Annotated in this window: 104 protein-coding genes and 4 tRNA genes (2 of these 108 only partly in view); 56 read left to right on the top strand and 52 right to left on the bottom strand. The window is 63.2% G+C overall.

Annotated features, from left to right (window positions below; all coding sequences use genetic code 11):
* The 6 genes from glyA to HU825_RS13155 all read right to left on the bottom strand — a co-directional run.
* Positions 1-348, bottom strand: the 5' end (the start) of a protein-coding gene (gene glyA / locus HU825_RS13130; RefSeq protein ID WP_077682461.1) for a serine hydroxymethyltransferase. Its footprint begins 906 nt before the window's first position; the window shows 348 of its 1254 coding nt (coding positions 1-348); it begins with the start codon at positions 346-348; its stop codon lies beyond the left edge, outside the window.
* Between the two features lie 65 nt (positions 349-413).
* Positions 414-1787 carry an alanine/glycine:cation symporter family protein gene (locus HU825_RS13135; protein ID WP_054094870.1) on the bottom strand — a complete coding sequence of 458 codons (1374 nt, stop codon included), beginning with the start codon at positions 1785-1787 and terminating at the stop codon, positions 414-416.
* A gap of 175 nt (positions 1788-1962) precedes the next feature.
* Positions 1963-4821 (bottom strand): aminomethyl-transferring glycine dehydrogenase, encoded by a 2859-nt coding sequence (gcvP, locus tag HU825_RS13140; RefSeq protein ID WP_234302185.1) that lies wholly within the window; start codon positions 4819-4821, stop codon positions 1963-1965.
* Between the two features lie 9 nt (positions 4822-4830).
* Complete coding sequence (gcvH, locus tag HU825_RS13145; protein ID WP_008567590.1) at positions 4831-5214, bottom strand: glycine cleavage system protein GcvH; 384 nt, start codon at positions 5212-5214, stop codon at positions 4831-4833.
* A gap of 327 nt (positions 5215-5541) precedes the next feature.
* A complete protein-coding gene (locus HU825_RS13150; RefSeq protein ID WP_043298998.1) occupies positions 5542-7071 on the bottom strand; it encodes a sigma-54-dependent transcriptional regulator in 1530 nt (509 codons plus the stop codon).
* Between the two features lie 76 nt (positions 7072-7147).
* Positions 7148-8044: a response regulator transcription factor gene (locus HU825_RS13155; RefSeq protein ID WP_043298997.1), complete on the bottom strand. Its 897-nt coding sequence runs from the start codon at positions 8042-8044 to the stop codon at positions 7148-7150.
* A 309-nt stretch (positions 8045-8353) separates the two neighbouring features.
* Here HU825_RS13155 and HU825_RS13160 point away from each other — a divergent pair, with 309 nt between their 5' ends.
* From HU825_RS13160 to HU825_RS13225, 14 genes are all read left to right on the top strand, one after another.
* The gene (locus HU825_RS13160; protein ID WP_234302186.1) at positions 8354-8548 is read left to right on the top strand and encodes a Flp family type IVb pilin; all 195 of its coding nucleotides are present in this window, start codon (positions 8354-8356) and stop codon (positions 8546-8548) included.
* A 34-nt stretch (positions 8549-8582) separates the two neighbouring features.
* Entirely contained in the window at positions 8583-9098 is a 516-nt protein-coding gene (locus HU825_RS13165) for an A24 family peptidase (protein ID WP_234302187.1), read from the top strand.
* Positions 9099-9112: 14 nt separating this feature from the next.
* Positions 9113-10432 carry a DUF8689 domain-containing protein gene (locus tag HU825_RS13170; RefSeq protein ID WP_234302188.1) on the top strand — a complete coding sequence of 440 codons (1320 nt, stop codon included), beginning with the start codon at positions 9113-9115 and terminating at the stop codon, positions 10430-10432.
* A gap of 12 nt (positions 10433-10444) precedes the next feature.
* Positions 10445-11239, top strand: a complete 795-nt coding sequence (gene cpaB, locus HU825_RS13175) for a Flp pilus assembly protein CpaB (protein ID WP_043298990.1) — start codon at positions 10445-10447, stop codon at positions 11237-11239.
* Positions 11240-11294: 55 nt separating this feature from the next.
* Complete coding sequence (locus HU825_RS13180; protein WP_077682467.1) at positions 11295-12797, top strand: type II and III secretion system protein family protein; 1503 nt, start codon at positions 11295-11297, stop codon at positions 12795-12797.
* Between the two features lie 13 nt (positions 12798-12810).
* Positions 12811-13080, top strand: coding sequence for a hypothetical protein (locus HU825_RS13185; protein ID WP_077682468.1), 270 nt, complete (start codon positions 12811-12813; stop codon positions 13078-13080).
* Positions 13081-13144: 64 nt separating this feature from the next.
* Positions 13145-14419: a Tad domain-containing protein gene (locus HU825_RS13190; RefSeq protein WP_234302189.1), complete on the top strand. Its 1275-nt coding sequence runs from the start codon at positions 13145-13147 to the stop codon at positions 14417-14419.
* Positions 14420-14429: 10 nt separating this feature from the next.
* Positions 14430-14897: a TadE/TadG family type IV pilus assembly protein gene (locus HU825_RS13195; RefSeq protein ID WP_077682470.1), complete on the top strand. Its 468-nt coding sequence runs from the start codon at positions 14430-14432 to the stop codon at positions 14895-14897.
* Positions 14897-15394 (top strand): TadE/TadG family type IV pilus assembly protein, encoded by a 498-nt coding sequence (locus HU825_RS13200; RefSeq protein WP_156714258.1) that lies wholly within the window; start codon positions 14897-14899, stop codon positions 15392-15394. Before HU825_RS13195 ends, HU825_RS13200 begins: the two co-directional genes overlap by 1 nt.
* Positions 15388-16605 carry an AAA family ATPase gene (locus tag HU825_RS13205; protein WP_234302190.1) on the top strand — a complete coding sequence of 406 codons (1218 nt, stop codon included), beginning with the start codon at positions 15388-15390 and terminating at the stop codon, positions 16603-16605. Before HU825_RS13200 ends, HU825_RS13205 begins: the two co-directional genes overlap by 7 nt.
* Positions 16606-16607: 2 nt before the next feature.
* Positions 16608-18041 carry a TadA family conjugal transfer-associated ATPase gene (locus tag HU825_RS13210; protein WP_234302191.1) on the top strand — a complete coding sequence of 478 codons (1434 nt, stop codon included), beginning with the start codon at positions 16608-16610 and terminating at the stop codon, positions 18039-18041.
* Positions 18038-19024 carry a type II secretion system F family protein gene (locus HU825_RS13215; protein ID WP_043298981.1) on the top strand — a complete coding sequence of 329 codons (987 nt, stop codon included), beginning with the start codon at positions 18038-18040 and terminating at the stop codon, positions 19022-19024. Before HU825_RS13210 ends, HU825_RS13215 begins: the two co-directional genes overlap by 4 nt.
* 15 nt (positions 19025-19039) lie before the next feature.
* The gene (locus tag HU825_RS13220; protein ID WP_234302192.1) at positions 19040-20014 is read left to right on the top strand and encodes a type II secretion system F family protein; all 975 of its coding nucleotides are present in this window, start codon (positions 19040-19042) and stop codon (positions 20012-20014) included.
* Position 20015: 1 nt separating this feature from the next.
* Positions 20016-21053, top strand: a complete 1038-nt coding sequence (locus HU825_RS13225) for a tetratricopeptide repeat protein (protein ID WP_234302193.1) — start codon at positions 20016-20018, stop codon at positions 21051-21053.
* On the opposite strand, the gene HU825_RS13230 is transcribed toward HU825_RS13225, so the two are convergent.
* The 19 genes from HU825_RS13230 to HU825_RS13320 form a co-directional block, all read right to left on the bottom strand.
* Entirely contained in the window at positions 21031-22119 is a 1089-nt protein-coding gene (locus HU825_RS13230; RefSeq protein ID WP_234302194.1) for an acyltransferase family protein, read from the bottom strand. The genes HU825_RS13225 and HU825_RS13230 overlap by 23 nt on opposite strands.
* A 25-nt stretch (positions 22120-22144) precedes the next feature.
* The gene (locus HU825_RS13235; protein WP_234302195.1) at positions 22145-23143 is read right to left on the bottom strand and encodes a glycosyltransferase; all 999 of its coding nucleotides are present in this window, start codon (positions 23141-23143) and stop codon (positions 22145-22147) included.
* A gap of 23 nt (positions 23144-23166) precedes the next feature.
* Positions 23167-23376 (bottom strand): hypothetical protein, encoded by a 210-nt coding sequence (locus tag HU825_RS13240; RefSeq protein ID WP_138299768.1) that lies wholly within the window; start codon positions 23374-23376, stop codon positions 23167-23169.
* 37 nt (positions 23377-23413) lie between these two features.
* On the bottom strand, positions 23414-23707 hold the full coding sequence (locus HU825_RS13245) for a hypothetical protein (RefSeq protein ID WP_234302196.1): 294 nt from the start codon (positions 23705-23707) through the stop codon (positions 23414-23416).
* A gap of 33 nt (positions 23708-23740) precedes the next feature.
* Positions 23741-24931 carry a glycosyltransferase family 4 protein gene (locus HU825_RS13250; RefSeq protein WP_043298974.1) on the bottom strand — a complete coding sequence of 397 codons (1191 nt, stop codon included), beginning with the start codon at positions 24929-24931 and terminating at the stop codon, positions 23741-23743.
* Between the two features lie 69 nt (positions 24932-25000).
* The gene (locus HU825_RS13255; protein WP_234302197.1) at positions 25001-26107 is read right to left on the bottom strand and encodes a glycosyltransferase family 4 protein; all 1107 of its coding nucleotides are present in this window, start codon (positions 26105-26107) and stop codon (positions 25001-25003) included.
* A gap of 58 nt (positions 26108-26165) precedes the next feature.
* Complete coding sequence (locus tag HU825_RS13260) at positions 26166-27473, bottom strand: hypothetical protein (protein WP_234302198.1); 1308 nt, start codon at positions 27471-27473, stop codon at positions 26166-26168.
* A 17-nt stretch (positions 27474-27490) separates the two neighbouring features.
* Positions 27491-28789, bottom strand: a complete 1299-nt coding sequence (locus HU825_RS13265; RefSeq protein ID WP_234302199.1) for a hypothetical protein — start codon at positions 28787-28789, stop codon at positions 27491-27493.
* Positions 28728-29993: a glycosyltransferase family 4 protein gene (locus HU825_RS13270; protein WP_234302200.1), complete on the bottom strand. Its 1266-nt coding sequence runs from the start codon at positions 29991-29993 to the stop codon at positions 28728-28730. The genes HU825_RS13265 and HU825_RS13270 overlap by 62 nt, the downstream gene beginning before the upstream one ends.
* Before the next feature lie 37 nt (positions 29994-30030).
* The gene (gene rfaH, locus HU825_RS13275; RefSeq protein WP_234302201.1) at positions 30031-30531 is read right to left on the bottom strand and encodes a transcription/translation regulatory transformer protein RfaH; all 501 of its coding nucleotides are present in this window, start codon (positions 30529-30531) and stop codon (positions 30031-30033) included.
* A 47-nt stretch (positions 30532-30578) separates the two neighbouring features.
* Complete coding sequence (locus tag HU825_RS13280) at positions 30579-31325, bottom strand: WbqC family protein (RefSeq protein ID WP_234302202.1); 747 nt, start codon at positions 31323-31325, stop codon at positions 30579-30581.
* 21 nt (positions 31326-31346) lie between these two features.
* Positions 31347-33557, bottom strand: coding sequence for a polysaccharide biosynthesis tyrosine autokinase (locus HU825_RS13285; RefSeq protein WP_234302203.1), 2211 nt, complete (start codon positions 33555-33557; stop codon positions 31347-31349).
* 43 nt (positions 33558-33600) lie between these two features.
* Positions 33601-34533 (bottom strand): glycosyltransferase family 2 protein, encoded by a 933-nt coding sequence (locus HU825_RS13290; protein WP_234302204.1) that lies wholly within the window; start codon positions 34531-34533, stop codon positions 33601-33603.
* A 1-nt stretch (position 34534) separates the two neighbouring features.
* Positions 34535-36064 (bottom strand): lipopolysaccharide biosynthesis protein, encoded by a 1530-nt coding sequence (locus tag HU825_RS13295; RefSeq protein WP_234302205.1) that lies wholly within the window; start codon positions 36062-36064, stop codon positions 34535-34537.
* 23 nt (positions 36065-36087) lie between these two features.
* Positions 36088-37263: a DegT/DnrJ/EryC1/StrS family aminotransferase gene (locus tag HU825_RS13300; protein WP_054094899.1), complete on the bottom strand. Its 1176-nt coding sequence runs from the start codon at positions 37261-37263 to the stop codon at positions 36088-36090.
* Positions 37264-37325: 62 nt separating this feature from the next.
* Positions 37326-38105 (bottom strand): phytanoyl-CoA dioxygenase family protein, encoded by a 780-nt coding sequence (locus tag HU825_RS13305; RefSeq protein ID WP_234302206.1) that lies wholly within the window; start codon positions 38103-38105, stop codon positions 37326-37328.
* An 849-nt stretch (positions 38106-38954) separates the two neighbouring features.
* Positions 38955-39031, bottom strand: a tRNA-Met gene (locus HU825_RS13310).
* A 133-nt stretch (positions 39032-39164) separates the two neighbouring features.
* Positions 39165-39241 (bottom strand) — tRNA-Met (locus tag HU825_RS13315).
* 41 nt (positions 39242-39282) lie between these two features.
* Positions 39283-39462 (bottom strand): hypothetical protein, encoded by a 180-nt coding sequence (locus HU825_RS13320; RefSeq protein ID WP_138299780.1) that lies wholly within the window; start codon positions 39460-39462, stop codon positions 39283-39285.
* Positions 39463-39599: 137 nt separating this feature from the next.
* On the opposite strand from HU825_RS13320, the gene HU825_RS13325 reads away from it, so the two are divergent.
* Both HU825_RS13325 and HU825_RS13330 read left to right on the top strand, forming a co-directional pair.
* Positions 39600-39881 carry a hypothetical protein gene (locus tag HU825_RS13325; RefSeq protein WP_234302207.1) on the top strand — a complete coding sequence of 94 codons (282 nt, stop codon included), beginning with the start codon at positions 39600-39602 and terminating at the stop codon, positions 39879-39881.
* A gap of 104 nt (positions 39882-39985) precedes the next feature.
* Positions 39986-40960: a tRNA dihydrouridine synthase gene (locus tag HU825_RS13330; RefSeq protein WP_054094906.1), complete on the top strand. Its 975-nt coding sequence runs from the start codon at positions 39986-39988 to the stop codon at positions 40958-40960.
* A 5-nt stretch (positions 40961-40965) separates the two neighbouring features.
* Here HU825_RS13330 and HU825_RS13335 read toward each other — a convergent pair whose 3' ends face one another.
* Positions 40966-41712, bottom strand: coding sequence for an SDR family oxidoreductase (locus HU825_RS13335; protein ID WP_234302208.1), 747 nt, complete (start codon positions 41710-41712; stop codon positions 40966-40968).
* 11 nt (positions 41713-41723) lie between these two features.
* Positions 41724-42623 carry a LysR family transcriptional regulator gene (locus HU825_RS13340; protein WP_234302209.1) on the bottom strand — a complete coding sequence of 300 codons (900 nt, stop codon included), beginning with the start codon at positions 42621-42623 and terminating at the stop codon, positions 41724-41726.
* Between the two features lie 190 nt (positions 42624-42813).
* Between HU825_RS13340 and leuC the strand changes: the two genes are divergently transcribed.
* The 13 genes from leuC to HU825_RS13405 all read left to right on the top strand — a co-directional run bounded on the left by leuC (position 42814) and on the right by HU825_RS13405 (position 58495).
* Positions 42814-44241 carry a 3-isopropylmalate dehydratase large subunit gene (gene leuC / locus HU825_RS13345; RefSeq protein ID WP_234302210.1) on the top strand — a complete coding sequence of 476 codons (1428 nt, stop codon included), beginning with the start codon at positions 42814-42816 and terminating at the stop codon, positions 44239-44241.
* Between the two features lie 11 nt (positions 44242-44252).
* Entirely contained in the window at positions 44253-44900 is a 648-nt protein-coding gene (gene leuD, locus HU825_RS13350; protein ID WP_043298350.1) for a 3-isopropylmalate dehydratase small subunit, read from the top strand.
* A gap of 96 nt (positions 44901-44996) precedes the next feature.
* Complete coding sequence (gene leuB / locus HU825_RS13355) at positions 44997-46079, top strand: 3-isopropylmalate dehydrogenase (protein ID WP_234302211.1); 1083 nt, start codon at positions 44997-44999, stop codon at positions 46077-46079.
* 56 nt (positions 46080-46135) lie between these two features.
* Entirely contained in the window at positions 46136-47248 is a 1113-nt protein-coding gene (asd, locus tag HU825_RS13360; protein WP_234302212.1) for an aspartate-semialdehyde dehydrogenase, read from the top strand.
* A gap of 420 nt (positions 47249-47668) precedes the next feature.
* Positions 47669-50434, top strand: coding sequence for a motility hub landmark protein FimV (locus HU825_RS13365; RefSeq protein WP_234302213.1), 2766 nt, complete (start codon positions 47669-47671; stop codon positions 50432-50434).
* Positions 50434-51312 carry a tRNA pseudouridine(38-40) synthase TruA gene (gene truA / locus HU825_RS13370; RefSeq protein WP_054094912.1) on the top strand — a complete coding sequence of 293 codons (879 nt, stop codon included), beginning with the start codon at positions 50434-50436 and terminating at the stop codon, positions 51310-51312. The genes HU825_RS13365 and truA overlap by 1 nt, the downstream gene beginning before the upstream one ends.
* Before the next feature lie 111 nt (positions 51313-51423).
* Complete coding sequence (locus tag HU825_RS13375) at positions 51424-52053, top strand: phosphoribosylanthranilate isomerase (protein ID WP_054094913.1); 630 nt, start codon at positions 51424-51426, stop codon at positions 52051-52053.
* Positions 52054-52231: 178 nt separating this feature from the next.
* Positions 52232-53125, top strand: a complete 894-nt coding sequence (accD, locus tag HU825_RS13380; RefSeq protein ID WP_043298362.1) for an acetyl-CoA carboxylase, carboxyltransferase subunit beta — start codon at positions 52232-52234, stop codon at positions 53123-53125.
* Positions 53122-54426 (top strand): bifunctional tetrahydrofolate synthase/dihydrofolate synthase, encoded by a 1305-nt coding sequence (gene folC, locus HU825_RS13385; RefSeq protein WP_054094914.1) that lies wholly within the window; start codon positions 53122-53124, stop codon positions 54424-54426. The genes accD and folC overlap by 4 nt, the downstream gene beginning before the upstream one ends.
* Complete coding sequence (locus HU825_RS13390; protein WP_054094915.1) at positions 54410-55012, top strand: SPOR domain-containing protein; 603 nt, start codon at positions 54410-54412, stop codon at positions 55010-55012. The genes folC and HU825_RS13390 overlap by 17 nt, the downstream gene beginning before the upstream one ends.
* Positions 55013-55147: 135 nt before the next feature.
* Positions 55148-55723: a CvpA family protein gene (locus tag HU825_RS13395; RefSeq protein WP_043298368.1), complete on the top strand. Its 576-nt coding sequence runs from the start codon at positions 55148-55150 to the stop codon at positions 55721-55723.
* A 12-nt stretch (positions 55724-55735) separates the two neighbouring features.
* The gene (gene purF, locus HU825_RS13400) at positions 55736-57241 is read left to right on the top strand and encodes an amidophosphoribosyltransferase (protein ID WP_234302214.1); all 1506 of its coding nucleotides are present in this window, start codon (positions 55736-55738) and stop codon (positions 57239-57241) included.
* 42 nt (positions 57242-57283) lie between these two features.
* Positions 57284-58495 carry an O-succinylhomoserine sulfhydrylase gene (locus tag HU825_RS13405; RefSeq protein ID WP_043298372.1) on the top strand — a complete coding sequence of 404 codons (1212 nt, stop codon included), beginning with the start codon at positions 57284-57286 and terminating at the stop codon, positions 58493-58495.
* Between the two features lie 52 nt (positions 58496-58547).
* On the opposite strand, the gene gspD is transcribed toward HU825_RS13405, so the two are convergent.
* Positions 58548-60797, bottom strand: a complete 2250-nt coding sequence (gene gspD, locus HU825_RS13410; protein WP_054094916.1) for a type II secretion system secretin GspD — start codon at positions 60795-60797, stop codon at positions 58548-58550.
* A 3-nt stretch (positions 60798-60800) separates the two neighbouring features.
* Entirely contained in the window at positions 60801-61418 is a 618-nt protein-coding gene (locus HU825_RS13415; protein ID WP_054094917.1) for a type II secretion system protein N, read from the bottom strand.
* Between the two features lie 272 nt (positions 61419-61690).
* Between HU825_RS13415 and HU825_RS13420 the strand changes: the two genes are divergently transcribed.
* Positions 61691-61766, top strand: a tRNA-Val gene (locus tag HU825_RS13420).
* Between the two features lie 18 nt (positions 61767-61784).
* Positions 61785-61861: transfer RNA gene (locus HU825_RS13425), tRNA-Asp, on the top strand.
* 165 nt (positions 61862-62026) lie between these two features.
* Here HU825_RS13425 and HU825_RS13430 read toward each other — a convergent pair.
* The 5 genes from HU825_RS13430 to HU825_RS13450 form a co-directional block, all read right to left on the bottom strand.
* Positions 62027-62356 (bottom strand): DUF2149 domain-containing protein, encoded by a 330-nt coding sequence (locus tag HU825_RS13430; RefSeq protein ID WP_054094918.1) that lies wholly within the window; start codon positions 62354-62356, stop codon positions 62027-62029.
* Positions 62356-62829 (bottom strand): MotA/TolQ/ExbB proton channel family protein, encoded by a 474-nt coding sequence (locus tag HU825_RS13435; protein ID WP_156714298.1) that lies wholly within the window; start codon positions 62827-62829, stop codon positions 62356-62358. The genes HU825_RS13430 and HU825_RS13435 overlap by 1 nt, the downstream gene beginning before the upstream one ends.
* A 17-nt stretch (positions 62830-62846) precedes the next feature.
* Positions 62847-66704 carry a cobaltochelatase subunit CobN gene (cobN, locus tag HU825_RS13440; RefSeq protein ID WP_234302215.1) on the bottom strand — a complete coding sequence of 1286 codons (3858 nt, stop codon included), beginning with the start codon at positions 66702-66704 and terminating at the stop codon, positions 62847-62849.
* 1 nt (position 66705) lies between these two features.
* Positions 66706-68661, bottom strand: a complete 1956-nt coding sequence (locus HU825_RS13445; protein ID WP_234302216.1) for a TonB-dependent receptor domain-containing protein — start codon at positions 68659-68661, stop codon at positions 66706-66708.
* Positions 68662-68752: 91 nt separating this feature from the next.
* Entirely contained in the window at positions 68753-69010 is a 258-nt protein-coding gene (locus HU825_RS13450; protein ID WP_234302217.1) for a type B 50S ribosomal protein L31, read from the bottom strand.
* Positions 69011-69191: 181 nt separating this feature from the next.
* Here HU825_RS13450 and HU825_RS13455 point away from each other — a divergent pair, with 181 nt between their 5' ends.
* A complete protein-coding gene (locus tag HU825_RS13455; protein ID WP_234302218.1) occupies positions 69192-69896 on the top strand; it encodes a class I SAM-dependent methyltransferase in 705 nt (234 codons plus the stop codon).
* Between the two features lie 86 nt (positions 69897-69982).
* On the opposite strand, the gene soxR is transcribed toward HU825_RS13455, so the two are convergent.
* From soxR to HU825_RS13470, 3 genes are all read right to left on the bottom strand, one after another.
* Positions 69983-70459: a redox-sensitive transcriptional activator SoxR gene (soxR, locus tag HU825_RS13460; RefSeq protein WP_138301094.1), complete on the bottom strand. Its 477-nt coding sequence runs from the start codon at positions 70457-70459 to the stop codon at positions 69983-69985.
* Between the two features lie 80 nt (positions 70460-70539).
* Positions 70540-71136 (bottom strand): LysE family translocator, encoded by a 597-nt coding sequence (locus tag HU825_RS13465; RefSeq protein ID WP_234302220.1) that lies wholly within the window; start codon positions 71134-71136, stop codon positions 70540-70542.
* Positions 71137-71359: 223 nt separating this feature from the next.
* Complete coding sequence (locus HU825_RS13470) at positions 71360-71887, bottom strand: GNAT family N-acetyltransferase (protein ID WP_234302221.1); 528 nt, start codon at positions 71885-71887, stop codon at positions 71360-71362.
* A gap of 225 nt (positions 71888-72112) precedes the next feature.
* On the opposite strand from HU825_RS13470, the gene HU825_RS13475 reads away from it, so the two are divergent.
* The gene (locus HU825_RS13475; protein ID WP_234302222.1) at positions 72113-73168 is read left to right on the top strand and encodes an asparaginase; all 1056 of its coding nucleotides are present in this window, start codon (positions 72113-72115) and stop codon (positions 73166-73168) included.
* A 98-nt stretch (positions 73169-73266) separates the two neighbouring features.
* Here HU825_RS13475 and zigA read toward each other — a convergent pair whose 3' ends face one another.
* On the bottom strand, positions 73267-74472 hold the full coding sequence (gene zigA, locus HU825_RS13480) for a zinc metallochaperone GTPase ZigA (protein ID WP_234302223.1): 1206 nt from the start codon (positions 74470-74472) through the stop codon (positions 73267-73269).
* A complete protein-coding gene (gene dksA, locus HU825_RS13485; protein WP_138301095.1) occupies positions 74465-74887 on the bottom strand; it encodes an RNA polymerase-binding protein DksA in 423 nt (140 codons plus the stop codon). Before dksA ends, zigA begins: the two co-directional genes overlap by 8 nt.
* A gap of 304 nt (positions 74888-75191) precedes the next feature.
* On the opposite strand from dksA, the gene ligA reads away from it, so the two are divergent.
* The 6 genes from ligA to HU825_RS13515 all read left to right on the top strand — a co-directional run bounded on the left by ligA (position 75192) and on the right by HU825_RS13515 (position 82124).
* Positions 75192-77558, top strand: coding sequence for an NAD-dependent DNA ligase LigA (ligA, locus tag HU825_RS13490; RefSeq protein ID WP_234302224.1), 2367 nt, complete (start codon positions 75192-75194; stop codon positions 77556-77558).
* A gap of 328 nt (positions 77559-77886) precedes the next feature.
* Positions 77887-79383, top strand: coding sequence for a flagellin (locus HU825_RS13495; RefSeq protein WP_234302225.1), 1497 nt, complete (start codon positions 77887-77889; stop codon positions 79381-79383).
* A gap of 114 nt (positions 79384-79497) precedes the next feature.
* Positions 79498-79791 (top strand): flagellar protein FlaG, encoded by a 294-nt coding sequence (locus HU825_RS13500; RefSeq protein WP_234303407.1) that lies wholly within the window; start codon positions 79498-79500, stop codon positions 79789-79791.
* Between the two features lie 65 nt (positions 79792-79856).
* Positions 79857-81305 (top strand): flagellar filament capping protein FliD, encoded by a 1449-nt coding sequence (gene fliD / locus HU825_RS13505; RefSeq protein ID WP_234302226.1) that lies wholly within the window; start codon positions 79857-79859, stop codon positions 81303-81305.
* Between the two features lie 124 nt (positions 81306-81429).
* Positions 81430-81807, top strand: a complete 378-nt coding sequence (fliS, locus tag HU825_RS13510) for a flagellar export chaperone FliS (protein ID WP_043298403.1) — start codon at positions 81430-81432, stop codon at positions 81805-81807.
* 20 nt (positions 81808-81827) lie between these two features.
* The gene (locus tag HU825_RS13515; protein WP_043298405.1) at positions 81828-82124 is read left to right on the top strand and encodes a flagellar protein FliT; all 297 of its coding nucleotides are present in this window, start codon (positions 81828-81830) and stop codon (positions 82122-82124) included.
* A 94-nt stretch (positions 82125-82218) separates the two neighbouring features.
* Here the strand turns inward: HU825_RS13515 and HU825_RS13520 are convergent, their stop codons facing one another.
* Complete coding sequence (locus HU825_RS13520; RefSeq protein ID WP_003287777.1) at positions 82219-82500, bottom strand: pyrimidine/purine nucleoside phosphorylase; 282 nt, start codon at positions 82498-82500, stop codon at positions 82219-82221.
* 121 nt (positions 82501-82621) lie between these two features.
* A complete protein-coding gene (locus tag HU825_RS13525; RefSeq protein ID WP_138299806.1) occupies positions 82622-82963 on the bottom strand; it encodes a DMT family protein in 342 nt (113 codons plus the stop codon).
* Between the two features lie 130 nt (positions 82964-83093).
* Between HU825_RS13525 and HU825_RS13530 the strand changes: the two genes are divergently transcribed.
* Positions 83094-83345: a YkgJ family cysteine cluster protein gene (locus HU825_RS13530; RefSeq protein ID WP_081002796.1), complete on the top strand. Its 252-nt coding sequence runs from the start codon at positions 83094-83096 to the stop codon at positions 83343-83345.
* 93 nt (positions 83346-83438) lie between these two features.
* Here the strand turns inward: HU825_RS13530 and gltA are convergent, their stop codons facing one another.
* The gene (gltA, locus tag HU825_RS13535) at positions 83439-84710 is read right to left on the bottom strand and encodes a citrate synthase (RefSeq protein ID WP_003287774.1); all 1272 of its coding nucleotides are present in this window, start codon (positions 84708-84710) and stop codon (positions 83439-83441) included.
* A gap of 359 nt (positions 84711-85069) precedes the next feature.
* Between gltA and sdhC the strand changes: the two genes are divergently transcribed.
* The 15 genes from sdhC (at position 85070) to htpG (ending at position 103226) form a co-directional block, all read left to right on the top strand.
* Positions 85070-85444 carry a succinate dehydrogenase, cytochrome b556 subunit gene (gene sdhC / locus HU825_RS13540; protein ID WP_003287773.1) on the top strand — a complete coding sequence of 125 codons (375 nt, stop codon included), beginning with the start codon at positions 85070-85072 and terminating at the stop codon, positions 85442-85444.
* A complete protein-coding gene (gene sdhD / locus HU825_RS13545) occupies positions 85438-85806 on the top strand; it encodes a succinate dehydrogenase, hydrophobic membrane anchor protein (protein WP_011913018.1) in 369 nt (122 codons plus the stop codon). The genes sdhC and sdhD overlap by 7 nt, the downstream gene beginning before the upstream one ends.
* Positions 85807-85809: 3 nt before the next feature.
* On the top strand, positions 85810-87582 hold the full coding sequence (gene sdhA / locus HU825_RS13550; RefSeq protein ID WP_043298408.1) for a succinate dehydrogenase flavoprotein subunit: 1773 nt from the start codon (positions 85810-85812) through the stop codon (positions 87580-87582).
* 11 nt (positions 87583-87593) lie between these two features.
* Complete coding sequence (locus tag HU825_RS13555) at positions 87594-88298, top strand: succinate dehydrogenase iron-sulfur subunit (RefSeq protein WP_054094933.1); 705 nt, start codon at positions 87594-87596, stop codon at positions 88296-88298.
* Positions 88299-88588: 290 nt separating this feature from the next.
* On the top strand, positions 88589-91420 hold the full coding sequence (locus HU825_RS13560) for a 2-oxoglutarate dehydrogenase E1 component (RefSeq protein WP_234302227.1): 2832 nt from the start codon (positions 88589-88591) through the stop codon (positions 91418-91420).
* Positions 91421-91492: 72 nt separating this feature from the next.
* On the top strand, positions 91493-92713 hold the full coding sequence (gene odhB / locus HU825_RS13565) for a 2-oxoglutarate dehydrogenase complex dihydrolipoyllysine-residue succinyltransferase (RefSeq protein ID WP_054094935.1): 1221 nt from the start codon (positions 91493-91495) through the stop codon (positions 92711-92713).
* A 98-nt stretch (positions 92714-92811) separates the two neighbouring features.
* The gene (gene lpdA / locus HU825_RS13570; RefSeq protein WP_054094936.1) at positions 92812-94248 is read left to right on the top strand and encodes a dihydrolipoyl dehydrogenase; all 1437 of its coding nucleotides are present in this window, start codon (positions 92812-92814) and stop codon (positions 94246-94248) included.
* Positions 94249-94442: 194 nt separating this feature from the next.
* Complete coding sequence (gene sucC / locus HU825_RS13575; protein ID WP_008568838.1) at positions 94443-95609, top strand: ADP-forming succinate--CoA ligase subunit beta; 1167 nt, start codon at positions 94443-94445, stop codon at positions 95607-95609.
* Positions 95609-96496 carry a succinate--CoA ligase subunit alpha gene (sucD, locus tag HU825_RS13580; protein WP_008568836.1) on the top strand — a complete coding sequence of 296 codons (888 nt, stop codon included), beginning with the start codon at positions 95609-95611 and terminating at the stop codon, positions 96494-96496. Before sucC ends, sucD begins: the two co-directional genes overlap by 1 nt.
* 308 nt (positions 96497-96804) lie before the next feature.
* Positions 96805-98112: a branched-chain amino acid transport system II carrier protein gene (gene brnQ / locus HU825_RS13585; RefSeq protein WP_043298416.1), complete on the top strand. Its 1308-nt coding sequence runs from the start codon at positions 96805-96807 to the stop codon at positions 98110-98112.
* An 88-nt stretch (positions 98113-98200) separates the two neighbouring features.
* The gene (locus HU825_RS13590; RefSeq protein WP_043298418.1) at positions 98201-98926 is read left to right on the top strand and encodes a DUF599 domain-containing protein; all 726 of its coding nucleotides are present in this window, start codon (positions 98201-98203) and stop codon (positions 98924-98926) included.
* Positions 98927-98983: 57 nt separating this feature from the next.
* Entirely contained in the window at positions 98984-99445 is a 462-nt protein-coding gene (locus tag HU825_RS13595) for a PaaI family thioesterase (RefSeq protein WP_043298610.1), read from the top strand.
* The gene (locus HU825_RS13600) at positions 99442-99888 is read left to right on the top strand and encodes a PaaI family thioesterase (protein ID WP_008568831.1); all 447 of its coding nucleotides are present in this window, start codon (positions 99442-99444) and stop codon (positions 99886-99888) included. Before HU825_RS13595 ends, HU825_RS13600 begins: the two co-directional genes overlap by 4 nt.
* A 56-nt stretch (positions 99889-99944) precedes the next feature.
* Entirely contained in the window at positions 99945-101183 is a 1239-nt protein-coding gene (locus HU825_RS13605; RefSeq protein WP_234302228.1) for an MFS transporter, read from the top strand.
* Positions 101184-101321: 138 nt separating this feature from the next.
* Positions 101322-103226, top strand: a complete 1905-nt coding sequence (htpG, locus tag HU825_RS13610; RefSeq protein ID WP_234302229.1) for a molecular chaperone HtpG — start codon at positions 101322-101324, stop codon at positions 103224-103226.
* A 96-nt stretch (positions 103227-103322) separates the two neighbouring features.
* Here the strand turns inward: htpG and HU825_RS13615 are convergent, their stop codons facing one another.
* The 5 genes from HU825_RS13615 to HU825_RS13635 are packed head-to-tail and all read right to left on the bottom strand — an operon-like array spanning position 103323 to position 108863.
* Complete coding sequence (locus HU825_RS13615; protein WP_234302230.1) at positions 103323-104474, bottom strand: acyl-CoA dehydrogenase family protein; 1152 nt, start codon at positions 104472-104474, stop codon at positions 103323-103325.
* Between the two features lie 34 nt (positions 104475-104508).
* Positions 104509-105603 carry an enoyl-CoA hydratase/isomerase family protein gene (locus HU825_RS13620; RefSeq protein ID WP_234302231.1) on the bottom strand — a complete coding sequence of 365 codons (1095 nt, stop codon included), beginning with the start codon at positions 105601-105603 and terminating at the stop codon, positions 104509-104511.
* Positions 105596-106495: a 3-hydroxyisobutyrate dehydrogenase gene (gene mmsB / locus HU825_RS13625; RefSeq protein ID WP_234302232.1), complete on the bottom strand. Its 900-nt coding sequence runs from the start codon at positions 106493-106495 to the stop codon at positions 105596-105598. Before mmsB ends, HU825_RS13620 begins: the two co-directional genes overlap by 8 nt.
* A 45-nt stretch (positions 106496-106540) precedes the next feature.
* Positions 106541-107314 carry an enoyl-CoA hydratase gene (locus HU825_RS13630; RefSeq protein ID WP_234302233.1) on the bottom strand — a complete coding sequence of 258 codons (774 nt, stop codon included), beginning with the start codon at positions 107312-107314 and terminating at the stop codon, positions 106541-106543.
* A 43-nt stretch (positions 107315-107357) separates the two neighbouring features.
* On the bottom strand, positions 107358-108863 hold the full coding sequence (locus HU825_RS13635; protein ID WP_234302234.1) for a CoA-acylating methylmalonate-semialdehyde dehydrogenase: 1506 nt from the start codon (positions 108861-108863) through the stop codon (positions 107358-107360).
* Positions 108864-109023: 160 nt separating this feature from the next.
* On the opposite strand from HU825_RS13635, the gene HU825_RS13640 reads away from it, so the two are divergent.
* On the top strand, positions 109024-109923 hold the full coding sequence (locus HU825_RS13640) for a LysR family transcriptional regulator (protein WP_234302235.1): 900 nt from the start codon (positions 109024-109026) through the stop codon (positions 109921-109923).
* A gap of 38 nt (positions 109924-109961) precedes the next feature.
* Here HU825_RS13640 and HU825_RS13645 read toward each other — a convergent pair whose 3' ends face one another.
* From HU825_RS13645 to HU825_RS13665, 5 genes are all read right to left on the bottom strand, one after another.
* Positions 109962-113105: a transglycosylase domain-containing protein gene (locus HU825_RS13645; RefSeq protein WP_431978433.1), complete on the bottom strand. Its 3144-nt coding sequence runs from the start codon at positions 113103-113105 to the stop codon at positions 109962-109964.
* A 114-nt stretch (positions 113106-113219) separates the two neighbouring features.
* Positions 113220-113978 (bottom strand): SIR2 family NAD-dependent protein deacylase, encoded by a 759-nt coding sequence (locus tag HU825_RS13650; protein ID WP_234302237.1) that lies wholly within the window; start codon positions 113976-113978, stop codon positions 113220-113222.
* Positions 113979-114066: 88 nt separating this feature from the next.
* On the bottom strand, positions 114067-114408 hold the full coding sequence (locus HU825_RS13655) for a YgaP-like transmembrane domain (protein ID WP_043298437.1): 342 nt from the start codon (positions 114406-114408) through the stop codon (positions 114067-114069).
* A gap of 73 nt (positions 114409-114481) precedes the next feature.
* Positions 114482-114709, bottom strand: a complete 228-nt coding sequence (locus HU825_RS13660; RefSeq protein WP_043298439.1) for a DUF3079 domain-containing protein — start codon at positions 114707-114709, stop codon at positions 114482-114484.
* 4 nt (positions 114710-114713) lie between these two features.
* A protein-coding gene (locus HU825_RS13665; protein ID WP_234302238.1) for an oxygen-independent coproporphyrinogen III oxidase crosses the window boundary here: on the bottom strand, positions 114714-114785 show its final stretch. The gene runs 1266 nt beyond the window's last position; 72 of the gene's 1338 nt are visible here — the last part of the coding sequence; its start codon lies beyond the right edge, outside the window — the gene reads right to left on this strand; it ends in the stop codon at positions 114714-114716.

Raw genomic sequence — 114785 nt, forward strand, 5'->3', positions numbered from 1 at the left:
CAGGGTGTCGCCGGCGTTGAGCAATGCCAGGTACACCGCGCTGTTGGCCGAGGAGCCCGAATGCGGCTGGACGTTGGCGTAGTCGGCGCCGAACAGCTCCTTGGCGCGGTCGATGGCCAGCTGCTCGACCACGTCGACGTACTCGCAACCGCCGTAGTAGCGCTTGCCCGGGTAGCCTTCGGCGTACTTGTTGGTCAGGCCGCTGCCCTGAGCCTGCATGACTTGCGGGCTGGTGTAGTTTTCCGAGGCGATCAGCTCGATGTGGTCTTCCTGGCGGCGGTCTTCGGCCGCGATGGCCTGGGCCAGCGCCGGGTCGTACTGGGTCAGCGTTAGGTTTTTGTGGAACATGTTCTTCACCTCTTGTAGGGAGCGGGCGCGACGAGGGTCGCGCCTCGAATCAGCGGTTCGCGCCTTCAGCGCTCGAAGGACACGGCCGCCTGCATACGGCGGCGGGCGAAATATTCACGGGTGAGCTTGACCACCACCGGGCTGAGCAGCACCAGCGAGATCAGGTTGGGGATGGCCATCAGGCCATTGAGGGTGTCGGCGACCAGCCAGGCGAAGTCGAGCTGGGCGACGGCGCCGAAGGGAATCGCCACGACCCAGAGCACGCGGAACGGCAGGATCGATTTGGTGCCGACCAGGTACTCCCAGCAGCGTTCGCCGTAGTAGCTCCAGCCGAGGATGGTGGTGTAGCTGAACACCACCAGCGACAGCGCCAGTACGTACTGGCCGACGCCCGGCAAGGCGGTCTCGAAGGCCGCGCTGGACAGTGCCGCACCGCTGGCGCCGCTGGTCCAGACGCCGGTGGTGAGGATCACCAGTGCGGTCATCGAGCAGACGATGATGGTGTCGATGAAGGTGCCCAGCATGCCGATCAGCCCCGAGCGCACCGAGCAACGGGTGGTGCCGGCAGCCTGCGCGATACCGGCAGTGCCCAGGCCCGCTTCGTTGGAGAAAATGCCGCGCGCCACACCGAAGCGGATCGCCGCCATCACCGCTGCGCCGGCGAAGCCGCCGGTAGCCGCTGCCGGGTTGAAGGCGTGGTCGAAGATCAGGGCGAAGGCGCCCGGGATGGCCTGATAGTTCAGTGCCAGCACGGTCAGCGAAGCGACGACGTAGCCGACGCACATGAACGGCACCAGCATCTCGGCGACCTTGCCGATGCGCCGGACGCCGCCGAGGATCACCATTCCGGTGACGACCATGGTCGCCACGCCGGTGGCCCAGTCCGGAATGCCGAACGAGCCCTGCAGCGCGTCGGCCATGCTGTTGACCTGCACCATGTTGCCGATGCCGAAACCTGCCAGGCCGCCGAACAGCGCGAAGGCGCCGCCCATCCAGGCCCACCGGCTGCCCAGGCCGTTCTTGATGGCGTACATCGGCCCGCCGACATGCTCGCCGCGCTCGTCCTTCTCGCGGTAATGCACGGCCAGAACCACTTCGCAGTATTTGGTGGCCATGCCCACCAGCGCCGTACACCACATCCAGAACACCGCGCCGGGGCCGCCGAGGAAGATCGCCGTGGCCACGCCCGCGATGTTGCCAGTGCCGACGGTAGCGGCCAGACAGGTCATCAGCGCCTGGAACGGGCTGATCTCGCCGGATTCGTCATCGTCCTTGTGGCGCCCTTTCCAGAGCAGGGCGAAGCCGGCCGGGATGTTCAGCCAGGGCATGAATTTCAGATAGATCATCAGGAACAGACCGGTGCCGAGGATCAGCACCAGCATGGGTACGCCCCAGACAAGGGCATTGATGTCGTTTACCAACGTATTGAGGGTTTCCATAACTACTCCAATCTTGTTTTTATTTGGTAGCCGGTTATTGGCGTGGCCCGGAGGCGGTGGGTGCTTGTGGCTCCCGTGTTGTTATGGGTACGGATTGGTAGTGAGGACACTGGCCGGCGTGCGGCGGGGGATCGCCCCGCCCGCAGGCCGGCTTCCGGTCGAGGCCGGGGGCGCGTCAGTCCTGATAGGCCTCCATCGGTGGGCACGAGCAGACCAGGTTGCGGTCGCCGTAGACGTTGTCGACACGGGCCACGGGCGGCCAATACTTGCTGTCCACCGCGGTCTTGCCGGGGTACACCGCCTGCTCGCGGCTGTAGGGGTGCGACCACTGGCCGGCCAGTTCCGCCGCGGTATGCGGCGCGTTGGTCAGCGGATTGTCGGTGCTGTCCAGCTCGCCGTTTTCCACCGCGCGGATTTCCTCGCGGATGGCGATCATGGCGTCGATGAAGCGATCCAGCTCCTCCTTCGACTCGCTCTCGGTCGGCTCGATCATCAGCGTGCCGGCCACCGGGAAGGACATGGTCGGCGCGTGGAAGCCGAAGTCGATCAGGCGCTTGGCCACGTCGTCCACCGAGATACCGCTGCTGTCCTTCAGCGGGCGCAGGTCGAGGATGCACTCGTGCGCCACCAGGCCGTTGCCGCCGGTGTAGAGCACCGGGTAGTGCTCCTCCAGGCGCCGGGCGATGTAGTTGGCGTTGAGGATCGCCATCAGCGAGGCCTGCCGCAGGCCTTCACCGCCCATCATGCTGATGTACATCCAGGTGATCGGCAGGATGCTGGCGCTGCCGAACGGCGCGGCGCAAACGGCACCGTCCTTGCGCTCCATCCGATCATGCCCCGGCAGGAACGGCGCCAGATGCGCCTTCACACCGATCGGGCCGACGCCCGGGCCGCCGCCGCCGTGCGGAATGCAGAAGGTCTTGTGCAGGTTCAGGTGCGAAACGTCGCCGCCGAACTGGCCCGGGGCACACAGGCCGACCATCGCGTTCATGTTGGCGCCGTCGATGTACACCTGGCCGCCGTGCTGGTGAACGATGGCGCAGATCTCGCGGATGCCTTCCTCGAATACACCGTGGGTCGAGGGGTACGTGATCATCAGCGCGGCGAGCTGAGCCGCGTGCTGCTCGGCCTTGGCGCGCAGGTCGGCGATGTCGACGTTGCCGCGGCTGTCACAGGCCACCACCACCACACGCATGCCGGCCATGTTGGCGGTCGCCGGGTTGGTGCCGTGGGCCGAGGAGGGGATCAGGCAGACGTCGCGCTGGTCATCGCCGCGGCTCTGGTGATAGGCGCGGATCGCCAGCAGGCCGGCGTACTCGCCCTGCGAGCCGGCGTTGGGCTGCAGCGAGACGGCGTCGTAGCCGGTGGCGGCGCAGAGCATGCGCTCCAGGTCGTCGGTCAGCTGGCGGTAGCCCTGGCTCTGCTCGGCCGGCGCGAACGGGTGCAGGTTGCCTAATTCCGGCCAGGTGACGGGGATCATCTCGCTGGCAGCGTTGAGCTTCATGGTGCACGAGCCCAGCGGGATCATCGCGCGGTCCAGCGCCAGGTCCTTGTCCGACAGTTTGCGCAGGTAGCGCATCAGCTCGGTTTCGGAGTGATAGCGGTTGAATACCGGGTGCTGCAGGATCGCCGACTGACGCAGCAGGCCCTGCGGCAGTCTGGTCGCGCTGCTGGCCAGCGCATCGAAGTTCGGCAGGCTCTGGCCCGGTTGGGCGAAGACTTCCCACAGACGCTCGACCGCAACGCGATCGGTGGTTTCGTCCAGCGACAGGCCGATGCGCCCGGCATCCACTTCGCGCAGGTTGATGCGCATGTCGCGGGCCTGACGGTGCAGCTGCGCGGTGCGCTCGCCCGTGGCGAGGGTAAGGGTGTCGAAGAAGCTCTGCTGCTCGACGGTAACGCCCAGCGCACGCAGACCCTCGGCGAGGATCACGGTCAGCTGGTGTACCCGCCGGGCGATCTGCGTGAGGCCGCGCGGGCCGTGGTAGACGGCGTACATGCTGGCGATGTTGGCCAGCAGTACTTGCGCGGTGCAGATGTTGCTGGTGGCCTTCTCGCGGCGGATGTGCTGCTCGCGGGTCTGCATGGCCAGGCGCAGTGCCGGCTTGCCGTGACGATCCACCGAGAGGCCGACCAGCCGGCCCGGCATGTCGCGCTTGAACGTGTCGCGGGTGGCGAAGTAGGCGGCATGCGGACCGCCGAAGCCCAGCGGCACGCCGAAGCGTTGCGCACTGCCGAGCGCGACGTCGGCGCCGAATTCGCCGGGTGGAGTGAGCAGGCACAGCGCCAGCAGGTCGGCAGCAACTGCCACCAGCGCCTTGGCGTCATGGAAGCGCTCGACCAGTGCGCGGTAGTCGAAGATGTCGCCGTTGCTCGCCGGATACTGCAGCAGGGCGCCGAAGTACAGGCTGACATCCGCCAGCTCGCGCTCGTCGCCGACCACCACTTCGATGCCCAGCGGCTCGGCCCGGGTGCGCAGCACGTCGAGGGTCTGCGGGTGGCAGTGCTGCGAGGCGAAGAAGGCCGTGGCGGCCTTGTTCTTCGACAGGCGCTGGCAGAAGGTCATGGCTTCGGCGGCGGCGGTGGCCTCGTCGAGCAGCGACGCGTTGGCGATCTCCATGCCGGTGAGGTCGCTGATCAGCGTCTGGAAATTCAGCAGCGCCTCCAGGCGACCCTGGGAGATTTCCGGCTGGTAGGGCGTGTAGGCGGTGTACCAGGCCGGGTTTTCCAGCAGGTTGCGCAGGATCGGCGCCGGCGTGTGAGTGCCGTAGTAACCCTGGCCGATATGGCTGGCGAACTGCTGGTTCTGCGCGGCGATGGCCTTGAGCCGGGCCAGTGCCTGGGCTTCGCCGAGGCCAGCGCTCAGCTCGAGCACGCTGGTGTCCTTGATGCTGTCGGGGATCACGCTGGCACCGAGCGCCTCCAGCGAGTCATAGCCCAGCTGCTGCAGCATGGCAGCGGTATCGGCCGCACGCGGGCCGATGTGACGGCCAACGAATTCGTTGGCGGTGTCGAGGGGGAAAGGCTTGTTCATCGGGCCTCCTCAGACATCGTCGCTGGCGTTGAGCAGGCGGTCGTAGGCGGCCTGGTCGAGCAGATCGGCCACGGCGCTGGCGTCTTGCGGGCGGAAGCGGAAGAACCAGCCATCCTGCAGCGGCGAGCTGTTGACCAGCTCCGGACTGGCTTCCAGCGCGGGGTTGACCTCGACGATCTCGCCTTGCAGCGGCATGGCGATATTGCTGGCGGCCTTCACCGACTCCAGTACCGCGACCTCGTCCCCGGCGGCGTATTCCTGCAGCTCTGGCAACTGCACGAAGACCACATCCCCCAGCGCCTCCTGGGCGAACGGTGTGATACCCACGGTGACCAGGCCGTCGCTATCCAGTCGCAGCCATTCGTGATCGGCCGTAAAACGCAATTCGCTCATGGGTGAACTCCTGACTCTTGTTAGGGGCCCGCGACAATCCGCAGCGGGTGGAAAGGCTCGTGCGTTGCAGCGAGCGATTACCCTGATCAGAGCAAGGACAATGCCTGATTTGAAATATCCTTATAAATCAGCAGCTTGTCTAATTCGTGAGTAAGCCGTCGTGATCGATCTGGAGCGATTTCGATACAGCTGAGGCGACATAGCGCACGCCAGCGTGCGCAGACGGTCGCTTTGATGCTTTGTAACGATTTCATTCCGTTTGTAGCGAAATCGAAACAGCTGCCGAATCAACGCAGCATGGCGCTGAGCGGGGCGATTGGCGAGCGCTTACCGGGAGGGAATGCCGTACTTGCGCAGGCGCATGGCGATGGCCGTATGCGAGGTGCGCAGGCGCGTAGCCAGCAGGCGGCTGGAGGGGTAGCTGGCGTAGAGCGTTTCCAGCAGTTCGCGCTCGAACTGGCTGACCGCTTCGCTGAGGCTGCCGACTTCCTCGGTAGGCACGGCGGTGGTGGTGCAGGCGATGTCCAGATCGCTGATCTCCACTGCGCTGCCTTCGCAGATCGCCGCGGCGCGGAAGATCACGTTCTGCAATTGCCGCACGTTGCCCGGCCACTGGTTGGCCAGCAGCGCCGGATAGGTGGCCGGCACCAGGCGGCAGGGCGTGCGGCGAATCTGCGCGCAGGCCTGCTCGAGGAAATGGCGGGCCAGCTGCAGGATGTCCTCGCCACGCTCGCGCAGCGGCGGCACCGCGAGGGTGAGCACGTTGAGGCGGTAGAACAGGTCTTCGCGGAAGTGGCCTTCGTCGACCATGCGCTGCAGGTCGCGGTGCGTCGCGCTGAGGATGCGCACGTCCACGCGGATCTCGCGCTCGCCGCCGACGCGACGGAAGCTGCCGTCGCTGAGAAAGCGCAGCAGCTTGGCCTGCAGATAGGGCGACATCTCGCCGATCTCGTCGAGAAATACCGTGCCCTGGTGCGCCAGTTCCAGCAGGCCCGGCTTGCCACCGCGTTGGGCGCCGGTGAAAGCGCCGGGCGCATAGCCGAACAGCTCGCTTTCGGCGAGGTTTTCCGGCAGCGCCGCGCAGTTCAGCGCGAGGAAAGGCGCGTTACGCCGCGCGCTCAGCGTGTGGCAGGCACGCGCCACCAGCTCCTTGCCGGTGCCGGTTTCGCCCTGAATCAACAATGGCGCATCCAGGCTGGCGACACGCAGCACGCGCGCCTTGAGGGTGCGCAGCGGCGGCGAATCGCCCAGCAGCGCATCCAGACCTTCGGCGTGGTCATGATGCAGCGCTGCCAGGCGGCCGCCGATACGGTTCGGTGTGTAAAGCGTCAGCAGCGCGCCGGCCAGCTGATGCGCACCCGACAGGTCGGGATCGCTGATGGGCATGGCGTCGAGCAGCAGCGACTGGCCTTCGAGCGTGACCTCGTGCATCGGCAGGCGAAAGCCATGCGCCACCAGATTGCTGTGCAACTGCGCATCGCCGAACAGCGCGCTCAACGGCTGGCCCTGCGGATCGTGGCCGGCCAGCTCGATCAGCGCGGGGTTGGCCAGCAACACCTGGCCGCTGGCATTCACCGCCAGCACCGGATCGGGCATGGCGGCGAGCAGCGCATAGAGCTGCAGGTTGCGTTGCTGGCCCGGCAGGAGGTCGACCACCTCGACCGCGCGTACACCCCGCACGTTGAACAGCGCCTCGCGCAGTTCTTCGAGTACCTCGGCACTGAGCGCGGGCGCGTCGATATAGACATGCGGTGGAATCATCTCCACCGCATCGAGGTTGAGGTTGCGTCCGCCGAGCAGCGCAAGAACTTCCTGGGTGATGCCGACGCGATCGATGAAGGTGACGTGGATGCGCATGGGTGAGCCGGAGCGATTGCGGGAGAGAGCAAGTATGCCGCTATTCGCCGCGCCTCACACGCGGGCGAACGGAGCGCTATTTCGACAGGAAGGTCGGCTCGGTCAGGGGCAGCGACTCGGCCTCCAGGCCCAGGCGCTGCGCGTCGGACAGGTCGCGAACCGCCTCGCGGGCGGCCACGCCGGCGTTGGCGCGATATTCACTCGGGGTGCAGCCGACGAGCTGTTTGAACGCCCGGGCGAAGTAGGACGGATCGCGAAAGCCGGCCTCGTAACCGATGGTGGTGATGGACATCCGGCTGTTGTCGAGCCGGTCCTTGGCCAGTTCCAGGCGCTTGCCCAGCACGTACTCCTGGTAGCAGACGCCGTGCACGTCCTTGAACAGGCGGCTGAAGCGCGAGGGCGTCATCCCGCACAGCTGCGCCAGGTCTCGCTGGTCGATGTTTTCGCACAGGTGCTGGTCGATGTAGTGCAGCGCGCGGGCGAGCGACTGGTGCTTCTGGTGATCGGCAGTCAGACGGATGCTGGCCGGCAGGTCGGGAAAGTGCTCGCTGGGCGTCTTGCGGTTGCCGCCCTCGGGCTGCTGGCGCAGCTCGCAGAGCTGTTGCAGTGCCTGGCGATAACGCTGCAGCTCGGCTGCTGACAGCGGCAGGGTGAGGTACTCCCAGACCCGCGAGCGCATCGCCCACACCGCCAGCTCCTCGGAGTGCTGCACGGTGAACATGGTGATCGGAATCGATGGCGCGGCGCGCTTGACCTGCTGCAGCTGGTTCAGGCCGAGCACGTCGGGGCGATCGTAGTGCATGCAGATCATGTCGATCCGGCGGTTGTGCGGGCTCGCGACGAGGCTGTGGCTCTGTAGCAGACGGCATTCGGCGAACGGGGTGAACTGTTGCATCAGCGTCGCGGTACTGCGGTCATGGGACAGGTCGAGCCAGAGCAACAAAGGAAGGGTGGGCGAGTTTGACTTCTGCACAGACTCAGCTCTTGGTTGTACTTGTTCGCAGAGAGTATTGGCGATGCGCCATCAGTCGCTAGGAATCGATTCTGCTAAACGCTGCGCTAGATGGCTATTTGCCGTTATGAGTGCGCGAACGCTTCCCATCCGCCCCGCCAACGTCGCCAGAGGGCGCCAACCAGAGCGTTTGCGGCGTCTGGAAATTGAGTCCTAGTGACCCGCAACGGAGTCCTAACCGCGTAGTGGCACTCTGACTATCTTCCACCTCGAGCGGCGCACGAAGCGTCGCCAGCTGTTGAACCGATATTCCTCAGTGAGGTGAGCGAAATGACCATTCAAACGATCAAGCGCGCAGTGCTGAAGTTCGCGAAGGACGAAGACGGGCTGACCATCGTGGAGTATGCGGTGGCGGGTGGGTTGATAACGGTGGCGGTAGTGGCCTCGTTCATAGCGCTGGGTGGAAAAGTTGACACAACGATTCAGTCGTTGTGTCAGGCGGTGAACAAGAACGTGGCCTGTTAGTTGTCGTGGTCTCGACGAGAACGGAGGCAACACGATGCCATCCACGCCGATAGCCTCGCTTCTGATCCTCTATGGATTGATCGGGATCGCCGTGGTCAGCGACCTGCGCCACCACCGCATCCCCAACCTGTTGATCCTGACTGGTTTGGCGCTGGGACTGGTCGGGCAGCTGTTCAGCGGGGGGCCGGGCGGGCTGGGGCAGGGGCTGCTGGGGGGATTGATCGGCTTCGGGCTGTTTCTGCTGCTGTACGCCGTGGGCGGTATGGCGGCCGGTGATGTGAAGCTGATGGGGATGGTCGGGGTGTTCCTGACGCCCGCACAGGCGCTGGGGGCGACCGCCGCCAGCCTGATGGCCGGCGGCCTGTGCGGGCTGGCTCTGGTGGTCTGGCGCGGGCAGTTGCGCCAGACGCTGGGGCGCTACGGACTGATGCTGCGCACCCAGACCTACCTCGCCGCGGTGCCGGGCGAGGTCGCCGGCCAGCCGTTTCCGTACGCCATCGCAATTCTGCTGGGCACGCTCGCCAGCAGCCTGTGGTTCCACTTCAACTAGCGCGGGAGGCCGCCATGTACGCCGTCAGCGATAGCGATGCCTACCCGAGCGAGCGTGAAACGGTGCAGCGCCTGGCGCCGCAGCCGCGCACCATCGCCGAGACCGGGCTGAGCGACCAGCTGCTCGTCGATCTGCTGTGCAAGCACCTGCACGAAGGCGGCGCGCTGGACATGGCGCGGCTGGTCGACCGGCTGGCATTGCCCGGCACCGTGCTGGAGGAAGTGCTGGGCCTGCTGCGCAAGGATGGCCGCATCGAGGTGCTCGGCCAGCACAACGGCCAGGCGCTGCGCTACGGTCTAACCGAGCGTGGCCGTAACGCTGCGCGCGACGCGCTGGACCGCGGCGGCTACATCGGTGCCGCGCCGTTTCCGGCGAGCACCTATCGCTCGCTGGTCAAGCTGCAGACCGTCCACCACGCACGAATCGACGCCGAGAAGATGCGCGCGGCCTACAGCGGCGTGGTGCTCGCCGGCGAACTGCTCGACCAGCTCGGCGTGGCGGTGAATTCCGGCCGCGCGATCATGATCTACGGCCCGGCCGGTACCGGTAAAACGTACATCAGCGGCCGCCTGATACGGCTGTTCAGCGAAGCGATCTGGGTGCCGCACGCCATCGCCGTCAACGATGCGGTGGTGGAAATCTACGACCCGCAGATTCACCAGCGTCTGGATGAACCCGGACAGAACAACCTGCTGCTCAACGAAGGCATCGACCGGCGCCTGCTGTGCTGCATGCGCCCCCTGGTGGCCTGCGGTGGCGAACTGAGCATGGAACAGCTGGACGTGCGCTACGACCCGCTGAGCCGGCGCTTCCTGGCGCCGCTGCAGCTCAAGGCGAGCAACGGCCTGTTCATCATCGACGACCTCGGTCGCCAGCGCATGCCGCCGGCCGAGCTGTTCAATCGCTGGATCGTGCCGATGGAGGAAAAGCGCGACTTCCTCAACCTCGGCGGCGGCCGCCAGTGCGTGCTGCCGTTCGACCTGATCCTGGTGTTCTCCACCAACCTCAATCCGCTGGAACTGGCCGACGAGGCCTTCCTGCGGCGCATCGGCTACAAGCTGCGCTTCAGCTACCTCAAGCCCTCGGAATACCAGGGCATCTGGCGCCAGGAGAGCGAGCGCCTGGGCATCGGCTTCGATCCGCAGCTGCTGCGCTACGTCCTGCGCGAACTCTACGAGGCCGAAGGCATGCCGCTGGTGCCCTGTCACCCGCGCGACCTGCTGGGCATGGCGCTCGATCGCCAGCGCTACGTCGGCGCCAGCGGCCCGCTGACCCCGGACGACCTGCACTGGGCCTGGCAAAACTACTTCGTTCAGCTCGATTACCTCGAATAAGGAGATGCAGACATGGGCTCACGTACCCTCACGCTGATCGCGCTGTCGCTGTTGCTCGGTCTGGGCGCGGTCTGGATGGCCAACAACTGGCTGAGCGCCCGGCTCGACGCCGGCACCACCGACAACACCCAGAACGTGGTGGTGGCCACCACCGAGATTCCCTTCGGGCAGATGGTCGAGGCGCAGCACGTGACCCTGGTGCGCATGCCCAAGGGCACCGTGCCGGACGACTCCTTCGCGACCACCGAGGAGGTGATCGGCAAGATCGCCACCTTCGGCATGCTGCGCGGAGATGTGCTGCGCGGCGCGCGGCTGGCCGAGCACCTGGGCGGCAGCACGCTGGCCTCGCTGATCGCCACCGACAAGCGCGCGGTATCGGTGCGCGTCGACGACGTGGTAGGGGTGGGCGGCTTCCTCCTGCCGGGCAACCGGGTCGATGTGCTGGCCACCAAGCGCAAGGGTAGCGGCGACGAAGCCGAGGCCAAGACCATCCTCGAAGACCTGCGCGTGCTGGCCGTCGACCAGACCGCCAGCACCGACAAGACCCAGCCGGTGGTGGTGCGCGCGGTCACGCTGGAAATGACTTCCGAGGAAGCCGAAGAGCTGGTCAAGGCCATGACCGAAGGGCGCCTGCAACTGGCGCTGCGCAACCCGCTGGATAACCAGAAGAAACCCGTCGCCGCCGCGCCGGCCGCGGCTCCCGTGGCCGTGGCGCCGAAACCGGTGGTGCGCCGGCGCGCGCCGGCGGATAGCGGCGTGACGATCATTCGCGGCACCGAGGTGAACATGACGAAGGTGGGCCTGTAGGCCACCACCGCCAGCGACGCGCGGCCGCGACGGCCTGACATGCAAGGAGAGGGCTATGAAGAACATGCGCAGAGTGGGGGCTCTGGCCCTGATGCTGGGGAGCCTGGCGATGCTGTCCGGGCTGGCGGGCGCCGAAACCGTGCCGGCAGTACGCGCCACGCCGGCGGCCAATATCAGCGACGTGCAGGTGCCGATCTACAAATCGCGGGTGCTGACCACGCGCACGGCGGTCAAGCGTATCTCGGTAGGCAACCCGGCGATCGCCGACATTCTCATCACCAGCCCGACGCAGCTGTACCTGCTCGGGCGCTCGCTGGGCAGCACCAACGTGCTGCTGTGGGACGGCAACAACCGCCTGATCGACAGCCTCGATCTGGAGGTGGTGCACGACCTGAGCGGGCTCAAAGGCAAGCTGCATCAGGTGCTGCCCAACGAGCCCATCGAAGTGTTCAGCGCCCAGGGCGCGCTGGTGCTGCGCGGCCAGGTCAGCAACGCGGCGGCGATGGACAGCGCGCTGAAGCTGGCCGAGAGCTACGCCCAGCAGGCCACCAAGGACGATAAGCAGGGCGCGCCAGCCGGCGCCGCCGCTGAGCAGCCGATGCCGCTGATCAACCTGATGAGCGTCGGCGGCAGCCAGCAGGTAATGCTGGAGGTGAAGGTCGCCGAGATGCAGCGCAACCTGTTCAAGAACCTCAACGTGCGCTTCAACGCGTTGGACTTCGGTTCGTCCGGGCGCTGGTCGGGCGGGGGGTTCAACAATGGCGACGGGTTGGGCTTCGACGAGGACGGCCTGGTCAACCCGACCACGCTGTTCGGCGACGGCACCGGCATCTTCGGCCAGTTCCTGTCGGACAACTTCCTCTTCAACGTGGTGCTCGAAGCGGCCAAGGACAACGGCTCGGCCAAGGTGCTCGCCGAGCCGACGCTGACCACCCTGACCGGGCAGCAGGCGGAGTTCATCTCCGGCGGCGAATTCCCGGTGCCGATCACCGAGGACGACGGCATCACCATCGAGTTCAAGGAATTCGGCGTCGGCGTGAAGTTCCTCCCGGTGGTGCTGGATTCCGGGCGGATCAACCTCAACCTCAACGTATCGGTCAGCGAACTCTCCAATGCCAACTCGCTGGTACTCGACACCGGCCTGGAAAGCATCCTCGGCAACGGCGTCAATCAGGTCATTCCGTCGCTGACCAAGCGCAGCGCGCAGTCCACCGTCGAGCTGGGCAACGGCCAGACCATCGCCATCGCCGGCCTGATCAGCGAGAACACCCGCGACTTCGTCAGCCGCTTCCCCGGCCTGGGCGATGTGCCGGTGCTGGGCCAGCTGTTCCGCAGCCAGCAGTTCATCCACGGCGAAACCGAACTGGTGATCCTGGTCACACCGCACCTGGCCAAGCCGGTGGATGCGCGCACGGTACGCCTGCCGACCGAGCATTTCGTCGAACCCAGCGACGCCGAGTTCTACCTGCTCGGCAAGACCAAGGGCAGCACGCCGGGCCGCGCGGTGCCGGTGAGCCTGGGTATCAGCGAAGGCCGCTTCGGCCACGACCTCAAGTAACGGAGCCGCCACCATGAAAACCATCGTTCCGCTGTGCCTGTTCGCCCTGCTGGCCGGTTGCATTCCCTATCAGGAAGGCCGCGTCGGCCCGCTCGGCAGCTCGGTCAACGCCACGCTCTACCAGCAGATCGCCGACCAGCAGACCGCCGCCAACCCGGGTACGGCGCTGCCGGCGACCGGCTTCGACGGCCCGCTGACCGAGCAGGTGCTCGACGGTTACCGCGACGTCACCGGCGATGCCCGGCAGGTTGCGCAGCCGATCCAGATCAACCTGGAAAACTGAGGCCGGCGCCATGCACGCCTCACGCGCAATGCACTCGCTACCCAGGCACCAGCGAGGCTCGGTCATGGTGCTGGTCGTCCTGGCGCTGGCCGCGATCCTGCTGATGGCGGCGCTGGCGCTCGATGGCAGCCATATGCTGGTCAACAAGACACGCCTGCAGAACGCCGTGGACGCCGCCGCGCTGAGCGGCGCCAAGACGCTGCAGCAGGTCATGGGTTCGGGCAATGCCGGCACGCTGAGCCGCGATGCCGCGCTCGACACCTTCCGGCGCAACGCCGAGGCGGCCGGCAACCGCGAGCTGGTCGAGGCGGTGGGCAGTGACCTGGGCGGCTTCGTGCGCGTCGAGCTGGCGGCCAGCGTCTATGGGCCGTTCGCCTTCCCGGGGCCGACCGATGCCCGCTACGTGCGCGTGACCGTGGCCGAGTTTCCGCTGGCGCGTTTCTTCTGGGGAATGCTGTCGATGTTCGGCAGCGACGCGGACAAGCGCGTGGCGGCGGTCGCCACCGCCGGCCCCAGCCCGACCAGCCCCTGCAACATCGCCCCGCTGATGGTGTGCGGCAATCCCAGCCAGTACGACCCCGACGCCGGCCTCTTCTGGGGCTATCGCTTCGGCGGCCTGCAGGTGCTCAAGGGCGCGGCCGGCAATGACCCGGTTATCGGCCCTGGCAACTTCCAGCTGATCCGCCTGGGCGACAGCAGCGGCGGCGCGGATGTGCGCGAGGCGCTGGCAGGCGGTATCGAGCAGTGCAACAGCGTCGGCGAGTCGGTGGAAACCGAGCCGGGCAATACCGTCGGCCCGGTGTCGCAGGGCTTCAATACGCGCTTCGGCCAGTACGCCGGTGCGCTGTCCAACAGCGCCGGCCAATACCCGCCCGATCTGGTCACCGATTACAGCTCGCCGCGCATGACCTACAACGACAGCACCGGCAAGGTCGAGCACCAGGGCCAGGAAGTCAGCTCCCGCGATGGCGACCTGAGCACGCCGAGTACGGCGCTGCTGGATTACAACGACTGGCATCGGCGCGTGGCCGACTGCCCCAATGGCTGCCGCAGCGACGGCGTCTTCGAGCGGCGTGTGCTGAAGATCGTGGTGGGCAATTGCACCGGCAGCTCAGGCGGGCAGACCTCGGTGCCGGTGCTGGGGTTCGGCTGCTTCTTTCTGGTCCAGCCGCTGCCGACCGGTGCCGGCAACCAGGCGCAGATCTTCGGCCAGTTCATCCGTGAATGCGAAGGCGACAACGTGCCGGACATCGATCCGGTGGACGACGGCGGTCCGCAGATCATCCAGCTGTACAAGACCTACATCGATAACAACCGCACGCCGAGCAGCGATTCGTGAGGAGGCAACCATGCACAGCCTGACGAACACCCGGATGCGCCAGCGCGGGCTGGCGATGGTGGAATTCGCCATCGCGCTGCCGCTGCTGCTGCTCCTGCTGCTGGCCATCGGCGAGATGGGCCGCCTGCTGTACCAGTACAACAGCTTGCTGCAGGCCAGCCGCGACGCCAGCCGCTTCGTCGCTGGCCAGGCCTGGAACCGCACGCTCGGACGGCTGGAGCTGACCGACGAGCTGCGCGCCCAGGCCCGTGCGCTGGCCGTCTATGGCGTACCGGTGGCGAGCGCCGGCAGCCAGCCGCTGGTCAGCGGGCTGACCACCGCCCAGGTGACGGTCGGTGTGCAGGGGGCCGATCACGTGCAGGTCAGCATCAGCTATGCGTTTCGGCCGATCATCGGCAGCGGTCTGCCGGACGTCGGCTATGGCGCGAGCGTGCTGAGCTTTCCGCTGGTGGCCACCAGCGTGATGAGGGCGCTGTGATGAACGCCAGACGCATGCGCGGGGTTTACGTGGTGGAGTTCGCCATCGTCGGGCTGCTGCTGTTCGTGCTGCTGTTCGGCGTGCTGGAGATGGGCCGGCTGTTCTTCACCGTCAACGCGCTCAACGAAACGGTACGCCGTGGCGCGCGGCTGGCGGCGGTGTGCAACATCGACGATCCGCGCATCCTGCGCCGGGCGATCTTCAACGCGGCCGACGAAACCGGCGCGAGCGGCCTGATCGCCAACCTCGACACCAGCGACCTGCGGCTGGTGTACCTGGACGCCAATGGCGCCGAGATCGCCCCGGCAGCCGCCGGCAGCACGGGCTTCAGCAACATCCGCTACGTGCAGCTGCGCGTGGAGAACTTCACTTTCAACCTGCTGATTCCCGGTCTGCGCGGCGTGTTCACGCTGCCGCCGTTCTTTTCCACCCTGCCTCGCGAAAGCCTCGGCCGCCACGCCGAGCCTGATGTCATCCCGGAGATCACGCCATGCTGAATACACTCGAAATGCCCAGCGTCGCCGTGACCGGTCGGCAAACCTTGCGCATATTGATCAGCAGCCGCGATGCTGCCGCGCTGACCCGCCTCAAGGCGCTGATCCAGGAGCTTCCCGGCTTGGAGGTCAGTACGCGGCTGGTGAGCAACGGCCACACCGATCCGCTGTACGGGCTGGAGCAAATGCCCGATGTGCTGCTGCTGCATGCCAGCCACCTGTGGCGCGAGGAACTGGGCGCGCTGCAGCAGCATCCGGCGCAGTTGCGGCCGCCGCTGCTGGTGTGCGGCCCGCAGGACGATCGCGACTGCATGCGCCTGGCGATGCAGGCGGGCGCACGGGATTTCTTCCCGGAGCCGGTGTTGGCGCACGAGCTGCTTGCCGCCATCGGCCGTATTTCGCTGGAGCTGCGTGACGGCCAGGCGTGCGGCGGCAAGGTGATCGCCATCATGAACGCCAAGGGCGGCTCCGGCGCCACCATGCTGGCCTGCAACCTGGCCCACGCGCTCAGCGCCCGCGGCCGGCGTACCTTGCTGCTCGACCTGGACCTGCAGTTCGGCAGCGTCGCGCATTGCCTGGACGTCCATCCGACCCATAGCCACATCGAGGTGCTGCAGCGCGTCAATGAGCTGGACGGTATCGCGCTGCATGGCTTCTGCAGCCACTTCAGCCCGACGCTGGATGTGCTCGGCGGGCGCGCCGGCGAGCTGTGCCTGACCCAGGACGTGCAGCTGGAGCAGCTGGAAAGCCTGCTCAGCCTGGCGCGCGGCAGCTATGACTGGGTGGTGGTGGACCTGCCGCGGCAGATCGACCACCTCACCGGCATCGCCCTGGAGCAGGCCGATCACGTTTATGTGGTGATGCAGCAGTCGCTCAGCCACCTCAAGGATGCCGCGCGACTGGTGCGCATCCTGCGCGAAGACCTCGGCGTTGCCGGCGAGCGCCTGCAGGTGGTGGTCAATCGCTACGACAAGACGGCACCGGTCGGCCTCAAGGACATCGCCGAGGCGCTGCGCTGCGGCGAACCGCAGAGGCTGCCGAACGACTACGCGGTAACCAGCGAAAGCCAGAACACCGGCGTGCCGCTGGAGCTGCACGCTCCGCGCGCAGCGCTGACCCAGAGCATCGCGCAGATGAGCCGGGAACTGCTCGGTGGCGAGGCCGTGGCGCCGGGGCTGCTCAAACGCACCTTTGGCCGATTCTTCGGGGGTTGATCATGCTCAGCGAACTGCGCAACCGCCTGCAGGCAGGCAAGCGAACCCCACCCGGCGCACCGGCTCCACAAGCCGCGGCCGCAGCGGTGGACAACCTCATGGCCTGGGAGAGTGCGACGGTCGAGCCGTTGTACGAGACCCGCAGCCAGCTCAATCCGATCGATGCCGAGTGGCGCGAGAAAATCTACCAGCAGCTGCTCAAGGTGATGGACCTGTCGCTGCTCGACTCCCTGGAGCCGGCGGATGCGACGTGGCAAATCCGTGAAATCTGCCAGCGCCTGCTCGACGAGCATGCCGCGCCGGTGAGCGCCGCCGGGCGCCAGCAGGTCATCAAGCAGATCACCGACGAGGTGCTCGGCCTCGGCCCGCTGGAACCGCTGCTGGCCGACGCCACGGTGTCGGACATCCTGGTCAACGGCCATGCCTCGGTCTACGTCGAACGCCACGGCAAGCTGCAGCGCACCGATGTGCGCTTTCGCGACGACCAGCACCTGCTCAACATCATCGATCGCATCGTGTCCAGTCTCGGCCGGCGCATCGACGAATCCTCGCCGCTGGTGGATGCGCGGCTGAAGGACGGCTCACGGGTCAACGCGATCATCCCGCCGCTGGCCATCGACGGGCCGAGCGTGTCGATCCGCCGCTTCGCCGTGGACCTGCTGAATGCCGAGAGTCTGGTGCAGATGGGCACGCTGACGCCGGCCATCGCCCTGGTGCTCAAGGCCATCGTGCGCGGGCGGATGAACGTGCTGGTCTCCGGCGGCACCGGCACCGGCAAGACCACCATGCTCAACGTGCTGTCGAGTTTCATCCCGCACAACGAGCGCATCGTCACCATCGAGGACTCGGCCGAGCTGCAGCTGCAGCAGCCGCATGTGGTGCGCCTGGAAACGCGGCCGCCGAATATCGAGGGGCGTGGCGAGGTGAACCAGCGCGAGCTGGTGCGCAACAGCCTGCGTATGCGCCCGGACCGCATCGTCATCGGTGAGGTGCGTGGCGCCGAGGCGCTGGACATGCTGGCGGCGATGAACACCGGCCACGACGGCTCGATCACCACCATCCACGCCAACACCCCGCGAGACGCCCTGAGCCGCATCGAGAACATGGTGTCGATGAGCGGCGCGACCTTCCCGATCAAGGCCCTGCGCCAGCAGATCGCTTCGGCTATCGACGTGGTCATTCAGCTCGAACGTCAGGAAGACGGCAAGCGGCGGCTGGTCAGCGTGCAGGAGATCAACGGCATGGAAGGCGAGATCATCACCATGACCGAGATCTTCACCTTCGAGCGCCGCGGCATTGGCGAGCACGGCGAGGTGCTCGGCGATTACCGGCCGACCGGCATGGTCCCGGCGTTCCGCGACGTGCTGGCCAAGCGCGGCATCGAGCTGCCGCTGGAGCTGTTCCGCCCGGATTGGATGGAGGCCTTGCAGCCATGAGCCAGCTTCCCGCTGAATTCTTCCTGGCGTTCTTCGGCATGATCTTCGTCGCGGTGTTCTTGCTCAGCCAGGGCCTGACGGTGCCGGTATTCGGCGAGGCGGGGCGGGTGCGCAAGCGCATCCGCGAGCGTCTGCAGCTGCTCGAACAGGCCAGCGATCTGCCGAACATGCAGGTGCTGCTGCGCCAGAAGTACCTCAAGCGCCTGTCGCCGCTGGATGCCGCGCTGGAGCAGCTGCCGCTGATGGAGCGGCTGGCTCAGACGATCGAGCAGAGCGGACACCACTACCGCGCCTATCGCGTGGTGCTGCTGGGGCTGGTGCTGGGCGTCGCGGTGGCGCTGCTCGGTTGGTTGCTGTTGCGGCTGTGGTGGCTGGCGGCGCTGCTGGGTTTTGCGGCGTTCTGGCTGCCGCTGCTGAAGATCGGTCGTGACCGTGCCAATCGCTTCGCCGAGTTCGAGGAGGGCCTGGCCGATGCGCTGGATGCCATGTGCCGGGCGCTGCGCGCCGGCCATCCGTTCAACGAAACGCTGCGGCTGGTAGCTGACGAGCATCAGGGCGCGGTCGCCCACGAGTTCGGCCTGACCTTCGCCGACATCAACTACGGCAACGACGTGCGCCGCGCCATGCTCGGCCTGCTGGAGCGGATGCCGAGCATGACGGTGATGATGCTGGTGACCAGCATCCTCATCCACCGCGAAACCGGCGGCAACCTGACCGAGGTGCTGGAGCGCCTCAGCCGGTTGATTCGCGAGCGTTTCCGCTTCCAGCGCAAGGTCCGCACGCTGTCGGCCGAAGGGCGGATGTCGGCCTGGGTGCTGGTGTCGGTGCCTTTCGTGCTGGCGGCGGTGATCATGCTGACCACGCCGGAGTATCTGCCGTTGCTGGTCAACGAACCCATCGGGCAGAAACTCAGCATGGCGGCCTTCGGCGCGATGCTGCTGGGCATCTTCTGGATACGCCGGATCATCCGTATCCAGGTTTGAGCGGGGGGCGCGGTGATGGACTATCTCTACGGGCTGGTGCAGAGCGTGGTGGGCGATGAGCAGCAGGTTCGGCTGATCTTCCTGCTGGCCGTGGCGCTGAGCGCGATGCTGGCGGTGGGCACCCTGTCGGTCCTGGTGATGGGCCTGCAGGACCCGGTGCGCCGGCGTCTGGCGGTGATCAAGCGCGGCGGCCTGCGCGGCGCCGAACATGCCGCGCAGGTGCCACGCGGCAATCTGCACGTGCTGCTGGAGCAGGTCGGTCAGCGCTTCGTCAGCGCCGAAGACGGCCAGCGCTCGGCGACCGCCGCGCTGCTGCAGCATGCCGGCTACCGCTCGGCCACGGCGGTGCAGATGTATTGGGCGATCCGCCTGCTGCTGCCGCTCACGCTCTTGGTGGCGACTTTGCTGGTGCTGCCGATGGTGACCACGCCCAGCCTGACCACCGGCCTGCTGGTGGCGGGGCTGGCGGTCGGCCTCGGTTGGCTGGCGCCGGCAGTGATCGTCGAGAAGCGCCGCGACCGCCGGCAGGCCCGGCTGCGCGGGGCGTTTCCCGATGCGCTGGACCTGATGGTGGTCTGCGTGGAGTCGGGGCTGGCCCTGCCGCAGGCCATCGAGCGGGTCGCCGAGGAAATGGCGGTGAGCCAGGCCGAGCTGGCCGAGGAGCTGGCGACGGTCAATGCCGAGATTCGCGCCGGTATTTCCAGCGCGGCGGCACTGGCGCATCTGGCCGAGCGCACCGGCCTGGAGGATGTGCGCGGGCTGGTCAGCCTGCTGGCGCAGAGCATCCGTTTCGGCACCAGCGTTGCCGACACGTTGCGCATCTACGCCGAGGAGTTTCGCGACCGGCGTACCCAGGCGGCGGAGGAGCAGGCCGCCAAGATCGGTACCAAGCTGGTGTTCCCGCTGATTTTCTGCCTGTGGCCGAGCTTTTTCCTGGTCGCCATCGGCCCCGCCATGATCGGCGTTCTCAAAGCGTTCGGGAGATTGTGAGATGAGAAGAATCAGTCTGCTGCTGGCCCTGTCGGCCGTGCTCGCCGGGTGTCAGTCGATGGGGCCGGAGCCGGGCGAGGGACGTTCCATCTACGCCGGCAACCATTCGGTGCTGTATCGCGCGCGGCAACAAGCCGGTTCGCTGGAGCAGGCGCTGCAGCTGGCCGACATGGCCTATCAGGCGGGGGATCTGGATCAGGCGCTGTTCCAGTATCTGCGCGTGCTGGAACTGGAGCCCACGCGGTATTCGGCGCTGGTCTGGGTGGGGCGGATTCACCGCGAGCGCGGCAACATCCAGCTTGCCGAACTGGCCTTCGAGGAGGTGCTGAGCAAGGCGCCGAACGATCTCGACGCGCTGGCGGAGATGGGCATGCTGCAACTGGCCAAGCGCGATCAGGACGCGGCGCGCGAGCTGCTGTCGCGCGCACTGCTGCGCGATCAGCAACGCCTGGCGAACGCGCCGCAGAACGCCATGCCCGCGGTGGATGCGCTGAAGGTGGACCGGCAGTCGCCGCTGCGCCTGTACAACGCGCTCGGCGTGCTGGCCGACCTGACCAACGAGTTTCCGCTGGCCGAGCGCTACTACCGGCTGGCGCTGCAGATCGAGCCGCGTTCGGCGCTGGTGCAGAACAGTCTCGGCTACTCGTACTACATGGCCGGACACTGGGTGGAGGCCGAGCAGGTCTACCGCCGCGCGCTCGACCGCAACGGCAGCTACGCGCCGCTGTGGCGCAACTACGGCCTGTTGCTGGCGCGCACGCAGCGCTACGAGGCAGCGCTGTCGGCGTTCGAGCAGATCGGTTCGCGCGCCCAGGCCAGCAACGACGTGGGCTACGTCTGCCTGGTGGAGGGCCGGCTGGATGAGGCCGAGCAGTTCTTCCGCAGCGCGATGGAGCAGTCGCCGTCGCACTACGCCACCGCCTGGGATAACCTCGAACGCGTGCGTCAGCTGCGCAAGGTGCGCCAGCTCGGCCAGGAACCGATCCAGACAGAGGCGGTCGCCGCGGCGGCCGACGTCAAGGTGTTCGCCGTACCGTAGCGGCGCTGGCCAGCGAGGGACTGCTGCGCGTCGCGCGACGCGGGCCGCGTGGCAGATGGCGCTTGAGCGTCAGCGCCGGCGCCTCGACCAGATGCCACGAGAGCACGGCCGCCAGCAGGCTGGCGCTGAAGCCAAGCACCATGAACGGCAGCAACGGCAGGTTGCCGGCGCTCCAGTACATCAGCAGTTGCTGGAGCGGAAAGCTGAAGATGTACAGGCCGTAGGAGAAATCGCCGGCCTTGCCGAAGCCGGCGAGTCGTGGGATGCGCAGGTGCGCCAGGTAGATCACCAGATAGGGCAGGGTCAGCGAATGTACCAGCGGCCAGATGCCGTGGCCGGCGCTGAGCAGGCTGGCTGCCAGCAGCGGCACGGCGATCTTCCAGCTCCAGCGGATACGATGGCGGTACAGATACAGCACCGCGCCGAAATAGAAGAACACCCCCAGCCGGCTGAACTTGCGCAGCAGGTCGCTCTGCAGATCGAACGCCGCAATCAGGTAGAACTGCGTGGCGATCAACAGCGCCAGCCCGAGCAGCGCCATGCGTCGGCTGAACAGCCCGAGCATGCCCAGCAGCACCACCGAGGCATACATCAGCACCTCGTAGGGCAGGGTCCAGAGCGAGCCGTTGACCGTGTTGGGGAAGGGGTTGTCGACGAACACGCCGGGTAGCTGGAACTGCGTCAGCAGCGCGATGTTGCCCAGGTAGCCCAGCGTCTGCGGCCCGCTCCAGTAGTCGGCCAGCGGCAGCTGCGTAGCCAGCGGTCCGATCACCAGCACGCCGAGTAGCACCGAGACGGCCAGCGCCGGGAAGATGCGCAGCGCCCGCTTGCCGACGAAGTCGATCACGCTGCGGCTGTTGAGCCAGGACGCGGCGATCAGATAACCGCTCATCACGAAAAACAGGTGAACGGCAATGTCGGCGCTGTCGTAACGGCCAGTGAACAGGCGTACCGGCTCGCTGGTGCCACGGCCGGACAGCCAGAAGCTGTGGCCGAACACCACCGCCGAGGCGGCGAAGAAGCGCAGGAAGTCGAAGTTGTTGTCGCGCGAATCGGTGGCATTCATTGCCGGTAATCTCCTGGATCAGCGCTCAGCGCAGCGGGAACGCCTCGCTCATGCCCAGTGCACAGCGTTCACCGTCGTGGATGGCTCGTTCCAGCAGGCGCAGGCGTTGCGGGGCGTTGCGCCGATGGGCGACGAGCCGTAGCAGGGCGAGGAAGATCGTGCGGTTCAGGCGCAGCAGCCAGCGCGAGCCGACCCAGACGTGGGTATCGAACCAGGCCTGGTTGCGCGCGCTGTAGTAGGCGCGAAAGTCCGAGTCGCCGAGCAGGAAGGCCTCGTAGATGTTGCGAGTGCGCGCCTTGATGTTCCACGACAGCTCCAGCTCGTCGATCAGCGCATCGGTGAGCAGGTACAGCCTGCCGCCGTCTTCGGTGATGCGGCGGGTGTATTCGGTATCGTCGGCGTACAGCACCAGATCGCGCAGCGGCACGCCGATGCGCTGGTACAGGCTGCGGTGCGCGAGCATGCCGCCATAAGGCGCGAACGGCAGGCTGATGCGCCGTGGCGGCGTGCCGCGCGGCGAGCCCCAGGGCAGGCGTCGCCAGAGCTTGTAGGGTAGTTGGGCGACGTGGAAGCCGAAGTAGCTCGAACGCGGCTGGATGGCGAAGCAGGCCGGCACGCCCTGGGCGATATCGGCCTGCTGGGTGGGGCGAAAACCCAGAACCGCGACACGCGCCAGGCCGTGCTCATTGCCCAGTTCGGCCAGCTCGCGATGCAGGATTTCCACGGCGGCGGCGCTCGGTGCGTTGTCGTCGTCCATCATCCAGATGTATTCGGCGCCGCGCTGCAGCGCGGCTTCGATGCCGACCGCGTAGCCGTTGGCCGAGCCGCTGTTGTGCGGCAGCTCGATTAGCTCGACCTGCTCCGGCCAGCGTTCGCGCAGCGTGTCGAGCGCGGCGGTGGCGGCGTTGCTCACCACCACCACCCGCTCGATGGCCGCGAAGGCCAGCGCGCGTTCGATCAGCTGTTGCAGGTAGCCCAGGCGGTCGCCGTAGGTCACGGTCACAATCGTGGTGGTGCGTTTCATGGTCGTCTCGCGGCGGGGCGGTTTCAGGCTTCGTCGGCGGCGGACAGCAGGCTGCCGTGGGGGCAGGCCGCCGCGGGCTGATCGTCATCGTTGGGGTGGAACAGCGCATGGAAGATGACCACGTACTCCGGCCCCGGCCCAGCCCCGGCGGGCTGCGATACCGGGACGATTTCGGTGTAGGAATAGCCGTCGGCGAGGACCATTGGACGTCGGGTATTACCTGGGCGATGCATGTTGGTTCTCCTGCGCATCGATTGATGCGCCTGTCGATCAGAACGAGTAACGGCGGGTATCCGGGGTACTGGGCAGGTAGTGCTGAACGGCCGGTTCGGCGATCACACGCACGGCCGGCGGCGCCGGTATGGCGATGGCGCGCAGCGGTTGCGACCGCAAACAGGCGGCGCGCGGCGGCGCCTTGACGGCGCTCTCGTAAACGGCCACGCCTATGCAGCGCGTTGCGGCCGGGCTGGTTACCTGGCGTGGCTCGGCATGCGCGGTCTGTACGGTCAGCAAGACCAGACCGAGGGTGCGGCCAGCTTTCATCCACTGCTTTGCGGTGTTCATCCTTGAATCTCCGTGAGGTGGGTTGCGTACCGGTCAGGCGTGCTTGGCCGAAAGCAGCGGCTGGATGGCCGCACGTCCCTGCAGCGCCAGTTGTCCGTCGAGCAGCGACACTTCCCGTATTCGCGCCTCGACGAAAGCCTTGATTTCCTGCTTGAAGCGCTCGCCACCGAAGCGCTCCGCGTTGCTGCGGCAGTTGCTCGCGCTGATGCGCTGGCAATGCGTCTCGAAGGTCCGCACGGCGGCGACGATCGAGTCGACGCTCTGCTCGGGATAGAACACGCCGGTGGGCTTTTCGTGCTCCAGACCGCGGATGGTTTCCAGCACGCCGCCGCGAGCGAAGGCAATGACCGGCGTGCCGCAGGCCTGGGCTTCGATCGGCGCAATGCCGAAGTCCTCCTCGGCGGCGAAGACGAATGCGCGGGCACGCTGCATGTACTGGCGCAGCACCTCGTCGCTCTGGTAGCCCATGAGGGTGACGTTGGCGCTGGCGACTTCGCGCACGCGCTCCATTTCCGGGCCGGTGCCGATGACCACCAGACGTTTGTCCGGCATCGCCGCGAAGGCTTCGACGATCAGCGGAATCTTCTTGTACGGAACCATGCGTGAGGCGGTGAGGTAGAAGTCTTCCTTGGCCTCGTGCAGGGTGAAGCGGCTGGTGTCCACCGGCGGGTAGATGACCGTCGACTGGCGCCGGTAGCTCTTGTTGATGCGCTTGGCGATGAAGTGCGAGTTGGCGATGAACTCGTCGACGCCGCTGGCGGTGCGCTGGTCCCACATGCGCATGTAATGCAGCAGCATGCGCGCCAGCTTGGCCTTCACGCCGCGATCCAGGCTGGCCTCGTGCAGGTACTGGTGCTGCAGGTCCCAGGCGTAGCGGATGGGCGAGTGCACGTAACTGATGTGCAGCTGGTTGGGGCCGGTCAGCACGCCCTTGGCGACCGCGTGGCTGCTGGAGATCACCAGGTCGTATGCCGACATGTCGAGCTGCTCGATGGCCAGCGGCATCAGCGGCAGGTACTTCTGGTAGGCGCTGCGCGCCTTGGGCAGCTGCTGGATGAACGTGGTGGTGGCGCGCTTGCCGCCCAGCCGCGCGCGGTCCTCGTCGCAGAGGAAGTCGATGACGGCGAACAGGTCGGCTTCCGGCCAGGTCTCGCACAGCGCGGCGAGTACCCGTTCAGCTCCGGCATAGGTCACCAGCCAGTCGTGAACGATGGCGATTTTCATGGGGTCACCTCGATGGTGGAGGTGCGGCAGCGCGGGGCGCCGGCGCACGAATGGAGCGATGCGGCGTTGTTAGCGCTGGCCGGGGTTCCAGCGGGCGATTGCCGGGTGGTTGTGCTTGCCGGCCAGGGTGCGGTCGATCAGGCGCGAGACCGTCCGGGCCGAGGCCTCCCAGGAGTAGCGCGCCACGTTGGCACGGCCGACTACGCGCAGGTCGTTGCGCAGGCTGGCGTCCTGCAGCACACGGCTCATGGCCAGGGCCATCGAGCGAATGTCCAGCGGGTCGAAGTACAGCGCGCTTTCGCCGAGCACCTCGGGAATCGACGCGGCGCGCGCAGCGATGACCGGGCAGCCGCAGGCCTGCGCTTCCAGCGGCGGGATGCCGAAACCTTCGTACAGCGAGGGAAACACGAACGCCCGCGCGCCCTGGTATTCCTCCACCAGCTCCTCGTCGCTGAGGCGCCCGAGCATGCGGATGCGCTGGTTGCCGTTGACCAGGCAGTTGCCGGCGGAAAACACCGAATGCGAATCACCGACGATGCGCAGCTCGGTATCGTCGAAGCCCTCCAGGCTGAGAAAGGCTGCGACCATCCGCTCGAAATTCTTGTGCGCGTTGGGCGAGGAGACGGCCAGCAGGTACGGCTTTGCTGCGCCCCGGCAATCGCTCGCGCTGAACGGTCTGAAGCGCGGCGCCACCGCGTTCGGCACCACGCAGATGTGGTCTGCGGGGTAGCCATAGTGCTGGGCGATTTCCCGGCGGGAAAACTCGCTGACGGTGATCAGCGCGCGGATGCGCCGCAGCAGCAGCGGCGTCATGGTCTGGTAGAAGCGGCGGAACAGCGGCGAATAGCTCTCCGGGTGGCGCACGTAGGTGATGTCGTGATGGGTGGCGATCTGGTTGGCGTAGGCCAGCGGGGCCGTGTTGCACAGCGAGACCAGCGGCGGCCGGCCGTTGCGCGCGAGCCACAGCGGCAGATCCAGCTGCTCCCACAGATGGCCGCGGTTGCGGCCGATGCGGCGCACGTTGAGCTGGGTGGCGCTGTCGCGCAGATGCACGTCATGCGGTGCCACGAACAGCAGATCGCTGCGCAGCTTGCTCAGTTCGAGGCACAGCTGCTCGGCAAAGCGCTGCACCCCGCGAATCTCCTGGCTCAGGAAACGAGCGTTGATCACGATCATGGGGACTACTCCTTCAGAGGCCTGCGCCAGCGATCCGGCGCCGGCAAGACGCAGTGTTTCAGCGCGTCGGCGACGCGCGGGTACTGATGATCTTGGGGAACTCGTTCAGCTCGATGCGCGCCGTGCAGGCCTGACCGGCAGCGGCGCAGTTCCAGCGCACGTCGCTGGCGAAGCGTCCGCGCTGCGGCGTGGCGGTATCGAGCATCTGCACGTTGCCGGCCCGCCCGCGGGCGCTTTCGATGGCCAGCGTGCGCGGGCGTCCGCCGGTCCAGGCGACCAGCAGTTCGTCGTCGTCGCGGGCGAAGCGCAACAGCACCACCTCGCCACGGGCGCGGCGCTCGTGGCCGAGCAGTTCGTATTCGCCGACGATCTCGCTGATCGCCTGCAGCACCGCATACGCCGGTTTGGCCGAGTAGTCGTGGCGCAGCAGGCCGAAGTTGTGCTCGCGCTCGCGGCGATCGGTGCCGTCGTTTCTGAAGTCGTACCACCACATGCCCTTGACGTTCGGCAGCGTGCGGGCGAGGAAGTAGCTGCGCGCCAGGTAAGCCGCCTGCAGCGTTTCGCTGACGCCGCAGGCGCCGTCATGCGCGGGCCAGGCCATCTCGGTCAGGTACAGCGGTACCGGTCGGCCGGCGGCCACGCTCAGCTGCTGGTCGACCTCGGCGAGCCAGTCGATCCAGGCTTCGGGCGTGTCGCGCCGCCAGCCGCGGCAATGCACGTACGGATGCAGCGACAGGCCGTCGACCGCTTGCAGCACGCCATGCTCGATCAGCCGCCGGGCGAAACCGGATTCGATGCCCTGGGTCGTCACCGCGCCGGCCAGCACCCTGGCGGCCGGATCCTGCTCGCGGATGATGCCGGCGGCGTCGGCGACCAGGCGCGCATAGTCCTCGCTGAAGGTGGGGCTGTGCGGGTCTTCCACGTCCCACTCGTTCCACACTTCGTAGTGCGCGACCTGGCCTTTCAGCGCGCCGGCCAGGTGGCTTACGTAGCGGTTGAACGCCGCGCGCACCGGCTCGCTGCGAGGTTTTTCGCCCTCGCCGTGAAAGCGGTTGCCATAGCCGAGAATGAACAGCGTATCCAGGCCGTGCCGGCGGTTGTCGGCAAGGTAGCGTTGCCAGGAGGGCTCGATCAGCAGGCGGTTGCGTTCGCGTTCCACGTAGGCCCAGTGCGCATCGGTGCGGACCGAGGTGATGCCGGCGGCGCTGGCGAGCGCGCCGGGCTGTTTGCCGGCTACACCTTTGTGCAGCTCATGCGAGCAGACGCCAACGGTAAACAGCGGCTCGGCGGTCTGTGCCGCCGTGGTCAGGGTGAAGCCGAGCAGGCTGCCGAACAGCGCCAGCGGCAACAGGGCGAAGCAATTCATCATCGGTCTCGTCGTGGTTACGCCAGGTGGCGGGGATCGGTGATGCGCGGCGTCATCAGGCTGGCCGCCGGTCGTTCGAGCGGGGTGAGCACGTGGGCAATCGCCAGGCCGAGGAACAGGCTGGCGATGGGCACTTCCAGCACGTCGGTGGCCCAGGCCACCAGGCAGATGCAGAACACTACGCCCAGCAGGCCGCTGCGCACGCGCGGGCCGCGCTCGTGCAGGCGCAGCAGCAGCGGCAGGGCCAGCAGGTACAGCGCGACGCCGCTCAGGCCGAGCATTCCCCACAGGTACAGCGCGGTGTTGTCGGCGATGGCCAGCAACTCCAGGCCCGGAATGGGAAACGCCGTGCCGCTGCTGCCCACCGCCCCGAAGCCCGCGCCCCACCAGATCGAGGCCTGACTCGTCACGTTGTCGATGAAGTTCGGCCAGCTGTTGACCAGGCGATCGGCGAACGAGGCCAGCAGGCTGTTGCTGACCGCGGCAATGGGGTCGACGCGCAACAGCAGGCTGGCGATCGGCAGCGCCGCGCCACCCAGCACCGCGAGAAAAAACGCCGTGGCGCTGGCGAAGCGGTACGCGGCGAAGGTCAGCATGAGCAGGGTGACCACATACGCCGCCACGCTCGACTTGTTGGTGGTCAGCACGATGCCGGCCAGCGACACGCCGTAGAGCAGCACGCGCAGCAGCCGCGAGCGGATGAAGGCAGCGAGAACCAGGCTGTACACGGCAATCATGACCGACAGGCTGGTGGACATCCGCGCGAAGCCGCCGATGCGGTCGATATCGTCCATTGCCCAGGAGCGATTGCCGCTCAGTTCGACGTCGCCGAGCATGTAGCTGTAGCCCTTCCACGGCACGCTGATGAGCATGTCCAGCGCGATGCCGACGAACGAGGCGAGCAGGCAGAAGCCGATCACCCGGATCAGCAGCGCCAGCTTGCCTTCCAGATACCGGCCGCAGATCACGCCGAACAGCAGCGGGATGTAGATGAACAGCGCGAAGCCGATGTTGGCCAGCTCCGCGCCGTTGAGCAGCGCCAGCCAGGCCGAGGTCACCAGCGCCAGCAGCACCAGCCAGAACAGCGGCTGCCCGCGGTAGCCGAGCAACTCCAGGCCGAGCGCGGCCAGGCACGCCATCTTCGGCAGGTAGAGCAGCCAGGACACTCCGGCCAGCGCGCTGTAGTAGCGCAGCGCGCCGGAGAAGGTCTCGGTCAGCAGCAGTGCGGCGGCGATCAGCGTCAGCAGCGTCGGCTTATCGATCTCGAGCGGATGCGACGCTGGGCGTCGGGCAGTGATCAGCAGGCTCTGGTTCATGGCGAATGCTCTTTCCCTGAAGCGTTTTACGCAGGATGGACTGGTACTCATCCAACATGCGTTCCCTATCCAGCAGCGGTTCGACGCTGGCGCGCGCCTGCCGGCCCAGGCGCTCGCGCAGGTCGGCGTCGAGGTACAGCCAGAGCATGGCGATGGCCAGCGAATGCGGTTCGTGCGGCGAGCAGAGCAGGCCGTTGAGGTTGTCCTGGATGATTTCCGGCAGGCCGCCGCGCTGGGTGGCGATCACCGGCACGTGGTTGGCGCAGGCCTCCACGGCGACCAGTCCGAAGGGCTCATCCCACAGCGATGGCACCACCAGCACATCTATCTCGCGCATGAAGTCGTCGGCTTTGCGATAGCCGTGGAAGGTGACCTTGCTTGGGTCGGCCTGGGCCTTGAGCCGTGCTTCGTAATCCAGCTTGCCGCGCCCGGCGATCTCCAGCCGCGCATCGATGGCCAGCGCCTGGAATTGCTCGATCAGCCAGGCGACGCCCTTGTTCTCCGACAGGGTGCCGATGTAGCCGAAACGCAGCGGCTGATTCGCCGGGCGCGCCGCCGGCGCGTGCTGCTCGGCATTGGCTTCGCTGCGGTTGTGCACCACATAGCGGCTGGCGTGGGGGAAGTAACCGTGGCTGGCGACCCGTTCCAGCACGAAGCGGCTGACCCCGATCACCGCCGCCACCTGCGCCGAGGCGCCGGCGTGGCGGGTGCGCATGAACCGGCATTGGCCGCATTGCTGCGTGCAGACCTTGCCGTGGTTGAACATGGTGTCCTTGGGGCACAGCAGATAGAGGTCATGCAGCACCTGAACGATCGGCACGCCGGCAGCGCTGATCTCGTCCCAGGCGGAGATCGACCAGCCGGTGAGATTGTTGCTGACCACGATGTCCGGCCGCTCCAGCGCCAGCACGGCGCGTACGTAGCGGCGCATGCGCTGGTTGTAGCGGTCGAGCAGGTGCCAGCCCATGCGCGCGAGGCGGCCGGGACGCTGCTGGGTGTAGTGCCAGTAGAGGTTGTGCAGACCCGCACGGTAGACCCGCACGTTCTGCTGCACCTGCTGCTGCAGGCCGGCATCCGGTCCGGTTGCCAGCACGGCCACGTCGCAACCGCGCCGTTGCAGACCTTCGGCCAGCTGGCGCAGCACCACTTCGGCGCCGCCGCCGATGTGTGGCGGATAGAAGGCGTTGAGAAAAAGGATCTTCATCGGTTCGAGACTCGCTGATGCCGGACAATCCGGCCGTTCATGCAAAGCACTGCAGGTAGTGGTTCGGCACCGTGATCTTTTGCTGCCGGTGCAGCAGGTTGAGCAGGATGATCGAGCGCTGCTCGCCGTCGCTGGCGACGAAGATCGCCTCCAGCTCGCGCAGCCCCCCGCCGCTGATCTGCACCCGCTCGCCAGGGCTGAACGGCGCCGCGACCATCGCCGGCACGGCAAGGCGCTGGCGCAACTGCTCGATCAGCTCGTCCTGCACCGGAATCGGCTGGCCGCCGAAGCTGACGACCCGGCTGACGCCGCGTGTGGAGCGGATCGGGTACCAGTTGTCCTTGGCGGGGTCGAGGCGAATGAACAGGTAGCCGGGGAACAGCGGCTCGGCGTGGCGCGCCGGCTGCTTGCCGCTGGTGGTGTTGCGCAGCGGGCGGTAGCACTCGTAGTGCTGACGCAGCAGGTGTTCTTCGGCGCGCGATTCCTGGCGTGGCTTGGTCTGGATGAGATACCAGCGCGGTGTGTGGAGCAGTGTCATGTGAGGTCCTTCCCGGTGTGGATCGGCCAGCCTGGCCGGAATGAGGGTCATGCCAGGTGCAGCGTTGGCCTCGTCTCGCGGCCTTCGATCACGCCGAAGCGGTTGAGCATGTCCTTGAGCGTTTCGCGGTCGTTGAACATCAGCACATCGATGATCGACAGCGACGGCACGAAGGGATGGTTCAACTGCGGATAGCTCAGGTCGTCGTCCATACGCAGGAAGCGCAACAGCAGGCCTTCGGCGCGGAAGCGGGCAGGGCAGTACAGGTCGATGCCACCGATGGGGTTGAGGTACAGCTCGCCGTCCATGCGCCGGGCGATCTGGATGACGCGGTCCTGCTTGTCCATCACCGGCGGCAGGCACAGGTCCGAGCCGCGGAAAATCGGCGTGGTGATGCCCATGTACTGACACAGGCGGCGCAGCGAGTGCTCGGTGAACAGCGCCAGGTTGCGCTCGGGGTATTCGAGAATCTCGCGCAGCAGCGGCATCACCTGGTCGCGCTGCGGTGCCTTGGCGTAGGCGTGCTCGATCTTGCGCAGCAGGGTCTGGGCCTGCTGGTCGAAATCGTCGCTGAGCCAGCGCTGGTTGATGCGGTCGTACTGGTGGCCCTTCTTCAGGGGAAAGGTGATCAGCTTCGGCTGGCCGTCACCCAGAATCCGGTTGCGATTCATCCATGAGCCCTTTTCGTATTGCAGGTCGTCGCCCAGTACGAATACGTCACTGACGTTGATCAGTTGAAAGTAGCCCAGGTACGGAAACAGGTACGGTTGCATCATGGCGATGGTGCGGAACACGGCGCTTCTCCTTGTGCGTTGTCAGGCTTTCTGGGGATAGCTGTAGTAACCGTAGGCGCCGGTGTCGTACGCCGAATTGGAGGCACGGCGGCGAATGCCGTTGAGGATCGCGCCCTTGAGCAGCACGCCGTTGTGCATCAGGCGGCGCTTGGCAGCCTCGATCTGTGCGGCGCTGCTGACGCCGAAGCGCGCCACCAGCAGGCTGGTGCCGGCCTGCTGGGCGACCAGCACGGCATCGGTCACGGCCAGCACCGGCGGGGTGTCGACGATGACGAAGTCATAGTGCTGCTCGGCTTCCTTAAGCAGCCGGGCAAAGTTGTCGTGCATCAGCAGTTCGGACGGATTGGGCGCGTTGCAACCGCTGGCGATGAAATCCAGATTCTTCTGCGCGGTGCGCCGGGTCACCTCGTTCAGCGGCAGCCCGCCGGCGAGTGCGTCGGACAGACCGTGGCGCGGTGTGAGGCCCAGCACGCGATGCAGGTAACCGCGGCGCATGTCGGCGTCGATCAGCAGCACGCGCTGGCCGCTCTGGGCGATGACCGCCGCCAGGTTGCTGGAGACGAACGACTTGCCGACGCCCGGCGTCGGGCTGGTGATCATCAGCACCCGGTTGCGCGCCTCGAGGGTGGCGAACTTGAGGCTGGTACGCAGGCTACGCATGGACTCGACTGCCAGATCGGCCGGGTCGATGAGGCTGAGCAGCCGGGCCAGACCGTCGTTCGCCTTGTGTGCTTTTTGCAGTTGCTCCTGACGGCTGGAGAACGGCGTGGCGGCATACACCGGAATGCCGAGCTTCTCGATCACGTCGGGGCTTTCCACGCCGCGATAGAAGGCCTGGCGCAGCAGGATGACCAGCGCCGAGGCCAGCAGTCCGAGAAAGATGGCGATGCCGACGATCAGCGGGCGGATTGGCTTGGCCGGCTTCTCGGTGGTGGTGTAGGCATCGTCGATGATGCGCACGTTGCCGATGGTGCCGGCGCGCAGGACGTCCTGCTCCTGGGCCTGGTTCATCAGCAGCGTGTAGGTTTCGGTGGTGACTTCCATGTCACGCTTCAACCGCAGCAGCTCCTGCTGGGTTTCCGGCAACGCATCGACCTTCTTCAGCAGCTGCTCCTTCTGCGTCTGCAACTGGCCGATCTGTTTCATCAGCGTCTGGTAGATCGGGTGTTCGCGGGTGTACAGCCGGTTGTACTCGACGCGTTTGAGGTTGTGCTCGGAGAGCAGTTTTTCCAGCTCGACGATCTGCTCGAGCACCGATTCGGTCTCGATGCTGATGTCCACCGACTTGGCGCTGGTCTGGTAGGCATTGAGCGCAGCCTCCGCCTTTTCCAGCTCCTTGCGCACCAGCGGCAGCTGCGAACGCAGAAACTCCAGACGCTGCGCGGCCTCGGCCGAGCTGCGTTCGACGTTCTGGCGTACATAGAGGCGGCCGATTTCGTCGAGCACGGCGGTGGCCTGTTGCGCGTCGGCGTCTTCCAGCGACAGGTAGATGATCCCGGAGTCCTTGCCGGCTTCGCCGACCTTGAGTCGGTCCTGGTAATCCAGTGCGGTGGTCTGCGCGCGGCTGCGCACCAGCTCGAACTCGGTGCCGGGACGCGCCAGCAGTTCGCTGATCTGGACCTTGAAGCCACGGCTGACTACGGCCTGGCCCACTTCGCCGCGCAGCAGCAGGGTTTGTTCTTCATCCAGCAGCCGATAGCCACCGTCGTTCTCGGCGACGAGGGTGAGCTTTTCGCCCAGGTAGGCCGGCGGTACGTCGAGCTGGAACACCTCGATCTTCTCGCCGCCCCAGGCAAGGCTGGCGAGGCCGAACAGCGGGGCGGCCAGCGGACCGTCGACGGCCGGGTCGTGCTGCCGCGCGAGGTAGCCGCCCAGCAGCGGCAGCCGCATGGGCTTGGCGGTGATGTAGAGCTTGAGGTTTTCCACCGTCTTGCCCAGCACGGCGCGCGACTTGAGCAGGGAAATCTCGGTGACGGCCTGGGATACCGAATCCGGCCGGGGCACGACCTCCGGCACGCCGGTGATACCGGTCTTCTTCGGCTCGATCTGGATCATCGCGGTGGCTTCGTAGATCGGCGTGGCGACTACGGCGTAGGCGATGCCAAGGGCGGCGAACAGCCCGGTAATGCTGGCGATCAGTCCCTTGTGGTCGTAGGCGGTACGCAGAATACCGGCCAGATCGATACGGCTGTCCGTGTCGTATTCCAGCGAGGAGCGGGTCAGTGCAGTCATTGGGGATCCATCCTGATGGTGCAGTGAAACAGGGTTTTGTGACTCAGCCTTTGGCCGGTCGCGGGGCCAAGCGCCGCAACAGGTTGAGTGCGAGGTTCTGGGCAACACCACAAAGCGCCTGCAGCTTGCTCAGCGGCGAGAGAAGCGCGAGGCACTCGCTGGCGACCTGGCCGAGGAAGTACTCGTACAGCTCGCGCTTGCCGATGCGCTGGTAGTAGCGCGCCAGGCAGTAATGGGCGTGCAGGGTCATCTGGATGCGCTGCCGGCTGGGGCGCATGGAGAAGATGCCGCCTTCGTGAACGCGGTAGGCCGCCGGCTTGATCTCGGCGATGAACTTGCCTTTGCCGTGAGCACCGAGCAGCGACCACCAGCAGATGTCCAGCACTTCCACGCCAAGCAGCTCGGGCGGCAACTCCTGCAGCAGGTTGCGAAAGCACACGGTCAGCGTGGAGAACGGTCGGCCCTCCATCAGCTCGCGCGCGCTGGCGTCCTGGCGCAACTTGCCGGTGAACTGCGGGCTGCGGATGACGCCCTGGGTGTTGAACATGAAAGCGTCGTGGTAGGTCAGCACGAAGTCGCGGTGGCGTTCGAGGAAATCCACCTGGATCTGCAGCTTGCGCGGATCGGTCCAGTAGTCGTCGCCCTCGCAGTAGGCGATGTAGCGACCCGCCGCACGGGCGAACAGCCGCGTGCTGAACGGTACGCCGAGGCTGAACTGGTTCTGCTGCTGGTAGATCGGCTTGACGATGCCCGGGTAGCGCGCGGCGTACTCGGCGATGATCGCGGCGGTCGCATCGGTGGAGGCGTCGTCATGCACGATCACTTCAAAAGGGAAATCCGTTTCTTGCTGGAGAAAACTCTCCAGGGTCTTCCTGATAAAGGGAGCGTGGTTGTAGGTCAGGCAGATGATGCTCAGCGTCGGCTCGGTGCGGCCTTGCCAGCGCGACCTGATGGCGTATTCGCTCTTCAATTCCATGTCACAGGCTCGGTTTGGTGATCAACACGTAGAGTTTGAGAACCAGCGGCCGGGAGCTGGCGGCGACCAGGACCAGGCAGATCAGGCCGCTGCTGGCCAGCCCCAGCAGGATGTCGATGCGCTCGTCGCTGGCGATGGCGTCGAACAGCGGCTCTCCGACCAGCAGGCCGAGAACGGTCATGGCGGTGATACGAACCAGGTCTTTCAGCCAGATGCCGTGCAGACCCGGAACGAAGCGCCGGTGTACCAGCGGCGGCCAGATGACGAAGGTGATCAAGCGCAGGCCGAACCACGCCAGCGCCGCGCCGAGCGCGCCATGCTGCAGCACGGCCCAGACCACCAGCGGAATGCTGATTGCCGTGGATACGACGCTGAACCAGATGTGCAGGCGCAGCTCGCCGAAGGCGTACTGCAGGTAGAACTGGAAGGCACCTACCGCCAGGATCGCGCTGCCCAGCACGTACCAGGCGAGGATCGGCTCGCTCCATGCAGCGGCCTGCGCATCGCCGGTCCAGGCGAAGATCAGCTCCCGCGAGTGGAAGGCAATCACCGCCGCCATCGGGAACAGCACACTGCAGACGAAGCGGCTGGCGTTGAGGTACAGCGCGCGCATGTCGGCGATCCGCCCTTCGGCGGTGAGCATGGTCATGCGCGGCAGCAGTGTCTGCACCAGCGGGTTGGTCAGGGTGAGCAGCCCGGTGGCAATCAGCGCGACCAGCGAGTAGTAGCCGTATTCCTTGAGCAGCAGCACCTTGGAGAGCAGCACCTTGTCCAGCTGCGTGAGGACGATCCACAGCACCGAGGTGAGCGTCATCCCCGCGGCGAAGGGCAGTACCGGCCTGACCACCGACCAGTCGAAACCGGTGAACAGATGCGGGTTGGGCATCAGCGCGTAGGCGCGCGAGGCCATCAGCAGGGTTTCGATCAGCGCGACCGCGACCTGAAAGACGAAGAAGTCGCGCGGGTCCTGCGTCACGAAGGCGACCAGAAACAGCCCGCCGAAGTAGCGCAGGGTGGCGATCAGCATGTTCGCGCCGTTCAGCCAGCCATGCAGTTCCAGCCCTTGCAGGCCGCTCTTGTACAGCGTCGCGTATAGCCGCAGGCCGACCAGCACGCCCATCAGGCTGATGCACTGGGCGAGTGTGGCGCCGCTGAGTTCGTGGGCTTGCAGCCAGTGTTCGGCAATCAAGCCGCTGGCGGCGTGGATGCTGGCCCACGTCAGCAGAGCGATGGGGACGAAGATGATCTCGAACGAGCGCAGCAGGCGGCCCGGTTCGCTCAGCCGGGCAAAATCCGTGGCCTGCCCTCGGTAATGGGCGATCTGCCGCACCAGCGAGGGCGACAGGCCGGCATCGAGCAGTTGTAGCCAGGCCTGCAGTACCGCGAAGAAGCCGATCAGTCCATACGCTTCGGCGCCCAGGTGGCTGAGGTAGAACGGCAGGATGACGATACCGACCAGCAAGGCGTAAGCCTGGCCAAGGTAGTTCAGGCCGGTGTTGCGCAGTACCGAAAGCCGTTTCGGGTCAGGCATGGTGATAGGTGCGTCCATTCGAATCAGGAAATACGCTTGCAGGTGGCGCCGGTGAGCTGCGGCTGTACCAGGTCGAGAGCCCGGACCAGCGGGTTGAACAGCGCGCGGCTGGCCTGTTCGCTATGAATCGATTCATGAATCAGGGTATGAATGACGCGGCTCTGCACCTTGGGCGGTAAGCCTGGGTAGATCGGCAGGCAAAGCACGCGGCGACTGAGCGCGCGCGAGCGCGGCTGCGGTGCCTGCGGCTGCAGGTATTCCAAGGTGTCCAGCGAGGGGTAGAAATAGCGCCGCGGATTGATGCCGTTGTCGTTCAGCTGCTCACGGCTGCGCAGTAGCTGCAGTTCGTTCGCCAGCGCAACGGGAAAATAGCTGTAGTTGCGCTCGCTGCCCGGTTGTGGCGCCTGCAGGTCGAAGTAGCCACCCAGTTCGCGCTCGTAGCGTTGGCCGATCTGGGCACGCTGATCGAGGATGTCCTCGATGTCGTCGAGGATGCACAGCCCCATCGCCGCGGAGAATTCGTTGAGCTTGGCGTTGATGCCGATGCCCTGAATGATGTCGGTATCGACGATGCCGAAGTTGCACAGCAGGCGTATCCGCGCGGCCAGCGCATCATCGTTGGTGACGATCGCACCGCCCTCAATGGTGTGAAACAGCTTGGTGGCATGAAAACTCAGGGTGCTGATGTCGCCCCAGTTGAACACCGACTGGCCGCCGTAACGCACGCCGAACGCATGGGCACCGTCGTACACAACCTTGAGGTTGTGGCGGTTCGCGATGCGCTGGATGTGTTCGACCGCGCAGGGATTGCCGAACACATGGGTGGCAACGATGGCGCTGGTATCGGGGGCGATGCACGCTTCGATCCGCTCGGGATCGATGTTCCAGGTGGCTTCGTCGATGTCGGCAAAGATCGGCCGGATGCCTTCCCACTGCAGGGAGCTGGTCGTGGCCACGAAGCTGAACGGCGTGGTGATCGCGCTGCCGGTGAGCCCCAGAGCCCGGTAGGCGATCTGCAGGGCGATGGTGCCGTTGTTGGTGAGAATGATGTTCCTCACACCCAGGTATTCCTGCAACCGCTGTTCCAGCGCCATCACCAACGGGCCCTGGTTGGTCAGCCAGCCCGTGTCGTAGATGCGGTCGACGTAGGCTATGAACTTGTCTTTGTTGCCCAGGTAAGACTTGGTCACGTTGATCATGTCGATTTCCTTATCGGGCCATGGGGCCCTTCTCCGGTTTCTGGCCGGCAAGGGGAGGGCAGTCAGACGGCGTGCTGGTCGCTTATCTGGCTGGCGCGACGTGCACGGTGCTGGTTGACCGTCAGGATCAGGCTGGTCAGCAGGCTGCCGGCATGCGGATCGCCGTAGTGGAAGATCGCCGTGGCACGGCGATAGGCCGGGTTGCAGGGCTCATTGGCGTGCAGTGAGCGATAGCCCCAGAACAGATAGAGGTTGCCGGGCACCAGACGCAGACGCTGCGGCCGAAGCAAATGCAGCCGTATGCCGAGGCTGATCAGCTTGCGTGTGAAGGCGTTCTGCACCAGCGCCTTCTCCAGCACATTGAGCAGCACACTGGGGCGAACACGGCGCCGATTGGCGAATAGCAACAGATCGCCGCGCTCGTTCGGCTTGCCCTGCTGGGGGATTTCGATAGGGAGCAGGGCGGTCACCAGACTGGCATCGAAGTGAAAGCAGTTGGACTCGCGCCGTCCGCTGCCTCCCTGAACGCAACGCAATACGGGAAATATTTCGGAACTCGGTGCGCTGTTACCGGCCGCCTGTCGATAAACATCGGCGAGCATGTTCTGGAAATCAGGCGAGGCCTTCAGCGCAGCGAGCGGACTTCCGGCCAGCGCAGTGTCGCCGTGATACGCAAAGTAATTGCCATCATGCCGCTCGGCCTCGATGGAAAGCTGCTCGCGAAGTTCTTCAAGCTGCGATCTGCTGAGGAAATCGGGAATGCAGGCGTAACCGTCTTTGTTTATTGCGTTGGCAATAAGAGCGGTGGAACTATTGTCTAAGTTGCTAGTTTGGGCGCGCACAAGTTTCTCCCGCAGAAAAGAGGGAAATATGAAGATTGTCTTTACATGAACTTTTTTATCTGACGGTGAGTTTTCCGCCTTGAGCCAGGGCGATTCACATTACAGAGAGAAACGAGTGTGTCTTTCGCACTTTCGCCTAGCTGGCGTATATATGAGTTTGGCTCTTCTGGAGTCTGTGTGGCATCCGGCAATGCTACCGCCCACCGGCGTTTCAGACCGTTTCGCCGTTCAGTGCTCTTTACCGTCTTGACTCAGATTCCGCACTGCAAAGCCGTTAACTGCCCAATAACTTTTATTTGGGCAAAGCTACCGCACTTACCTCTCTTTGCGGTTCTTGAACTGACAATTTTTCGGCGCTTCGCTGGCGGTATAACTCAGCTGCTGAACTTGATCGCTCCCGATGATCTTAACTGCTCGCAGCGCACTACTCCGTTCGGCAATAGATATCCGTCAAACTGTGATCGAAGTCAAGCTCGCGGAGACGTTTTTTTGTTGCTTGGCGAAGCCAGCTGAGTCGGCTCGTATAACCTGCTGAAAGGCAAAGAAAATTTATTTTGACGGTTCCTGCAAGAATCAATCCTTGGGTGGATTGCAATTGTCTTGTCTATATTTCAATTGTTGCTAATAGTTGAGTGCTTTACTAAGCGAACGCCTATGGAAATAAGCGCTCTTTTTTAAATGCTATCTGGAATAAGTGTTTGAGAAATGAGAGTTGCTTTCATTTCGTGCGATAAGCCGCCGCAGAGGCCGGCAGGCGGGGGCGAGGAGGGATAACGGCTCGTGCCTAAGACGCTTCACACAATGAGCGCAGAAACGAAAAAGGCCACTCGATGAGTGGCCTTTTTGAATTGGTTGCGGGAGCCGGATTTGAACCGACGACCTTCGGGTTATGAGCCCGACGAGCTACCAGACTGCTCCATCCCGCGCCGTGAATTCTACGCATTGAGCGTCGGCTGTCAAGCTATTTCTTGAAAAATTAGCTTTTTTATCAGCGAGTTAGCTTCGCAGCGCGCTGTACAGATAAACAAAAAAGGCCACTCGATGAGTGGCCTTTTGAATTGGTTGCGGGAGCCGGATTTGAACCGACGACCTTCGGGTTATGAGCCCGACGAGCTACCAGACTGCTCCATCCCGCGGCGCGAATTCTACAGGTTCTGTCGTGATTGTCACGACCTGATTAGAAAATTTTTCTGAGCGGCATCGGCAGGCTGAATATCTTCGCCGCCGAGCGATTGCGGTGGTGTACGCGTGGACGATGGTGGCGACGGGCGATCCGCATCATGCCCCAGAGCAGCGCCAGTGCGACCAGGAACCAGCCGAAGAGCATCAACATAAGGGTGAAGGCGGGCGTCATCATGTAGCGCATCCTGTGCTGTGAGTCTCGTCCTTTGGCTATGCAGTGGACCTTGTGTGCCCGAAGCGGTTCCAGACCGGCCGGAACGCCTGTGAGTGACGTACGGCCTAAACTGCAGGGGAATAAAGGAGGAGACAGCCATGCGTGTTCATCTTCTGCTTGCGTTCGGGGTTGTGTGGTGGGCGAGCGCTGCAACCGCGCAATCGGACGGCGTGTCGCCAGAGCGTGCAACTACCGACGACGGCGCGCGAGAAACCGAAACCGTCGTGAAGGGATGGTCGGAAGCGGACAAGGCCCCGGATGAGGCGTCGAAACGCTTGGCGGTACCGCTTGAGCGCAATGCCGGCGAACCCGGTCATGGGGGCAATGAGACCGATATGGTCCACCACCGACGAGAGCTGCGAGACAAGTTCGACGATTGATCGGGTGCGTTGCCTCGAGGACGCCAGGAACAGGCTTCGCTCGGCATTCATCGGTGCGGCCGATCTCCGTACAATGCCGTCCCTTTTTCACGAGACGTCGCAACATGCAGATCGCTCTTGCACCGATGGAAGGACTGGTCGATGAGATCCTGCGCGATGTTTTGACCCGGGCGGGTGGCGTCGACTGGTGCGTGACCGAGTTCATTCGCGTCTCGGACCGCCTTCTGCCGCAGAGCAGCTTCCGCAAACTAGCACCGGAGCTGACCGAGGGTGCGGTGACGCGTGCCGGTACGCCAGTGCGGGTGCAGCTGCTGGGCTCCGATCCGGCCTGCCTGGCGGACAATGCCGCCTATGCCTGCACGCTGGGAGCGCCGGCCATTGACCTGAACTTCGGCTGCCCGGCGCGAACGGTCAACAAATCGCGCGGCGGCGCCGTGCTGCTCAAGGAACCAGAGCTGCTGCACGCCATTGTCTGCGAGGTGCGCCGCAGCGTTCCGGCGCATATTCCGGTGACCGCGAAGATGCGCCTGGGCTTCGACAGTCCGGATGGCGCCCTCGATTGCGCGCGTGCATTGACTGCTGGCGGCGCGCAGCAGTTGGTGGTGCATGCGCGCACCAAGCTGGACGGCTATAAGCCCCCGGCGCATTGGGAATGGGTAGCTAGGGTGCGTGATGTGGTGGATGTGCCGGTGTACGCCAATGGCGAGATCTGGTCGGTGGCTGACTGGCGCCGCTGCCGCGAGGTCAGTGGCGTCGAGGATGTGATGCTCGGGCGCGGGCTAGTTTCGCGTCCCGATCTGGCCCGTCAGATCGCGGCGGCGAGGCAGGGGCAGGCGCTGGCTGAGATGAGCTGGGACGCCTTCAAGCCCATGCTGGCCGATTTCTGGCGCCAGGCCCGTGGCAAGATCGCACCGCGCTACGCGCCTGGCCGACTCAAGCAATGGCTTGCATTGCTGACGCGCAATTATCCGCAGGCGTCGACATTGTTCGCCGAGCTTCGTCGGGAGAACGACTGCGAGCGGATCGATGCCTTGCTCGGCGTGGATACCCAGGCCATCCGCCAACGAGCGCTGGCGTAGCGGGCTCAGCGTCCGCCACTGACATCCAGCAACGCGCCGCTGGTATAGCTGGCGCCGTCACCGGCAAGCCAGAGAATGGCCTCGGCGACCTCACGTGCGTCGCCTCCGCGTCCGAGCGGTACGCTTGTCCTGACCCGCTCGATCCGGTCCGGCTCGCCACCGCTGGCGTGGATTTCGGTATGGATCACGCCGGGACGCACCGCGTTGACGCGAATACCTTCGCCGCCCACTTCCTTGGCCAGTCCCAGCGTCATGCTGTCGATGGCGCCCTTGGCTGCCGCATAGTCGATGTACTCGCCGGGGGCGCCGAGGCGTGCGGCCGCCGAGGAAAGATTAATGATCGCGCCGCCATGCCCGCCGTGGCGGGTCGACATCCGTTTGATCGCCTCGCGGGCGCAGAGAAAGCTGCCGATCACATTGGTGCCAAGCACGCGGCTCCAGCGTGCCGCATCCATTTGCTCCAGGCGCATCTGTCGCTCCAGCATGCCGGCGTTGTTGACCAGTACGTCGAGGCGGCCGAATTCCCTGTCAAGCGCGGTGAACAGGTCGAGCACTTCATCTTCGCGGGAGACATCGGCCTGTACCGCGATGGCTTGTACGCCGAGCCGCTGGGCCTCGTGCAATACCTGGCGCGCGGCATCTTCCCGATGGTGATAATTCAGGCACAGGGCATAGCCCTGTTCTGCCGCCAGTTGCGCGGTGGCGGCGCCGATGCCACGGCTGGCGCCGGTGATCAGCATGACCTTGGACATGACGGGCCTCTTTATTGATCGTTTGCCTTGCGTCCGGCGGTAACCGCCACGCTATCGAGCAGGGCCATGAATGCCCTTGCGGCATTGGATAGCGTTCGCTCGGTGTGCCGGATATAGCCTAGCTGGCGCGTCAACTGAATGCCTGGTAGATCCAGGCGCACCACCTGCTCGTCGAGCATGCTGCGAGGCAGAACGCTCCAGGCGATGCCGATGGAAACCATCATCTTGATCGTTTCCATATAGTTGGTACTCATGGTGATGTTGGGCGTCAGTCCTTCGCGTTCGAACAGGCGGTGCGCGATGTGATGAGTGAAGGTGTTGCCGCCGGGAAATACCGCGGGATGGCTGGAGATATCCGCCAGTGTGATCGTGGGCCGGCGTGCCAGCGGATGTTCGGGCGCGACGACGAAGTCGAGCGGGTCGTCCCAAACCTTCACTGCCTTCACCGGCTCGGCCGTCTGCGGCGCCAGGGTGATGACCGCCAGTTCGGCACGCCCATGCAGGACCTCGTCGTAGGCGATCTCCGAATCGAGAAAGCGAATGTCCAGGTTCACCTGCGGGTGGGCCCGGGTGAACGCGCGCAGCAGCGGCGGCAGGCGATGGAGGCCGATGTGATGGCTGGTGGCGAGTGACAGCCGCCCGCCGATGTCGCCGTTGAGATTGGTCAGGGCGCGGCGGGTGTCCTCCAGAACGTTGAGAATCTGGTAAGCACGTGGCTGCAACGCGCGGCCGGCCTCGGTAAGCCCGATCTCGCGGCCCAGCCGATCGAACAGGCGCACATCGAGTTGCCCTTCCAGTGCGGCGATCCGCTTGCTGACGGCCGGTTGCGTCAGATGCAGGCGCTCGGCAGCCAGGGAGAAGCTGCCGGTTTCGGCGACTGCAATAAAGGCATTGAGGTTGGCAAGGTCCATGGGGCTTCTGAATCGTTGAGTGGTGCCACGAGCGGGGCAGTTGGGTGCTAACCAGCGGCCTGTGCGATTCCTGTAGGGAATGCTTTGGATAAAAAATATGAATTTGAGTAATTCAAATCAAGCCCCTAGGATCGCCCCATAAGCGCAAGGGCTATTCGCCCCGCATAGAAAGCAGATGAGGAAAACTCCGATGGCCGGCAAAACGCTCTACGACAAGCTTTGGGAGATGCACGAGGTGAAGCGGCGCGACGATGGTTCGTCGCTGATCTATATCGATCGTCACATCCTGCACGAAGTGACTTCGCCTCAGGCCTTTGAAGGGCTGCGCCTTGCCGGCCGCAAGCCGTGGCGCATCGACGCCAATATCGCGACGCCGGACCATAACGTGCCGACGACCAAGGGTGAGCGCCAGGGCGGCCTGGAAGCGATCGCCGACGAGGTCTCGCGCATTCAGGTGCAGACGCTGGACGAGAACTGCGACGACTTCGGCATCCTCGAATTCAAGATGAACGACGTACGTCAGGGCATCGTCCACGTCATCGGCCCGGAGCAGGGCGCCACTCTGCCAGGCATGACCGTGGTCTGCGGCGACTCGCATACCTCCACCCATGGCGCCTTCGGTGCCCTGGCGCACGGTATCGGCACTTCGGAAGTCGAGCACGTGCTGGCCACTCAGTGCCTGGTCGCCAAGAAGATGAAGAACATGCAGGTGCGCGTCGAAGGCAAACTGCCGTTTGGCGTCAGTGCCAAGGACATCGTGCTCGCGGTGATCGGCAAGATCGGTACCGCCGGTGGCAATGGTCATGCCCTGGAGTTTGCCGGCAGTGCCATTCGCGACCTGTCGATGGAGGGCCGCATGACCCTCTGCAACATGGCCATCGAGGCTGGCGCCCGTGTGGGGATGGTCGCCTGCGATGAGAAGACCGTCGCCTATGTAGAAGGGCGGCCCTATGCACCGAAGGGGGCGGATTGGGAAAAAGCGGTCGAAGTCTGGAAAGACTTGGTGTCCGATGAGGACGCGGTATTCGACACCATCGTCGAGTTGAAGGCAGAGGACATCAAGCCTCAGGTCAGCTGGGGCACCTCGCCGGAAATGGTGCTGGCGGTCGATCAGCGCGTGCCGGACCCGGCCGCCGAAACCGATCCGGTGAAGCGTGATTCCATCGTGCGGGCTCTGAAGTACATGGGCCTTAGCGCCAACCAGCCGATCACCGAAATCAAGCTCGATCGCGTGTTCATCGGTTCGTGCACCAATTCGCGCATCGAAGATCTGCGTGCTGCCGCCGAGGTAGCCAAGGGCCGCAAGGTCGCGGCGAACGTCAAGCAGGCGCTGGTGGTGCCGGGTTCCGGTCTGGTCAAGCAGCAGGCCGAGGTCGAGGGGCTGGACAAGATTTTCATCGAGGCCGGCTTCGAATGGCGTGAGCCGGGCTGCTCCATGTGTCTGGCGATGAACCCGGACAAGCTGGGCAGCGGCGAGCATTGCGCGTCGACCTCCAACCGCAACTTCGAAGGGCGTCAGGGTGCCGGTGGTCGTACTCATCTGGTGAGCCCGGCCATGGCCGCCGCCGCCGCGGTAACCGGTCGTTTCATCGATGTTCGCGAACTGATCCAGGCCTGAGGAGCAACAGCATGAAAGCCTTTACCCAACACACCGGCCTGGTCTGCCCGCTGGATCGCGCCAACGTCGATACCGACCAGATCATTCCCAAGCAATTCCTTAAGTCGATCAAGCGTACCGGCTTCGGTCCCAACTTGTTCGACGAGTGGCGCTATTTGGATGTCGGTCAGCCGAACCAGGACTGTTCCAACCGCCCGCTGAACAAGGAGTTCGTGCTGAACTTCCCGCGCTTCCAAGGCGCCAGTGTGTTGCTGGCGCGCGAGAACTTCGGCTGCGGCTCGTCCCGAGAGCATGCTCCGTGGGCGCTGGATGAGTACGGTTTTCGCGCCATCATCGCGCCGAGCTTCGCCGATATCTTCTTCAACAACAGTTTCAAGAACGGCCTGCTGCCGATCGTGCTGAAAGAAGAGGAGGTCGATGCGCTGTTCCAACAGGCCGAGGCCATCGAGGGCTATCAACTCACCGTCGATCTGCAGGCCCAAACCGTGACGCGCCCGGATGGCGTGCAGTATCGCTTCGAGATTGACGCCTTCCGCAAGCATTGCCTGCTCAACGGTCTGGACGATATTGGCCTGACCTTGCAGGACGCCGATGCGATTCGCGCGTTCGAGGAAAAGCACCGCACGAGTCAGCCTTGGCTGTTCGGCGCGATCAAATGATATGAAGCGGGGAGGTGGGTGATCTGTCATTCACCTCGTTTCGCAGGATTTCGGCGGATGAGGTAATCAACCGCCCCACGAAAAATCGAGGAAACAATGAGCAAGCAGATTCTGGTTCTTCCGGGTGACGGTATCGGTCCGGAAATCATGGCGGAAGCCGTCAAGGTACTGCAGCTGGCCAACGACAAGTTCCAGCTCGGCTTCGAGCTGAGTTACGACGAGCTGGGCGGCGCCGCGATCGACAAGTATGGCGTACCGCTGGCCGACGAAACCCTGGAGCGTGCCCGCAAGGCGGACGCTATCCTGCTGGGTGCCGTCGGTGGCCCGAAGTGGGACACCATCGATCCAGCCATTCGCCCCGAGCGCGGCCTGCTGAAGATCCGTTCGCAGCTGGGCCTGTTCGGCAACCTGCGCCCGGCGCTGCTATATCCGCAACTGGCCGATGCCTCGACCCTGAAGCCGGAGATCGTCGCGGGTCTGGACATCCTCATCGTGCGTGAGCTGACTGGCGGCATCTATTTCGGTCAGCCGCGCGAGAGCAAGGTGCTCGAGAATGGTGAGCGCATGGCCTACGACACCCTGCCGTACAGCGAAAGCGAGGTCCGCCGCATCGCCAAGGTTGGTTTCGATATGGCGATGTTGCGCAACAAGAAGCTCTGCTCGGTGGACAAGGCCAATGTACTGGCTTCTAGCCAGCTGTGGCGCGCGGTGGTCGAGGAGGTGGCCAAGGTTTACCCTGAGGTCGAGCTGTCGCACATGTACGTCGATAACGCCGCCATGCAACTGGTGCGCGCACCCAAGCAGTTCGACGTGATCGTTACCGACAACATGTTCGGCGACATCCTGTCCGACGAGGCTTCCATGCTCACCGGCTCCATCGGCATGCTGCCATCCGCCTCGCTGGATGCTAGCAACAAGGGCATGTACGAGCCCTGCCACGGCTCAGCGCCGGATATCGCCGGCAAGGGCATTGCCAACCCGTTGGCAACCATTCTCTCGGTTTCGATGATGCTGCGTTACAGCTTCAATCAGGTCACTGCGGCGGACGCCATCGAGCGGGCGGTCAGTGATGTGCTCGACCAGGGGCTGCGTACCGGCGATATCTGGTCTGAGGGCTGCACGAAGGTAGGTACTCAGGCAATGGGTGATGCGGTAGTCGCGGCGCTCGCGAAGTTGTAAGCTCTTCGCCCGCCTTTCTATATGTGCGGGCCACTTTTTCTATAGGTGTAGTTGCGATGAAACGTGTAGGTCTGATCGGTTGGCGCGGGATGGTCGGTTCCGTGCTCATGCAGCGGATGCTGGAAGAGCGGGATTTCGATCTGATCGAGCCGGTGTTCTTCACCACCTCGAACGTTGGCGGCCAGGGGCCGGCCATCGGCAAGGAAACCGCTCCGCTGAAGGATGCCTACAGTATCGATGAGCTGAAGGCGCTGGACGTGATCCTGACCTGCCAAGGCGGTGACTACACCAACGAGGTTTTCCCGAAGCTGCGCGAAGCAGGTTGGCAAGGCTACTGGATCGATGCCGCCTCGGCACTTCGTATGCAGGATGACGCCGTTATCGTGCTCGACCCGGTGAACCGCCGCGTGATCGACCAGCAGCTGGATGCCGGTACCAAGAACTACATCGGCGGTAACTGCACTGTCAGCCTGATGCTGATGGGCCTCGGTGGTTTGTTCGAGGCGGGGCTCGTGGAATGGATGAGCGCCATGACTTATCAGGCTGCATCCGGCGCTGGCGCTCAGAACATGCGCGAACTGATCAAGCAGATGGGAACCATCAACGCCGCCGTTGCCGAAGACCTTGCCAATCCGGCGAGCGCCATTCTGGATATCGACCGCAAGGTTGCCGAGAGTCAGCGAGGTGAAGCGTTCCCCGTCGATAACTTTGGTGTACCGCTGGCCGGCAGCCTGATTCCCTATATCGACAAGGAACTGCCCAACGGGCAGAGCCGTGAGGAGTGGAAGGCGCAGGCCGAGACCAATAAGATCCTTGGTCGATTCAAGAACCCGATTCCGGTTGACGGTATCTGCGTGCGCATCGGCGCTATGCGCTGCCACAGTCAGGCATTGACGATCAAGCTGAACAAGGATGTGCCGATTTCGGATGTCGAAGGGCTGATCAGTCAGCACAATCCGTGGGTCAAGCTGGTGCCGAATCATCGAGAGGCCAGCATGCAGGAGCTGAGCCCGGCGGCCGTCACTGGCACGTTGAGCGTACCGGTCGGACGGTTGCGTAAGCTCAACATGGGCTCACATTTCCTCGGGGCCTTCACCGTTGGTGATCAATTGCTATGGGGGGCTGCGGAGCCCCTGCGTCGGATGCTCCGCATACTTCTTGAGCGTTGAGGCACTTTTAAAAACCGCGGTCAGCCGCGGTTTTTTTTCGTCTGCATCCTGCAGGCTGAATGTAGGCAAGTGCCAAATATCAGGTGGGTTACTTCGTCGAACGGTGCGCGGTGAGCGTTGGGGCTGGTGGGCAGCGAGCCGGGGGCTTCGGCGTGAAGAGGCGCTACAGCGCGCAGAGGGGGCGGCCGGTCAAATTGTGGATTGAGTCTGATAACGTGCTAAAAGCGGCGGCGTGGAATGCCCCGCTGTCCGCCAAGTTGTTGATAAAACACCATCTGTAAAAGATACTTACCGGTAATTCGAAGAACTTTTCTAAGTTGTGCTAGTACGGCCTATCGCTGATCGGGGCGCTGCAAAGCGCGGGCAGTGACATAAGACCCTTTCTCAAGCTTCGAGAAAAAGATAAACAAAGGATAGACAATGGTTCGGGTTCGAAATCTGGTACTGGCAATTGCAGCTGCTACTGCGCTGACTACCGAGGTGGCCCATGCGCTGGGGCTTGGTGAGGTCCGGCTGCAATCGTCGCTGAATCAACCACTGGTTGCGGAAATCGAACTGCTTGACGCAAAAATGCTCGCTCCGGGCGAGGTGGTTCCTTCTCTCGCCTCCGTTGAGGAGTTCAACCGCGCCGGAATTGATCGTCAGTACTTTCTGACTGATCTGAAATTCACTCCGGTGCTGCGGCCGGACGGCAAAAGCGTCATCCGAGTCTCATCGACCAAGCCGGTACGTGAGCCTTATCTCAATTTTCTGGTTGAGGTTCTATGGCCCAGCGGTCGCTTGCTGCGTGAGTACACGTTGTTGCTGGACCCCCCGCTTTATTCTCCCGAAACCGTAGCTGCTGTTGCTCCGCAGTTGCCGATCACCTCGGTGGCACCGGCCCGCACGCCGACTGTTTCGCCTGCGCCGAGTCAGGTGAGGTCGCCGTCATCCGCGTCGACGACCGGGCAGGTGGTTGAGCGTGTGCCGACCAGCTCCGAGTACAAGACCTCTTCGCACGATACACTCTGGGAAATTGCCGAGCGAAACGCTGGCTCTGGCACGGTCCATCAGACCATGCTCGCGATTCAGGATTTGAATCCAGACGCCTTTATCGGTGGCAACATCAACCGCATGAAGAGTGGCCAAGTCCTTCGTCTGCCCAACACCGAGCAGATCAGCAGCCGCACTCAGGCCGAGGCCATTGCGCAGGTCGCTGAGCAGAATACGATCTGGCGGCAGGGGCGCACCGCGCCTCGCGATGTGGCGAAACAGATCGATGCGACTCGCCGGACCAACGCAGGCGAGGCGCCTGCCCAAAGTGATAGTCGAGATAACCTGCGGCTTGTAGCTCCGGATACAGGAAAGTCCACCGCTGGCAGTGATACTGGCTCCAGCGGCGACAGCAAGGCGCTCCGTGATCGCCTTGCCACTACCCAAGAGAGTCTCGACTCCAGTCGGCGCGAAAATGTCGATCTGAAAGAGCGCTTGGATGAGCTGCAAGGTCAGCTGGAGAAACTGCAGCGCCTGATGCAGCTTAAGGATGATCAGCTGGCCAAGCTGCAGGCTCAGCTGGCAGTCGATGGCGAGACGAGCAATGCTGAACGTCCGTCGCAAGATGATGTTCGGGCAGTTCAAGCTGATTCCGTGTCTGCTTCTAAACCGCAGAGCGATGAAACAGATCACGCGAGCGAGAACAAGGCCGAGCTGACAACTGATCAGGAGGCAGCGGCAAGCGCTGCGGCGGCTGCTTCGCAGAACGCCCAGCCTTCCAAGCCGGCGGCGGCCCCAGCGCCAGCACCGAAGCCGACTTCTGCAAATCCTGTGGATGCGACTCCTGAAGAGCCGAGTTTGCTTGACGACTATCTGGCCAACCCGATGCTGCTCGGTGTGCTGGGTGGAAGCGCGCTGCTACTGTTGCTGGTTGGGCTGATGGCGCTATCCCGTCGTAACGCAATGAAGGAAGCCGAGCTTCAAGAGCAACTCCTCGCGGAGAGTGAGAACGAAAGCTTCAATTTGCAGCCCGGGGCGCTACAGGATTTGCATTCAGACTCTGATGCATCGCTTCCGAGCACCACTGCTACGTTTGTCGAAACCGAGCCGGTTGCTCCGACGCATGCCTCTACGGGCGATGCTCTGGCAGAAGCTGATATCTATATTGCCTATGGTCGTTTCAATCAGGCCGCCGAGCTGCTTCGCAACGCCCTGAACGACGAACCGCAGCGCAGTGATTTGCGTCTTAAACTGATGGAGGTTTATGCAGAGCTGGGTGATCGTGACGGTTTTGCTCGCCAAGAGTCGGAGTTGCGCGAAATTGGCGGTGCCGGTAGCGATATTGAACGGCTCAAGCTCAAGTATCCGGCCATCGCCATCACAGCCGTCGCGGCAGTAGCAACACATGCCGATCTTGATAATTTCGATCTGGACGATTTGCAATTCGAGGAGCAGGTATCTGCGAGGGCTGCCGGGCAGGATCCGGACGACGCCTTCGACCTGAGTTTGGACGATCTGGATATCGATCTGGACAGCGATCAGGCCGGTCTGACCCCGGCTACGCCAATCAGCGAAACCGCACAGGCTGAAACCCTGAACTTCGATGATCTTTCGTTTGATGAACCGGCTCCCGGCGCGGCGGAGAATGCAGGTGCTGACGATGGTTTTGCCGACTTGACAGAAGAGTCCCCGTCAGCAGTTTCTCTGTCTGATGATCTGGGTGATTTCTCCTTCGATCTCGGAGCTGAAGAGCAAGGCGTTTCTGTGGAGGGGGGGCAGCCGTCGGTAGAAAACTACAGTTTCGATCTGAACGATTCCCTGGAAGACGTTGCGGCCAATCGCGGTGGCACGGTAGATGAGGAGCTGCTGTCGGCGGACTTCGATCTGTCTTTTGATCATGCGCCAATGAGTGAGTCGCAAGTTGAGGGCGCCGCTGGCGATAGTGTTGATTTTGATATTCCCGCTGGCAGTCTGGATGACACTAAAACAGCGTCTCCAGACCTTTTGAGTGTCGAGCCTGAAAGCGCCGCAGAGGAGGATGATTTCAACTTCTTCGCGGATACCGATGAGGCCACTACCAAACTCGATCTTGCCCGCGCTTATATCGACATGGGCGATGCCGAAGGCGCTCGCGATATTCTCGACGAGGTACTTTCGGAGGGGAGCGAGCAACAGCAGCAAGAGGCGCGAGAGATGCTCGCCAAGCTGGCTTGATGCTTCACGACGTACCTGAAGCGGCAGCCGAATCGGCTGCCGTTGGCGTTTCCAGAATTGCACTGGGTGTCGAGTACAAAGGGTCGCGTTACCGCGGCTTCCAGCGCCAGCGTGCGGGTGTGCCTTCAGTCCAGGAAGCGCTTGAGCGCGCGTTGAGCAGAGTTGCCGGCGGACACCCCGTTGCCTTGAGCTGTGCAGGGCGCACTGACGCCCTGGTGCATGCGAGCGGGCAGGTGGTGCACTTCGATACTTCGGTTGAGCGCAGCATGCACGCCTGGGTCATGGGGGCGAACATGAACTTGCCGGGTGATATCAGCGTAACTTGGGCAAAGGCGATGCCGGCTCATTTCGATGCTCGTTTCAGTGCTATGGCGCGCCGATACCGATACGTTATCTATAACGACCAGATTCGTCCGGCCCACATGGCTGAAGAGGTTACCTGGAACCATCGGCCACTTGACATCGAATTGATGCGCGAGGCAGCCAAGTCGTTTGTCGGCACCCACGATTTCAGTGCCTTTCGGGCGCGCCAGTGCCAAGCCAAGTCGCCTGTGAAGACCGTGCATCATCTGCAGTTGCTTCAGCATGGCAAATTCATTGTGATCGACGTGCGTGCCAATGCCTTCCTGCATCACATGGTGCGCAATTTCGCCGGTGTTCTGATGACCATCGGAGCGGGCGAGCGCCCGGTCGAATGGGCTCAGCAGGTATTGCAGACGCGTATACGTCGAACCGGTGGGGTCACGGCTCATCCTTACGGACTGTACTTGGTGCGGGTTGAATATCCAGAAGAGTTTGAGCTGCCTCAACGGTATCTCGGTCCGCACTTTCTTTCCGGTCTTGCCGATTATCAGGATTCCCTCCCGAGCAATGACTAGCGTTGCGGCGCTAAGCTGGAATGGTCGCCTATAGCCACGCTCTGCAGGCTTCGGCTTGCAGGTAGCGCGGCTTTTGCTACCATCCGTTGTCTTTCGCAAAGGTAGTAAGACTTGTCGGTCGTTCGAAGCAAAATTTGTGGGATTACGCGGGTTGAGGACGCGTTGCTCGCCGCGGAGGCTGGGGCGGACGCCATCGGTTTGGTGTTTTATGCCAACAGTCCACGTGTGGTCGACATCAGGCGGGCGCGTGAAATCGTCGAGGCGTTACCTCCGTTTCTGACCGTGGTCGGACTTTTTGTCGACGCCAGTCGCTGCGAGGTCGAACATATTCTGGATGCGGTTGCGCTCGATGTGTTGCAGTTCCACGGCGATGAAGAACCTGCCGACTGCGCAGGATTCCATCGACCTTGGTTCAAGGCGTTACGTGTTTCGCCTGGGCGCGATATTGGCGCCGCGGCAGCACGATATGCTGCGGCCGGAGCTAGCGCACTGTTACTCGATACCTACGTAGCGGGCGTTCCCGGCGGGACGGGAACCCGTTTCGACTGGTCACTTATTCCTGACGATTTGCCCAAGCCTTTGATACTGGCGGGCGGCCTGACCTGCGATAACGTGGTTGATGCAATCGCGCAGCTACACCCTTATGCGGTTGATGTGAGCGGTGGCGTTGAGTTGAGCAAAGGCATCAAGAGTGCCGAAAAAGTTCGCGCGTTCGTTCAACGAGTTCGCTCTGTCATGTGACGCTTGGCGGCTCTTTGCCGTCCAGTACGAATCGCCGATGCGGCCGGCGCCGGGCAGTTGGCTTGCCCGAAAGAGTGGGGCCTCATCTTTAGCGAATGCGGAGTGCCGAGCCGCAACAATACATTGATCGGGGCGCGAGGTTGATGCGGCCCGAATGGAAGCTTTGGAGAACAAGAGCATGAGCAACTGGTTGGTAGACAAGCTGATCCCTTCGATCATGCGTTCCGAGACACAGAAGAGCTCGGTACCCGAGGGGCTGTGGCACAAGTGTCCCTCCTGCGAGGCTGTGCTGTATCGCCCTGAACTGGAAAAGACGCTGGATGTTTGTCCGAAATGCCAGCATCACATGCGCATTGACGCTCGTACCCGACTGGACATTTTTCTCGATGCCGAGGGCCGCGAGGAAATTGCCAGCGACCTGGAGCCAGTGGATCGACTTAAGTTTCGGGACAGCAAGAAATACAAGGATCGCTTGTCTGCTGCGCAGAAACAGACTGGTGAAAAGGATGCTCTGATCGCGATGCAGGGTACTTTGTTCAAGGTGCCGGTCGTCGCCTGTGCCTTTGAATTCTCCTTCATGGGCGGTTCGATGGGCGCTATCGTTGGTGAGCGCTTCGTGCGTGCCGCCAATGTGGCGCTGGAGCTGCGTTGCCCTCTGATATGCTTCTCTGCGTCCGGCGGCGCGCGCATGCAAGAGGCGCTGATTTCGCTGATGCAGATGGCAAAAACGTCCGCTGTGCTGGCCCGCATGCGTGAAGAGGGGCTGCCTTTCATCTCCGTACTGACCGATCCGGTATATGGTGGTGTTTCGGCCAGCTTGGCCATGCTGGGTGACGTCATCGTCGCGGAGCCGAAAGCCCTGATTGGCTTCGCCGGACCGCGAGTTATCGAGCAGACCGTTCGCGAGAAACTCCCTGAGGGCTTCCAGCGCAGCGAGTTCCTGCTGGATCACGGTGCCATCGATCTTATTATCCCGCGTGCCGAGCTACGACCCCGTCTTTCCCGTCTGCTTGCGCAGTTGCAGCGACTGCCGGCGACCGTTGCGCCTGCGCAGGTTGCGGCTTCTGCATGAGCGCCCGCGGCCTCGCAGATTGGCTGAGTTATCTTGAGCAACTGCACCCCTCGGCCATCGATATGGGGCTCGAGCGGGTTCGCGAGGTCGCGCAGCGGCTCGGCCTGGGGCGTCCCGCACGAAAGGTGATCACCGTCACCGGGACCAATGGCAAAGGTTCCAGTTGCGCCTTCATCGCCTCGTTGCTGCAGGCCCAGGGCCTCAGTGTCGGTGTCTACGCATCGCCGCATCTGCTGCGCTACAACGAGCGGGTGCGCATCGGGGGGCTGGAAGTTGATGATGACGCGCTCTGCGAGGCTTTCGAGGCTGTCGAACGGGCGCGAGAGAATACGTCACTTACCTATTTCGAGATGGGTACCTTGGCGGCTTTATGGCTTTTCCAGCGAGCCGGACTTGACGCCGCGGTTCTGGAGGTCGGCCTTGGCGGGCGACTGGACGCTGTCAATCTGATCGATGCCGATGTGGCGGTGATCACCAACATCGGTCTCGATCACGCCGAGTGGCTGGGCGATGATCGGGAAAGCGTCGGTTACGAAAAGGCGGGGATTCTCCGCCGCACCGTTCCGGCCGTATGCGGTGATCTGGAGCCACCAGTGTCGGTGCTGAGGCAGGCCGAGAAGCTGGAGGTGCCTTTGCATCTCCGTGGCCGGGATTACGATCTTGCGAGCGGGGTAGCCGGCTGGCACTGGCGCGGCGTCGATGTGGCCGGCCAATCACGCGAACTGCATGATCTCCCACTATTGTCGCTGCCGCTGGAGAATGCTGCGCTTGCGCTGCAGGTCTACGCGTTGCTGGATTTGCCGTGGCAACCCGAGACTCTGGCAAAGGCGTTACAGCAAACCCGCATCAGTGGCCGCTTCGACCGCCGGACGATTCGCTGGAACGGGCGCACGCTCACTCTGTTATTGGACGTCGCGCACAACCCCCATGCGGCCAGCTACCTGGCCAGCTATCTCGAACAACAGTTATTGACCGGCCGGCGCCTGGCTGTGTTCGGTTTGCTGGCGGACAAGGACCTTGCCGGCATCCTGGATATCCTGCTGCCGCACGTGAGCGAGTGGGCGGTTGCGCCGCTTGCCAGCCCGCGTTCGCGCCCCGCGGCGGAATTGCACGCGGCCTTGGTTGAGCGCAAGGCCGCGGTGAGCACCCATGCATCGCTCATGCAGGCGCTAGAGTCGCAGTGCGAAAAAGCCGGTGAGCAGGACGAGATTCTGTTATTCGGATCGTTCTATTGCGTAGCCGAAGCGCTGCAATGGATCGCCACGCGTATGGAGGAAGCGGGAGATGGCACTGCTGGATAAAGGATTGAAACAGCGCATGGTCGGCGCGTTGGTGCTGATCGCCCTGGCGGTGATCTTCGTGCCGATGCTGTTCACTCGCGAAGACGACCTGCGCCATGTCGTTGTCGATGCCCCGGCTATGCCCAATACGCCGCCGGTGGCTCAGATCGAAATCGAGCCGGTGGAAGTCCCGGAACCTAAATCGATTCCCGAGGGTTTCGAGATCGTCGAAGACAATGCCAGTGCTCAGGCGGCGGCTGTCCCTTCAGCTGTGCCGACCGAGTCGCCGGCGGTGGCCGAGTCGGAGCAGGTGAAAGCTCCTGCGCAGGCGAATCCTGTACCGCAGCCTCGCGTGGATGCCGATAACCTGCCAGTGAGCTGGTCCATCCAGTTGGCCAGCCTGTCCAATCGAGCGGGTGCAGAGAAGCTGCAGAAGACCCTGCGTGAGCAGGGCTATAACGCCTACATTCGCACCGCAGACGGAATGAACCGGGTGTTTGTCGGGCCACTCATCGAGCGTGACGAGGCCAACCGTTTGCGCGATCAGCTGCAGCGCCAGCAGAAGCTGAATGGTTTCGTGGTGCGCTTCAAACCGGAACCGCGCTGAGCCGGACCAGATCCGGCGAGCGCGAGCTTTGTCGAGCGGGGGTTGCGCTCGGCGCGATCGCGCAGGGTGTTTGTGCTTACTCCGTCGCCGGCCGTCTGCTAAAATGCGCCGCCTTTCCTCTATGCAGAAGACGTCGTGGTTTTTACCTGGGTCGATTGGATCATCATCGCCGTCGTTGCTGTCTCCAGTCTGATCAGTCTGAAGCGAGGCTTCGTCAAGGAAGCCTTGTCGCTGCTGACCTGGATCATTGCCGGGGTGATCGCCTGGATGTTCGGCGGTGCCTTGTCGCATCATCTGGCAGAGTTCATCAGCACGCCCTCGGCACGAATCATCGCGGCTTGCGCCATCCTGTTCATCGCCACGCTGCTAGTGGGGGCGCTGGTCAATTTCCTGATTGGTGAACTGATTCGGGTGACCGGTCTGTCCGGTACCGATCGTTTGTTGGGCATGGTATTCGGTGCGGCGCGTGGTGGACTGCTGGTGGTAGTGCTGGCCGGCTTGCTCAGCCTTGCGCCGGTTCAGGAGGATCTCTGGTGGAAGGAGTCGGTTCTGCTACCGCACTTTCTGCTGGTTGCCGATTGGTCCAAGAACCTGATTCTCGAGTTCAGCAGCCAATGGCTGGCCAGTTCGCTCGATCCGTCCGGTTCTGCAAAATTTATTGAAGACGCTTCTGGCAGTTTCCTGCCTGCGCGTCAGCCTGAAACAAACTGAGAGGTTCCTTGCATGTGTGGCATTGTCGGCATCGTCGGTAAGTCGAACGTCAATCAGGCGCTGTACGACGCGCTTACCGTACTGCAGCATCGTGGGCAGGATGCCGCCGGTATCGTCACCAGCCACGACGATCGCCTGTTTCTGCGCAAGGACAACGGTCTGGTGCGAGACGTGTTCCAGCAGCGTCACATGCAGCGTCTGATCGGTAATATGGGCATCGGCCACGTCCGCTACCCCACCGCCGGCAGTTCCAGTTCGGCCGAAGCGCAGCCGTTCTATGTCAACTCGCCCTACGGCATCACGTTGGCACACAACGGCAATCTGACCAATGTTGAGCAGCTCACCAAGGAAATCTACGAGTCGGATCTGCGCCATGTGAACACCAGCTCGGACTCGGAAGTGCTGCTCAACGTGTTCGCTCATGAACTGGCGGTACGCGGCAAGCTGCAGCCAACCGAGGAAGACGTGTTCGCCGCGGTCAGCAAGGTCCACGAACGCTGCCGAGGGGGGTATGCGGTTGTGGCTATGGTGACGGGCTACGGCATCGTTGGCTTCCGTGACCCAAATGCAATCCGTCCGATTGTCTTCGGCCAGCGTCATACCGATGAAGGCGTCGAGTACATGATCGCCTCGGAAAGCGTCTCGCTCGACGTGCTCGGCTTCACCGTGATCCGTGACCTGTCGCCGGGTGAGGCGGTGTATATCACCACTGATGGCCGGTTGTTCACCCGTCAATGCGCGGACGCTCCGAAGCTCTCGCCGTGCATTTTCGAGTACGTCTATCTGGCGCGCTCCGATTCCCTGATGGATGGCGTGTCGGTGTACAAGGCGCGCCTGCGCATGGGCGAGAAACTGGCGGACAAGATTCTGCGCGAGCGTCCCGAGCATGATATCGACGTGGTTATCCCGATTCCGGATACCAGCCGTACTGCTGCGCTCGAACTGGCGAACCGGCTGGGGGTGAAATTCCGTGAAGGCTTCGTCAAGAATCGCTATATCGGCCGGACCTTCATCATGCCCGGCCAGGCAGCGCGCAAGAAGTCGGTGCGCCAGAAGCTCAACGCCATCGACCTCGAATTCCGCGGCAAGAACGTGTTGCTGGTTGATGATTCGATCGTGCGTGGTACCACCTGCAAGCAGATCATCCAGATGGCGCGCGAGGCTGGCGCGAAGAATGTGTACTTCTGTTCGGCAGCGCCAGCGGTGCGCTACCCGAACGTTTACGGCATCGACATGCCCAGCGCCCATGAGCTGATCGCGCACAACCGCAGCACTGAGGAAGTGGCCGAGCTGATCGGCGCCGACTGGCTGATCTATCAGGACCTGGAGGATCTGATCGAAGCCGTCGGTGGCGGCAAGGTGAAGATCGAGCACTTCGATTGCGCGGTGTTCGATGGCAAGTACATCACCGGCGATATCGATGACGCCTATCTGCACCGGATCGAACAGGCGCGCAACGACCTCAGCAAGTCCAAGGCCAATGCCGTAAGCGCCATCATCGATCTGTACAACGACTAAGCTGGGCGCCGCGGTGCGGCTGCGGCGCTGGAGGTAGCAAGAATGACCACTGAGTGGGAAGCCGGGCGGCTGGACAGCGATCTCGACGGCGTCGGGATCGACACTCTGGCCGTACGTGCCGGGCAGCATCGCACCCCGGAGGCAGAGCACGGCGAGCCGCTGTTCTTCACCTCCAGCTATGTGTTTCGCAGCGCGTCAGCTGCGGCTGCGTGCTTTGCCGGTGAAGTCCCGGGTAACGTCTATTCGCGCTACACCAACCCCACGGTGCGCACCTTCGAAGAGCGAATCGCGGCGTTGGAAGGTGCCGAGCAGGCCGTCGCGACGGCGTCCGGCATGGCCGCGATTCTGGCGACCGTGATGAGCCTATGCTCGGCCGGCGATCATATTTTGGTGTCGCGCAGCGTGTTCGGCGCCACCGTTTCGTTGTTTGAGAAGTACTTCAAACGCTTCGGTGTGCAGGTCGACTACGTGCCACTGACCGATTTTTCGGCGTGGCAATCAGCCTTCAAGTCCAACACCAAACTGGTGTTCGTCGAGTCGCCGTCCAACCCGCTGGCGGAGTTGGTGGATATCGCTGCGCTGGCCCAACTCTGCCGAGCCAAAGGCGTATTGCTTGCGGTCGACAACTGCTTCTGCACGCCGGTGCTGCAGCAGCCTCTGGCGCTTGGCGCGGATATCGTCATTCATTCGGCGACCAAGTACATCGACGGGCAGGGGCGCTGTCTGGGCGGTGTGGTTGCGGGACGCTGCGAACAGATGAAGGAGATTGTCGGCTTCCTGCGTACCGCCGGTCCGACGCTCAGCCCGTTCAACGCCTGGGTCTTCCTCAAGGGGCTGGAAACCCTGCGCCTGCGCATGCAGGCCCATTGTGCCAGCGCACAGCAACTGGCCGAATGGCTGGAGCGCCAACCAGCGGTGGATCGGGTCTATTACGCAGGCTTGCCCAGCCACCCGCAGCATGAACTGGCGAAGCGTCAGCAGAAGGGTTTTGGTGCTGTGTTGAGCTTCGAGGTCAAAGGAGGCAAGGAGGGTGCTTGGCGCTTCATCGATGCCACCCGACTGATTTCCATCACGGCCAACCTGGGCGACAGTAAGAGCACCATCACCCATCCGGCCTCGACTACGCACGGCCGACTGTCTGCCGAGGATCGCGCCAGCGCCGGCATCAGCGACAGTCTGATCCGCGTGGCGGTCGGGCTGGAAGATGTCGCTGATCTGCAGGCCGATCTGGCGCGCGGCCTCGCGGCGCTTTGATTAGACCGAACGGCGGCTACTGCTGGCAGCCGTGCGAATGAGCCTCGGCGGCTTATTCGCGTGTAGGCTCGATTTTCAGCACGATGCCGTCCAGGCGTTGTTCCTTCGAGAGCTGCTCACGTAGGCGTACGGCCTCGTCGCGGCTCGCCAATGGTCCGACGTAGACCCGACTCGTATTGCTGCCTGGTCGAACATAAGCCTCATAGCCAAGTCCGACCAGGCGCTCGCGCATCGCTTCGGCATTAGCCGGGTTGCGCAGACTGGCCAGCTGAATCGCCCAGCTGCCTGTGGCGTTGGAGGGAGCGCTCGATTTGGTGCCGCGCGGCGGCGGAGGCGGTGCCAGCGAGCCTTGGCTTGGCTCGTTGGCGCGCAGATCGATGGCCGGCGCCGGTTCGCCCTGGCCATCGAACAGACGCTCGGGATTGGCGGGAAGAATGGTGGGGCTGGCCGAGTCAGTCTCGATCACGCGGATATCGCTGTACTTCTTGCCTGATAGCGCGGCCAGGCCTGCGCGGTCACGCACCACCGTAGGGCGTAGGAAGACCATCAGGTTGCGTTTGACATGACTCTCCTGCGTCGAGCGGAACAGCGCACCGAGCAACGGAATATCACCTAACAGCGGGACCTTGGAGTCGGTGCGGGTTACATCGTCCTGAATCAGGCCGCCGAGCACGATCACCTGGCCATCCTCGGCAAGAATGGTGCTCTTGATCGAGCGCTTGTTGGTGACCAGGTCCACAGCCTGTGCGGTGAGGCTCGCGGTCGGCGCGATGGACGAGATTTCCTGCTCGATCTGCAGACGCAGCGTGGCGCCCTCGTTGATGTGCGGGGTCACCTTCAGCGTAACGCCGATATCCTGCCGCTCGATGGTGGTGAACGGATTGTTCGCACCCGAGGAGTCGGTGGTATAGGCGCCGGTCTGGAACGGCACGTTCTGGCCGACGAGGATTTCGGCCTCTTGGTTGTCCAGCGTCAGCAGGCTCGGCGTCGACAACAGGTTGCTCTTGCTGTTGGACGACAGCGCGGTGATCAGCGCGCCGAAGCTGCGTGTACCGATGCCGATGATCGCACCGTCGGGCAGGTTGCTCGGTATCTCGTCTTCGTCGATGGCGTTCAGCACGCTGCCGATCGACAGCCCCGTGTTGCCGAAATTGACACCGCCTACACCACCCGTGCCGCCACGTGCATCGACTGCCCACTGCACCCCCAGAGCGTCGCTGATATCGCCGGAAACCTCGACGATTGCAGCCTCGACCATGACCTGTGCGCGCGGCACATCCAGCTGGCGGACGATGCTCTCCAGCGTGCCGATCAGCTCCGGCTCGGCCAGCAGCACCAGGGCGTTGAGGCTTTCGTCGGCACGAATCAGGATGTTCTGGCTGCGGGTGGTGGTCGTTTCGCCTTCGCCGGAATCCTTCAGACCTTCAGAAATATCACCGAGGGTTTCGGCCAGCGACTTGGCATCGTTGTGCCGCAGGCGGATTACCCGCGTATTGGCCGAGCGGGTGGCGGGGGTGTCCAACGTCTGTGCCAGGCTGGCCAGCTTGCTGCGAGCCTGCGGTGGGCCGATGAAAATCAGCTGGTTGGTGCGCGAGTCGGCGATGATCTGCAGCCCGGCAGTGCTTTTCGCGTCTCCGCGAATCAAGGAGTTGCGCAGGACCTCGGCGATATCGGTGGCCCAGCCGTGGCGCAGATTGAGCACGCTGTAGTCGTCGCTCTCGGTGCGATCCAGTTGCCGTACCAGATCCTCGATGCGCGCGATGTTGGCGCTGCGGTCGCTGATGATCAGCGCGTTGGCAGACGTGACCGCAGCGAGATGGCCATACTGCGGTACTAGCGGGCGAATCAGCGGAATCAACTCGGTCGCCGCGGTGTGCTGAACCTGGATGACGCGCGTTTCAAGCTGATCGCCGCCGGCCGGACCGCCACCGGCCTCGGCCTTCGCCTCGGCGTTGGGCACGATGCGCGCGACCTCGCCCTGTGCCAGCACGCTGAAACCGTGAGTCGCCATCACCGAAAGAAATAGCTGGTAGACCTCATCCATCGTCAGCGTGGCGTTGGATACGACGCTGACCTGGCCTTTGACCCGAGGGTCGACGATGAACGTCTGGCCGCTGAGCTGGCTGACCTGATCGATGAATGCGCGGATGTCGGCATCCTTCAGGTTGATGGTCCAACCGTCTTCCTGGCTGGCGCTTGGCTCGATACCGGCATCGCCAGCTGCCGCCAGTGCAGCCGACGGCATGATCAGAACGCTGGAGAGGGTCAGGGCAAGCAACGGACGCATGAGAAACGGCGGCATCGTTCAGTCATCTTCCTTGGTCGGTACGTTCGGGGTGGGCGAAGCGGGCGGGCTGACGGCGTTCTCCAGTTGCTGGCGTAGCGCCTCCATCTGTTGCTGCATTTCTTCGGTGCCCGCGTCTTCGGTCTCGTACGGTTGCACTGCTTCATCGGGAACGAACACCGGCGAACGTACCGCGGGAAAGTCCAGCCGTTCTATCTGGCCGTCGCGCATGAGTTGCACATGGTCAGGATGCACGCTGCGCAGTACCACGCCGCTTTGTAGTTCCTGGCCCTGCCAGACCAACTGGGGGGGCTGGCCGTCGAGCTGAATAATGGCGCTGGAGCGACTGGGGTCGGCATGCACGAAGCTGCCATGCAGGGTCACGCCTGAGGCGTTGGCCGTTGCACTGTTCTGGAGGGTAGGCGGCGCACTAAAAAGGGCATCCAGGCGCGCTGGATCGGAACTACCGATAGCGCTGGCGGCGGGAGGGCTGACCTCTACCGTGAGCGGGGCACGGCTTAGTTGCCACACCGTTTCGATCTGCTTCGCCAGGTATATTCCGAAAAGGCAGACCAGCAGGGCGCTCAGGGCTAGCGGGGCGTGCTGTCGATAATTCCGCAACGGTCCGGGCAAATACAAGCGAGTTACTCCATGCCGCATCGTGATGTTATGTCCGTTACGTCTTCAACCTTAGGCACATATCGCGTTTTTCGACAGGTGACCGTCGCGAGACCCGTCACGCCTGTTGCCGTCGCGGCAGAACAAAGACCGCAAGGCAGTGCGATAGTGCCGCGGCATGATTTCAAATCCGTGAGCCAGTAACGATGGACCCGCGGCGCGGTAAAAAAATCCAATGCCGCTGTTGACTTAGCAAGGGGGGATCAGTAAATTGCGCGCCTCGCAAGGCGATCGGCTGATTAGCTCAGCTGGGAGAGCACCTGCATCACACGCAGGGGGTCGGCGGTTCGATCCCGTCATCAGCCACCATCTTTGCGAGACCGACGCGCAGCGGTAGTTCAGTCGGTTAGAATACCGGCCTGTCACGCCGGGGGTCGCGGGTTCGAGTCCCGTCCGCTGCGCCATACATCTCCTTCTTTTCTGAAAGAGTGGAGCAAGAGAAGCTGCCAAGGGCAGCTTTTTTTGTGCCCGTCAAAACACCCTGCGGAACTCACGTTCCAGCCATCAGCTTAATCGTCGTCCTGGCGGGGCTGACTAGCCATTTACCGAGCGGGTATCCCTTGCTGCGGCTAGTTCGCAGGCAATCTATCGGGTCCCTCTGGCACATAGATCATGCGTCCGTCGTTCAATCGGTACGTGATGCCGGCCTTTGCACCCTGGCCCTCGCCAATCTCTGAGCTGGACTCGTACTGCTTCAGCGCCTGCCCGTCCTTGATCAACATGCGCATGTTCGCTTCGCCGGGATTCTCGACGACCACTACCTTGTCCTGCCGGAACGGGTTGAGCGGGTTCTGCACGATGACGATGAGCAGGATGCCGATCACCACCAGGAACAGATCGATAAGGTTGACCACCGAGAGCAGCGGGTCGTCTTCGTTGTCGTGCTCGAGAAAGCGCATCAGTTCTCTCCCGCGCGCTCGATCGCGCGCAACTCCTGAAGCAGCCAACGGCGGCGCACGGTGAGCACGAAGAACGCGATGCTCGACGCAACCAATGCCAGGATCACGGCCGAGAAGGCGACCACGAGGTTGTCGCCAATGCCCTTGGCATCGCTTTCGGTCAGCGCCAGCAGGGCGGGTCCCATGGGGATCATGGTGGCGACCAGGCCCAGCATCGGGGCGCTGCGCGAGGTCACACGCAACCATTCCAGGCGCTGCATGATCCATAGTTCGAGATCGTCACTCGTGCCGCCGTGCTCGCGCTGATGTGCGGCAAGCACCGAGCGATAGCGTCCGGTACGACGTTGCCAGGCTTCCATGGCGAAGCTGCCTAGCACGAAAAATGCGTAGACCAGGGCCGCCAGGATGAGCAGCAGGACGGGGATCAGGAAGATTCGGGTAAGCTCGTAGAGAGCTGATTCAAGTGTATTCATGCGGTTCGTTTCCACGTTTAGAAATGAGCGGTAATGCGGCGATTGGCCATTAGCTGGTGCACTACGCCGAGCAGAGCGAGCAGGAGCAGAACTACGATGCCCAGCAGCGGCCGCCAGAGCTCATGCTCGTCGGGTAGTCGCGCGGGTATCGGTTGCATCACCTGCCCGCGTACCGTCTCGCCAGCCTCGACCGCCCCCGATTCGGCATCCTGCTGCGTCGTTTGCGCCAGACCGAAGCCGGCGGCCAGCTGCTCGATGAATGCGTGGGTTACCGGTTCGCCGGCGTCGGCGCCGTGCTCGGCGGTCAGGGCCTGCCATCGCTCGACTAACTCGCGTCGAGTTTGCGTAGACGCATCCCAGTAGCCCTTGCGAATCGCCTCGACCATGCGCTCGATAAACTGAGCCTGGGCCGTGGAATTGTGTGCCTCGAACCATTCATTGACGCCGAGCTCGCGCTGGTCCAGCACGAAGGTGTCGTGCAGCGCCTGCCACTGGTCGGCGCGCACCATGCTGCGATCGGCCGCCTGCCAGCCCCAGAGGTTGTTGGCCACGTTCAGGATTTCCAGCGTGCCGGCGTAGCCTTCCTGCTGCATCGCGGCGATCCATTGCGGGTTCAGGTAACGGCTGCGCAGCTCGGTGGCGAGATAACCTGCGGCATCGGTGGTGCGCGGTTCACGCTTGCGCAGGTCGGCGATGTAGAGCGACGGGCTCGCGCCGTCCAGATGACGGACGGCCAGGGCAAGCCCGCCGAGGTACTCGAAGGGATGGTCGGTGGAGAGCACCCCGTTCAGTTCGCTGGAGCGCGCCATGACTGCCGCCTGGACACCCTTGAGTTGTTCGGCGAAGAAGTTCTGGCCGTCGATCTTCTCGCCCCAGTTCCCGGTGCCGTAGCCATGCTGCTGGCGGGACAGGAACTGCTCCGCCAGCTCCGCTTCGTTGTCCCACGTAGTCGAGTCCAAGGTCAGCTGCGACACGCCGGTACCGTAGTCACCCGGCTCGTTGCCGAACAAGCGCAGCTGTGACAGGCGCTCGGCGGTGGCTGTCTCGAAACCCTGGCTGCGCAGTCGGACTGCCAACGCGTGACTGTTGCTGGCCAGAACATTACCCGGCTCGTCCAGGCGCGAGAGCCGTTCCACAACGTCGGCCAGCAGGCGCATGAAGCCGTCGAACTGGTCCCGGTAGACACTGGTGACCTGTACCACGACATCGACGCGCGGTCGTCCGAGTTCCGCTGCCGGAATGATTTCCAGTGCTTGCACACGCCCACCTGCGTCCCAGATGGGACGCACACCCAGTGCGTGCAGGACCTGGCTTTCGAGAATGCCCAGATGGCGCATGGCTTCGGACGACCACAGGCTGAAGGCCAGCTTTTCCGGCATCTTGCCGTCATGATCTGCCTGGTAGGTTTGGATCAGTTGCTCGAACGCAGTGCCTCCCGCCTCGTAGGCTGCGCGGGTTGGCAGCTTGTTCGCCTCGAAGGCGTAGAGATTGCGACCGCTGGGCACATCCGGATTGCGTACCGGGTCGCCACCTGGGCCCGGTGGGACAAAACCACCGGCAAGCCCTTCGAGCAGGGCTTCGATTTCCCCCGTCTCGGCCAGCTGCGCGTCCAGTACCAGGGCTCTTTCGATCTGCTCGCGCAGCCGAGCATCGTCGATCGCATCGAGGCTTTCGCCGTCGCGCACAAATCGCTGCAGGGTACGGTAGGGGAGGCTCGCCTGCAGCCCGGTGAAGTCCTCGGCGACTGGCTCGTCTTCGCTGACGCCCAGCGCTTGAAGATAGGGGCGCCCCAGCTGCTGGAGCACCGTGGCCAGGCGATGCTCGGGGCGCGCCGGTTCCCCAAAGGTATGCAGCCCCAAGGGCACGTTGGCCTGCGCCATCTCGTGCAGATGATCATGCAGCGCCTGCAGGAACCCCTCGGGTTCGCCGTGCATACGGGTGCCGTCCCAGCCCAGATCGGCCAGCAGCTCCGCTTTCATGGCTGCCTGGCGGATTCGCTCGGCGATCGCTTCCCGCACCGCACCCTCGTCGAGCTGCTGGTACTCGTGGAGCAGCTCATGCAGGTCGCGTAGCTCGTCGTAGAGGCCGGCCGGTGCGAACGGAGGCGTCTGGTGGCTGATGATGACGGCGCGACCCCGGCGGCGTGCCTGGATGGCTTCGCCGATGTTGTCCTGGATATAAGGGTAGAACACCGGAAGATCGTCCAAGGCGAGAAAGGGGTAGTCGCCGACCGCGAGCCCCCGGTCCTTGCCTGGCAGCCATTCCTGGGTGCCGTGGGTGCCGAAGTGGATCAGTGCATCGGGCTTGAAGCGTTCCCGCACCGCCTGGTAGGCGGCGAGGTAGAGGTGGTCGGGCGGAACCTTGCTGTCGTGGTAGGCCTCACCTGGCCGCCCCGCGCGTGGCGGTTGCGGTAGCAGCAACAGCTTGTCCAGGCGGACAGCGGGTATAACGAAGTTGGGTTGCCCCTCGATATCGCGCAATGCCCAGTGTCTCGCCGGATCGCCCCAGCGCTCGGCCAGCGCCTGTCGGCTCGACTCTGGCAAATCCGCGAGCCAGCGTTGGTACTCGGGCAATGGGAGTGAGATGGCGAGCCTGTCGGCGAGCAGGGCATCGAGGGTTTCGGGCCGATAGTAGCCGCCCAGCAGGCGATGCGCGGTTTCGATCAGATCGATCTCGTTGCGTTCGGGCACCGCATAGCCCGCTTTGCGCAACGCGGACGTCAGCTTGGCGAGGCTGCGCGGCACGTTGAGGTTGGAGGCGGTGACGTTCTTCTCGCCGCCCGGATGGTTCCAGAACATCAGCGCCAAGCGCTTTTCGGAAGCGGGCAGGTAGCGCAGCCGGGCCAGGCGCTCGACCTTGGCCAGCAGGGCGTCGAGCTGCTCGGGAATTGGCGTCGGCTGGCCGTCTTCGATGGCGGCGATAACCATTGGGTCGGTCATGCCCCAGGTTTCCGGGACGGTCAGCATGGCGGCTGCGGTATGGGGTTTGATGCCACTGGCTGAGGCGCGCCAGTGGGCGCGATCGCCTTCGCGCCAAGTGAGCGTGGCCAGCACCGGAATACCGAGCGCGAGGAACTCGGCCTGCCGCGCCGGCCCGTTCTGCATGTGCTGCAGGTTGACGAGCACCTCGCTGCGTGCGGGACTGAGCACTTTCGTGAGTGCCTTGGGATCCGTGTCGTCCATCCAGAACGCCATAGGCGCCAGGCCACGCGCCTCGCTCCGCGTGATCAAGGTGTCGATCAGCCGAAGCTGGTCGTCGGCCAGCGCTCCGCGGTGAATGGCGAAGGCCACCCGTGGCGCATCCGACCGCCAGCGTGCCGTGCCCCACGCCAGGTAGTCTTCCACCTGCGCGAAGGGCTTCGGTGCCGCCGGATGGTAGATGCCGGCGTCGACGAGCGTGACCGGAGGCGGTATCGCGTCCAGCTGCGCGCGGTCGTGCCAGGCGCGCAGGTAGGCGAACAGATTGTCGAGGTTCTGTCGCCCGCCATTGGCGTAATAGTCGATCAGCCGCCTGGCCACCGGGGCAGGCAGGTTGCCGAACGCCGGCGGGCCGCCACCGACGCGAATCCAGGGTAAGCGCGTGTTGTTCAGTCGCTCGCCAAGGCCTTGCTGTATCGCGACCAGGTCGGCCGGACGCGGCACGTCGAGGATGAGCAAGTCGGGCGTATCGGCTGTCGAGTCCTGCGCGTGCATGGGCGCGCGGCTCAGCGCGACGCCGAACTCGGCCGCCCGTTGCGCGAGCCTGTCGATCTTGCCCTGCAGCACGAAGTCGGTGGCGACGACCTGCACCTCGAGAGAATCGGGTGGCAATTCGGCGGCAGCCGACAGGCTTGCGAGCATGGCCAGGATGATGCCCATATAGAACGGAAGGCGCATGTCAGAAACTCAGCCTCACGCCGACGTGATAGGTGCGCCCGGGCTCGGCGAAGGTGAAGTGATCCGACGTGTCGCTGAAGTCCTGGTCCGTGAGGTTCTCGATGCCGCCGCGTACGCTCAGGCTGTCGGTGATGCGCTGAGCCAGCTCAAGGTGCCAGAGGCTGTAGGCCGGTACCGCATGGGCGATGTTGCTGGTGTAGGTGAGCTGACTGCCGACGTACTCGCCACGCAACTGTGCGGAGAAATCTGCGGTTGGCGTCCATTGCAGCTGCGTGTTGGCCAGATGGCGTGCGCGATCGCCAAGCCGGCGGTCAGCGCTGCGGTCGATGGCGTCGAGATAGGTGTAGTTCAGCTCCCAGCGCAGGTCGGCGGGCAGCTCCAGGCTGCCGCCGACCTCGATGCCACGAATGCGAGCTTGGTCGACGTTGTCGTAGTTGCGCACCTCCCGACCGCGCAGTCCGCAGCTGGCAACGCACAGCGTCTGGATCAGTCCGCGCACGTTGTTCTGGAACAGGCCGACATTGAGGGTCCAGCCATTGGCCTGATAGTCCGCGCTGAGTTCGTAGGTCGTGTTAAGTTCCGGTTCGAGGTCAGGATTGCCGTGGATGGTGAACATCCCGCCGCCGCCGATGGCCGAGTAGCCTGGCGACAACTGCTTGAGCGATGGGGCCTTGAAGCCACGACCGCCGCCGCCCTTGATCGTCAGCGCATCGGTGACGTGATGCACGAGGTAGACGCGCGGGCTGTTGTGCCAGCCGTATGTTTCATGACGATCGAAACGGTTTCCCACGACGAGCGACCACGACGGGGCGAGCTCGATTTCGTCCTGCAGGAACAGGGCACGATGAATGGTCCGCGCATCGCCACGCGCAAAACTGGCATCTTCCAGCAGCTCCTTGCGCCATTCGCCGCCGAAGGTGAACAGGTGCGCAGCGGTCGGTACGCTCAAGCTGCCGTCGATCACGTCATCGGTGAGTTCCTGACGCGGCGAGGTTGGGATGATCCCGTGGGTGTAGCGGTTGGTGCGTTCCAGCGTGTTGCGATAGGCGCGCACGGAGCTTTTGCCCCATGACCAATCGCCCCGATGCGCGAGGGAAAATCGCTCGCGCTCGATGCGATCATGGGATTCGTATTCGACCGGAGCTCGGCTGGCGCCGCGGGTGTTGCGCCAGCGGTCTTCTTGGCCGCTGACGTAGCCGAAGTCGATTCGCTGCGCGGCATCCGGCGTCCAGCTGAGCGTGGCGCTTGCACTGTCGGCATCCCGGCCTTCGATCTCGGAGAGGGGCGCGTCGCGGTGCAGCGGCGTTTCCTGCCGGCGACGCGTCTCGCCGGTGAACGAAAGCCCGAGCACGCCGGGGACCAGAGGGCCACCGGCGTAAGTACCCAACTGGTGCGTCTGGCCACCCCGGTCATCTTCCCTGACGCCACCGTCGAGTCGCGCCGCACCCTGCCAGGTATCGGTACTGCGACGGGTGATGATATTCACCACGCCGCCCAGCGCTTCGGAGCCGTAGAGCGAGGACATCGGGCCGCGCACGACCTCGATGCGCTCGATGGCTTCGACCGGCACCCAGCCCAGATCGAAATCGGCGTGCGCCACGGCGCCGGCGGCGCTGCCGATGCGCTGTCCGTCGACCAGCACGAGGGTGTGCTCGCTGCCCATCCCGCGGATGCTCACTCCCCGGCGCGTCATGCCAACGCCGGTGAACTGCAACCCCGGGGTGCCGCGCAACGCATCCTCGAGGTCCTGCACCGGACGCAGCGCCAACTCTTCCTGGCTAATCACCGTCATGCTGGCTGGGGCGTCCTCGAGCGCCTGCAGGGTAGAGGTCGCGGTCACGACAGTGGGCTGGAGATGCAAGACCTGCTCGGCTAAGACCGGCAGCGGTAAAAGGGCTAGGCAGGGGATGAGTCGAGCATGAGGGCGGGTAGCGCTCAGGCGGTGAGGGCCGGACATGGGGCGTCTTCCTTGAAAGCACGGGCGAACGTGCGCAGCGACGCGGTCCGCTCGGATGGAGCGTCCCGGGCCCTGCGGCAGGTGGCGCGGGTTATCTCTGGATGGTGAAACTGGCGAAGCGCTTGTTGAAGCCGGCGACGCGGCCTTCGGTCGTGGTCTTGCGCTGCTTGCCGGTGTAGATCGGGTGCGACGCGCTGGACACGTCGAGCGCGATGTACGGATAGGTATTGCCGTCGCTGTGCTGATGAGTACGAGTCGTTTCAGCCGTCGAGCCGATCAGAAAATAGACGTCGGCTGCCGTGTCATGAAACAGAACGGGGCGGTAGTCAGGGTGGATGCCAGGCTTCATGTAGTGAGTCCTCAGAGTGACAGGAAAGATGTTATATCATAACAATTAAAGTGGGCAATCAACTGGACACAACCCCATCGACGTTGCACACGCGGGATATCCTCAAGCGCCTGCGCAGGGCAGATGTCGGTGATCGCCGGGTCTAGGCGGGTTCAACATCTAAAGAGAGAGGCGGCAAGCCATGCAACCAGATGAACTGAAAGCGCTATTCGATCAGCAGGCCCAGGGCTACGACCAGCAATGGGCGGGCATGGCGCCGATTCGCGATACGCTGCATTTGCTGCTCGGATCGCTGTTCGCCGATCTGCCGGCCAACGCCCGGATTCTCTGCGTGGGTGTCGGCACCGGTGCGGAACTGGGGCACCTGGCGCAGAGGTTCCCCGGCTGGCAGTTCACCGCCGTGGACCCTTCGGGTGCGATGCTCGAAAGGTGCCGTGAGCGAGCTCGGCAGGGCGGCTTCCTCGCGCGATGCACCTTCCATGAAGGCTACCTCGACACGTTGCCCTTGCAGCCCGCCCACGACGCGGCGACCTGCTTCCTGGTCTCTCAGTTCCTGCTCGAGCGCCAGGCGCGCGTGGACTTCTTCCACAAGATCGCGCGAAGGCTCGAGCCCGGGGGGTTGCTGGCAACGGCCGATCTTGCCGCTGACGTGCAGTCACCGGCATACGAGACGCTGCTGCGCAGCTGGATGACGCTGATGTCCTCGGCCGGCGTGCAACCGGAGATGCTGGCGCGTGCGCGGAAGGCTTATGCCAAGGACGTGGCCATCCTGTCGACGGAACAGGTCGGGCGCATTATCGAGCAAGCCGGATTCGAAACACCCGTGCAGTTCTTCCAGGCCGGATTGATGCAAGGCTGGGTTTCGACGGTCAGGAGGAAGGAATAAGCCTTGCGACGCTCCGCGGCCGTTTTCACAACGGATGGTCCCCTTGCACTGGCGGAGTCGATCAGCACGCGACTCAGGCCAATGACTCATCCCTGCTCCGGCCTCTGGTCATTCAGCCACAGTCGTGGGCCGGTGCCGCTGGCTCCGGCCGCGTCATTTGGATTCGCCAGCTTGCAGCGCTGCAGCGAAAGGCAGCCGCAACCGATGCAGTGATCAAGGTCCATGTCGAGTCGCTGCAGTTCCCCGATGCGCTGGGCGACCTGTTGCTTCCATCCGCGAGAGAGGGCTTGCCAATCCTTGTTCGTCGGTAGCTTTCCGGTGGGCAGGCGCGCCAGCTGCTGGCCGATCTCCTCGAGCGAGTAGCCGATCTTCTGGGCGAAGATGATGAAGGCCACCCGGCGCAGCGTCGACCGTGGGAAGAAGCGGCGACTGGTTCCCTGGCGGGACGAGCTGATCAAACCGAGCGACTCGTAGTAGCGCAGCGCCGATGCCGCTATGCCGCTACGTCTGGTGATTTCGCCGATGGGTAGCAGGGGATCCTTCTTGCTTGCCTTTCCAGCCACTGGTAGCTCCCTTGAGTCGAACACGATGAAGTTCACTTCACTTCCGCCATGCGCTGGCGTTGCGCTGATGACGAGCTCGCTTATCCACGCAGGAGCGGATGTAACGACGCCACGAGCAATAACGCCATCGATATGTTGAAGGCTCGTAGATGACGCGGATTGGTCAGCCAGCGCCGTAGCGTCGTACCGAAGGTGACCCAGACCACCACGCTGGGCGCGTTGACGATCGCGAATAGCAGCGACAGCGCCACGACAGCCTGCATGCCACCACCGGCAGGCAGGTAGGCGGTGATGGCCCCGATGGCCATGATCCATGCCTTCGGATTGACCCATTGGAACCCCGCGGCCTTCCAGAATCCGAACGGACGCCCATGCGTCGAGGCTTCCTGCACCGGGAGCGCCGTCGCGATCTGCCAGGCCAAATACAACAGGTAAGCGGCGCCAACGATCCGCAGCAGGTCATACAGCGCGGGGTAGGTCTGGAATACGCGCCCCAGACCTGCGCCCACCCCCATCACCAACACCGCGAAGCCGATGCTGATGCCCAGGACGTGCGGCAGGCTGCGAACAAAGCCGTAGTTCAAGCCGGAGGCCAGCAGCATGGTGTTATTCGGCCCCGGGGTAATGGATGTCACGAAGGCATAGGTGATGAAGGCAAGCAGGGTTTCTGACGGCATGGTTCCCTCCGGGGTGGGCTATCGACTGGAAACGACAGGCTTTCGACTGGCAGCCAGCGCAGAGCAGTCTCGGTCTTCGAATGGCCGTGCTCCATGTACAGCCGCCATCGAATCGACCCGAACAGTGGCGCTGCGTGGACAACGCCTCGACGTCAAGCGGCGCGCAACCGTCCCGCGATGCGTGATGATCCCTACTGCCACGTGTTTTGACGGTTCCCTCGGCTCAACAATCAAGCCTGTTGCTCACGCTCGGGGCGTGCCAGGTCAACTCGAAATGGGCTTGCGCATCGCGCATCCTGACGAACCCGAGGCGCTCGTAGAAACGCCGGGCCGGCACGTTCGTCCTGAGAACGCTGAGCTCGATGGGCATGCCCCGCGCGGCCGCCTTCGTCTGGAGCTTCTGTACGAGCCACGTCCCGATTCCCCGGCGTTGAAACTCTGGAAGCAGCGCCATGTTGCGCACGTACAGCCGCCCGGCTTGGCTCTTGACCTGCAGGTAGCCGGCAATGCCCGAGTCGGTCTCCACGACCCAGGTATTGGTTGTGGCCACCTCCTCGAGGAAGCTGGCTCGCTGCTGGCGTTCGTCCCAGCCCCAGATCCGGGCGATGTGCGGCAGAAATGCGGTCCGGTGGATCTCGAACAGGACCAGCTGATCACGACATGTGGCTCGCCGGAGGCCAACGCGGTTTATTCGCCTGAGCGAGTGTGATGAGAATCCGGCATCCCACGGGGTGTCCATGAAGTAGCACATATGCTTGTGTCCTGGTTCAGCGGCAGGTTGGGGGCGAGGCAACGAATAGGGTTGCCAAACCCGGCGCGAGCAACTCTAGGACTTCAAGTCAAGTTAAGGTCAAGGGATGATTACAAGCGGGCAGGAGACGTGCCCCCTTTACTTTCGTGCTGGCCGGAAACCCAACCAAACGGTGGTTCGCTTGTCAGTTCCTTTGCCCCCATAAGCGATCGGCAAGGAGTCGACATGAACAAGAGCTCATTTCTACTGGCCGGGATTTGCGCATTGGCGCTGGTTGGCAGCGCCAATGCGCAGGAGAAACCGACGGTCCAGTTCATTGCCACCGGTGGAACGATCGCGATGAAGATCGACCCGGTCAAGAAAGCGCCGGTGCCCGCCATATCAGGTGATGATCTGCTTGCCACGGTGCCGGAAGTGGCCGAGTTCGCGAACATTGAAGTCGACAACCTATCGAACGTGCCGTCGGACTACATGGATCCGCCGCGCTGGATCGAACTCTCCAAGGCAGTGAACACCGCGCTCGAGCGACCAGAGGTATCGGGCGTAATTGTCTCGCACGGCACCGACACGCTGGAGGAAACGGCTTTCTGGCTCGACCTGACCGTCGAGTCCGACAAGCCGGTCGTCGTCATCGGGGCACAGCGCAACGCTTCCTCTTCTGACTTCGACGGCCCGCGCAATCTGCTGAACGCAGTGCGTATTGCTGTCGATGATCAGGCGAAGGGCAAAGGGGTCCTGCTGGCCATGAACAACCAGATCAATGCTGCGCGTCATGTGACCAAGACCCATACGGCAAACGTGGAGACATTCCAGTCCGGTGATTACGGTTTTCTCGGGGAGGTCTATCCCGATCGTGTGATCTTCGCGAGAGAGCCGTTGCGCCGACAGCACATCGAGATCAAGACCGACGCCATGCCCAGGGTCGATATCGTCGCTATGTATGGCGGCGCCGATGGCAGCCTGCTTCGCAGCGCGGTCGACCAGGGTGCGAAGGGGATCGTGGTCCAGGCGCTGGGCATGGGTAACATAAACCAGCCGATGTTCGAGGCCGTCAAGTACGCGCTGGGCAAGCAGGTGCCCGTCGTGATCTCGACGCGCGTGTACAACGGTCGAGTCATGGCCAACTACGGCTTCGAGGGCGGCGGCAAAACGACCGCGGATGCAGGTGCCGTCATGGCAGGCAATCTAAGCCCACAGAAGGCGCGGATTCTGCTCATGCTGCTTCTGCAGGACGGGAAGACGGGGCAGGGCGAGCTGCAGGCCGGGTTTGACGCGATGTGAAGCGGCAGCGTCGCGGCGTGGCGCTGGACCGACATCCAGCGCCACGCCGCGCTTGCTGCTAGAGCGACAGGTAAAAAAAGCGCAACCGGTAACCCGCGTCAGGCCGCTTCCTCGGTCCATGCGCCGAAGGGGTCTGGTAGCTGTTGCCACGCCTCGGGACCGGCCGCCATCTCGACATCGTTGAGCAGGCAGGCATCCAGTTCGATGCGCAAACGGTCGAAGTCGATGTTCTGGCCGATGAAAACCAACTCCTGGCGGCAATCGCCAACCTCGACGTCCCACTTGGCCATCAGCGCGCGTCGTTCGTCTCTATCCTGAGGCCATTGGGCCTTCGGTACGAATCTCCACCATTGCCCGGCATGGCCATGGCGCATCAGGCCGCCGGCCTGCGACCAGCTGCCGGCGTCTTGGTACCGACTGGCCAGCCAGAAATAGCCCTTGGAGCGCAGCAGGCGGCCATTGGTCCATTCTCGACCGAGGAAGCTGAAGAAGCGTTCGGGATGGAAAGGCCGCCGTGCCCGATAGACTGTCGAGGCGATGCCGTATTCCTCAGTCTCCGGCAGATGCTCGCCGCGTAGCTCCTTGAGCCAGCCGGGCGCCCGGGCGGCGCGTTCGAAGTCGAAGCGGCCGGTGTTCAAGATCCTCGGCAGCGGTGCCTGACCCATCACCATCGGCAGAATCTCGGCCTCGGTGTTTAGCCCGCGCAGAATGGCGGTCAGCTCCTCCCGCTCGGCCCTGGTGATCAGATCGATCTTGCTGATCAGGATGACATCGGCGAACTCCACCTGCTCGATCAGCAGGTCCGTTATTGCCCGCTCGTCTTCCTCCCCCAGTGTTTCGCCACGGCTGGCGAGGCTCTCGGCATCGTGAAAGTCGCGTAGGAAGTTCACCCCGTCGACCACGGTCACCAGGGTGTCCAGGCGCGCCAGGTCGGACAGGCTCTGTCCTTGTTCGTCGCGGAAGGTAAAGGTTTCGGCCACCGGCAGCGGTTCGCTGATACCGGTGGATTCGATCAGCAGATAATCGAAGCGGCCGTCGCGCGCCAGCCGGGCCACTTCCTCCAGCAGGTCTTCGCGCAGCGTGCAGCAGATGCAGCCATTGCTCATCTCGACCAGCTTCTCGTCGGCGCGGTTGAGGCTGACGTTACGCTGCACCTCGCTGCCATCGATGTTGATTTCACTCATGTCATTGACGATCAGCGCCACGCGCAGGCCGTCACGGTTCTTCAGCACATGGTTGAGCAGCGTGCTCTTGCCGGCACCTAGAAAGCCGGACAGCACGGTCACCGGGAGTCGGTTATCCATTGAGGATTCCTCGCGCATCAAGGGTATGGCGTTCGCGTTGTTCCTGACGTTCCTTGGCCTCGATGCACAGGCTGGCAGTAGGGCGTAGCAGCAGCCGACGCAGCCCGATCGGCTCACCGGTTTCGCGACACCAGCCGTACTCGCCAAGGGCTAACCGTTCCAGCGCCTCGTCGATCTTGTCGAGCAGCTTCTTCGCCCGCTCCAGCAGTCGCAGCTGCCACCGGCGCTGCTCCTCGGCACTCCCGAGATCGACCGGGTCGCTGTAAGACTCCTGCTCACGCAGTCGGCCGAATTCTTCCTCGATACGGTCCTGCAACTCGGTCCGCTGGTCGAGCAGGCGCTGGCGGAAAAATGCCTGCTGCACCTCGTTCATGTAGGCGTCGGCAGGCATGGCAAGCAGCTCGGTTTCGCTAATCACGTTGGGTCTCGTCAGATGTTCTTACTGAAGTTGTTATAACATATCATTTCTTGCAATCCTATACCTCGTCCATGATCAATACGGGGGGCGGCACGCAACGGCATTTCGGTCGGTAAGAATGGCCTGTCACGCCGAGAGAGAATCCGTTCGCTGCGACGTGGCTTCCGCGTCGACGGTTATTCGCCTCGGTAGTGAGCCGCACCATCCGGGCTGATCGGCTAGAATCCGCGTTCTCATCAATCTTCGGCGTGCTGATGCGGTTGCGATTGGCACGGCCACAGCCTACGGCCCCGCTTGCTATATGCCTTCTGCCCAGACCGCTGCCGAACGCATCGCCGAACTGCGTAGCGAAATCGACGCCCACAACTACCGTTATTACGTTCTCGACGAGCCGAGCGTTCCGGATGCCGAGTACGACCGTCTGTTCAATGAACTAAAGGCGCTGGAAGCCGAACATCCTGAGTTGGTGACGCCCGAGTCGCCGACCCAGCGCGTCGGTGGTGCGGCGTTGGCGGCGTTCGGCCAGGTACGCCACGAAGTGCCGATGCTGAGCCTCGGCAACGCCTTTGACGAACAGGATCTGCTCGACTTCGATCGTCGTGTGCGCGAAGGACTGGATTTGCCGGCGGGCGACCTGTTCAGCGATGGCGCTGTGGTCGAGTACAGCTGCGAACCCAAGCTGGACGGCCTGGCGGTCAGCCTGCTGTATGAGAACGGCCATCTGGTGCGCGGCGCCACACGGGGTGATGGCAGCACGGGTGAGGACATCAGCGCCAATGTGCGCACCGTTCGCAACATCCCGCTCAAGCTGCACGGCAGCGGCTGGCCGGCGGTGCTCGAGGTGCGCGGCGAAATCTACATGCCCAAGGCAGGCTTCGAAGCGCTCAATGCGCGGCAGGTGGAAAGTGGCGGCAAGCCCTTCGCCAATCCGCGCAACGCCGCGGCCGGCAGCCTGCGCCAGCTGGACCCTAAGATCACCGCCGCGCGTCCGCTTGAACTGTGCGCCTACGGTGTTGGGCGTAGCGATGGCGAGCTGCCGGATACCCATGTCGGTATTCTCAACGCGCTCAGAGAGTGGGGATTGCCCATCAGTCGAGAGCTGAAACTGGCCAAGGGCGTTGTCGAATGTCGCGCCTACTACGAGGCCATTGGCGAGAAGCGTGACGCGCTGGCCTACGAGATCGACGGTGTGGTGTTCAAGGTTAACTCCGTCGCGCAGCAGCGCGAGCTGGGCTTTCGAGCGCGCGAGCCGCGTTGGGCGATCGCCCACAAGTTCCCCGCGCGCGAGGAGATCACCGAGTTGCTCGGCGTCGAGTTCCAGGTCGGTCGTACTGGTGCGATCACGCCGGTGGCACGGCTAAAGCCGGTACAGGTCGCTGGCGTCACCGTCTCCAACGCGACCCTGCACAACATGGATGAAGTCGCGCGCCTGGGCGTGATGATCGGCGATACGGTAATCGTGCGGCGCGCCGGCGATGTCATTCCGCAGATCCTCGGTGTGATCGCCGAGCGCCGGCCGGCACACGCGCGGCCCGTACATGTGCCGGAGCGTTGTCCGGTCTGCGGTTCTGCCGTGGAGCGCACCCAGCTGATCAAGCGCAGCAAGGGGCGCGAATCGGTCAGCGAAGGTTCGATCTACCGTTGCGTCGGCCGGCTGGCGTGCCAGGCGCAGCTGAAGCAGGCGATCATCCACTTCGTCTCGCGCCGCGCAATGGATATCGACGGGCTAGGCGACAAGATCGTCGAGCAGTTGGTCGATCGCGGTCTGGTCGGCTCGCCCGCTGACCTTTATTGCCTGTCGTACGAGCAGATAGTCGAGTTGGAAGGCTTCGCCGATCTCTCCACGCGCAACTTGCTCGACGCCATTGACGCCAGCCGCAAGCCCACGCTGGCGCGTTTCATCTTCGCCCTCGGCATCCCCGATGTCGGCGAGGAAACCGCCAAGTTGCTGGCGCGAGCGCTGGGCTCGCTGGATCGCATCGCATGTGCATTGCCGAACGTGCTGGTGTACCTGCCCGACGTCGGCCTGGAAGTCGCGCACGAGATCCACAGTTTCTTCGAGGACGAGCACAACCGCACAGTCATCGCGCAACTGCGCGAGCGTGGCGTGGAGTTGCAGGGGGAGGGGGAATTGCATCCGGAGTTCGCCGCGTGCGCCACCCTGGCCGGCCTGCTCGACAAGCTGAACATTCCGTTCATCGCCAGCACCGGCGCCCAGCGTCTGGCAGCGCGCTTCGGTAGCCTGGACGCGATCATCGCCGCCGACTGGCTCGATCTGCGCCAGGTCGAACGTCTCACCGAGAAGGCCGCGCGCTCGCTGCGCGATTACTTCGACAAGTCCGCGAACGCCGAGCGCGCCCGGGCCATCGAAGCCCAATTGCGCGAGTTCGGCATGCACTGGGAGAGCGAGAAGAAAGTCGCAGCAGGCCTGCCACTGGCCGGCCAGACCTGGGTGCTGACCGGCACGCTGGAAAGCATGAGCCGCGACGACGCCAAGGCGCGACTCGAAGCTTTGGGGGCGAAGGTGTCCGGCTCGGTATCAGCGAAGACCAGCGTGGTTGTAGCGGGACCGGGTGCCGGCTCGAAGTTGACCAAGGCCAACGAGCTGGGGCTCACCGTGCTCAACGAAGAAACCTTCCTGCGGCACCTCGGTCAGCTGCAAGCCTAGCGCGGCCGGCAATGCCCGAGTGCGCGTCTTCATCAACGTCATCCGCGGTGGTGCCGTCGCGGGGCGTTTCGTTCTCGCCCTTGACATTAAAGAATTCGCCGCCTCGTCCGAAAAGCTGGGCAGGTGGACTCGCGTGTGGTTCCGAGTTCGCCGGTGTCGTACAGGTTGTCTGCGGGGCTTGCAAATTTTTTCAAACGCCTCCTAAAGCTCACCGAAACGACGCCGATAAGCTAATCGAATGCGAACTCAATGGGTGCCTGGGCACAAGCCGGCCCGGAGTCGCAAGCTCAGGCAACCAAAGTAACTAGCGCCCTTGGAGGCAAACACCATGGCTCTTACTGTCAATACCAACATCGCGTCGCTGAATACTCAGCGTAATCTCAGCAACTCTTCCAACGCGCTGGCCACCTCCATGCAGCGCCTGTCCACAGGTAGCCGTATCAACAGCGCCAAGGACGATGCTGCCGGCCTGCAGATTTCGAATCGTCTGACCAGTCAGGTGAATGGTCTTGGCGTTGCAGTGCGGAACGCTAATGATGGGATTTCTTTGGCGCAAACAGCCGAAGGCGCCCTTCAGCAATCTACGAATATTCTGCAGCGTATGCGCGATCTGTCGCTCCAGTCGGCGAATGGTTCCAACTCCACTACCGAGCGCCAAGCCCTGAACGAAGAAGTTTCGTCGCTCAAGCAAGAGCTGAACCGAATCGCCGAAACTACCACTTTCGGTGGGCAAAAGCTGATTAACGGTGAGTTTGGTACCAAGCTCTTTCAGGTGGGTGCTCAGGCTAATGAAACAATCGGTGTTTCGCTGAACTCCGCAAGTGCAAACAGTATCGGAGCAAATCGCTTCGATATGGCTGGCACCGGTTTGGGTGCGGTGGGGGCTGGAGCGACTGCCCCTGTTTCAACGATTGGTGGTGCAATTGCTTCTTTGAATATCACTGGCCCTGCCGGTTCAAAATCTACAGACAATATACCGGCAGGTTCTGCGGCGGCGGCAGCTTCCGCAATCAATCTCGTGACCGGAAGTACTGGTGTAACTGCTGACGCTAGAACAGGTGTTGAGCTCTCGGGGCTGAATATTGCGGGCACAGTGGCATTCAGTCTTACTGGAGATTCTGCCGGCGGGGCTGCCACGATTAGTGCGGTGATTGCGAATCCAGCTGACTTGCGTGATTTGGCTACCGCTATCAATGCGCAAAGTTCAAAGACCGGAATCTCGGCTACTCTGACCGCAAATAACTCGAAGATTGAGCTAATCAGTGAAAAGGGTGATGACATTGTCTTTGGTGGGTTCGGTAGCAGTACTGCAACCATGACGATGGACCTAAAAGGAATTGACTATGACGGTAACGTAACCAGCACTACTGATCAGCTCACCCAAGCTGCAGATGTTGCTGCTCGAATTACCGGCAATGTTCGTATGGAGAGTAGCGGATCATTCCAAGTACTTGGCGTAGGTGCTAACGTTGCGGGTTTGGCCGCTACTACTTCGGCATCATCCGCGCTGTCAACCGTGTCCTCGGTTGATATCAGCACGCAAAATGGCGCTCAAAGTGCAATTTCTGTTATTGATGCGGCGATCGCTGGAATTGATAAGAATCGAGCATCTCTCGGTGCGGTCCAGAATCGGTTCGACAACACCATCGCCAACCTGCAAAGCATCTCCGAGAACGTTTCCGCAGCTCGTGGCCGCATCCAGGACACTGACTTCGCCGCCGAAACCGCGAATCTGAGCAAGAACCAGATTCTGCAACAGGCTGGTACTGCGATCCTGGCCCAGGCCAAGCAGCTGCCGCAGGCCGTTCTCAGTCTACTGCAGTAAGCGAAGCTCACCGATGGGGTGGTTATTCCACCTCATCGATTCATTGAGAGGTGAATCATGGACGTCGCAAGAGCAGCGAGTGCCACGCTTGCGTCATCCTCGTCGAGCAACGCGATGCCCAGCTTTCGTCAGGAAGCTGGGCTTTATTCGTTGCAGGGCGAAGGTGGCTCTGGCAAGGCTCCACAGAAAGCAGATGTAAACGAAGCAGTAGAGCGCATTCGCACGCAGGTGCAGACCTTGCAGCGCGATTTGAACTTCAGCGTGGATGATTCCACCGGTCAGGTTGTGGTGCAGGTGCTGGATGGCGACTCGGGCAAGGTGGTGCGGCAGATTCCGTCCGAGGATATCCTGCGCCTGGCAGAGCGTTTGGACGAGATGCGTAGCCTGTTGTTCGAGGCTAAGGCCTAACGGCACGTTTCTTGTTTCGCAGCAGATCGAAAACGGTCGTGTGGTTTATTTGACGAGGTAAGGCTATGGCAGGCGTATCAGGCATCGGTTCCGGTCTCGACATCGATAGTATCGTGGCGGGGATGGTCGCCGCCGAGCGGGCTCCTAAGGAAACCCAGCTTGCCAACCTCGAAAAAAAGACGACAACGCAGATAACGGCTGTTGGTGCGCTAAAGGGCGCAATCAGTGATTTCCAGACAGCGCTGGCTGCGCTGAACAAACCAGAGCTGTTCCAAGCGCGCTCGGCTACCTCCAGCAAGTCGGATCTCGTCGGCGTTACGGCGACAACCACCGCGGGAGCTGGCAGCTATCAACTGGAAGTCAAATCACTGGCGAGCAGCAGCAAGGTTGCACTGGCCGCGATTCCCAATACGGCCGAAGCTCCCGCGCGTTTTACCAGTGGAACGTTCGAGGTCTCGCTTGGTGTGCCAGGCATCCCGCCCGCGCCAAACACCAAGGAATCCTTTTCAGTCACGATTGACGAGAACAACAACACGCTCGCCGGTGTGCGTGATGCAATCAACACGGCCGGGAAAGACATGAGTGTTAGCGCCACCATCGTCACGGACGAGTATGGCTCTCGACTGGTGCTGAGTAGCAGCAAAACTGGCGCAGGGCGCGATATTACCGTCACTGCAACCGGGGCAGGCGAACCTGGGCTCATAGGTCTTTCCGCATTGAACTTCACCGGTACCTCAGGCACCGGCAAAGATGGTCGCGTACTGACCTCGGCACAGAGTGCTGAATTGTATGTCGACGGTTTGAAGGTGATCAGCGAGACCAACAAAGTCGATGGTGCCATTGAGGGCATCACGCTCGATCTTAAGGCCAAAACCGTTGCAAACGAACCGCTGACCATCGCGGTAGCGGAAGACAAGGCGGGTGTTAAAAAGCAGATCCAGTCCTTTGTCGACAGCTATAACAAGCTGATCGGTGTGATTAACGCGCAGACCAAGGTCACATCAGTAGGCGAGGGCAAGACGCCCGTAACAGGCGCATTGGTGGGCGATGCCACGGCGCGCACCTTGCTCAACACGATTCGCAACGAGCTGGTTAACGTGCAGGGTGATGGTGCACTGCGAGCGCTGACCGATATTGGTATCACCACACAGAAGGATGGCGCCCTCGCCATTGACAGCGCCAAGCTGGACAAGGCGATGGCCAGTAACTTCGGCGAATTGGCGGGTCTGTTCACGGGTGACAAGGGATTGGCTTCCAGACTCGACGCCAAGCTGAAGCCATACACCGAGACCGGCGGAATACTCGAGCAACGCAACAAGGCAATGACTGAGACGATCACCAAAATTGATGATCAGAAGGAAGCTCTCACCCGTCGCCTCGCCTCACTGCAGGAGCGTCTGTACAAGCAGTTCAATGCGATGGATCTGCTGGTGGGTCAGTTGTCCAATACGTCGTCGAGTTTGTTGGCTTCGCTGGAAAATCTGCCGTGGGCAGCGAATAACTCGAAGAAGTAAGGGACTCCGCTTCAAGAAAAAAGCCGCCGCCAGGCGGTTTTTTGTTTTCAGAACAAACTCAAGTCCTGCGCTAGGCGACCGATAAGTAGGTATGTGAAATTGATGTGGTAAGAGGCTCATCCAGATGAATGCTATGGCAGCAATGCGGCAATACCAGCAGGTCGGCGTAAAGGCGCAGGTTACCGAGGCCGATCCGCATCGTCTGATCCAAATGCTGATGCAGGGCGGGCTGGATCGTATAGCGCAGGCCAGGGGGGCTATGGAACGCGAGGCCTATGCTGAGAAAGGCGTGCTGATCGGCAAGGCGATCAACATCATCGGCGGGCTGCGCGACGTGCTGGACAAGGAGGCGGGTGGCGAACTGGCTACCAATCTCGAACGTCTGTATGAGTACATGACGATGCGCCTGTTCGAAGCTAGCCGCCACAACGACGTAAGCAAGCTGGATGAGGTGGCGAAGCTGCTTGGTGAGGTCAAGTCCGGCTGGGACGGCATCGCCTGAACATGCAGAAGGAGTTGCTGATGCCCACTGCTGCACAGCGTTTTGAAGAGCTTGGTCGTGCACTGCGCGAGGCCCTGACGCGGCAAGAGTGGGATGCCATTGCCGAGCTTGATGCGCAGGTTAGCGCACTGCTTGGCGAAGCTGCGGCGGATGAGGCAGGGGTCGATCAGGTGTTGCGTCAGCAACTAGAAGATCTGGTGCATCTGTATGCGCAATTGCAGCAGGATAGTCGCGCCGAACGGGAGCGGCTGGCATTGGAGCTGACACGTCTGAACCAGTCGAAGCAGGCCGCGAGCGCCTATAAGCCGCTCGACTGATTCAAGCGCTAGCGCGGCTTGCACTCGCTTAGCGCCGGTTTGAAAAAGTTCACACCGAAGCTTGCATTTTCTCGCGGTGCCGACGTCTCTTCGCTTAACGATACTCGCAGAGGTATGCGGTGTCGGTGGCGACTTTCAGTTGGAACTTGCTGTTTGCGGGCACGGTGAACTGAGTACCTGTGCCATAGGTTTCGTACTTCTCGCTGCCGGGTAACTTCACGTCCAGACTGCCGGTAATCACATGCATGATCTCCAGCTGGCTGGTTCCGAACTCATAGTTGCCCGCGGCCATGACGCCGATGGTGGCTGGACCTGCATCCATATCGAACGCGATGGATTTTACGGTGCCGTCGAAGTACTCGTTAACCTTGAACATGGCGATTACCTAAAGAGGGAAAAAGGCCGCTAGTATGCCGAAGCGGCCTACCGGCGTCATCTGCGAATGAGGTCTTGCCGGCTCTTCTCGGCTTGGTCTAGTGCGGCTGGGCTGCGTCAATCTAACTGCGAAATATGAAATAAACTGCGCCGACCAGGCATATGCCTGCCCATAGATAATCGAGTTTCAGTGGTTGTTGCATATAAAGGACGCTAAAGGGCACGAAAACTGCCAGGGTGACGACTTCCTGCATGATCTTGAGCTGGCCGATAGATAGTTCGGTGTAGCCGATACGATTTGCCGGCACCATCAGCATGTACTCGAAAAAAGCGATGCTCCAACTGATCAGGGCGGCGATCAGCCACGGTTTGCCGTTCAAGGTTTTGAGGTGGCCATACCAGGCGAACGTCATGAACAGGTTGGAGCAGCAGAGCAGGGCGGCGGTTTGTAGCCAGATGGGCATGGCGGAAGGCTCGTAAGAGAATGGGCGTGAAAGCCTATTCTGGGCGTGGTTGCGCGGCAATATGCGCTTCTGGTGCGCACAACTTCGTCTGAATTATTATTGCCGCCCCGTTTTTACTGGTCGTTCATTAATGGATTGCCGTCCTGGCTGCGGTGCTTGTTGCATTGCCCCTTCCATCAGCTCGCCGATACCTGGCATGCCGCATGGCAAAGCTGCAGGTGAGCGCTGTGTGCATTTGTCGTCGCAATACCTCTGCCAGCTTTTCGATGATCCGCGACGGCCGGCGGTATGCGCGGCATTTGGTGCCGACCCGTTATGTTGTGGGGCTGATCGCGATGAGGCGATTCGCTTGCTGGGATGGTTGGAGCAGGCGACAGCCTGAGTGAGTCGCGGGCGGCAATAATCCTGCTAGGTGCGTCGGATCCAGTAAAAAGAAAGGCTGCCCGTGGGCAGCCTTCTCGTTTGGCTTTAGTGCTTAGCGCGGCAGATCGCGCTGTGCGTGGCCAGTGTAAAGCTGGCGCGGACGCCCGATTTTCTGGCCGGAGGCGATCATTTCCTTCCAATGCGAGATCCAGCCCACAGTGCGCGACATCGCGAAGATTACGGTGAACATGCTGGTCGGAATGCCGATGGCCTTGAGGATGATGCCCGAGTAGAAGTCCACATTCGGGTACAGGTTGCGTTCGGCGAAGTAGGGATCCTTCAGGGCGATTTCTTCGAGCTTCATTGCAAGCTCCAGCTGCGGGTCATTGATACCCAGTTCGCCCAGCACCTCGTCACAGGTCTTCTTCATGACCTTGGCGCGCGGATCGAAGTTCTTGTACACGCGATGGCCGAAGCCCATCAGTTTGAACGGATCGTTCTTGTCCTTGGCCTTGGCCAGGAACTTCTCGATGTTCGATACGTTGCCGATTTCATCCAGCATGGTCAGCACGGCTTCGTTGGCGCCGCCGTGTGCCGGTCCCCAGAGGGCGGCGATACCGGCTGCGATACAGGCGAACGGATTGGCACCGGTGGAGCCGGCCAGTCGCACAGTAGAAGTCGATGCGTTCTGCTCGTGATCGGCATGCAGGATGAAGATGCGATCCATGGCATTCGCCAGCACCGGGCTGATCGGTTTGATCTCGGCCGGCGTGTTGAACATCATGTGCAGGAAGTTTTCCGAGTAGCTCAGATCATTGCGCGGGTACATGATCGGCTGGCCCATGGAGTACTTGTAAACCATGGCGGCGATGGTCGGCATCTTGGCGATCAGGCGATGCGCGGAGATTTCGCGATGCTGCGGATTATTGATGTCCAGCGAGTCGTGATAGAACGCGGACAGGGCGCCAACGATGCCGCACATCACGGCCATCGGGTGGGCGTCGCGACGGAAGCCGTTGAGGAAGGTCTTCAGCTGCTCATGAACAATGGTGTGGTTCTTGATGGTGCTGACGAACTGAGCTTTCTGCTCGGTGGTCGGCAGTTCGCCGTTGAGCAGGAGATAGCAGGTTTCCAGATAGTCGGATTTTTCCGCCAACTGCTCGATGGGGTAGCCGCGATGAAGCAGGATGCCCTTGTCGCCGTCGATATAGGTGATCTTGGACTCGCAAGAGGCGGTCGACATGAAGCCGGGATCGAAGGTGAAGTGACCCGTGGAGGTCAGGCTTCGGACGTCAATTACATCAGGCCCTACGGTACCGGTTAAAACGGGCAGTTCGACGGGGGCGGTGCCCTCGATGATCAACTGCGCTTTCTTGTCAGCCATGTATGGCCTCCTGTTTTGTGCTTGGAATCATCATGGCCCCCCACGCAGGGCCCGCATCACTATAGTGTGATAAATCGCAAAGTCAATTTGCTCGAACCCATGCTGCAGAGGGGTTTGCGGGGTATCGGTGCAGCATGGGGCGACTGTTTACGGCATTTATATAGGGGCTGCCATCCGCCTTTAGTGGCACTTCACCACATTGTCATTAGTGACCTAACTGTTTATACTCGGAAACCGACCGGCAGGGGCCTTACAGGCGACATTCTGTAGGTTGTCACTCGTGGGTAGCGGGTACTGCTGCGTACTCTTCCCAACAACTTTGCCCTGCGTTCAGGGGCTCTCAAGTGTGAAAAGAAGCCGTGAAAAGCCAACGACCTGTAAACCTAGATCTTAGGACAATAAAACTCCCAATCACTGCTTACACGTCGATTCTCCACCGTGTATCCGGTGTCATTCTGTTCGTCGGTATCGCCCTGTTGTTGCTTGCGCTCGATACCTCGCTGTCTTCTCCAGAAGGCTTCGAGGAGGTTCGGGAGTATTTGGGTGGCCCGCTGGCGAAGCTGATTAGCTGGGGGCTGCTGTCCGCACTGCTGTACCACCTCGTGGCAGGTGTTCGTCACCTGATCATGGATGCCGGCCACGGTGAGACGCTGGAAGGCGGCAAGCTGGGCTCGAAAATCGTAATCGCCGTTTCGGTGGTGCTGATCGTTCTGGCGGGAGTGTGGATATGGTAACCAATGTCACCAACTTTTCGCGCTCGGGTCTGTATGACTGGATGGCGCAGCGCGTTTCTGCAGTGGTTCTTGCGGCTTATTTTCTGTTCCTGCTTGGGTACCTGATTGCGAACCCAGGGTTGGAGTACACCCAGTGGCACGCGCTGTTCTCGGCCAACTGGATGCGCATCTTCAGCTTGCTGGCTCTAGTCGCCCTGAGTGTGCACGCGTGGGTAGGCATGTGGACGATCTCCACCGACTACCTGACCAATATGGCGATCGGTAAGTGGGCTACCGGCGTTCGTTTCCTGTTCCAGGCGGTGTGTGGCATTGCCATGTTCACCTTCTTCGTCTGGGGCGTGCAGATTCTTTGGGGTATCTGATTCATGGCTAACATTCGTACGCTTTCTTTTGACGCCATCATCGTCGGTGGCGGTGGCGCCGGTATGCGCGCGGCGCTCCAGCTGTCCCAGTCCGGTCACAAGACCGCTGTGGTCACCAAGGTTTTCCCGACTCGTTCGCACACCGTTTCCGCTCAGGGCGGCATCACCTGCGCCATCGCTTCGGCCGATCCGAACGATGACTGGCGCTGGCACATGTACGATACCGTCAAGGGCTCCGACTACATCGGTGACCAGGATGCGATCGAGTACATGTGTTCCGTCGGTCCTGAGGCTGTGTTCGAGCTCGAGCACATGGGTCTGCCTTTCTCCCGTACCGAGCAGGGCCGCATCTATCAGCGTCCGTTCGGCGGTCAGTCGAAGGACTTCGGTAAGGGTGGTCAGGCCGCTCGTACGTGCGCCGCTGCCGACCGTACCGGTCATGCGCTGCTGCACACGCTTTATCAGGGCAACCTGAAGAACGACACCGTTTTCCTCAACGAGTGGTACGCAGTCGATCTGGTGAAGAACCAGGATGGCGCAGTCGTGGGTGTCATTGCCATCTGCATCGAAACCGGCGAAACCGTTTACATCCGTTCCAAGGCTACCGTGCTTGCTACCGGTGGCGCTGGTCGGATCTACGCATCGACCACCAACGCCCTGATCAACACTGGCGACGGTGTCGGCATGGCACTGCGTGCCGGTGTGCCGGTTCAGGATATCGAGATGTGGCAGTTCCACCCGACCGGTATTGCCGGTGCCGGCGTGCTGGTGACCGAAGGTTGCCGCGGTGAAGGTGGCTACCTGATCAACAAGCACGGCGAGCGCTTCATGGAGCGCTACGCGCCGAACGCGAAGGACCTGGCCGGTCGCGACGTCGTTGCGCGTTCGATGGTCAAAGAAATCCTGGCGGGCAACGGCTGTGGTCCGGATGGCGACCACGTGATGCTGAAGCTGGACCACTTGGGCGAGGAAGTGCTGCACAGCCGCCTGCCGGGTATCTGCGAACTGTCGAAGACCTTCGCCCACGTCGACCCGGTTACGGCACCAGTGCCGGTCGTTCCGACCTGCCACTACATGATGGGTGGTATCGCCACCAACATTCATGGCCAGGCAATCACGCAGGACGCCAGCGGCAACGACAAAATCATCGATGGCCTTTTTGCTGTCGGCGAAGTGGCTTGTGTATCCGTGCACGGTGCCAATCGCCTGGGTGGCAACTCGTTGCTCGATCTGGTGGTCTTCGGTCGCGCGGCTGGTCTGCACCTGGAGAAGGCGCTCAAGGAGGGCATCGAGCATCGCGGCGCTAGCGAAACCGATCTTGATGTTGCCCTTGCTCGTCTGGCAGGCATCAACGAACGCACCACGGGTGAAGACGTGGCTCCGCTACGAAAGGAGCTGCAGAACTGCATGCAGAATTACTTCGGCGTGTTCCGTACCGGCGAATACATGCAGAAAGGTATCGCCCAGCTGGTCGATCTGCGTCAGCGCATCGCCAACGTCAAGATCTCCGACAAGAGCCAGGCGTTCAACACTGCGCGCATTGAAGCGCTCGAGTTGCAGAACCTGCTGGAAGTTGCCGAAGCTACGGCGATTGCGGCGGAAACCCGCAAAGAATCCCGTGGTGCACATGCTCGCGAGGACTTCGAAGAGCGTGACGATGAGAACTGGCTGTGCCACACCCTGTATTTCCCGGGTGAGAAGCGCGTTGCCAAGCGTGCCGTGAACTTCGCTCCGAAGACCGTTCCGGCCTTCGAGCCCAAGGTTCGGACTTATTGAGGTCGCCGAATATGTTGCAAGTGAGTGTTTATCGCTACAACCCCGATCAGGACGAAAAGCCGTTCATGCAGGATTTTCAGGTCAATACCGATGGGAAAGACCTGATGGTTCTCGACGTCTTGGCTCTGATCAAGGAACAGGACCAAGGTTTCTCTTATCGTCGCTCCTGCCGTGAAGGTGTGTGTGGCTCCGACGGCATGAACATCAACGGCAAGAACGGCCTGGCCTGCATCACCCCGCTGTCTGCTGTGGTGAAGGGCAACAAGTTGGTCATTCGTCCGTTGCCGGGGCTGCCGGTCATTCGTGACCTGGTGGTCGATATGAGCATCTTCTATAAGCAGTACGAGAAGGTGCGCCCTTATCTGATGAACGATACGCCGCCTCCGGCTATCGAACGTCTGCAGAGTCCGGAAGATCGCGAGAAGCTGGACGGCCTGTACGAGTGCATTTTGTGCGCTTGCTGCTCGACCAGTTGCCCGTCTTTCTGGTGGAACCCGGACAAGTTCCTCGGCCCGGCTGCATCGCTGCAAGCCTATCGTTTCCTGGCGGATAGCCGGGATACGGAAACCGAAGAGCGTCTGGCGGCACTGGACGATCCGTTCAGCGTGTTCCGTTGCCGTGGCATCATGAACTGCGTTGACGTCTGCCCGAAAGGGCTGAACCCGACCAGGGCGATTGGTCACATTCGCAACATGCTGCTGCAGAGCGGTACGTGATGGAAGGGCGGTCGTAAGCGCTTCGCTGGCTGCGAGCGGCCGATACCCGATTGCTGTGGTACCTGCGGCGCCGGAGTAACATCCAGGCGCCGTAGCTTTAGTAGGAATTTCAGCCCAAAAAGCCGGAATTCCACTCTGAAAATTTGTTGACCAGCAGGAGCATCCGGGGCAGTTCCCGGAAACTATCTGCGCGGTCCGTAGTGGCTTTACCTGAGTCGCTGCTTCAGAACTTGGGAAGTCATGCTGCGGTCTCCACGCTGGTGGTGTCTCCTTATCAAAGGTGACCAGACATGCAAGAAAGCGTAATGCAGCGCATGTGGGACAGCGCCCACCTATCCGGTGGTAACGCTGCCTATGTGGAAGAGCTTTATGAGCTCTACCTGCACGACCCCAACGCAGTGCCCGAAGAGTGGCGCACTTATTTCCAGAAGTTGCCTTCTGGTGGCAGCGCGGCAGCAGACGTGTCGCACTCGACGATTCGCGATCATTTCGTGTTGCTGGCGAAGAACCAGCGTCGCGCACAACCTGTCTCCGCAGGCAGCGTCAGCAGCGAGCATGAGAAGAAGCAGGTCGAAGTTCTGCGGCTGATCCAGGCGTATCGGCTGCGTGGTCATCAAGCGGCGCAGCTTGATCCCCTGGCACTGCAGCAGCGTCCGGTTCCCGCTGATCTTGCGATCACCAACTATGGTCTGACCGATGCGGATTTGGATACCGTTTTCCGCACGGGCGATCTGGCGATAGGCAAAGACGAAGCCAGCTTGCGTGAAATCCTGAAAGCGTTGCAAGAGACGTATTGCCGCACCATCGGCGCGGAGTTTGCCCATATCGTCGATTCCGAGCAGCGCAACTGGTTCATCCAGCGCGTCGAAAGCGTACGTGGCCGTCCGGATTTCTCGCCGGAAATCAAGAGTCATCTACTGGAGCGTCTGACAGCCGCCGAAGGACTGGAAAAGTATCTCGGCACCAAATATCCGGGGACCAAGCGTTTTGGTCTGGAAGGTGGTGAGAGCCTGATTCCGATGCTGGACGAAATCATCCAGCGCTCCGGCTCCTACGGCACCAAGGAAATCGTCATCGGTATGGCCCACCGTGGCCGTCTCAACGTGCTGGTCAACACCTTCGGCAAGAATCCGCGCGATCTGTTCGACGAATTCGAAGGCAAGAAGGTCGAAGGGCTCAGCTCCGGTGATGTCAAGTATCACCAGGGCTTCTCTTCCAACGTCATGACTCCCGGTGGCGAGATCCATCTGGCGATGGCTTTCAACCCCTCGCACCTGGAAATCGTTTCGCCGGTGGTTGAGGGTTCGGTGCGTGCTCGTCAGGACCGTCGCTGTGATCCGGCCGGAGACAAGGTTCTTCCGGTAACCATCCACGGTGATGCCGCTGTCGCCGGTCAGGGCGTGGTGATGGAAACCTTCCAGATGTCGCAGACGCGTGCTTACCGCACCGGCGGCACGATTCGCATCGTGGTCAACAACCAGGTCGGCTTCACCACTAACAAGCAGGAAGATGCTCGTTCAACCGAGTACGCTACTGACGTGGCGAAGATGATTCAAGCACCGATCTTCCACGTTAACGCAGACGACCCCGAGGCGGTGCTGTTCGTTACCCAGCTCGCTGTGGATTATCGGATGCAGTTCAAGCGCGATATCGTGCTGGATCTGATCTGCTATCGCCGTCGCGGTCATAACGAGGCTGACGAGCCAAGCGGCACCCAGCCGCTGATGTATCAGAAGATCGCTAAGCAGCGCACCACTCGTGAGCTGTACGCTGATGCGCTCATCCAGTCGAATGTACTGGACGCCGAGCGCGTTCAGGCTAAGGTCGATGAGTATCGCACCGCGCTGGATAACGGCCTGCACGTGGTCAAGAGCCTGGTCAAGGAACCGAACAAGGAGCTCTTCGTTGACTGGCGTCCATATCTGGGCCATGCGTGGACCGCACGTCACGACACCAGCTTCGATCTGAAGACCTTGCAGGATCTGTCCAGCAAACTGTTGAATGTCCCGGAAGGCTTCGTTGTCCAGCGTCAGGTTGCGAAGATCCTTGAGGATCGGCAGAAGATGGGAGCGGGCGCGCTGGCCATCAACTGGGGCTTCGCGGAGACCATGGCCTACGCTACGCTGCTGTTCGAAGGCCATCCGGTGCGTATTTCCGGTCAGGACGTCGGTCGCGGTACCTTCTCGCATCGCCATGCTGCGTTGCACAATCAGAAAGACGGCAGTACCTACATTCCGCTTCAGCACCTCTACGAAGGGCAGCCGCGCTTCGATCTGTATGACTCGTTCCTTTCCGAGGAAGCGGTTCTGGCGTTCGAGTACGGATATGCCACTACTACTCCCAACGCCCTCGTGGTTTGGGAGGCGCAGTTCGGCGACTTCGCCAACGGCGCGCAGGTCGTTATCGACCAGTTCATCACTAGCGGCGAACACAAGTGGGGCCGTCTCTGCGGTCTGACCATGCTGCTGCCGCACGGTTATGAGGGGCAGGGCCCGGAGCACTCCTCCGCGCGTCTGGAGCGCTACCTGCAACTGTGTGCCGAGCAGAACATCCAGGTCTGCGTGCCGACCACACCAGCTCAGGTCTATCACATGCTGCGTCGGCAGGCGATTCGTCCGCTGCGCAAGCCGCTGGTTGCCCTGACGCCGAAGTCGCTGTTGCGTCACAAGCTCGCTATCTCGACGCTGGAGGAGCTTACCGAGGGTTCGTTCCAGACCGTTATCCCGGAGATCGATCCGATCGAAGCGGCGAAGGTCGAGCGCGTGATCATGTGCAGCGGCAAGGTCTACTACGATCTTCTGGAAAAGCGCCGCAACGAAGGTCGCGACGATATTGCCATCGTGCGTATCGAGCAGCTCTATCCCTTCCCTGAGGAGGACCTCGCCGAGGTGCTGGCACCTTATCAGAACATCAAGCACATCATCTGGTGTCAGGAAGAGCCGATGAACCAGGGCGCGTGGTACTGCAGCCAGCACCATATGCGTCGCGTCGCGACTGCTCACAAGAAGGAACTGTTCCTGCAATACGCTGGTCGTGATGCATCCGCGGCTCCGGCGGTCGGTTATGCGTCAATGCATGCCGAGCAGCAGGAAAAGCTCCTGCAGGACGCCTTCACCGTTTAATCATGCTATTGCGAGAGGCCGCGCACGAACGCGGCCTCGACGCAGAAATCGAATCAAATAGGACTCCTGATAATGGCTATCGAGATCAAAGCCCCTACCTTCCCGGAATCGGTTGCCGACGGCACCGTGGCAACCTGGCACAAGCAGCCGGGTGAGGCGGTCAAGCGCGACGAGCTGATCGTCGACATCGAAACCGACAAGGTGGTCATGGAAGTACTGGCCGAGGCTGACGGCGTTCTCGTCGAAATCGTCAAGAACGAGGGCGACACCGTTCTCAGCGGCGAGCTGCTCGGCAAGCTGGAAGCAGGTGCCACTGCTGCGGCGCCGACAGCTGCGGCTGCCCCGGCTCAGACGCCTGCGGCAGCCGCTGCTCCGGCCGTTGCCAGCGAAGAGCCGATCCTGGCTCCGGCCGCGCGCAAGCTGGCCGAAGAGAATGGCATCGATCCGAACAGCATCCGCGGCACCGGCAAGGATGGTCGCGTGACCAAGGAAGATGTGGTTGCTGCCGTCGAGGCCAAGAAATCCGCTCCGGCCGCTGCCGCCAAACCCGCTGCTCCGGCTGCCGCCGCACCGATTTTTGCTGCCGGGGATCGCGTCGAGAAGCGCGTGCCGATGACCCGCCTGCGTGCCAAGGTTGCCGAGCGTCTGGTCGAAGCTCAATCGTCGATGGCCATGCTGACCACGTTCAACGAAGTCAACATGAAGCCGATCATGGAGCTGCGCGCCAAGTACAAGGACCTGTTCGAGAAGACCCACAACGGTGTTCGCCTGGGTTTCATGTCCTTCTTCGTCAAGGCTGCGGTGGAGGCGCTCAAGCGTCAGCCCGGCGTCAACGCTTCGATCGATGGCAACGACATCGTCTACCACGGCTACCAGGACATCGGCGTTGCCGTGTCTAGCGATCGTGGCCTAGTGGTGCCGGTCCTGCGCAACGCTGAGCACATGACGCTGGCCGAGATCGAAGGCGGCATCAACAACTTCGGCAAGAAGGCCAAGGCGGGCAAGCTGACCATCGAAGAAATGACTGGCGGTACCTTCACCATTTCCAACGGTGGTGTCTTCGGTTCGCTGCTTTCCACGCCGATCGTCAACCCGCCGCAAACCGCTATTCTCGGTATGCACAAGATCCAGGAACGTCCGATGGCCGTTAATGGTCAGGTGGTCATCCTGCCGATGATGTACCTGGCGCTATCCTACGACCACCGCCTGATCGATGGTAAGGAAGCAGTTACCTTCCTGGTCACCATGAAGGACCTGCTGGAAGATCCGGCTCGCCTGCTGCTGGATATCTGACAAAAACGGCTACAAGCGACAAGCGGCACGCTGTTTGAAAGAGCAGCCCCGCTTGTGGCTTGTGGCTCGTTGCCTGCTGCTTAGAAAGAGGATTCGTAATGAGCCAGAAGTTCGACGTAGTCGTCATCGGGGCTGGCCCCGGTGGCTATGTGGCCGCTATCAAGGCCGCACAGCTGGGGTTGAAAACCGCCTGTATCGAGAAGTATCAGGGCAAGGATGGCAAGACCGCGCTGGGCGGAACCTGCCTGAACGTTGGTTGCATCCCTTCCAAGGCGCTGCTGGACAGCTCGTACAAGTACCATGAGGCCCACGAGAGCTTCAAAGTCCACGGCATCAGCACCGGTGAAGTGGCGATGGATGTGCCGACAATGGTCGCGCGCAAGGATCAGATCGTCAAAAACCTCACCGGCGGCGTTTCTGCGCTGATGAAAGCCAATGGCGTAACTGTCTTCGAAGGCCACGGCAAGCTGCTGGCCGGTAAGCAGGTCGAGGTGACCGGGCTGGACGGCAATGTCCAGACCCTGGCGGCCGAGAACGTCATTCTGGCGTCCGGTTCCACTCCGGTGAACATTCCACCGGCTCCGGTCGACCAGAAGGTCATCGTCGATTCCACCGGCGCCCTGGATTTCCAGAGCGTGCCGAAGAAGCTGGGCGTGATCGGCGCTGGCGTTATCGGTCTGGAACTGGGTTCGGTATGGGCGCGTCTGGGTGCCGAAGTGACTGTAATCGAGGCGATGGACAAGTTCCTGCCGGCCGCCGACGAGCAGATCGCCAAGGAAGCCTTCAAGGTCCTGACCAAGCAGGGGCTGAAGATTCTGCTGGGTGCGCGTTTGACCGGTTCGCAGGTGTCCGGTGATCAGGTCACCGTCAGCTTCACCAGCGCCGAAGGCGAGCAGCAGATGACGTTCGACAAGCTCATCGTTGCTGTTGGTCGCCGCCCGGTTACTACCGATCTGTTGGCTGCCGATGCGGGTGTCGACATGGACGAGCGTGGCTTCATCTTCGTTAACGACCAGTGCGCTACCAGCGTTCCGGGCGTCTATGCGATCGGTGACGTGGTACGCGGCGCGATGTTGGCGCACAAAGCGTCCGAAGAGGGCGTGATGGTTGCCGAGCGCATCGCCGGTCACAAGACCCAGATGAACTACGATCTGATTCCGTCGGTCATCTACACCCACCCGGAGATCGCTTGGGTCGGCAAGAGCGAGCAGGCTCTGAAGGCCGAGGGCGTCGAAGTGAACGTGGGTGTGTTCCCGTTCGCGGCCAGCGGTCGTGCGATGGCGGCCAACGACACCGCAGGTCTGGTCAAGGTCATCGCCGATGCCAAGACCGATCGCGTACTGGGCGTCCATGTAATGGGGCCGAGCGCTGCCGAACTGGTCCAGCAGGGCGCCATCGGCATGGAGTTCGGTACCAGTGCCGAAGACCTGGGCATGATGGTGTTCTCGCACCCGACGATGTCCGAAGCGCTGCATGAAGCAGCTCTGGCGGTCAATGGCCATGCCATTCACATCGCCAATCGCAAAAAGCGCTAAACGCTTTTTGTGAAAAAAAGCCCGGCCTGTTCCTAGGAACACGCCGGGCTTTTCTTTGACTAAAGTAGAATGCTTTTCGGTCAATACAGGTTCCTGAAAGGTATCTCGAATAGTTTTCAGGAACTTGCGTTGGAGGGGGCAGGGTGCGTCAGGGGCCCTGCTTGAATGCAGTACCTAAAACAACGGTAAGAAGCATGAATCTTCACGAGTACCAAGGTAAGCAGCTGTTCGCTGAATATGGTCTACCGGTTTCCAAAGGCTATGCGGTTGATAGCCCGAAAGAGGCTGCCGAGGCCTGCGACAAGATCGGTGGCACCGAGTGGGTAGTCAAGGCACAGGTCCATGCCGGCGGTCGCGGCAAGGCTGGCGGCGTCAAGCTGGTTCGCAGCAAGGACGAGGCCCGAGCTTTTGCCCAGCAATGGCTAGACAAGCGACTGGTAACCTATCAGACCGATGCCAACGGGCAGCCGGTCAGCAAGATCCTCGTCGAAGCCTGCACGGATATCGACAAGGAACTCTACCTGGGCGCGGTCGTCGATCGTGCCAGCCGGCGCATCGTGTTCATGGCGTCCACCGAAGGCGGTGTGGATATCGAGAAGGTCGCGCATGACACCCCGGAAAAGATTCTCAAGGCGACCATCGATCCGCTGGTAGGCGCGCAGCCGTTCCAGGCGCGTGAACTGGCGTTCCAGCTGGGGTTGAAAGGCGATCAGGTCAAACAGTTCGTGCACATCTTCGTCGGCCTGGCGCAGCTGTTCAAGGATTACGACCTTGCGCTGCTGGAAGTGAATCCGCTGGTGATCAAGAAGGACGGCAACCTGCATTGCCTGGACGCCAAGATCAACATCGACAGCAACGCTATCTATCGCCAGCCGAAGCTGCGCGACATGGCCGACCCGTCCCAGGATGACCCGCGCGAGGCGCACGCCGCCAAGTGGGAGCTCAACTACGTCGCTCTGGACGGCAACATCGGTTGCATGGTCAACGGTGCGGGGCTGGCGATGGGCACGATGGATATCGTCAACCTGCACGGCGGCAAGCCGGCCAATTTCCTCGACGTCGGCGGCGGCGCCACCGAGGAGCGCGTTACCGAGGCGTTCAAGATTATCCTCTCCGACAGCAATGTCGCCGCGGTGCTGGTGAATATCTTCGGTGGCATCGTGCGTTGCGACATGATCGCCGAAGGCATCATCGGCGCGGTGCGCGAAGTTGGCGTGCAGGTACCGGTAGTGGTGCGGCTGGAGGGCAATAATGCCGACCTGGGCGCCAAGATGCTGAGCGAAAGCGGGCTGAACATCATCGGTGCGCAAAGCCTGACCGATGCGGCCATTCAGGTTGTCAAAGCCGCGGAGGGCAAGTAATGAGCGTGCTGATCAACAAGAACACCAAAGTTATCTGCCAAGGTTTTACCGGCTCGCAGGGTACCTTCCACTCCGAGCAGGCGATTGCCTATGGCACACAGATGGTCGGTGGCGTAACGCCCGGCAAGGGCGGCACGCTGCATCTCGGCCTGCCGGTGTTCAATACGGTCAAGGAAGCGGTCGAAGCGACGGGTGCCGATGCCTCGGTGATCTACGTGCCGGCGCCGTTCTGCAAGGATTCGATACTTGAGGCCGCTTTTGGTGGTATCAAGCTGATCGTCTGCATCACCGAGGGCATTCCGACGCTGGACATGCTCGAAGTGAAGATCAAGTGCGATGAACTGGGCGTGCGCCTGATCGGGCCGAACTGCCCGGGCGTGATCACTCCCGGCGAGTGCAAGATCGGTATCCAGCCCGGTCATATCCACCAGCCGGGCAAGGTTGGCATCGTTTCCCGTTCCGGCACGCTGACTTATGAAGCGGTCAAGCAGACGACGGACGCCGGTTTCGGCCAGTCCACCTGCGTCGGTATCGGTGGCGACCCGATTCCGGGTTCGACGTTCATTGATATTCTGACCCTGTTCCAGAACGATCCGCAGACCGAAGCCATCGTCATGATCGGCGAAATCGGCGGTTCGGCCGAAGAAGAGGCCGCCGCGTTCATCAAGGCCAACGTCACCAAACCGGTGGTGTCCTATATCGCGGGCGTCACCGCCCCGGCGGGCAAGCGTATGGGCCACGCAGGTGCGATCATTTCCGGCGGCAAGGGGACGGCTGATGAGAAGTTCGCCGCCCTGCAGGACGCCGGTGTGAAGACCGTGCGCTCGCTGGCGGACATTGGCAAAGCGCTTGCCGAGGTCACCGGTTGGAGCATGAAGGGCGCCTGATCGCTCTGATGCTTGTCGAAGGCCACCCCCGCGGTGGCCTTTGCGTTTTCTACGCCTGAACCGACGGTTTGCCTCGGCATACATGGCAGGACAATGGCATCATTGCCGCCCTCAGCGTCGTCTGCTGTCTTCACGAGAGATGCCGGCGCGCAACAATGGACCGACCCAATCAGGCCGAGATCCGATTTCCAAACTCACGGAGACTTCCCAATCCATTTCCGCCGTTGCGATCAGAATGCCGGTGCCTCTTCAGGTTCTGGCGGCATTGCTGTTCTCGATGGCCACATCCTTTCCGGTAGTTGTTTCGCATGAATCGTTTGAAAGGCTTCGATCTGCTGGCCCTTGGCTTCATGACATTCGCGCTGTTCCTTGGCGCCGGCAATATCATCTTCCCGCCCAGCGCTGGTATGGCCGCTGGTGAATTCATCTGGCAGGCGGCGCTAGGCTTCTTGTTCACCGGCGTAGGGCTGCCGCTGTTGACGGTCGTGGCACTCGCTCGCGTGGGCGGCGGCATGGACCGGCTCACCGCGCCGCTCGGCCGGGGCGCCGGTACGTTGCTGGCGATCGCGGTGTACCTGGCAATCGGTCCGCTGTTCGCCACCCCGCGCACGGCCGTGGTGTCGTTCGAGATGGGCATCGCGCCGTTCACCGGCAATACGGCGGCGCCGCTGCTGGTCTACACCGCGCTGTTCTTCACCGCTGTGCTGTTCCTGGTACTGAACCCCGGGCGTCTGGTCGACAGTGTCGGCAAGATCATCACGCCCGTGCTGCTGGCGGCGCTGCTGGTACTCGGTGGAGCTGCGCTGTTTCTGCCGGCAGGTGAAATCGGCAGTGCCGCCGAGAGCTATCGTGCCAGTCCGATGATCAAGGGCTTTCTCGAAGGCTACCTGACGATGGATACGCTCGGCGCGCTGGTCTTCGGTATCGTGATCGCCACTGCGATCCGCGACAAGGGCGTGAGCGACGCGACACTGGTGACTCGGTACTCGATGACGGCCGGCGTGATTGCAGCGGTCGGCCTGTCGCTGGTCTACCTGTCGCTGTTCTACCTCGGTGCCACCAGCCAGGGTATCGCCGGGGACGCGCAAAATGGCGTGCAGATCCTGACCAGCTACGTCCAGCACACCTTCGGTACGATGGGCAGCGTTCTGCTGGCCGTGGTGATCACACTGGCCTGCCTGACCACGGCGGTTGGCCTGACAGCAGCTTGCGGTGAGTTCTTCAGCGCGCTGCTGCCGGTTTCGTACCGCAACGTGGTGATTGTGTTCAGCCTGTTCAGCCTGCTGGTAGCCAACCAGGGTCTTACCCAGCTGATCAGCGTTTCGGTACCGGTGCTGGTAGGTCTGTATCCGCTGGCCATCGTGTTGATCGCGCTGAGTCTGCTCGATCGGCTCTGGGTCTCGCAGGCGCGGGTGTTCCGGCCGGTGATGGCGGTGACGCTGATTTTTGGTGTGACCGACGGGCTGGCTGCGGCTGGTTTCACCCAGCTGGTTCCCGCCTGGTTCGGCGCGCTGCCGCTGGCCGCGCAGAGCATGGGCTGGCTGGTACCGGCCTTGGTGACCCTGATCGTTGCCGCGCTGGTCGATCGTCTGCTCGGCAAGCATCGGCAGGTATGAGCGCACGGGTGGCTCCTCGCTACCGCGCACGGGTGCTGGCGATCATGCGACCTCGCTATAATCCGGCGCAGTTCACGAGGGGCTGCCCATGATGTTTGCCGATCATCTTCTGCCGCACGTAGTCGCGGTTGTCTGGTTCATCATTTGCTGGGTTGGCTATACCCGCTATGCCACCTGGCGCGGCCGCGACACCGCCTGCCTGGCTAGTGTGCTGCATTTGTACCGGCAGGACTGGATGCAGCGCCTGCTGTTGCGCGACAACCGCATTGCCGATGCCAACGTGATCGGCAATCTCGAGCGCAATGCCTCGTTCTTCGCCTCCAGTACGCTGATCATCCTCGCCGGTGTGCTCACCGCGCTGGGTGCTTCCGATCGCGCGGTCTCGCTGCTGGCGGATCTGCCCTTCGCCCAGCCGGTCAGTCGCGGCCTCTCGGAAATCAAGCTGCTGGGGCTGGCGGTGGTGTTCGTCTACGCTTTCTTCACCTTCAGCTGGTGCATGCGCCAGTACAACTTCGCGGCGGTGCTGGTGGCTTCCGCGCCGATGGCCGGTGAGCGCAACGTCAGCGATCACGAGCGCAAGGCGTTCGGCCAGCGCGCGGCGCGTGTACTCTCGATGGCGGCCAACCAGTTCAACTTCGGTCTGCGCGCCTACTACTTCGGCATGGCGACGCTGGCCTGGTTCATCCACCCGTGGTTCTTCATGGCGGTCACCACGGGTGTGGTCCTGGTGCTCTATCGTCGGGAGTTCCACTCCGACGTGCTCAGGGTCATGGTGTTCACGCCAACTTCCATCAGCGATTCGCTCAAGGAGTAGGGCAGGTGCTGGCGAGCCGCTATGATGCCCGGCTCGATTGATCATCCGAGCGTGCAGATGAGCGATAGCCAGATTCTCGAACGTACCCAGCGTTTTCTTTCCCTGCTGCGGCACTGCCAGGTGCTGGGCCTGAGCGTTGAACATGCCGACCGCAGCGGACTGACCCTGCGCCTGCCGTACAGTGAAAAGCTGATCGGCAATCCCGAAACCGGCGGCATTCACGGCGGCGCGATCACCACGTTGATGGATACCACCTGCGGCATCTCCACGGCCTGCGCCTTGCCCGAGCTGGAGGTCTGTCCGACGCTCGACCTGCGTATCGACTACATGCATCCGGCCGAACCGGGGCACGACGTGTTCGGCTTCGCCGAATGCTATCGAGTGACCCCGACGGTGATCTTCACCCGCGGCGTCGCCTACCAGCGCGATATCAACGAACCGATTGCCCATGTGGTCGGCGCCTTCATGCGCATGGGCAAGGGCACCCAGTCAGCAGGCGGAAAGGGCACGCAGGCATGAGCAAGATGAACTTCAACGAGCTGGTTCGTCAGGCGCATGCCAGCAACGATTACGATCCGCTGATCAATCTGGTGCCCTACGCACGTCTGATCGGCATCGAGTGCCTGCGTCTGGGCGACGACATGGTGTTCCGCCTGCCGCAGAACGAAGACAACATCGGCAATCCGATGCTGCCGGCGATCCACGGCGGCGTCATTGCGGGCTTCATGGAACACGCCGCGATGCTGCATCTGCTGATGTTCATGGGCGCTCCGCATTTGCCGAAAATCATCGACTTCTCGATAGATTATCTGCGGGCCGGTCACTATCGTGACACCTTCGCTGCCTGCCAGGTCTGGCGCCAGGGCCGCAGGGTCGCCAACGTCGCGATCACTGCCTGGCAGACCACTCAGGCCGAACCCATCGCCACCGCACGCTGCCATTTCAAGATCGACGAACCCTGACGTTGCACATGGGGCGGCCGGCTGGCGACCACCCACGTGTGATTCAAGGATTGTGAATGGATGCGTTGTTGATTCTCAGCGGTGTGCTGTTGACCCTCGTCGGGCTCGTTTGGCTGGTAAGCCTCGCTTTCGCGACCAGCCTGTTCTGGGGCATCGGCAGCCTGCTGCCGCCTATCACCCTGGCATATGTGGTGCGCCACTGGAGCGTCGCGCGCAAGGCCATGCTGGTCATCGGGCTGGGTTTCATCCCGACGATCGTCGGCCTTTCCTTGCTGGCCGCGCGCGATCCGGAGCGGCTGACGGCGATCTTCAGCCTGCAGTGGCTGCCGCGGGAGGTGAAGCCCGAACTGGCCACCGAGCTGCGCGGCCAGCTGAACGGCCGCACCTTCAAGCCGCAGTATGGTGAGCTGATCGACGGCGTGCTGACGTTGCGTGCCGGCACGGAGTTCTTTGCCCAGCAGGAAGTCAGCATCCATCTGCCCGCAGCGGCGAGCGGGGCACTGGCGCTGGATGTGCTGCCGGACGATGAAGGCGCGCTGCCGGTGGTCTATCTTTCATGGCTGGAGCCGGGGCGTGAACTGCCCGAGTCTCGGCGCATCACGCGCGGCTATACCCTGCATCTCAATCTGGTGCCGGAGGCGCCCAACCGGCTGCGCGGGGATTTTCATCTGGTCATGCCGCCGCACTTTGCGACCAGCCTGAGCGGCAAGGTCGAGCTTTACAGCAGCCACCTGCGCTTTCGCGACGGTGCTGTCGACCGCCGGCACGACTCCGCCGATACGCTGGCCTATGTCGTACGCGACTACCTGCAACGTCGCCACCATACCCGTGATGTCGAGCTGGCGCCGCTGGATGACATCAAGCTGCCGGCCGCCCGGCTGGAGCTGACGGTGCGTGGGCAGATCGCTGGTGAAGCGGCCGAGCAACCGCTGGTGCTGCTCAAGACCGCGCAGGGCTGGACGGTGGACGGCGACGATTACCCGCCGCTGACCGTCGAGTCGCAGCCCGAGGCGAAACCGCGCGCGGCCGAGGCGCAGCCGGTTGCCGTAGCGCCGACCAGCAACCTCGACCGTCGGCCACGCTTCTCGCTGGAGCGGCTGCTGCAAAACCCAGGCCGTTACGAGCATCTGCTGGTGCGCGCGCACACCGAGCGAGGAGGCCTTGCGGAAGGGCGTTTCGCCGGGCTCGACAAGGACGGCAACCTGCGTATCCGCCGGGTCATCAGCGGTCCCGGCGAGGCTTACTACAACCTGGCACCGGGCGAGATCGTCCTGCTGGAACTCCTCGAACCGTAAACGCTGCCCGGTGAACCACTCGGCCGTTGCACGCCTGCGCGGCGGCCGCCACCCTTGAAATCCGTCACTCGAACCCCATCTGCCTGACACTGCCGCAGCCGCGGCCCGTGCCAATCGACGATGTGGAGTGTGTGACCGATGAGTGTGGAGACTCAAAAAGAAACTCTGGGCTTCCAGACCGAAGTGAAGCAGCTGCTTCACCTGATGATCCATTCGCTGTACTCGAACAAGGAAATCTTCCTCCGCGAACTGATCTCCAACGCCTCCGACGCGGCCGACAAGCTGCGCTTCGAGGCGCTGGCCAAGCCCGAGCTGCTCGAGGGCGGCGCCGAGCTGAAGATCCGCCTGTCGTTCGACAAGGATGCCAAGACCGTGACCCTCGAGGACAACGGCATCGGCATGAACCGCGAGGACGTCATCGCCCATCTGGGCACCATCGCCAAATCCGGTACCGCTGACTTCCTGAAGAACCTCTCCGGCGACCAGAAGAAAGATTCGCATCTGATCGGCCAGTTCGGTGTCGGCTTCTACTCGGCTTTCATCGTCGCCGACAAGGTCGATGTCTACAGCCGCCGCGCCGGAACACCGGCGAGCGAGGGCGTGCACTGGTCCTCGCAGGGTGAGGGCGAATTCGAAGTTGCCACCATCGACAAAGCCGAGCGCGGCACCCGCATCGTCCTGCACCTGAAGAAGGGCGAGGAAGAGTTCGCCGATGGCTGGCGCCTGCGCAACATCGTCAAGAAATACTCCGACCACATCGCGCTGCCCATCGAACTGCCGAAAGAATTCCATGGCGAGGAGAAGGACAAGCTGACCGAACCCGAGTGGGAAACCGTCAACCGCGCCAGCGCCCTGTGGACCCGTCCGCGCAGCGACGTGAAGGACGAGGAATATCAGGAGTTCTACAAGCACGTCGCCCATGACTTCGAGAACCCGCTGGCCTGGAGCCACAACAAAGTCGAAGGCAAGCTGGAATACACCTCGCTGCTCTACGTGCCAGGTCGCGCGCCGTTCGATCTGTACCATCGCGAAGCGCCCAAGGGCCTCAAGCTGTATGTGCAGCGCGTGTTCATCATGGACCAGGCCGACGAGTTCCTGCCGCTGTACCTGCGCTTCATCAAGGGTGTGGTCGACTCCAACGACCTGTCGCTGAACGTCTCGCGCGAAATCCTGCAGAAGGACCCGGTGATCGACAGCATGAAATCCGCGCTGACCAAGCGTGTGCTGGACATGCTGGAGAAGCTCGCCAAGGACAAGCCCGAGGACTACCAGAGCTTCTGGAAGCAGTTCGGCCAGGTGCTCAAGGAAGGTCCGGCGGAGGATTTCGCCAACAAGGAGAAGATTGCCGGCCTGCTGCGCTTCGCCTCCACCAGCGACGCCTCCGGCGAGCAGTCGGTGTCGCTCGCCGACTACCTCGGTCGCGTCAAGGAAGGCCAGGACAAGATCTACTTCCTTACCGGCGAAAGCTATGCGCAGGTCAAGAACAGCCCGCACCTGGAAGTCTTCCGCAAGAAGGGCATCGAAGTGCTGCTGCTCACCGACCGCATCGACGAGTGGCTGATGAGCTACCTCACCGAGTTCGACGGCAAGCAGTTCGTCGATGTGGCCCGCGGTGATCTGGACCTCGGCAAACTGGACTCCGAAGAAGACAAGAAGGCCCAGGAAGAAATCGCCAAGGCCAAGGAAGGGCTGATCGAACGCCTGAAAGGTGCGCTCGGTGACGAAGTGGCCGAGGTGCGTGTGTCCCATCGTCTGACCGATTCGCCGGCGATCCTCGCCATCGGCGAACAGGATCTGGGCCTGCAGATGCGCCAGATTCTCGAAGCCAGTGGGCAGAAGGTGCCGGAAGCCAAGCCGATCTTCGAGTTCAACCCGCAGCACCCGCTGATCGAGAAGCTGGATGCCGAGGCCGACGAAGACCGCTTCGCCGACCTCTCGCACATCCTCTTCGACCAGGCCGCGCTGGCCGCCGGCGACAGCCTGAAGGACCCAGCTGCCTACGTGCAGCGCCTGAACAAGCTATTGGTGGAACTGTCCGCCTGACCGGAAGCAACGGCTGAAAAAGGCCCGCCTTTCGCCCCTTCATTCACGCTCCAGTGAATGAAGGGGCGAGGGCGGGCCTTCGCGTTTCCGTGCGGATTACAGGGGGTAGTGGGCCAGCTCGCGGGCGATCAGCAAGCGCTGGATCTCGCTGGAACCTTCGTAAATCTGCGTGATGCGCGCATCGCGGTAATAGCGTTCGACCGGGTAGTCCTCCAGGTAGCCGTAGCCGCCGTGAATCTGCACCGCCTGCGAGCAGACCTTCTCGGCCATCTCCGAGGCGAACAGCTTGGCCTGTGACGCCTCGGACAGGCACGACAGGCCGGCGCTTTTCAGTCGCGCGGCATGCAGAATCAGCAGGCGCGCGGCGTTCAGCTGGGTCTGCATGTCGGCGAGCATGTTGGCGATGCTCTGGTGCTCGGCGATCGGCTTGCCGAACTGCACCCGCTCGCGGGCATAGCGCAACGCGGCCTCGAACGCGGCGCGGGCGATGCCCAGCGCCTGCGCGGCGATGCCGATGCGGCCGCCTTCCAGGTTCGACAGCGCGATGGCCAGGCCCTTGCCGCGTTCGCCCAGCAGGTTTGCCTCCGGGATTCGGCAGTCGCTGAGGGAGACCGCGCAGGTGTCCGAGGCGCGAATGCCCATCTTGTGTTCGCTGCGCTCCACCGCAAAGCCGGGTGTATCGGTGGGCACCAGAAACGCGGAAAGACCCTTCTTGCCGAGGTCCGGATCGGTCACCGCGAAGACGATGGCCAGCTTCGCCCGCTTGGCGTTGCTGCAGAACTGCTTGCTGCCGTTGAGCACCCAATGGTCGTCGACCAGCTCGGCGCGGGTGCGCAGATTGTGCGCTTCCGAACCGGCCTGCGGTTCGGTGAGGGCGAAGCAGCCAATGGCGCGGCCGCTGGCGAGCTCCGCCAGCCACTCTTCCTTCTGCGCCTGCGAGCCGTAGTTGAGCAGGGGGCCGCAGCCGACCGAGTTATGGATGCTCATCAGCGCGCCGGTGGCGCCGTCGCCGGCGGAGATTTCCTCCACGGCCAGGGCGTACGCCACGTAGTCGATATAGCTGCCGCCCCATTGCTCCGGGACGACCATGCCCAGCAGGCCCAGCTCGCCCATCTGCGCCACCAGCGTGTCGTCGATCCAGCCGGCCTTCTCCCAGGCCTGCGCGTGAGGCGCGATCTCGCGGCGGGTGAAGTCGCGTGCCATGTCGCGGATCATGCGTTGGTCTTCGCTGAGTTCGAGGTCATGCATAGCGCGGTCCTTCTTGTCGTTGGCGTGCCGGTGCTCAGGCCGTGGCGCTGCGTCGGGTTTTGCCGGAGACGGTCTTGAAGCCGGCGAAAAATGCCTGTACCCGCTCGGGGGTGACTTCGGCCAGCGTCGGCGGATTCCAGCGTGGCGACTTGTCCTTATCGATGATCAGCGCGCGCACGCCTTCCATGATGTCGCCCTGGGCGAACCACTGGTGATCCAGATGCAATTCCAGGGCGAAGCACTCGGCCAGCGGCAGGTCGCGACCACGACGCAGCATCTCCCGCGTGACGCACATCGCCAGCGGCGAGCGGCTGTCGAGCACCTTGAGGGTTTCCTCGGCCCAATCGCTGAACTCGCTGCGGGTTTCGGCGGCCAGCGAAGCGCGAATGGCCGCTACGTCGTGCTGGCCGAAATGCTCGTCGATGGCCTGGTGCAGGGCCTTCAGCTCGGAGCCGGGCAGGCGGTTGGTACCAAGGGTCGCCACCAGCGTGCGCAGCGCCTCCTGTGGATGGATGCTCCAGCTCATGTGATCGAGGCAGCGATCCAGCTCGGCGATCTGCTCGTGACTGATGCACCAGTCGGCCAGGCCGGCATGCAGCGCGTCGGCCGCGCGGATCGGCAGGCCGGTCACGCCCATATAGGTGCCCAGCTCGCCGGGCAGACGCGAGAGGAAATAGCTGCCGCCGACATCCGGGAAATAGCCGATGCCGACTTCCGGCATGCCCATGCGCACCCGTTCGGTGATCACCCGCAGCGCAGCGCCTTGCACCAGGCCCATGCCGCCGCCGAGGACGAAGCCGTCCATCAGCGCCAGCAGCGGCTTGGGGTAGGCGTGGATGTACTGGTCGAGGGCATATTCCTCCTCGAAGAAGGTCTCGTGCTCGGTATCGCCGCGCTTGAAGCTGTCGTACAGCGAGCGGATGTCGCCGCCGGCGCAGAAGGCCTTCTCGCCGTTGGCGCGCAGCACCACGGCGTGAATTGCCGGATCGACCGCCCACGCACGCAACTGCTGGTCGAGCAGGCGCACCATCTCCAGGTTCACTGCGTTGAGCCCGGCCGGGCGGTTGAGGGTGAGGTGGCCGATGTGGTTGCGCACGGCCGCCAGCACGGGGCGTTCGGTTTCACTCATGGGTGGAATCCTTGCGGTACTGATTGATGATCGCGGAGAAGTCCAGGCCGCCGTGGCCCTGTGCACTGAAGGCCTGGTAGAGCTGCTGGGCCAGCGCGCCGAGAATCACTGGTTGGCGCGCCTGCTTGGCGGCTTCGGTGGCCAGACCCAGGTCCTTGAGCATCAGGTCGGTGCCGAAACCGCCACTGTAGCCGCGCGAAGCCGGCACGTTCTCCAATACGCCGGGGAACGGGTTGTAGGTGTCCGAACTCCAGCAGCGACCGCTGGAGGTATTGATCACCCCCGCCAGAGTCTTGGCATCCATGCCCAGTGCTACGCCCAGCGCCATGGCTTCGGCCACGCCGATCATGGAGATGCCCAGCAGCATGTTGTTGGCGACCTTGGCCACCTGGCCGTTGCCGCTATCGCCGCAGTGGATGATGTTCTTGCCCATGGCCTCGAGTATCGGCCGGGCGCGCGCGAAGTCCGCCGTGCTGCCGCCGACCATGAAGGTCAGGGTGCCGGCGGCCGCGCCGCCGGTGCCGCCGGAGACCGGCGCATCGAGCATCGGGTTGCCGTGCTGGGCGGCCACCGCGGCGACGTCGCGGGCGCTGTGCGGGTCGATGGTCGAGCTGTCGATCAGCAGGACGTCGGGGCGCACGTTCTGGATCAGTCCGTCGTCGCCCAGGTAGACGCTGCGCACGTGAGGCGCGGCAGGCAGCATGGTGATGATGGCGTCGGCGTTGCCGCGGGCGATGGCGCCCGGCGATTCGGCTGGCAGCGCACCCGCTTGAACCAGCTCGCGCACTGCGGCGTCGTTGAGGTCGAACACGCTGAGCGCGTAGCCGGCCTTGAGCAGGTTGCGCGCCATCGGTGCGCCCATGTTGCCTAACCCGATGAATCCGATATGCATGGCTCGTTCCTTTTGTTCTTGTGCGCCATTGCCGAGCGGCGTGGCTCAGCGGTTCTTGAACTCCGGCTTGCGCTTCTCGGCGAACGCCGCCATGCCTTCTTTCTGGTCGGCGGTGGCGAACACCGCGTGAAAGACCCGGCGCTCGAAGCGGATGCCTTCGGCCAGCGTGGTTTCGAAGGCGCGGTTGACGCTTTCCTTGACCATCATGGTGGCCGGCAGCGACTTCTCGGCGATCACCCGGGCGGCTTTCAGGGTTTCCTCCAGCAGACTTTCCTGCGGAAAGATGCGCGCCACCAGGCCGGCGCGCTCGGCTTCCTGGGCGTCCATCTGGCGGCCAGTCAGGCACAGGTCCATGGCCTTGGCCTTGCCCACCGCGCGGGTCAGACGCTGGGTGCCACCGATGCCCGGCAGCACGCCGAGGTTGATTTCCGGCTGGCCGAAGCTGGCGTTGTCAGCGGCGTAGATCATGTCGCACAACAGCGCCAGCTCGCAGCCGCCGCCCAGTGCGTAGCCGGCCACCGCGGCGATCAACGGCTTGCGCCGGCTGGCGATGCGGTCCGCCTCGGCGAAGAAGTCGTCGAGGTAGATCTGCGGGTAGTTGAGGTCGGCCATTTCCTTGATGTCGGCACCAGCGGCGAAGGCCTTGGCCGAGCCGGTGAGCACGATGCAGCCGACCTCATGATCGGCCTCGAGCTGGCCGAGGGCGCTGTTCAGCTCGCTGATCAGCTGGCTGTTCAAGGCGTTGAGTGCCTGCGGGCGGTTCAGGGTGATCAGCGCGACGCGATCCTGGATGTCGACGAGCAGGGTTTCGAATGTCATGAGCGTTCCTTGAGGGCCGGCGTGCTCGCCGGCCCGTTGCGGGTCACTTGAGGTTGATGGTGGTGTTGACTGTGGAGCCGACCGCATCCTCATCGAACCAGCGTTCGGTGACGGTCTTGGTCTGGGTGTAGAACTGCACCACCTGCTTGCCGTAGGGGCCGAGGTCGCCGAGCTTGGAGGCGCGCGAGCCGGTGAAGGAGAACATCGGCACCGGCACCGGAATCGGCACATTGATGCCCACCTGGCCGACGTCGATCTCTTCCTGGAAGTGCCGCGCCGCGGCGCCCGAGCGGGTGAAGATGGCGGTGCCGTTGCCGTTCGGGTTGGCGTTGATCAGCGCGATGGCTTCGTCCATCGTCGCCGCGCTCATCACGCACAGCACCGGGCCGAAGATTTCTTCCTGGTAGATGCTCATTTCGGCTTTCACGCCGGAGAAGATCGTCGGTGCGACGAAGTTGCCCTTGTCGAAGCCGGCCACCTGCGGGTTACGGCCGTCCAGCTCCAGGGTCGCGCCTTCGGCGACGCCGCGTTCGATCAGCCCGCTGACGCGATCCAGCGCGGCGCAGGAGACCAGCGGGCCGAGGTCGGCGCCCGGCTCGGTGCCGGCGCTGATCTTGAGCGATCTCGCCTTGGCCACCAGATCGGGAATCCACTGCTGCGCCTCGCCGACCAGCACCACGACCGACAAGGCCATGCAGCGCTGGCCGGCGGCACCGAAGGCGGCGCCGGCGATGGCGTTGAGGCTCTGCTCCTTGTGCGCATCAGGCAGCACGATGGCGTGGTTCTTCGCGCCCATCATGCACTGCACGCGCTTGCCGGCGGCGCTGGCGCGGTTGTAGACGTGAGTACCGACGCGGGTCGAGCCGACGAAGGACACCGCCTTGATGACCGGGTGATCGCACAGCGCATTCACCACGTCCGGGCCGCCGTGCACCACGTTGAGTACGCCTGGCGGCACGCCGGCTTCCAGCGCCAGTTCGCACAGGCGCATGGTGACCATCGGGTCTTGTTCGGAGGGCTTGAGGACGAAGGTGTTGCCGGTGGCGATGGCCATCGGGAACATCCACAGCGGGATCATCGCCGGGAAGTTGAACGGGGTGATGCCGGCGCAGACGCCCAGCGGCTGCAGCAGGGTGTAGGTATCCACACCGCTGGCAACGTTGTTGGCCAGTTCGCCGAGCTGCAGGTTGCCGATACCGGCGGCATGCTCGACCACTTCCAGGCCGCGGAACACGTCGCCCTCGGCATCGGGCAGGGTCTTGCCCTGTTCGGCGGTGAGGATGGCCGCCAGCTCCTTCATATGCTCGCGGATCAGCTGCTGATAGCGGAGGAAGATGCGCGCACGGGCACCGATCGGCGTCTTGCGCCAGGTCTTGAATGCCTCGGCGGCGCTGGCGACGGCGCGGTTGACTTCCGCCGCGGTGGCGAACGGCACGCGGGCCAGCACTTCCTGAGTGGCGGGATTGACGACGTCGCGCCAGTCTTGGGTGGTGGATTCGACGAACTCGCCGCCGATCAGCAATTTCACGCTGGGGATGGAACCGGTCATATCGCTCTCCGCCTGATTAGGCTCAGTTGTTGTTATCGGCTCGCGGACAGCTGCGAGAAGCTGCCTTGATCCTAGCAATGCAAAAAAACGCAAGACAATGCGGCCGGCTGCAGAGTCGTTGTGCAAATATGCACGGGAACCATCGACCAGAGCGGCAAACATGGACTGGGACAACCTGCGTTACTTTCTCGAAGTGGCCCGCGCGGGGCGACTGACCACGGCGGCAAGGCGGCTGGCGGTCGATCACACCACGGTTTCGCGGCGTCTGCAGGCACTGGAAAAAAGCATGGGCGCGCAGCTGTTCCTGCGCGAACCCGGCGGCTACCGCCTCACCGAAGCCGGGCGCAACCTGCTTCCGCGGGTCGAGGCGATGGAGAGCGCCAGTGCCGCCATCGAGCATTCGCTGCCGAGCATGGGCGACGGTCTTTCCGGTCAGGTGCGCATCGGCGCCACCGAGGGTTACGGCACGGTGATGCTGGCTGGGCAGCTCACCGGTCTGAGTCGGCGCTATCCGCATCTGAACATCGATCTGCTGGCACTGCCGCGCGCGGTGCGCCTGTCGCGTCACGAGGCAGACATCGTCATTACCCTGGAGCGCCCGGAGCGCGGCCCGTTCATCATCACCAAACTGACCGACTACGTGCTGCGGCTGTATGCATCGCCCGGCTACCTGGCCGAGCATGCGCCGATCCGCAGTCGCGACGATTTGGCCGCGCATCGCTTCGTCAGCTATGTCGACGATCTGCTGTTCAGCAAGGAGCTGCTGTTTCTCGACGGCATTGCCGACGCCCGCTCCATCGGCCTGCGCAGCACCAGCCTGCTGGCCCAGCAGGAAGCGGTGGCGATGGGCGCGGGAATCGCCATCCTGCCGGCGTTTTCCGCCGATGCCGATCCGCGCCTGCAGCTGCTGTTGCCCGACGCGGTGAGCTTCAGCCGCACGTTCTGGATGCTGATGCCCATCGAGTTCAAGGATCTGGCGCGCATGCGCACCACCTGGGACTACCTCAAGGAGCTGGCACAGCAGAATCAGGCACGGCTGTTGGGCTTGCCTCCACATTAAGGCGCGCCGGACTCGCCCCGGCGCGCCTCTGACTTTGCCTATTGCGTGCCCGGCGTACCGGCGGTGAGCCGCGTCGGTTGGGCTGACGGTACCTGGCGGCTTGGTCGGGGCTGCTGGCAAAGGCTGTCGGCGCCTGCCTGCAGGTAGGGCTGCAGGATCGGCGCCATGCCCTTGAGCGTCTGGACCGGCAGCGCCGAGGTGAAGCGGAAGCTGTCGGCCGCCTGCCCGGGTACGTAGGCCGTCAGCGTGCCGAAATGATTCGGTCCCAGGTAGAAGACGAAGGTGGCCGTACGGTTCATCGCCAGCGAGCTGATCAGCCGGCCGCCGGCCGCGACGGTGTCGATACGGTTGTCGCCGGTGCCGGTCTTGCCACCGACGCGCAGCGGACTGCCGTCGCTCTGCACGAAGCTGCCTTGCAGGCGCCGCGCGGTGCCGCCTTCCACAACCTGGGCAAGGGCCTCGCGCAGGGTCGCGGCCACCTCGCGCGGCAGTACCTGCTCGCCGATGTTCGGGCGTATGCCGAGGCGGGTCTCGTAAGGCGTGCCTTCGGCGAAGTGCAGGCTGTCGATGCGCACGCTCGGCAGGCGCACCCCGTCGTTGAGGATGATGCCCATCAGTTCGGCCAGCGCAGCCGGGCGGTCGCCCGAGCTGCCCAGCGCGGTGGCCAGTGACGGCACCAGATTGTCGAACGGATAGCCCAGGCGCTGCCAGCGCCGATGGATGTCGGTGAAGGCCTCGACTTCCAGCATGATGCGGATACGGCTGTCGCGCGCGCTCTTGTGCCGGCTGCGGAACAGCCAGCCGTAGACTTCCTGGCGTTCGTCGCGGCTGGCGGCGACCACCTCCGACAGATTGGCGTCGGGGTGCTGGATCAGGTAACCCAGCAGCCACAGGTCCAACGGATGGGTGCGCGCGATGTAGGCCTGATCCGGCAGGCTGAACGCGCCCGGGCCGTAGCGGGTGTGCAGCGCGTCCAGATCCTTGGCGTCGAGAGCGGCGGCAGGCAGGCGCGACGTCAGGAAGTGATCGAACGCCGCGCGCGGCGCGTCAGGCAGCAGATAGCGATGCACCGCCGCCAGCCGTACCGGCGTCGGGCGCATGCCCTGCAGGAAGGTCTCGATGCGCTGCTCGGCGGACTGGCCGCGGTACTTGCGCCAGAAACGCTGCAGGAAGATCGAGCCCTCGCGGTCGGCGAACTGGGTGAGGTATTCCAGGCGTCGCGGGTCCTTGTCGTTCTTCAGCAACTCGGCGCTGTTGATCGCCTCGTGTGTACTGTAGCTCACCAGATCGCGCATCAGCCGCACGAATGGCAGGTTCAGCGATTCGCGCAACGCGTCACGCACGCTGGCGATGCGGTGGTCGTCCTCGCGGCGGAAGTTGTTGAAGTGGTGCAGTCCGGCGCCGGTGAAGAAGCGTTCGGCCGGGCTTGCCGAGTAACGCCGCTCCATCGCCGCATCGAGCATCGCCGGCAGGCTGCGATCGCTGCTTTGCGCCAGGTAGGCCACGGCCCAGCGGCTGAGCGGGTCGCGTACTTCCAGTTCGCGCAGCTGGCGCGTGTCGAGGATCGAGTAGCGCTGGTGCAGCTCGGCGATCATCTCCAGATAGGTGGTCAGCACGCGCAGCTTGGCGGTGGAGCCGAGTTCCAGCTTGCTGCCTTCGTTGATGTCGAACGGCTGGTTGGTGTTGTCGGTCTGTACCCGCACGCGGAAACCCTGCTCGCCGCGCTCGAACAGCGTGAAGCTGTAGCGCACGTCGGCGGTTTTCTCTGGTGAGAGCATGCGTTCGCCGAACAGGCCGACTTCGGCGGCCACCTGTGGGTCGGCAAGGCTCGCCAGATAGGCGCTGATCCTGGTCTGCAATTCGCCCTGCAGCGGCGTGCTGGCGGTGAGGTCGAGGCGGTCGAGATCGTACAGCGGCATGCCCAGCAGGCCGGCCAGGCGCATGCGCGCGACGCTGATGCCCTTGGTGGCCTCCACCGTGCGGATCGCCGGCTCGCGCTGCAGGTCGCGGAACTGGACCTGCTGGGCGAGGGCGGCTTCGCGCAGACGCGTATCGACGATGCCGCCGGCGGCCAGCAGGCGAATGTGGCTGTCGGTCAGCGAAGCCAGCTCCTTGCGACCGGCGCCGAGGTAGTAGGACGGCCGGCGCTGCGCGATCAGCAGAGAAAGCACCTGGCGCAGCGCCAGCCCGCGGGCCTGAAGGTCGCTGTCGGCGTTGCGGCGCGGGTCGAGCAGACGGTTGACCTCGGCGAAATCGGCGCCGTACCACAGCCGCAGGCCATCGGCGATGCCGTGGACCTCACCATGCCCCGGCGCCGCCGAGAGCGGCACGCTGTTGAGGTAGTCGCGCACGATGCGCTGACGCGCCGCAAGGGTCTGCGGCCCTTCGCGATAGGTACGCACGCTGGCGGAAACCATCTGCCGTAGCTTCTCCTGCGGATCGCCGGTGCGTCCTTCGGGCGAATGGCGGTATTTCTCCACCTGTGTCGCCAGGGTGCTGCCGCCGGATGCCTGGCCGCCGAGGCCGAGGCGTTTCTCCAGCTGGCTGATCGCCGCCTTGGCGAAGCGCGGCCAGTCCACCGCCGGGTTGACGGTCGGCCGGCTGGCGTCCAACAGGCCGCGATCCTCGATGAACAGCAGGCTCAGCGCCACCAGCGGCGGAATGTCCTCGAAACTCTCGTAGAACTGCTGCGGGTAGCTGTTTGCATACAGCGGAAGGCCACGGCAGTCGAAGATGGTCAGGCCCACCTGCGACTGGTGCCGATAGGGCACGAAGAAGCCGCGACTGGCGTAGTCGAGCAGCGCTGGCGAAAAACGCGCCTGCGCCTGTACCTCGAAGCCGCGCGTGCTCAGCCGTTCGATGAAGGTTGGTAGCTGCACGTAGCCCAGCCGACGGTCGAACGGGCCGTCCTCGGGGAAGCGGATCTCGCTGCTCGGACCGGGGGCGACGTGATAGTCCAGGCTCGCGGCATAGCGGCTGACCCAGCGGGCCTGCCACTGTGAGGTCTGCAGCTCATGCCAGGCGGCATAGCCCCCCGCGCCCAGTAGTGTGGTGAACAACAGCAGGCCGAGCGGGCGCATCCGGCGGCGATCCTTCTTTGGTGAGGGTTTTCGGGAACGGTTGTGCGGAGCGCATTGCGAGCGCCCTGCGGGAGGAGTGTCGGACCGCCATACTGCGCCCATATCGTGTGCCTGGCTTCCTGCAAGTTGCTGATAGCAGTCTAGTTCTGGCCGCCACTATAAGCGAAGCGAGATGGATGAACGGAAGGCTCAGCGGCGCGGCCTGGCGGGACGCAGTCAATCGTTGAAGGCGGCCTGGAGCAACTGCGGCAGCAGCTGCGCCGCCGTACCACACAGCAGGAACTCGCGTTCGGCATGGCTGCCGAGCGGTTGCGGGTTGACGTGCGCCAGTACGGCGCCGGCCCGCCAGGCACGTTCGGGGATCTGTGCGGCGGGATGCACTACGCCGGATGTGCCCACGGAGATCAGCACATCGCAGCTGTCGGCCGCGGCGAATGCCGCCGTCAGTGCCGCTTCCGGCAAGCGCTCGCCGAACCAGACCACGCCAGGGCGCAGCCTGCCGCCGCAGTGTTCGCAGCGCGGCGGCTCCAGGTGGCGGCCGCCTTCGGGCTCATCGGGCAGGCCGAGCGGTTGGCTCGGTGAGCGTGCGCAGGCGAAGCAACGCGGCCGATGCAGGCTGCCGTGCAGGTGGATCACCTCGGTACTGCCGGCGCGCTCATGCAGATCGTCGACGTTCTGCGTGACCAGCGTGAGTTTCGGCACCCGCTGCGCCAGTGCTGCGATGGCGAGGTGGGCTGGATTTGGCTGCGCCTGCAGCACCTGCATGCGGCGCCACTCGTACCAGCCCCAGACCAGCGCCGGGTCTTGGCGAAATGCACGCGCGGTAGCCAGCGTCGCCGGATCGTAGCGCTCCCACAGACCGCTGGGCGTATCACGGAAGGTGGCGATGCCGCTCTCGGCCGAGACGCCAGCACCGGTGAACACCAGCACGTGACGCGCGCCGCGCAAGGCGGTGATGAGCGCTGCGGGAATCAAAGCGAACTCCTGTTACCGAAGCTGGCCGTGGCGCAGGCCGGAGCCGTCAGCTTTACCATCGGCGCCAGGTTCTTTCCAGTTGTGACCGTCAGGTACGAGCGGAAAGCTCGTGGCCCATCGGCGTCGCGTCGGGCAGGCTGACGCCGGCGTTCTCGAAATCCGGGCTGTGGACTTCCGAATCCAGCGGCATGTGGCTGTAGCGGGCGGGCGCCGGTTGGCGCTGCTGAGGCGCCGCGCTGAGCAGTCGCTTGGCCTCGCAGCGACCATTGATGCCGCGTAACAGCAGCAAGGCGCCGGCCGCTGCCTGCAACAGTCCGCCCGCACCGCCGCGGCGCGCCCCCAGACCGAGCAACAGCAGGCCGCCGGCCAGCGAGGCAGCGCGTTCCCAGCCATGCACGTTCTGGTCGTGGGATTCGTAGGGTGAGTTCATCGGGCAATCCTCGTCAGGGCTGATGCAGCAACTGACTGCGGCGTGCCACAGGCGTTCCGCGGCTGCGGCGCTATCAGCCCTGGCGGGCGATCAACGCCGGATCGGCGGGTTGCTGCGGGATATCGGCGGGCTCGATGTCCCAGTCGCCGTACAGGTACCAGTCCTCGCCGAGCATTTCCGAGGGGTGCATCGTGCGGTCGGCGCCGTTGCCGCAGCCCAGCGAGGTCGCCGGGCAGTAGCGGTCGCAGCCCCAGCAGATGCGTTCGGGATGCGGCGGGTTGAGCGGAAACTTCTTGGCCATGGGGCTACCTCGCGCTCAGCGAAGCGGTATCGGCAGGCGAGAGCGCATCCGTCAGCCGATCTGCCAGTTCGGGCTG

Origin of the sequence: Pseudomonas phenolilytica, assembly GCF_021432765.1 — a bacterium.
Classification (GTDB): domain Bacteria; phylum Pseudomonadota; class Gammaproteobacteria; order Pseudomonadales; family Pseudomonadaceae; genus Stutzerimonas; species Stutzerimonas phenolilytica.

Excerpts from the sequence above, each read along its gene's own strand:
- HU825_RS13135 (WP_054094870.1), bottom strand. The coding sequence starts at position 1,787 with ATGGAAACCCTCAATACGTTGGTAAACGACATCAATGCCCTTGTCTGG.
- gcvP (WP_234302185.1), bottom strand. The coding sequence starts at position 4,821 with ATGAACAAGCCTTTCCCCCTCGACACCGCCAACGAATTCGTTGGCCGT.
- gcvH (WP_008567590.1), bottom strand. The coding sequence starts at position 5,214 with ATGAGCGAATTGCGTTTTACGGCCGATCACGAATGGCTGCGACTGGAT.
- HU825_RS13150 (WP_043298998.1), bottom strand. The coding sequence starts at position 7,071 with ATGCGCATCCACGTCACCTTCATCGATCGCGTCGGCATCACCCAGGAA.
- HU825_RS13160 (WP_234302186.1), top strand. The coding sequence starts at position 8,354 with ATGACCATTCAAACGATCAAGCGCGCAGTGCTGAAGTTCGCGAAGGAC.
- HU825_RS13165 (WP_234302187.1), top strand. The coding sequence starts at position 8,583 with ATGCCATCCACGCCGATAGCCTCGCTTCTGATCCTCTATGGATTGATC.
- HU825_RS13170 (WP_234302188.1), top strand. The coding sequence starts at position 9,113 with ATGTACGCCGTCAGCGATAGCGATGCCTACCCGAGCGAGCGTGAAACG.
- cpaB (WP_043298990.1), top strand. The coding sequence starts at position 10,445 with ATGGGCTCACGTACCCTCACGCTGATCGCGCTGTCGCTGTTGCTCGGT.
- HU825_RS13180 (WP_077682467.1), top strand. The coding sequence starts at position 11,295 with ATGAAGAACATGCGCAGAGTGGGGGCTCTGGCCCTGATGCTGGGGAGC.
- HU825_RS13185 (WP_077682468.1), top strand. The coding sequence starts at position 12,811 with ATGAAAACCATCGTTCCGCTGTGCCTGTTCGCCCTGCTGGCCGGTTGC.
- HU825_RS13190 (WP_234302189.1), top strand. The coding sequence starts at position 13,145 with ATGGTGCTGGTCGTCCTGGCGCTGGCCGCGATCCTGCTGATGGCGGCG.
- HU825_RS13195 (WP_077682470.1), top strand. The coding sequence starts at position 14,430 with ATGCACAGCCTGACGAACACCCGGATGCGCCAGCGCGGGCTGGCGATG.
- HU825_RS13200 (WP_156714258.1), top strand. The coding sequence starts at position 14,897 with ATGAACGCCAGACGCATGCGCGGGGTTTACGTGGTGGAGTTCGCCATC.
- HU825_RS13205 (WP_234302190.1), top strand. The coding sequence starts at position 15,388 with ATGCTGAATACACTCGAAATGCCCAGCGTCGCCGTGACCGGTCGGCAA.
- HU825_RS13210 (WP_234302191.1), top strand. The coding sequence starts at position 16,608 with ATGCTCAGCGAACTGCGCAACCGCCTGCAGGCAGGCAAGCGAACCCCA.
- HU825_RS13215 (WP_043298981.1), top strand. The coding sequence starts at position 18,038 with ATGAGCCAGCTTCCCGCTGAATTCTTCCTGGCGTTCTTCGGCATGATC.
- HU825_RS13220 (WP_234302192.1), top strand. The coding sequence starts at position 19,040 with ATGGACTATCTCTACGGGCTGGTGCAGAGCGTGGTGGGCGATGAGCAG.
- HU825_RS13225 (WP_234302193.1), top strand. The coding sequence starts at position 20,016 with ATGAGAAGAATCAGTCTGCTGCTGGCCCTGTCGGCCGTGCTCGCCGGG.
- HU825_RS13230 (WP_234302194.1), bottom strand. The coding sequence starts at position 22,119 with ATGAATGCCACCGATTCGCGCGACAACAACTTCGACTTCCTGCGCTTC.
- HU825_RS13235 (WP_234302195.1), bottom strand. The coding sequence starts at position 23,143 with ATGAAACGCACCACCACGATTGTGACCGTGACCTACGGCGACCGCCTG.
- HU825_RS13240 (WP_138299768.1), bottom strand. The coding sequence starts at position 23,376 with ATGCATCGCCCAGGTAATACCCGACGTCCAATGGTCCTCGCCGACGGC.
- HU825_RS13245 (WP_234302196.1), bottom strand. The coding sequence starts at position 23,707 with ATGAACACCGCAAAGCAGTGGATGAAAGCTGGCCGCACCCTCGGTCTG.
- HU825_RS13250 (WP_043298974.1), bottom strand. The coding sequence starts at position 24,931 with ATGAAAATCGCCATCGTTCACGACTGGCTGGTGACCTATGCCGGAGCT.
- HU825_RS13255 (WP_234302197.1), bottom strand. The coding sequence starts at position 26,107 with ATGATCGTGATCAACGCTCGTTTCCTGAGCCAGGAGATTCGCGGGGTG.
- HU825_RS13260 (WP_234302198.1), bottom strand. The coding sequence starts at position 27,473 with ATGAATTGCTTCGCCCTGTTGCCGCTGGCGCTGTTCGGCAGCCTGCTC.
- HU825_RS13265 (WP_234302199.1), bottom strand. The coding sequence starts at position 28,789 with ATGAACCAGAGCCTGCTGATCACTGCCCGACGCCCAGCGTCGCATCCG.
- HU825_RS13270 (WP_234302200.1), bottom strand. The coding sequence starts at position 29,993 with ATGAAGATCCTTTTTCTCAACGCCTTCTATCCGCCACACATCGGCGGC.
- rfaH (WP_234302201.1), bottom strand. The coding sequence starts at position 30,531 with ATGACACTGCTCCACACACCGCGCTGGTATCTCATCCAGACCAAGCCA.
- HU825_RS13285 (WP_234302203.1), bottom strand. The coding sequence starts at position 33,557 with ATGACTGCACTGACCCGCTCCTCGCTGGAATACGACACGGACAGCCGT.
- HU825_RS13290 (WP_234302204.1), bottom strand. The coding sequence starts at position 34,533 with ATGGAATTGAAGAGCGAATACGCCATCAGGTCGCGCTGGCAAGGCCGC.
- HU825_RS13295 (WP_234302205.1), bottom strand. The coding sequence starts at position 36,064 with ATGCCTGACCCGAAACGGCTTTCGGTACTGCGCAACACCGGCCTGAAC.
- HU825_RS13300 (WP_054094899.1), bottom strand. The coding sequence starts at position 37,263 with ATGATCAACGTGACCAAGTCTTACCTGGGCAACAAAGACAAGTTCATA.
- HU825_RS13320 (WP_138299780.1), bottom strand. The coding sequence starts at position 39,462 with ATGATGACGCCCGCCTTCACCCTTATGTTGATGCTCTTCGGCTGGTTC.
- HU825_RS13325 (WP_234302207.1), top strand. The coding sequence starts at position 39,600 with ATGCGTGTTCATCTTCTGCTTGCGTTCGGGGTTGTGTGGTGGGCGAGC.
- HU825_RS13330 (WP_054094906.1), top strand. The coding sequence starts at position 39,986 with ATGCAGATCGCTCTTGCACCGATGGAAGGACTGGTCGATGAGATCCTG.
- HU825_RS13335 (WP_234302208.1), bottom strand. The coding sequence starts at position 41,712 with ATGTCCAAGGTCATGCTGATCACCGGCGCCAGCCGTGGCATCGGCGCC.
- HU825_RS13340 (WP_234302209.1), bottom strand. The coding sequence starts at position 42,623 with ATGGACCTTGCCAACCTCAATGCCTTTATTGCAGTCGCCGAAACCGGC.
- leuC (WP_234302210.1), top strand. The coding sequence starts at position 42,814 with ATGGCCGGCAAAACGCTCTACGACAAGCTTTGGGAGATGCACGAGGTG.
- leuD (WP_043298350.1), top strand. The coding sequence starts at position 44,253 with ATGAAAGCCTTTACCCAACACACCGGCCTGGTCTGCCCGCTGGATCGC.
- leuB (WP_234302211.1), top strand. The coding sequence starts at position 44,997 with ATGAGCAAGCAGATTCTGGTTCTTCCGGGTGACGGTATCGGTCCGGAA.
- asd (WP_234302212.1), top strand. The coding sequence starts at position 46,136 with ATGAAACGTGTAGGTCTGATCGGTTGGCGCGGGATGGTCGGTTCCGTG.
- HU825_RS13365 (WP_234302213.1), top strand. The coding sequence starts at position 47,669 with ATGGTTCGGGTTCGAAATCTGGTACTGGCAATTGCAGCTGCTACTGCG.
- truA (WP_054094912.1), top strand. The coding sequence starts at position 50,434 with ATGCTTCACGACGTACCTGAAGCGGCAGCCGAATCGGCTGCCGTTGGC.
- accD (WP_043298362.1), top strand. The coding sequence starts at position 52,232 with ATGAGCAACTGGTTGGTAGACAAGCTGATCCCTTCGATCATGCGTTCC.
- folC (WP_054094914.1), top strand. The coding sequence starts at position 53,122 with ATGAGCGCCCGCGGCCTCGCAGATTGGCTGAGTTATCTTGAGCAACTG.
- HU825_RS13390 (WP_054094915.1), top strand. The coding sequence starts at position 54,410 with ATGGCACTGCTGGATAAAGGATTGAAACAGCGCATGGTCGGCGCGTTG.
- purF (WP_234302214.1), top strand. The coding sequence starts at position 55,736 with ATGTGTGGCATTGTCGGCATCGTCGGTAAGTCGAACGTCAATCAGGCG.
- HU825_RS13405 (WP_043298372.1), top strand. The coding sequence starts at position 57,284 with ATGACCACTGAGTGGGAAGCCGGGCGGCTGGACAGCGATCTCGACGGC.
- gspD (WP_054094916.1), bottom strand. The coding sequence starts at position 60,797 with ATGCCGCCGTTTCTCATGCGTCCGTTGCTTGCCCTGACCCTCTCCAGC.
- HU825_RS13430 (WP_054094918.1), bottom strand. The coding sequence starts at position 62,356 with ATGCGCTTTCTCGAGCACGACAACGAAGACGACCCGCTGCTCTCGGTG.
- HU825_RS13435 (WP_156714298.1), bottom strand. The coding sequence starts at position 62,829 with ATGAATACACTTGAATCAGCTCTCTACGAGCTTACCCGAATCTTCCTG.
- cobN (WP_234302215.1), bottom strand. The coding sequence starts at position 66,704 with ATGCGCCTTCCGTTCTATATGGGCATCATCCTGGCCATGCTCGCAAGC.
- HU825_RS13445 (WP_234302216.1), bottom strand. The coding sequence starts at position 68,661 with ATGTCCGGCCCTCACCGCCTGAGCGCTACCCGCCCTCATGCTCGACTC.
- HU825_RS13450 (WP_234302217.1), bottom strand. The coding sequence starts at position 69,010 with ATGAAGCCTGGCATCCACCCTGACTACCGCCCCGTTCTGTTTCATGAC.
- HU825_RS13455 (WP_234302218.1), top strand. The coding sequence starts at position 69,192 with ATGCAACCAGATGAACTGAAAGCGCTATTCGATCAGCAGGCCCAGGGC.
- HU825_RS13465 (WP_234302220.1), bottom strand. The coding sequence starts at position 71,136 with ATGCCGTCAGAAACCCTGCTTGCCTTCATCACCTATGCCTTCGTGACA.
- HU825_RS13470 (WP_234302221.1), bottom strand. The coding sequence starts at position 71,887 with ATGTGCTACTTCATGGACACCCCGTGGGATGCCGGATTCTCATCACAC.
- HU825_RS13475 (WP_234302222.1), top strand. The coding sequence starts at position 72,113 with ATGAACAAGAGCTCATTTCTACTGGCCGGGATTTGCGCATTGGCGCTG.
- zigA (WP_234302223.1), bottom strand. The coding sequence starts at position 74,472 with ATGGATAACCGACTCCCGGTGACCGTGCTGTCCGGCTTTCTAGGTGCC.
- ligA (WP_234302224.1), top strand. The coding sequence starts at position 75,192 with ATGCCTTCTGCCCAGACCGCTGCCGAACGCATCGCCGAACTGCGTAGC.
- HU825_RS13495 (WP_234302225.1), top strand. The coding sequence starts at position 77,887 with ATGGCTCTTACTGTCAATACCAACATCGCGTCGCTGAATACTCAGCGT.
- HU825_RS13500 (WP_234303407.1), top strand. The coding sequence starts at position 79,498 with ATGCCCAGCTTTCGTCAGGAAGCTGGGCTTTATTCGTTGCAGGGCGAA.
- fliD (WP_234302226.1), top strand. The coding sequence starts at position 79,857 with ATGGCAGGCGTATCAGGCATCGGTTCCGGTCTCGACATCGATAGTATC.
- fliS (WP_043298403.1), top strand. The coding sequence starts at position 81,430 with ATGAATGCTATGGCAGCAATGCGGCAATACCAGCAGGTCGGCGTAAAG.
- HU825_RS13515 (WP_043298405.1), top strand. The coding sequence starts at position 81,828 with ATGCCCACTGCTGCACAGCGTTTTGAAGAGCTTGGTCGTGCACTGCGC.
- HU825_RS13520 (WP_003287777.1), bottom strand. The coding sequence starts at position 82,500 with ATGTTCAAGGTTAACGAGTACTTCGACGGCACCGTAAAATCCATCGCG.
- HU825_RS13525 (WP_138299806.1), bottom strand. The coding sequence starts at position 82,963 with ATGCCCATCTGGCTACAAACCGCCGCCCTGCTCTGCTGCTCCAACCTG.
- HU825_RS13530 (WP_081002796.1), top strand. The coding sequence starts at position 83,094 with ATGGATTGCCGTCCTGGCTGCGGTGCTTGTTGCATTGCCCCTTCCATC.
- gltA (WP_003287774.1), bottom strand. The coding sequence starts at position 84,710 with ATGGCTGACAAGAAAGCGCAGTTGATCATCGAGGGCACCGCCCCCGTC.
- sdhD (WP_011913018.1), top strand. The coding sequence starts at position 85,438 with ATGGTAACCAATGTCACCAACTTTTCGCGCTCGGGTCTGTATGACTGG.
- sdhA (WP_043298408.1), top strand. The coding sequence starts at position 85,810 with ATGGCTAACATTCGTACGCTTTCTTTTGACGCCATCATCGTCGGTGGC.
- HU825_RS13555 (WP_054094933.1), top strand. The coding sequence starts at position 87,594 with ATGTTGCAAGTGAGTGTTTATCGCTACAACCCCGATCAGGACGAAAAG.
- HU825_RS13560 (WP_234302227.1), top strand. The coding sequence starts at position 88,589 with ATGCAAGAAAGCGTAATGCAGCGCATGTGGGACAGCGCCCACCTATCC.
- odhB (WP_054094935.1), top strand. The coding sequence starts at position 91,493 with ATGGCTATCGAGATCAAAGCCCCTACCTTCCCGGAATCGGTTGCCGAC.
- lpdA (WP_054094936.1), top strand. The coding sequence starts at position 92,812 with ATGAGCCAGAAGTTCGACGTAGTCGTCATCGGGGCTGGCCCCGGTGGC.
- sucC (WP_008568838.1), top strand. The coding sequence starts at position 94,443 with ATGAATCTTCACGAGTACCAAGGTAAGCAGCTGTTCGCTGAATATGGT.
- sucD (WP_008568836.1), top strand. The coding sequence starts at position 95,609 with ATGAGCGTGCTGATCAACAAGAACACCAAAGTTATCTGCCAAGGTTTT.
- brnQ (WP_043298416.1), top strand. The coding sequence starts at position 96,805 with ATGAATCGTTTGAAAGGCTTCGATCTGCTGGCCCTTGGCTTCATGACA.
- HU825_RS13590 (WP_043298418.1), top strand. The coding sequence starts at position 98,201 with ATGATGTTTGCCGATCATCTTCTGCCGCACGTAGTCGCGGTTGTCTGG.
- HU825_RS13595 (WP_043298610.1), top strand. The coding sequence starts at position 98,984 with ATGAGCGATAGCCAGATTCTCGAACGTACCCAGCGTTTTCTTTCCCTG.
- HU825_RS13600 (WP_008568831.1), top strand. The coding sequence starts at position 99,442 with ATGAGCAAGATGAACTTCAACGAGCTGGTTCGTCAGGCGCATGCCAGC.
- HU825_RS13605 (WP_234302228.1), top strand. The coding sequence starts at position 99,945 with ATGGATGCGTTGTTGATTCTCAGCGGTGTGCTGTTGACCCTCGTCGGG.
- htpG (WP_234302229.1), top strand. The coding sequence starts at position 101,322 with ATGAGTGTGGAGACTCAAAAAGAAACTCTGGGCTTCCAGACCGAAGTG.
- HU825_RS13615 (WP_234302230.1), bottom strand. The coding sequence starts at position 104,474 with ATGCATGACCTCGAACTCAGCGAAGACCAACGCATGATCCGCGACATG.
- HU825_RS13620 (WP_234302231.1), bottom strand. The coding sequence starts at position 105,603 with ATGAGTGAAACCGAACGCCCCGTGCTGGCGGCCGTGCGCAACCACATC.
- mmsB (WP_234302232.1), bottom strand. The coding sequence starts at position 106,495 with ATGCATATCGGATTCATCGGGTTAGGCAACATGGGCGCACCGATGGCG.
- HU825_RS13630 (WP_234302233.1), bottom strand. The coding sequence starts at position 107,314 with ATGACATTCGAAACCCTGCTCGTCGACATCCAGGATCGCGTCGCGCTG.
- HU825_RS13635 (WP_234302234.1), bottom strand. The coding sequence starts at position 108,863 with ATGACCGGTTCCATCCCCAGCGTGAAATTGCTGATCGGCGGCGAGTTC.
- HU825_RS13640 (WP_234302235.1), top strand. The coding sequence starts at position 109,024 with ATGGACTGGGACAACCTGCGTTACTTTCTCGAAGTGGCCCGCGCGGGG.
- HU825_RS13645 (WP_431978433.1), bottom strand. The coding sequence starts at position 113,105 with ATGGGCGCAGTATGGCGGTCCGACACTCCTCCCGCAGGGCGCTCGCAA.
- HU825_RS13655 (WP_043298437.1), bottom strand. The coding sequence starts at position 114,408 with ATGAACTCACCCTACGAATCCCACGACCAGAACGTGCATGGCTGGGAA.
- HU825_RS13660 (WP_043298439.1), bottom strand. The coding sequence starts at position 114,709 with ATGGCCAAGAAGTTTCCGCTCAACCCGCCGCATCCCGAACGCATCTGC.